Here is a 115,343-nt window from a genome sequence, read left to right as displayed (position 1 = left end):
TATTAGGTTCTGCTTACATAGCAATGGGATTATTTATCTCCTCCTTAACAGAAAGTCAATTAGTTTCAGCGGTGGTTTCCTTTGTAGTTATATTGATTACCGTGTTAATGAGCGGTATTGTAGAAATGTTTCCAAAGGATAATAAATCAGCTTGGGCCATATTTTCTGTTATCTTAATTCTTATATGCCTGATCACCTATGCAGTAATACATAATGTAACCCTATCCTTATCCCTGGGAATTGTAGGAGAAGCGGCTCTGACGTTAATTTATTTCCTAAGGCCCACACTTTTTGATGGCTTAGTGGTGCGTTTCTTTAACTGGTTTTCTATCATTGAAAGATATGACAACTTCTTGATGGGAATGCTTGACCTGTCTGCCGTTATTTATTACATCAGTATTGTATTCCTATTCTTATTCCTAACAGTTCAATCAATTAAGAAAAGTAGATGGAACTAAGAAAAAAGAAGGTAGAAACAGTTTTTTAACTGCAATTTGTGACGGGTACAAAATTGCCGTGATTATTAAATAGCGCTGGAATCGAGATAAGGTTGAAAAACAACTTTTCAGCCTGCAATTTTCCGGACACAAAATTGCTATCATTATTAAAAAGCGCTAATGCGCTGGAATCGAGGTTAGAATGAAGGAATTTGATAATGAGATTAAACAGGAGCAAGAGATGCCAAAGAAAGAAACAAATAAAGTTAAGAAGGCAGCTTTTTCGGGCATAAAAGCCTCCTTCTCAACCAGAAAGTTTAAAGGAGGGGCCTATACCACAGTTGTTACAGCTGTTGTTTTGGTGATTGTATTACTGATTAATGTATTTGTGTCTGAATTAGATTTAAAAGTTGATTTAAGCTCTGATGATATGTTTACCCTTACAGATACCACTAAAGAATATCTGAGTAATATAAAAGATAATATAACCATTTATTATATGGTACAAACCGGCAGTGAAGATAATATTGTAAAAAGAATTATGGATAAATATAATTCTGCTTCCGGCCGTATTTCTGTGATACATAAAGATCCTGTACTCTATCCCGCTTTTGCCTCACAATACGCTGATGAAGAAATCTCCAATAACAGTGTAATCGTTGTAAATAATACCAATGGAAAGGTAAAGTATGTGGATTATAATGATATGTTTGAATATGAAATGGACTATGCTACTTATAATACAATCACTTCCGGTGTAGACGTAGAGGGGCAGATTACTTCTGCAATTCAATATACCACCATGGAAGAACTTCCTGTAATGTATATGGTAGAAGGACATGGTGAAATGCAGCTTTCTGACACCCTGAAAGCTACATTGAAGAAAATAAATGTAACTACCAATAAGTTAGCCACCCTAAAAACAGAAAGCATACCGGAAGATTGTTCTATCCTATTAATTACTGCGCCCCAGACAGATTATTCTACCGAGGAAGTTGATATGATAAAAGAATATCTGTCTACAGGGGGAGATGCTATAATCTTAGTTGACTATGCCGTAGAAGGTTTGGGGAATTTTAACAGCCTATTAAATTACTATGGTGTTGGTTTCGTTAATGGTGTTGTCTTAGAAGGAAACTCAAATTACCATATGGGTAAGTATGTAAATTACCTGTTACCAAATATAGAAAGTCATGAGATTACTTCATCCATACTTACAAAAGATGCTCCTGTCATTACTCCCGTGGTAAAAGGTATCGAAATATTAGATTCGGCAAGAAGTACAATAGAATTAACACCTTTGTTAACCACATCAGATTCTGCATATTCTAAAACTGATATACAATCTGATGTAATAGACAAGGAAACAGGGGATATAGAGGGACCATTTAATCTGGGCATATTAATAGAAGAAAACTATAATGACGCAGAAACCAAGATAGCAGTATATGGTTCTGCTTATATGATTGATGAAGAACTAACTGCCTTTCCTTCCTCCGGAAATATGGATATGTTTTTAAACACAGTGAACTATGTGGGTGGTAAAGACAATTCCGTAGCCATTCCAATAAGAAATTTAGCACAGGAATATTTAACAATCTCTGCTTCACAGTCTAATTTCTGGGCTGCACTAGTAGTTATTGTTATTCCTGCCTCATTCTTAATTACTGGAGGATACATTTGTATAAAAAGGAGGAAGAAATAATGGCAGGCAGAAAGATGAAGAATCGAAATACACTTATACTCTTACTGATTGCTATGGCTTTGATTCTTTCTACCCAATCTTGTACATTTTTTTAGATTTCATTGACATATTCTCATTCTGCATGTATATAATTGTAATACAAGCATGAAGTATAATCTATGCTTAATATATGAAACGACAGCAAATATGCCTGACAATGCATGGATGGGAGCTTATATGAAAAAAAAATTAATGATTATGGGAGTTTGTATCATTGTTCTTTTACTATTTTTTGCAGGTAATTTATTTAAAAGGTTATCAGGCAGGGATACTTCAGATGGCAGCGTGATTTTACGGGATGGGGACATGATTACCGTTAATGAAACCTTTGATTTACTAAAATTTTTAGGCATAGATACCAATGGAATAAGTGAAATATTGGGATTGCCAAAGGAATACAGTGAAAATAAATCAAAACTGAAGGAAGTTAATACAGAGGACAATATTAAATATTTAAAATTTGGACAATGTCTGTCTTTATTAAAATTAGCTGCTAGTGAATTGGGATTAGAAACAGACGCCATAATACATAACTTATCTTTCGATTTAAAGTCCGGGCCAACCAATAAAGCAGTTTTGACTGTGGAGTTCCTGAATTTATATGAGTGTATATTGGCGGAGTTACCTGAAGGTACCTCACCCATTTCAGAAAAGAAGCTGTTTATACTTGGCAATCCTAATAATCCTTCCTTATCCGAGGGAGGGGAAGATAAAAATACAATGGTTACCGATCAGGGAAATTACTCTTACCTTTCAGGTAAAAACTATGAAGAATTTTATGAAGACGGAGATTTAAAGATTGAAACTGCGGATAAGACCAAATCTAGTCAGGAGAATTCTAATAAAAAAAGAAAAGAAAAGTCCTCCGGTGAATTATTTGCAGATAATGTATTTCAACTTGAAAATTACATTGATTATTCTGTGACTGCATTGGTCAGCGGTTCCAATTTAGTATACATAAAGGAAGTTCTAGAGGAAGAAACTCTATTGAGCAATGTGTGGATAGCCCAGGGAAAAGGGGACAGCGTATCGGTATTCCTGCATAATACCTATAAAGACTTTTCCACCAAATCACCACTGTCTAAAGAGGTAACCGGATGTATCGGCGACTTGACTATGAAGGACGGTAAAATAGTTAAAATAAGTATTAAACCGGATAAAATAGAAGGAAAAGTGCTAGTTGCAAATAAAGACTTTATTGAAGTACAAGGTTATGGAAAGCTGCCCCTGCACAAGAATTATAAAATTTACAAAATATACGATGAATTATCCATGGAGTTAACCAATAGTATTTTAGTTGGCTATGAGGCTACAGATTTTATTGTAGCAAAAGGTGAAATTGTTGCCGCCTTAATTACAGAACCAATTAAGGCACAAAATATTCGGGTATTATTAAAGACTAACAAATTCTCCAGTATTTTTCATGATGAAATAGTTCTTTCGGGAACAAGAGATTTCACAGTAACCATCGGTGAAAAGGAAGTAAGTTATAAGGCCGGTTCTGAACTTACATTTAAGAAAGATGACGAGGTATTGAAAAATAACCGTATCTTTATTCAGCCAAAATCAGAAAATGGTAAAATTCAATTATTATCCCTGGAACGTTCCGGCGGAAAGCCGGCCTATAGGGGAAGTATTGAAATATCTGCAAGGGAAGAAGGAATGGTTGTTGTAAATGAACTTCCTCTTGAAGAATACTTATATGCCGTTCTTCCAAGTGAGATGCCAACTAATTATGGGCTGGAGGCATTGAAGGTGCAGGCAATCTGTGCAAGAAGCTATGCCTATAACCAATTATTAGCCAACAGTTACGGACAATACGGTGCCCATGTGGACGACAGTATATCTTATCAGGTTTATAATAACATTCCAGAAAATGATAATACCATTTTGGCAGTTAAGGATACCTATGGAAAAGTAATAGAATATGGAGGTTCTGTTATAACCGCATATTATTTTTCAACTTCCAGCGGCCACACAGCTTCCATTGAAGAAGTCTGGGGAAGTGAAAAAAGTGAATATCTGGTGGGAAAAATTCAAAACAAATATGATGTAAAAGACGGCAAAGTCATTACCGCTTCAACAGTCAAGGAGAATGAACCTGATTTTTCCACTGAAGAAACTTTTAGAAATTTTATTTTAGATCCGAAAGAAGCTACTTATGACAGTGAATTCCCATGGTACCGCTGGAAAACTACCATTTCTCTAAGTAATTTGCAAAAATCCATAGAAAAGAGTTTAGAATCCAGGTATAAAGCTAATCCGGATCTGATTCAAACTTTAACGGATAAAGATGGAGGAAAAGAAGTATTCGAAAGCATTCCGGTAAGCACCATTGGAGAACTAAAAGATATTAAAGTATATAAACGAGAGAAAAGCGGAATTCTTTCAGAAATTCTGCTGCTTGGTTCAAAGGCTACCCTTAAAGTATCTACTGAATATAATATCAGAACTTTATTAGCTCCTCTTTATGATGAGATAATCCGTCAGGACGACAGCACCACTTCAGGACTTACTATGCTGCCAAGTGCCTTCTTTGTAATGGATAAGGACGGCCAGGAAATAACCTTCTATGGCGGAGGATATGGTCATGGAGTAGGAATGAGCCAGAATGGTGTAAAGGCTATGGCTGATGCAGGTATTTCATATGAAGAGATTTTAAAACATTACTATACCGGAGTAGGATTGGGATTTATATATTAATAATAAATAAGAGCCCGCAGTCATAAGAAACTGCGGGCTTCTAAATTATTATTGCTTTATTTATTTTACTTTAATGGAATAAGATCCTGAGCTTTTCTCATCGGCTTTATAAACCTTGATATAATATGTACCTTTGCTCCATTTACCGCTGGATTCTACTTCTTTGGATTGTACACCGCTATATAGATAGAAACTTCCATACCAAACGGTTTTACCCTTAGAATCACATACTTCAGCCATTAATTTTCCGTCCACCTTGGAATCTATGCTTACTTTAATCGCTTGCTCTTTACTTAAAGTGAATTTATACCAATCTTCCTTAGTCTTTTTATCAGCAGTTGTACAGATTCCACTTACTGCAGAACCTCCAACTTTTATACCTGCTGCTTTTCCAAGTGAAGCCCCGGATTTGTCTGTTACATTTGAAAATGAGTATTTTATGGTGTGTAAACCGCCTCTTGCATCAACTTTAACATAATAGGTTCCTTTTGTTAAAGCATAAAATTGATTCAGGGTATTACTATAGGCACCCTTCTCATTCTTTTCAGTATATACACTTGCCTGTTCTGAAATTGGTTTCTTTTGGCTGTTTAATAAGGTGAATCTTGCAGATTGCAGATCCTCTTTATCGAATTTAATATTTAACGTCACCAGTCCGGTTTTATTAACCACTATTTTGTATAAATTCTCACTGGTATCATAATCCTGATATGCGAAATAAGTTACATCTTTCTTAATTTCTCTGGTACCGACTGGTATTAAATCTAATTGTAAGTTAAAACTTAGTTTTTCTTTATAATCATATTTTCTGAGTAATTCTAATTTAATATAATAGGTTCCGGCTTTTTTCACTTCGGCAATACCCATTTTTTCTTCCCCGCCGCTGCTTAAATAGATTGTCTTGCCTACTTTTTTGGTAAGTCCTGCATCTTCATATAATTGTCCGGTTAAAGTACTGAAGTTAGGATCAGTTTCTTGTAAAGTAATTAATAATACACCTTGTTGTTTCACTTTTACTGGATAGCTTAATTCTTTTACATCATTTTCAAAGATGGTTTCATAATAATTAAAATCTTTGTCAACATCCTTTTCCGTGGCTATCGTATTGTGTGTCAGGGTTTCAGAATCCTCATTCACTGGTGCGGCTTGTACTTTTAATGATCCCATAAAAACAGCAACCAGTAAGATCATTGTAAATATCTTTTTACTTAATTTGAACATAAAGGTCTCCCTTCCTATTAAAATTTTTTCATTGCCACTTATCCCCAAGTATATGATCAGCGGGTAGTTTAAATTACCAATATTTCAAATATTTTCTAGTATATAATAATTTATATATCTTGTAAAGTGTTATCTTTTATAATATCTACCGAAATGGATGATATTTTTTTCTATATTCCTGAGGTGATATATTTACAGCTTTTTTAAAGGCCTGTGAAAAGTAACTTGGAGAAGAAAAGCCTACAATTTGAGAAATCGATGATAAAGAATAATTAGTATTTGCAAGCAGGTGCTTACTTTCATCAATGCGCCTCTTAATTAAATAATTGATTGGTGAAATCCCAAACTGCTTGGCAAAATTATGGGCAAAATAGTGTTTATTTAAGTGTACTAGAGAACTTAAAGTTTCCAGTGTTATGTTCTCGCTGTAGTGATCATCAATATATTTTTTAGCTATATGACATTCTCTTGTTATGAGAGGTCCGGTAATGATAGAAACTTTAAAGACATCATTTCGAAGAATGATTGTAAAGATGATATTCAATAAATTCTGGCACACAAAGTCACGGTATGGCCGATCCTGCTTCATTTCATCTGCGAGTGTATTAAAGTAAAGATGTAAATCAGATCTATAGGTGGAATTGTTTAAAAGGATACAGCCCCGGCTTTCTGTTTGAAACTGTATTCCTTCCACTCCCAGTACAATATATTCCATTGGTTTTGAAAGATTTGAAATTTCCGTATGTACAATGGTGGGATTTAAGATAATGAGATCATTGGATTTCACATCAAGAATTTCTGATTCCACAGAGAATTTTCCGGTACCTTTGGTAATGTAAAAGAATTCTGTAAAGTTATGGGAATGAGGCAGGCTTATCCAGTCCTTTCCGTATTTTGATATTGCCACATAGAGTAAAGTAACGTGAATAGCCTGATTACCACGCTTGCCCCCAGGATTAAAAGTATAGGTAAGAGTGGAGTCCTCCTTATGTATCATAGAGGCTTCACATTCATTCTCTGTATTAAAATTAAAACGGTTATTACTCATGACCTTCTCCTTTCTTATTGTGCAAGTATTGTATAAAAATATAGAATTATAATTGCAAATTGTTTATTATGTATATTATAAAGCAATATCTATAAAGAAGAAAGCAAGATTTCTATTGTTTATGAAATTAGATATTGTATACTACATACATAGCTTTAAAAGGAGGATGAATATATGAAAAAATTTGTTAGTATTTTGTTAGTACTTGCATTGACAGTTAGTTCCTTCGTTGGTTGTGCAAAAAAAGACGAGGCCAATACAGGTGATAATGCAACACCTGGTACAACTTCAGAACCTGCTAAGGAGGCAGCTACAGAGACACCAAAGCAGGATGTTACAATTAAAGTAGCAGCTATTGAAACAGCTTATGGTGCAGATATGTGGACTAAAGTCTCTGAAGCATTTACAGCAAAGACAGGAATTAAAGTAGAGCTTACAACAGATAAATCCTTAGAGGATGTAATTGGAGCCGGAATGAAGGCTGGAGACTATCCGGATGTTGTTCATTTGGCCACAGGCCGTCCGGCAGCTTTAACAGAGACTTTAATAAAAGAAAATGGCTTAGAAGATATTACAGATGTTTTAAGTATGACAGTTCCGGGAGAGGATAAAAAAGTTAGTGATAAGATTGCCGGCGGATTTACAGAATCCTCTTTAACCAATCCTTATAATGACGGAAAGACATACATGGCACCTATGTTCTACAGCCCATGCGGATTGTTTTACAACCAAGGTCTATTTGAAGAAAAAGGCTGGACAGTTCCAGCAACATGGGATGAAATGTGGGAATTAGGAGATAAGGCAAAAGCAGAAGGTATTGCATTATTCGCATACCCTACAGCAGGATATTTTGATGCATTCTTTTATGCTCTTCTTTATGAAGTAGGCGGTGCGGATTTCTTCCAAAAAGCTACTACATACACAGAAGGTATCTGGGATACTCCGGAAGCAAATCAGGCATTTGACATTGTTGAGAAGTTAGCTTCTTATACGGAAAAATCAGTTCCTTCCAATGCTAATAATGATAATTACCTTAAAAACCAGCAGTTAATCTTAGACAACAAGGCATTATTTATGCCAAATGGTACCTGGGTTGTTGGTGAAATGAAAGATGCTCCCCGTGTGGATGGTTTTGAATGGGGATTCACCGCACTGCCTGCGGTTGCTAAAGGTGGAGATGCTTATTCCTATACATGGTTCGAACAGTTATGGATACCGGCAGCGGCTGAAAACAAAGACGCAGCAAAGCAATTTGCAGCATATATGTATTCTGATGAAGCAGCAGGGATTTTCGCAGAATCCGGAGCTATTCAACCAATCGTTGGATTTGCTGATAAGTTAGAAGGTGACAACAAGATGTTCTACAGTATATATGATAATGGTGCAAAAGCTGCTTTGGGAAGCTTTGCAACAACAGATCCTGTAGAAGGTGTAAACTTTGCCGATACTATATTTGGAACAGTGAACTCTTTGGTTAGCGGGGATAAAGCCAAGGCACAGTGGATCGAAGGAATTAAAAAAGACAGTGACCTGCTCCGTGCTGCTTTAAAACAATAAAATCTAAATACAGTACCGGGTAGGCAAAATATAAACGGTGAGCAGAAACTTAGCTCACCGTTTCTTTAACAGGAGACAGACATGAAAAATAAAGGAAAATCAATATTTATATTCTTATGTGTAGCGCCGGCAGTAATTCTGTTTACAATCTTTATGGTTATACCAACTATTAATATTTTTAAAATGTCACTTTACAAATGGGGTGGATATTCACCCAATAAAACTTTTGTAGGATTTGATAATTTCATAAAGCTTATGCAGGATATGAAGTTCTTACAAGCTTTTCAGAATACAGTGTTATTAATTGTTATTGTCAGTGTTATAACCATAGCTCTTGCCCTGATTTTTGCAGCCATATTAACAAGAGAAAAAATAGTAGGTCAGAATTTTTTCCGCATTGTTTTCTATATACCAAACATTTTGTCCATTGTAATCATCAGTGCTATTTTTAGTGCAATTCTGGATTCAAAAAATGGATTACTTAACAGTATTCTAGCTCTCTTTCGGGATAAGGGCAGCGAACCGATTTATTGGCTGGGAGATCAAAAAATTGTTATATTTTCAATTGCCATGGCCATGATATGGCAGGCTATTGGCTATTATATGGTTATGTATATGGCCAGTATGGCTAGTGTTCCGGAGAGTGTATACGAAAGCGCCAATATGGAAGGTGCCAGCCGTATCCGACAGTTCTTTACCATGACCATCCCATTAATCTGGACTAATATCAGAACGACTTTAACGTTCTTTATCATAAGCAGTATTAACCTGAGCTTTATGCTTGTAAAAGCCATGACCAGCGGAGGACCGGACGGCAGTACCGAAGTATTCTTAAGCTATATGTATAAACAGGCCTACACGAATTCCAGCTATGGATATGGTATGGCGGTTGGTGTTGTAGTATTCCTGTTTTCCTTTGCTTTAAGCGGAATCCTGAACCTGATTACCAAACGTGAACCAATAGAAATGTAGGAGGCTGAAAACATGCATAAACTTCCATTAAAGAAAATCTTAATCTATCTTGTATTAGGATTGTTAGCAATATCAATTATTATACCTGTAGGCTGGGTATTTGTAGCATCAGTCAAGCAGAATAATGAGTTTTACGGCAGCCCATGGAAACTTCCGGAATCTTTCTACCTGCAGAACTTTGCAGATGCCTGGGGTAGTGCCCGTATGGGTGAATATATGTTAAACAGTATAATTGTCACAGCGGTAGCTCTTGCTATCCTTTTAGTTGTTGCCCTTCCGGCAGCTTATTGTCTTAGCAGATTTAAGTTCCGGCTTCGTAAGATCTTAAAGGTTCTTTTTATGGCTGGTTTGTTTATTAATGTAAACTATATAGTAGTACCAATCTTCCTGATGTTTATTGATGGGGATAAGGCGTTGAAAAGTATAGGGCTCTCTCCTCTTTTCTTAAACAACATTTATGTTCTGGCCCTTGTTTATGCCGCAACAGCACTTCCTTTTACTATTTATTTATTGTCCGGTTACTTTGTAACCATACCAAGGACTTATGAAGAGGCAGCTTATATTGACGGAAGCGGATATTTAAAGACCATGGTAAAGGTAATATTACCAATGGCCAGACCAAGTATTATTACGGTTATTCTGTTTAATTTCTTATCTTTCTGGAATGAATACATCATAGCAATTACGCTGTTAACAGATCCCAAGGGTGCAAAAACACTTCCTGTGGGTCTGATGAACCTGATGAAAGCCCAGAATGCAGCAGCCCAGTATGGCCGTATGTATGCAGGCCTTGTTCTGGTTATGCTGCCCACCCTGATACTTTATATTATAGTGCAAAAGAAACTGACACAGGGTATGACACTTGGCGGTTTGAAAGAATAGGCGCAAAGTAAATTGGTAAGGGATTCAATTTGTAAATGTGTGGGGCACCAAAATACGGTGTTTCGGCAGAATGGAGAGTTATATGGAAAATACATTAAAAGTTCTGGCAGTTATTCTAAAATGCATATGCCTTGTTATATGTGTAGGCCTGGTTATTGTGGGGCAAAAGAATATAAGTTATAAGGGGTTATACACCATGCTTGCAGGCCTGTGCGGAATACTGTTATTGTTATATTTTTACAACAGGAAATATAAGTAAATAAAAATATTTTAAAAATTTGCATTCTGGTGGATTGTGCCTTGTAATGTACAGTCTTTCTTAGATATACGCAAAATTAACTAGATTAAAGGGCGTTCAGGCGCCGGAATGGCGGTAGATATGAAAAAGAATACAATACTAACCGGAAGGGTTACAATACCAACGGACACAGATGTGGTTCCGGAAACAATAGAGCTGTTGAATAAATGGGGAGCAGATGCCATCCGCGATTGTGATGGCACGGATTATCCGGAGGAGTTAAAGTGCGTTCAGGCGAAGGTGTACAAAACCTATTACACAACCCGTAAGGATAATGAATGGGCAAAAGCACATCCGGAAGAGGTGCAGCAGTGCTATATTATGACTCCCTTCTATACAGCTACGGAAAAAAATCTGCGTATTCCTTTGTTGAAGGGGATAGCAACTGACCTAATGAAGGTGAATGATTATGATGATAAAGCCCGGTGGTGGGAAGTTATTGACCGCAGTACGGGCCTGGTAGTTACCACAGAGGACTGGAGCTATGAGAAAGAAACAGGAGAAGTTATAATTACAAACTGCAACCTGTTCCACAATTACACAGTCAGCTTTCTTGCATATCTTATCTGGGATCCGGTACATATGTATAATGCGGTGACCAACGATTGGAAAGATGTAGAGCATCAGATAACCTTTGATGTAAGACAGCCAAGGACAAAGGAATATTCCATGGGTCGTCTTCGTAAGTTTATTGAAGAACACCCTTATGTGGATGTGATCCGTTACACAACCTTTTTCCATCAGTTTACCTTAATCTTTGATGAGATGATGCGTGAAAAATATGTTGACTGGTATGGATACTCCGCATCGGTATCACCCTACATCTTAGAACAGTTTGAGAAAGAGGTGGGTTATAAATTCCGTCCGGAGTTTATCATTGATCAGGGATATTATAATAACCAGTATCGTATCCCCAGCAAAGAATTCAAAGACTTCCAGGCGTTTCAGAGACGGGAAGTGGCGAAGTTAGCGAAGGAAATGGTAGACATCACTCATGAATATGGCAAGGAGGCCATGATGTTTCTGGGAGATCACTGGATAGGTACAGAACCATTTATGGAAGAATTTAAGACAATCGGTTTGGACGCAGTTGTGGGCAGTGTGGGAAATGGCAGCACCCTTCGGCTGATCAGTGATATTCCCGGTGTAAAATATACCGAGGGAAGATTTCTGCCTTATTTCTTCCCGGATACTTTTTATGAAGGGGGAGACCCGGTTAAAGAAGCAAAAGTAAACTGGGTTACTGCAAGACGTGCCATCCTAAGAAAACCAATTGACAGAATCGGATATGGCGGCTACTTAAAACTTGCTTATCAGTTTCCGGAATTTATAGACTATGTGGAATCTGTTTGCAATGAATTCCGTGAGCTGTATGAAAATATTAAGGACACAACACCTTACTGTATCAAACGGGTAGCAGTACTGAACAGCTGGGGCAAAATGCGTGCATGGGGTGCCCATATGGTACATCATGCACTTTACCAGAAGCAGAACTATAGTTATGCAGGAGTGATTGAAGCCTTAAGCGGAACACCATTTGAAGTATTTTTTATTAACTTTGATGATATCAGAAATGACAGGAACCTCCTAAAGAATATAGATGTATTAATAAATGTAGGAGATGGAGATACTGCACATACCGGTGGTGAAGCTTGGGAAGATGCGGTGGTGTCAAGTGCAATCCGTCAGTTTGTTTATGAAGGCGGAGGCTTAATCGGGATTGGTGAACCTGCAGGACATCAATATCAGGGACATTATATCCAGTTAGCAAATGTATTTGGTATAGAAAAGGAAACAGGATTTACCCTAAATTACGATAAATACAACTGGGATACTGTCAGCAGACATTTTATCACTGAAGATTCCAGGGCAGATATTGATTTTGGTGAGGGTAAGAAAAATATGTATGCTTTAGAGGGTACCACCATTCTTGTACAAAAAGAAAAAGAAGTTCAAATGGCAGTAAATGAATTTGGTAAGGGAAGAAGTGTTTATATAAGTGGTCTGCCATATAGCTTTGAAAACACCAGAATCCTATACAGAAGTATTCTTTGGAGTACCCACGATGAAGAAGATTTAAATAAATGGTTTTCCAGCAACTTTAATGTAGAAGTGCATGCTTATGTAAAGAATAACAAGTATTGTGTTGTAAACAATACCTATGAACCACAAAAAACAAGGATTTACAGAGGGGATTCCAGCAGCTTTGAATTAGAGTTAGATGCCAATGAAATTATCTGGTATGAGATATCCTAAGCACATACTGATTTGGAAAAGTGAGAACATACAAGAAAATAGTTGCCCGAGGAAGAATTTTATGCTATGGTAGAGGTATCTTCTGAAAGCAGAGGTTGAAATAAGAATATGTTGATTAACCTACTTTTTAACAACAGCAAACTGCACTAATCTTTATTAGGAAAAGAGCCCTTTATGGAGGGCGCTGTTTTGGTGCAGTTTACTGGGGTTACTTTATGCGGATAGTATCCGTTTTATAGTAATCTGGTAAAAGGTAGGTATTTTTATGCCTGTTAACAGGTTATAGAATAATGGATGGGTGCTATCCTGTAAAGCTAAAGAAAAATGAAAGGAGGTATCAAATATTATGTTGATTCGTTTACGTTTCATGTTAGAGTCAGAATAGGCTCGGCATAAGGCGTCATTATCCCGGGCCTGTCCTGACAAAGAATACAGTCAGGAAAGGAATATAGAATATGTCGCAAATTATAATAACTGATATGAGTTTTAGTTATAAAACTTTTTATGAACCAATATTTGAAAAAATAACACTCAATCTGAACACCCACTGGAGGCTTGGACTAATTGGGAGGAACGGAAGGGGAAAGACCACCTTTTTAAGACTTCTTCATGGAGAACTCTCCCCGGATAAAGGAAGGATTAGTTTGGAAACAGACACAGAACTGTTTCCCTATGAAAATAAGGTAAAATATCCTCTTACCATGGATGTGATAAAAGAAAATATCGGGGGCTTAAGAACTTTAGAGGACAATCTGGATGACATGGATGCCCTTGGACAATACCTGGAACTTGATGGTTTCTCTATGGAGGGCCACATTAAGAAAGAGATGTACCGTATGAAACTGGGGGATGAGCTGCTTTATCGGGATTTTTCCCTTCTGTCGGAAGGAGAGAAGACCAAAGTGCTTCTAATTGCTCTATTTCTTCGAAAAGACACCTATCTTTTACTGGATGAGCCCACCAATCATCTGGATATTCAGGGTAAAAAGGATGTAGCGGAATATTTAAAACGAAAAAAGGGCTTTCTGGTAGTATCCCATGACAGGGACTTTTTAGATGAGGTGGCGGATCATATCCTGGCAATCAACAAGTCGGATATTACCGTGGAACAGGGCAATTTTACTACATGGAAGCAGAATAAAGATTTAAAGGATGAGTTTGAAGCAAGAACGGGTGAGAGATTAAACAGAGAGGTGAACCAGCTGGAGCGCCATGCTAAGAAGAGCCGGAATTGGGCGGGAACAGCCAATACTCAGAAATATGCCTTTGCCAGCCATGCCAGAACCAATGGTGCCAAAGCTTATATGGGTCAGGCAAAACGTTCGGAGCAGCAGATAAGGGATAAAATAGAAGAAAAGAAATCGCTGCTTCTTAATTTTGAGACGGCAAAAAAGCTTGAATTTGAACAGCTTGATACAGAAGATGCCTGGCTTGTGAAAGGAAAGAATATTATGTATTCCTATGAAGACAAGGAACTGTTCTTTGGACTATCCTTTGTGATAAAGCAAGGTGAACGTATTTGGATTAGAGGCCGGAATGGAGCAGGCAAGACCACCCTGTTAAAACTGATACTGGGTAAACTTTCCGTTAGGGGAATCCTCCGGGCAGAGGAACTTAAGATTACAGAAGCCCTGCAAGAACCTTTATGGAAGGAAGGATTTCTTAAAGAGCTTATAGATGGAGCAAATATAAATTCAGAAACTTTTGAAAAGCTATGTAGTCTTTTCGATCTTCCAGATGCTCTTTTCCACCGTCCATTAGAGACTTTCAGCAAAGGTGAGCTAAAAAAAATTGAAATAGCAAGAGCGCTTTCCGTAGAAAATCATCTGATTCTTCTGGATGAACCCCTTAATTACATGGATATTTACTTCAGGGAACAATTAGAAAGGGCTATCCTTGCCTTGAATCCAACCATTGTGTTTGTTGAGCATGACGAATGGTTTGGGGAGAGAGTTGCTACCAGGACAATTCATCTGTGATTTAAATAAGCTGGTTTTAATTTGTAAGATGTTCATTATATAAATAAGATGTGCAGGCACAAAGTGTCCCTGCACATCTTATTTTCTCAACTTTGTGCTTTTTTGAAAAGTCTTTTATTTTATTTTTTTATCGTGATTTCCTTTATTTTCTATAATAGTTTGCCTTATTATTTTATCCCTTTTCATATTCATCTGCTCTTTCATTTCTACTTCATTACCTGCAGTAACCAGGCCTCTTTTAATGGCTTTCTGTTTTATAAATATCTGTTTTATAAAGTATACCAGATCTCCGGAGTAAAGTACTACATTGATTTCTGCACCGATAAATAAAATGTACATAATAAAATAAAACCAAAGCATAAAAATGATAACGGCTGTTAAACTGCCATAAGTATTGGTGAAGTTGCCCATGTTATCCACATAATAGGAGAATAAATAGGAAAAGCCCATCCAGCCCACAGCTGATATAAATGCTCCCGGAAGTTCCTGAAATACACGGGTTTTTCGGTTTGGAATTACAACGTATAATAATAAGAAAAACAAGGTCAACAGGCATAGACCCACAATGGTACGGATACTGATAATAAATAAAGCCAGCTCACTTAAAACAGGTATCTTGCCCTGAATCCATAAAAATAACTGATTACCAAAAACTAAAATCGAAAGTGTAACCACAAGCATAATAATAAAAACAAAAGTATAAACAGCAGAAATAATCCGTAATCGTATATAACTTCTTGTTTCCTTAATACAATATACAGCATTTAACCCCTTTACAATTGAGAGCACGCCTCTGGATGCTGACCAAAGGGCAGTAATAGCTGCAAAGGATACGATGGTTCCTGTGGTTTTGGCATATACTTCTGTAATAATTGATATAATTAGCAAATGTAAAGAAGATGGGAATACGCCTGGTAATGTTTCCAGCAAGGTGCTTTCTGAAAAAATATCCTGTAAAATAGTCAGTAATAGCATAATGAAAGGAAAAAAAGATATAATTACAAATAAAGCTGCCTGTGCTGCAAAGGCTGAAACACAGTCATCCCTGATTTTCCTTGCAAATGCCCGGATTATTTTAATAAAAGATATGATGATCATTGTCATAGGTATACCTCCCAATTTTTTTACCTAGAAGGCAAAAATGGTGATTATAGTATTATATGTGAACGATTACAAGCTTAGTCATTTTGATTTATTTCAAATACTTTCTATTCCGGTACTCATTCATTTATGCTATACTTTAAAAATAAAGATATTATAATAATACTACATTATTCCAAAAAATCAAATCATATAAACTTAAAGGGGGATTACAGTGAAAAGAAAAAGATTAGTCTTTATGGTAATATTATTAGTATTTACTAATGTTACACTATTATTTCTTCCGTATATAGAGGCAGAGGCTGCTTCAAAGAAATATGGATTAATTATTGCAAATGAGAAAGGAAAATATACTTTTTATGACTTAAATGAGGCAGAAGGAAAAGCAGGATTAGAAACCGTCGGTAATGGCAATGTTATGGTTCCTTTATGGAGAATGACAAAACTTATGCCAGGACTTACTTATAAATATGATTCCAAAACAAAAGAAGCTACGGTAACAAATAAAAGTAATGGAAAGAAAATAGTATTTAAAAAAGACAGTACATATTTTAACTATTATTCCTCAAAAAGTTCCAAACCGGAAAAGAAGAAAATGGTTTATAAAATGTATCTTTCCCAAAAGAGTTCTTCTGTTATGGTACATATGAGTGCACTTCGCTGGGTAATGAATTCAGCAAAAGGATGTAAATACTATAAAATTGAAGATATGAAAAAAGGCGGTTATGATACTTCCATTTACAGCGGTCTTTTGGTTTATAATCCATACCAAGAAGTTACAGGGTTAGCAAAGGCAACAGAAGTGAATAATATTTCTAAAACTGTGAGAGTTACCATACCGGAAGGATATGCAGTTTCTCAGGTATTTGAATTATTGGTAAGTAAAGGAGTATGTGCTTCAACTAAATCCCTTTACGATGCACTTTACAACTATGATTTTAGTTATTATCCTTTAGTAAAGGCGATACCGGAGAATGAATTCCGCTGCTTTTTATTAGAAGGTTATCTGTATCCGGATACTTATGAATTTTACCGGTTAAGCAAAGGACAGGATGTTATAGGCAAGTTCTTAAGAAATGGGGAAAGTAAAATAACAGAGGATATGCGGTTAAAGGCAGAAAGTTTAGGTTATACCATGGATGAAATTTTAACCATAGCCTCCTTAATTGAGAAAGAGGCAGGGAATTCAAAGACTATGGCTGACATATCTTCTGTAATTCACAATCGCTTGTCAAAGGGAATGAAATTACAATTAGATGCCTCTATTTATTATGTGGAACGTTATATAAAACCAAATATTGATGGTGATATCAATCGATATAATTCTTACTATAATACCTATAAAACAGGAGCTTTACCATCAGGCCCCATATGCAATCCGGGTATTAAGGCAATAAATGCAGCTCTTAATCCGGCCCAGACAGAATATTTATATTTTTATAGTGATGAGAATGGAGAATATCATTTTTCCAAAGAATATGTAAATCCAAAAGCAAATGCATCCAATGAAAATGTAACAAAATAACCCCTTGACAACGGGGTTTAATGTGTTAGAATATTTTCATATATGAAAAAGGCTGTGAAGGTGTTATGCTATAGTCCTTTCATGCAATAGACATTGTATGTATTAGGTATTGCTTCTAAGATATTTGTTTTCTATCAGAGAGAGGAAGTCGCCGGCTGTAAGCTTCCTTAGTTCAGACAAATATTAATCTTCCCACCGGAGCCGCATCTTTGAATACTGAAACCAGTTAGTAGGGGATGACGTAAGTGCACGTTACGCATAACTTTAAGTGCTTATATATTATTGAATTTTATAATGTTTCATAATGTATAGGAATTAGGGTGGTACCGCGGAAATAGGCAGGCAGTTGTACCTGCTTCTGTATCATAAATGATATTGCTCCGTCCCTGTTTTTAGGGACGGAGTTTTTTTGTCCCTTAAATAAGTCATTTATTATAAAGGCGTTAAATGCCAAAATCAAGGCCAGGTTGAAAAAAACAGTGCTTTTTTAACCGGCAATTTGTGCTAAAGCACAAAGCTGTATTATTTAAAATGGGCTAATGGGCCAGAATCGAGGTTAGTATGAAAGAAAAATTAAAAGCAATTATTGATGAAGCTTTAAAACAGATGGAAGCCTCTGAAAGTCTTGACAAATTAAATGAAATCAGAGTTGCGTATCTAGGTAAAAAAGGTGAGCTAACAAATGTATTAAAATCCATGAAGGATGTAGCACCGGAAGACAGACCCGTGGTAGGTCAAATGGTAAATGAGGCAAGAACTGCTTTGGAAGAAAAGTTAGATACAATAAGAACTGCCTTTGAAAAGAGGCTTAGAGAAGAGCAAATAGCAAAAGAAACTATTGACGTTACACTTCCGGCGAAAAAGCCCATGATGGGACACCGCCATCCAAACACCATTGCGTTAGAAGAAGTAGAAAGAATCTTTGTAGGTATGGGCTACGAAGTGGTGGAAGGTCCTGAAATAGAATATGACTATTATAACTTTGAAGCTTTAAACATTCCTGCAAACCATCCGGCTAAAGACGAACAGGATACTTTCTATATTACTGGTAATATTTTACTAAGAACTCAAACTTCTCCGGTACAGGTACGTGAAATGGAAAAAGGTAAACTTCCTATTCGAATGATTGCACCGGGAAGAGTGTTCCGCTCTGACGAAGTAGATGCTACCCACTCACCAAGCTTCCACCAGATTGAAGGTTTGGTTATTGATAAGAATATAACATTTGCAGACTTAAAGGGAACTTTAGCAGAATTTGCTAAACAATTATTCGGCGAAGATACGAAAGTAAAATTCAGACCTCACCATTTCCCATTTACAGAGCCAAGTGCAGAAGTGGATGTAACCTGCTTTAAGTGCGGCGGAAAAGGCTGCCGTTTCTGTAAAGGTTCCGGTTGGATTGAAATCTTAGGTTGTGGTATGGTTCATCCCAATGTATTAAGAATGAGTGGAATAGACCCTAATGAATACTCCGGCTTTGCATTTGGCGTAGGTTTAGAGCGTATTGCTTTACTAAAATATGAAATTGATGATATGAGGTTGTTATACGAGAACGATACCAGATTCTTAAAACAATTCTAGAATTAAAATAATGTTATTTTTGCAAAGACTCAACAAAGTAATTAAATTGGTGCTAAAGCACCGGAATCGAGGTTAAAATGAATACACCATTATCATGGATAAAAGCATATGTACCAGATCTTGATGTGACAGCACAGGAATATACAGATGCTATGACTCTTAGCGGGTCCAAAGTAGAAGGGTTTGAACAGCTGGATGCTGATTTAGATAAAATAATAGTAGGTAAAATATTAAAAATAGAGAAACACCCGGATGCAGATAAATTAATTATATGTCAGGTTCAGGTTACGAAAGATGGTGAAACCGTTCAAATTGTAACAGGAGCGCCCAATGTAAAAGAAGGAGATGTAATTCCTGTTGTACTGGATGGGGGACGTGTTGCAGGCGGTCATGACGGTAATATGACTCCCGGAGGAATTAAAATTAAAAAGGGAAAACTTCGTGGTGTTGAATCCAACGGCATGATGTGCTCAATTGAAGAATTAGGTTCCAGCAGAGAGTTTTACCCGGATGCACCGGAAGAAGGAATATTTATATTCAATGCAAATCCGGAGTATGACAATATAGAGATAGGCTCCAATGCAATTAAGGCATTAGGTTTAGATGATGTGGTATTTGAATACGAAATCACTTCAAACCGTGTTGACTGCTTTGGTGTTCTTGGTATTGCCAGAGAAGCAGCAGCTACCTTTAGAAAAGAGTTCTGTCCACCAGTGGTAAAAGAAACCGGTAACAGTGAAAAAGCAAGTGATTATATATCTGTTGAAGTTCAGGATAATGACCTTTGCACCAGATATGTGGCAAGAGTGGTAAAAAATATTAAGTTAGCTCCATCTCCGTTATGGATGCAAAGAAGGTTAGCTGCTTGCGGTATTCGTCCAATTAATAACTTAGTAGATATAACAAACTATGTAATGGAGGAATACTCTCAACCAATGCATGCTTATGATTTAGAGCATGTAGCAGGGAATAAAATCATTGTCAGAAGAGGTAAAGAGGGTGAAGAATTCCAAACTTTAGACGGTCAGGTAAGAAAGATTGACGATTCCATTCTTATGATCTGTGATGCTGAAAAACCAATTGGTATTGCAGGTATTATGGGTGGTGACAATTCAAAAATTACAGATAATGTTAAGACTCTTTTATTTGAAGCAGCCTGCTTTGACGGAACCAATATCCGTTTATCCGGTAAAAAGTTAGGACTTAGAACCGATGCAGCCGCCAAATTTGAAAAAGGACTTGATCCCAATACAGCTATGGAAGCTATGAACCGTGCTTGCCAGCTGATTGAGGAATTAGGAGCAGGTGAAGTGGTTGGCGGTGCTGTTGACGTATATGATAATGTAAGACAGCCAAGAAGAGTACCATTTAGCTGGGAAAGAACTAACAAAATTCTTGGAACTAACATTGATAAAGCCACAATGCTTTCTTATTTTAAGAAAATAGACCTGGATTTTGATGAAACAACAAATGAAGTAATCGTACCCTCCTGGAGACAGGATGTTGTATCTCAGGCGGATTTAGATGAAGAAGTAGCCCGTTTCTATGGTTATGATAATATCCCCACTACTTTACCAACCGGCGAAGCGACCACAGGAAAATTATCCTTCAAACTACGAATCGAGAATATAGCAAGAGATATGGCAGAACAGTTTGGATTCAATGAAGGAATGACTTATTCCTTTGAAAGTCCAAAGGTATTTGATAAATTATTAATACCTATCGGAGATAAACTAAGAGAAACTGTTGTAATATCTAATCCTCTTGGAGAAGACTACAGCATTATGAGAACCATTTCTTTAAATGGTATGTTAACTTCTCTATCTACGAACTACAACAGAAGAAATAAGGATGTACGTTTATACGAATTAGCAAATATTTATATTCCGAAAGGACTTCCGGTTACGGAACTGCCGGATGAAAGAATGCAGTTTACATTAGGAATGTACGGTGCAGGTGATTTCTTTGACTTAAAGGGTGTAATAGAAGAATTCTTAGAAAAAGCAGGCATGAAGAATCTTGTTACCTATGACCCAAAGGCAGGAAAGACTTTCTTACATCCCGGCCGCCAGGCAAACATTATCTATGATGGAACTGTAATCGGTTATTTAGGTGAAGTTCATCCGGATGTACTCGATAATTACGAAATTGGTGACAAAGCCTATGTTGCAGTACTGGATATGCCTGAAATCGTATCCCGTGCAACTTTCGATGTAAAATATAGGGGAATCGCAAAATATCCTGCCGTTACACGTGATATTAGTATGCTAATGAAGAAAGATATACTGGCAGGTGATGTTGAAGCTGTTATACGTAAAAATGGGGGACACCTTCTTGAAAACTATCATTTATTTGATATTTATGAAGGAGCTCAAATCAAAGAAGGCTACAAATCTATGGCATACTCCATTAGCTTCAGAGCAAAGGATCGAACCTTAGAAGATAAAGATGTCACAGAAGTTATGGATAAAATATTAAATGGTTTAAGGAAATTAGGTATTGAATTAAGACAATAATCCGCATTAGGAAGCTTTGGCCCCAATAGAGGCAAAAGACTATCATATTAGTAATCCTCCAATAAGGATGTTTACGAAAATCATAATTATTTAGCACACAGCCGAACGATTATCGATGAATTGTAAATAAACTTATTGGAGGATTTCCTTTATAACAAACTTTGAACCAATAAAAAGTTCAATGGATTTTTCTTTGTATACATTATTTAAGTCTGACAATTTTGTAATTAAAACCTCGCTCATAAAAACCCCCATCCATTATTTTCTATCAATTTGCAACCAATACAACCTAAAATTTATTTTTAAAGAAAAAATAGGTTTCATTTACTAGTCAGAGGAATATATTAATATAGATATAAGCATAATTTATGCTTTCTGAAATGAAAGGTATAGAAATATGAGCGAAAATTTGAATGACGAGAAAAATAAGAAAAATAAATCTTGTGTCAATCCGATAGAATCGTGCTTACTATCACTACCTCCAAAACAATTTACATTACTATCAACAATATTTGGTCTAATATTACTAGATGACTTAAGTATCAATCAGAAAAATGCCCTTGGAAACTTCATAGTTAGCGTTGGTCAAACTATGTTAACAGCGGCTGCTCAGGAACAATCTTTACAAAGTGATTCAGAAAATGATCAGATTTGTGAGGATATTGATGATCTTAAAAAACAAATAACGTTACTTAAGAAAGAGTTAAACAGCCGTAAATAAGTGTTTCCAGCGACAACTTATAAAATTAGTGGTCGCTACTAAATCAAAATAGAGGCAAAACAATGTTTAATTTTAGTTCATGTAATTTCAGTGATTTATTAAATCAAATCTTAAAATATTGTAATTTTGGTAAATAATTTATTTCGGCTCAACCTTATGGTTGGGCCTTTTTTATAATACATCATTACTGTCAGATGCTGAATTAATCCATATCTGTCTTTATTTACAGCCACTCCCATATTCCCCCTATGTTTCCACAACTTATATATTTCATAAATATTACAAAAGTGTTACAATGAATTTGTTCCTAAGAGATAGCAAATCAAAAAGGAGGTTAAAATTATGTTTAATTTTAGTTCATGTAATTTCAGCGATTTATTAAATCAAATCTTAAAATACTGCAATTTTGGAAAATAATGTACAAAAGTATTACAATGAATTCTTTCCTAAGAGATAGCAAATCAAAAAGGAGGCAAAAATAATGTTTAATTTTAGTTCATGTAATTTCAGTGATTTATTAAATCAATTATTAAAATACTGTAATTTCGGTAAATAATTCTTAAAGAGCTGTAATGAGTTCTTTCCTAAGACATAATAAAACAAAAAGGAGATTAAAATAATGTTTAATTTTAGTTCATGTAATTTCAACGATTTATTAAATCAGTTATTAAAATACTGTAATTTTGGTAAATAATTTATTTCGGCTCAACCTAATGGTTGAGCCTTTTTTTGTGATATAAGCGGTTGCATCAGTCATGGATTTTTCAGCCGAGAAGGAAATTCATCGATTAAATCTGTACATTTACAGTCACTCCCATATCCCCCCTATGTTTCCACAACTTATATATTTCATAAATATTACGAAAGTGTTACAATGAGTTTGTTCCTAAGAGATAGCAAATCAAAAGGAGGCAATAATTATGTGTTTTAACTTTAGCTCTTGCAAAGAATTATTAGAACAAATATTAAAATACTGTCGTTTTGGAAACTGCAAATAATTTCTCTCGGCCCGGCCTTATGGTTGGGCTTTTTTTAATTAATGATTTTGTAATAGAAAGTTTATACTTTTGGGGTATTTTTAGACAAAGTTTTGACAAATATAGCCTCTATGATGTAAAATAGTAAATAAGCTTATGACAAGTTATAAAATGTAATAAATTACATAGGAGGAGATTAAATGAAGCAACGAATGTTAAAATGTATTGTAGGTCTCTTAGTCTTAATGATGGCTATACCTATAATACCGGGAGGCAGTATAGTGGCAGAAGCAGCCGCACCAAAGCCTACATTATCCATTTCTAAGAAAACTATTGTAGGAACCGGTGCAACCTATACTATATCTGTTAAAAATGCAGGTAAGAATGTAACAAAATATAAATGGTATTCCACCAATAATAAAATTGCAAAGGTACAGGCTACAAAAGACCCGGCAGTTGCAAAAGTAACTACAGTTGGTAAGGGATCCGCTTATATTAAATGTGGTGTTTTCTATAAAGATGGAACTATCAGACGTCCTTATAGTCAGGTTACTGTACAGATTCCTGTCACAAGTGTTAAGATTACAAACGCATTAGATAATGAGGAAAATAATAACAGACATGTTATAGCAGTAGGCGAGACTTTTGATTTTAATGCTACTAAAACACCAAGCAATGCCAGTGAAAAATTATATTATTTTCTTGGTAATTCCGGAGAAACCTATGCTAAAGTAGATGCTGTTACAGGTAAAGTAACCGGTGTGAAGCCTGGTTTTGTAGTATTAAGAGTAGCTGCCGGTATGACAAAGGATGCAGCAGCAAATAGTAAGATAGATGATGCTATCAATATTGAGATTGTTGAAAAGACAACGAAAGTAAATAGCGTTGATTTAACAGATTCTACTACATTAAAGGTTACTTTTAGCAGTGCAATTGATCCAGATACCGTAATTGGTAAGGATAAAAAATTAAAAGATTCCGTTGTTATAATGGCTAAGACCGATGAGAAGAATAATACTGCCAAAGGTTTGGGAGAAATTACTGCAACCTTATCCAATGACGGAAAGGTGTTAACTATTCAGACCCAGTATAATTTCAATGGTATTTATGGACTTATCTTAACCTCCGATGTTAAAGGTAAAGATAAATCAGATTTACAGCCATTTAGTAAGACTTTAAAATACTATGATACAATTGGTCCTTCTTTCATAAAATATACTACAGATGAAACAGGATTAAAGGCTACTATTCACTTCTCTGAAGCAGTTAATTTCTCTAAGATGGATATTATAGGTGCAAGAGCATTAAGTTCAAAAGTAATTACAGCAACTACAACGAATACATTGTTACAAGTAAGGAATTATGTTGTATCAGAGGATAGGAAGTCATTAACCATTGATTTAACCAACATGGATCCTGTAGATCAGAATAAGATTTTTGAAATTCAGATTACTGGAATTACAGATATAGCAGGTAATGTTCCGCCAACTTATCCGTTAAGAGCATTATTAACAACAGATACAACTCCAAAACCTCAAGCTAGATTATTAAACATCGCAAGGACAAGTTATGATACATTAACAGCAACCTTTGATAGACCAATTAAGACAGTTGGAACCTTAACTATTTCAGGCAGTTATGAAATGCCGGCTGGTGTTGTAGATAAAGAGGATTCAAGAAAAGTTAATTATAAGTTGTCTACAGCCTCTGCACAACTTACGGGTATGCAGACCGTTACCATACAGTACTGGGATAGTTACAATGTATCTATCAATGACACAACAGCATATACTGGAGTTTCAAGACAAGTTAACTTTACATCCGATAAGACAGTTCCTCAATTAATAAAGAGTGAATTAGGCATTGAAACAATAAATAATGTAGATGTTTATAAATTGGTATTAACTTATAATAAGAATGTTGAAGTGCTATATCCAAGGGGTATATTAAATGCAAACATCGTAACTAGTAATAATGACAGATACTCCAACAAACCATTGAGTTTCACTGCAGTTGCAAAGGATAAAGAAGTAACATTATTACTGAACTCCAATGAAATATTATACAGTGGTACTTACATGATTGAAATTCCAGAAGCTTTTGTTAGAGATACTTATTGGAACAGAAGTAATAAGACTACGATTACCGTACTTAAGAATGCAGCAGTATCCAGTAATTTACCTGCTCCAAGATTAGTACAGCAGGCACCAGATGATAATAATATTATAGAAGTATATTTTGGTGTGAAGGTTGACGAAACTACTGCACAAAATGTAGCAAATTATAATATTCCGGGTGTTAGCATTGTGTCAGCAACATTAAAAGATAATAATGATGTTGATGGTGCAAGAATTGAATTACGTGTTCAATCCGGTACCATTATAGCTAATACTGCTTACTATGCCATCATCAGCGGAATTACAGGGTATCATAATACCTATTCAGCAATGGATACTTACCAGACACCCATATACCTGAGAGAAAACACAGCTCCTGCTGTTGTTAGTGCAGTACTTAGCTATCCTGGTCTGATTACCCTTACATTTACAGAGGATATTTCAGGATCCCCTTCATTCAAAGTAACTCAGGGTGGTATAGATTTAGGTGGTATTGCTTCTATCGTGGGTAACAAAGTTATGATTAATCTAAGTGTGGCTCCTAATATTAATAATCAACCTATTTTATTGGAACCAACTCAAAACAATGTAATAAAAGATGCTAATGGAAACGCAGCAATTATTACAATTAGAAATATACCTGTAAAATATTAATTTATAATTGATAAGTAAAGAAGGACTGCTTCCCGGCAGTCCTTTTTTCTTAAAGATTTAGACAAATAAATGGCAAATTTTAGACATAAAGTTGACATCACTTGGTAATATCTTATGTATTGTAGATAGAATGCTTATAAAATGAAAAGGTGGGAATTATGAAGAAACGTATCTTAAAAGGTATTACACTTATGATAACTCTCCTGTTGGTCTTACCAATGTTTTCTTTAGGGAATAGTACAACTGCCGAAGCAAAAACAAATAAGAAATATAATCAAAGACCAACTTTTTCTATGACACAAAAGACTATAAGTGAAGATGAAACATTTACCATATCATTAGAGAATTTAGGCAGCCAGGTAAAAAAGGTTTATTGGTATTCTCAGAACAAAAAAGTTGCCACTGTAAAGGTAAAAGATAAAAAGTCAGCTACCATTACGGGAAAAAGACAAGGTACGGTTTTTATTAAATGTAAGATAACTTATAAAAATGGTGCTGTTGTAACACCATCCTGTAAAGTAAAAGTATATACAAAAGCAATCAGTATTAAGATTCATAATGGGAAGCTAAACAATCAGGGTTTTCACATTCTGGAGGAAGGTGACAAATTTAATTTTAATGCTAAAATAACACCAGGCAATTCTAATTATAAGACCTATTGGTTTATTGATAATAATTATGTTGCCAGACTTTATAGTGATGGTACTGTAAAAGGGCTGAAAGAAGGGGTTGTAAGACTAACTGCTGTAGCAGCCCGTTCCAGTGAAGAGGCAAAAACAAGTACTGTTCGTGATACTATTACCATTTTAGTTGTTAATGATGACTACGACTATGATGACGACTATGAGTATGGTGATGATTATGACGATGATGATGTTGTAAAAGTAAATGTAACAAATATTACATTAAAGGAAGCAACCAAAATCGATGTTGCCTTTGACAGGGCCATTGATAAGAATACGGTAATTGGTGCCAATATAGCATTATTAAATTCAGTAATTATAACCCCGAGATGGGATTCCCAAGGTAATATTGCCAATGCTCCGGGAGTATTAACAGGTACTTTATCAGAGGATGGAAAAACACTTTCTATCCAGTCTTCCTACGTATTGAAAGGTGTGTATGAAATTCGCCTAACATCCTCCATAAAATCCGTTGATGGTAAAGTATTAAAAGAATTTGTGAAAGAATATTCTGTTTATGATACAAAGAAACCAAAATATGAAGGGGTTGACCTTGATAACACCGGTTTAATTGCAACGTTTAAGTTCAGTGAAGCCATGGATTTCACTAATATGATAGTTGCAGACGGAAAAGCAGCAACCGGCGGTCAGACATTGGAGCAGACAACACTTAATATAATCAATACAAGATCAAACTATGTAACCTCTTCTGATAGAAGATCCTTAAGCATTAATTTAGTGGGTATACCCCAAAGTGACCGGAATAAATTATTGTCAGTTCGTCTTTATAATTTAAAAGATTTAGCAGGAAATATCATAGAAGGCGATCCGGTTACAGTAACATTTAAAACAAATACTGCTTATCAGTCTCAGGCCAAAATTCAAAGAGTGGAACGAACGGATTATTATTATCTGACAGTTACCTTTGATAAGCCAATCAAAACTGCAGGTATGTTAGTTATTAATAACTTAGAAGGCATTAAAGGAGTAGTTGATACCGGAAATAATACCAAGGTCAACTACAAATTAAGCGAAGCAGCAGCTAAGTTAAAAGGATACCAAAGAGTATCTGTAGGATATTGGGATGGATATAATGTAGATCCAAATGATAAGTATTCCGATACCTTACAGGGATATAATGTTAACTTTGATACCAATAATCTGTTACCATTACCGGCACCTGTTTCCATTCTACAGGACAAAGAGGATAATAGTATAATCAATGTGCAGTTTAATAATATGTTAGATAAAGCATCGGCTGAAAAAATTAATAACTATATAATTCCCGGCCTGATTATTACTGCTGCGGAATTAAACAACTCTACGAACAGCGGAGTTGTTAAGCTGAAAGTTCAGGCAGGTTCCATAGCAGTTACACAAAATTATCAAATCAGTATTACGGGAGTGAAAGGGTATAACAATAGCTTTAAAGAAATGAATTCATTTCAGACGGTAATAACCTTAAAAGAGAATAGAGCTCCGGAGCTGGTAAGTTATACTTACTATTATCCTATCAGTATTATGCTGGTTTTCAATGAAACCATAACCGGCACTCCAAGTTTTAAAGTAATGCAGAATAATGCGGATTTGGTACTTTCCACATCCATTAATGACAAAACTATACTAATTAATTTAAAGGCTACTCCGGAAATGGGTAAATATATGGAATTATTGCCCACTGAAACAAACAAGATTATGGATCTTGCTGGAAATAAAACAGGGTCCGTATTGAATCGATATATTATTCCTGCCAATTAATTTTAAGCAGTATCATTCTGAATCCCAACTCTGCAGGGTTTCGTTGGGTAAAGAATTAGAATAACCTAACCTATATTCATAAAAATGAATACTTTCTTCCTGGGGCCCGTTGTAGAATTTGTGACTTGCTTAATGAGGCATAAATTATTTAAAATTCTGCAACAGGCCCACTTTTGTTATTTACAAATCCTTTGTATTGCTATTCCTACTGACTGTCCGCTCTTTTATTACTTCTTATCCTCCTCTTCTGTCAAGCCCTCTAATCGTCGTCTTCAATCAATCTATTAATCCCTCTCTTCTGTTATTTCCTCTAAGTGCCGGTCCTTTTATTTCATTAAACATCTGTTTCTGTGTTTCTCTTAATTTGTCTCACTATTATTTTCTTTTAATAGCCCTTTACGTATCCTAAGATTTGTTTTATAATGATTCCAAAATGAGTGTTGTTAAGGAGAAAGTCATTGAAATCTGTTGTTGTGACAATAAGCCGAGTGCTGTTTATTTTATATATTATTATGCTGGCATATTTTTTGTTTTTTAGTGAACGATATGGACGGACCATCGTTTCAAATGAATATAGATATAATTTAACGGTATTAAAAGAAGTTAGAAGATTTATTACCTACCGTCAATTAATTGGATTTGAAAGTTTTGTTGTTAATATATTCGGAAATATTTTCGCCTTTGCTCCTTTTGGTTTTATGTTGCCAATAATAAGCAATCAAAATCGAAAGTTTTGGAATGTAACCTTTTTAAGTTTAGAATTTAGCCTCACCGTTGAACTGATCCAACTGCTTTTTAAAGTTGGAATTTTTGATGTGGATGATATTATTATGAATACTATTGGCGGAATGATTGGATATCTTTGCTTCTTTATAGCCTATAAAATATATAAATCATTTCATAATACTTGATAGGAAGGAGTCCTTATGTTTAAACGGAAAAAAGAAGCAGTTATATTTACGGATAGAGTACATTCCATTAAGGGAATTATATCATTATGCATGGGATTGGTATCCGGCATTTCTTTTATAGTGCTTGCTTATGTTTCCAGCTTATCTCAGGGAAATGGAAGCATGCTTTTGGGGTTTGCCGGAATGGCTTTATTTTTCCTGTCTTTGGTAGGGTTTTATTTAGGAATTAATAGTTGTAAAGAAAAAGAGATTTATTATACTGCTCCAGTTGCAGGAGTACTTATCAACGGTGTGTTTATTATTGTATATTTTACTCTTTATATTATTGGAATCAGTTTGTAAGTGTTTTTTAAAAGGATTAACATAGAAAAGAGGTAGATAATGAAGTATTTAGAATTATTCAAAGAAGAAAATGAAGAAATCATGGAACGCTTTCACTTATCTATGTACCGAATACAGGAAATTACTAATGAGAAGACTGTAAAAGAACCATACTTAGACTATTTTAAGAAAGTAGCTTCTTTTATCCTTCAAATTAAGGATCTTGTTTCGTTAGCAGAACATGATAGGTTAAGTAAAATGTCTTTGGAGGAACTGCAGAATTTAAATCATAGGCTATACCAGGACATATTAGTGGAAAATTATGAAACAAGCTATGCCAATCCTCGTTATGCAGCGAAGATATTAGGTAAACAATATGGCAAATTACTATCCTTTCTCTATACAGAAATAAGAGGAATGATTGCGTATGGCTTTGAGTACCGGTTGGTTCCCATTACAATTTATATGGAATTATTTATAGAAGTCTATAATTATTTCGAGGAAGAAGGAGAATTCACCTACAAAGATGTTAAGAGAACTATCTCTGATTTTATGCATGATTATTGTCCTGATTTTGTGGAATATCGAACAAGAGAGCTTTTAGACAGTTCCCTTACATTTGCAAAAGATATCATTATGAATTGGGATCTTTCAGACCTTCGGTATTTATACCAATTTGGAGAATATATAGATGAAAATGAATTAGAGATTGCAAAGTTTTTAAACAGTATGTCTGAAGAAGAAGTAAAGGCAATGGCATTTACTTATACAGATGGATATAAGAGAGGTTTCGAGAATCAAAGAATTGACTTAAGCAGGAAAAAAACCGTTGTCATTCGATATAACATTGGATTTGAACGAATGGTACGTTATGCCATCCATTATTTTTTAGAAATGGGACTAGAACCTATTCTGTACAGAGCGGCTGTAAATAGTATAAGTAAAAGGCAGCATTTAAAAATTGGCTATCACTCCACAGGTCCTAACAGACAATATGATTATGACCACCGTTATGATAACGGACTTTATCTTAATAAGGATTTTAATGACAGAAAGCTTACCGGACAGCGGAATGCCTATGAAAAGTATAAAATCCAGGCGGCTGTTTATGCAGGGCCTGCATTAATTGAAGTATTTGGGGAGAAGAATTTTTCACCTGAGAATAAAGAAGAAGCTATCCGCCTGGATAAGAGACAGCAAAAATTATATGTAAATTATAACAGAGATGCTAATTTACTTACCAATGAATATATCAAAGGTGGAGAAACCAGTTTTACCATTATAGCTTACCCAATACCTGAGATAGGGGAACAGTTCAAAGAAATTTTTGCTGATACAGTGAAAGTAAATACTTTAGACAATGATACTTACCGTAAGATTCAGCAATCCATTATTGATGTGCTAGACCAGGGGGAATATGTAAGAATATTAGGCAGCGGTCACAATAAGACAGATTTGAAGGTAATGCTCTATGAATTGAAGAATCCGGAGAAAGAGACTATCTTTGAAAACTGTACCGCAGATGTGAATATACCCGTAGGTGAAGTATTCACTTCTCCGAAACTTACAGGTACAGAGGGTATTCTTCATGTATCTAAGGTTTATCTCAATGAATTAGAATATAAAGAATTATATCTGGAATTTAAAGATGGAAAGATTGCAGATTATACTTGCGGTAATTTTATATCGGAAGAAGAAAATAAAAGATTTGTAAAAGAAAATCTTATGTATAATCAGGAAACCTTGCCTATTGGAGAATTTGCTATTGGAACTAATACCACTGCTTATGTAATGGCACAAACCTATCAAATAGCTGACAAATTGCCGATTTTAATAGCAGAAAAAACAGGACCACATTTTGCAGTAGGTGATACCTGCTATCAGATGAGCGAAGAAATGAAGCTATATAATCCAGACGGTAAGGAGATAGTGGCCAAAGACAATGAAATCTCCATCCTTCGAAAGACAGATATGGAAAAAGCATATTATAACTGTCATACAGATATAACCATTCCATATGATGAGTTAGGTGAAATCAGTGTATATAAAAAGAATGGTGAAAAGACAACTATCATAAAAGATGGCAGGTTTATCTTACCTGGAACAGAAAAATTAAATGAAGCATTTCATTCCTAATAAATATTTTGGAACGAATTAAAAAGAAAGTGAGGCAATTATGGCAGCAAAAGTAGGAATTATTATGGGAAGTGATTCAGATCTTCCAATTATGAGCAAGGCAGCAGAAATACTGGATTTATTAAAAGTAGAATATGATATGACAGTTATTTCAGCTCATAGAATGCCGGATGTATTTTTTGATTATGCAAAATCCGCAGAAGAAAAAGGTTATAAGGTTATTATTGCAGGTGCAGGGGGAGCAGCGCATTTACCCGGTATGTCAGCAGCCATATTTCCAATGCCTGTAATAGGTGTACCAATTATGACCAAGGCATTAGGAGGGGTAGATTCCCTTTATTCTATTGTACAGATGCCATCGGGAATACCAGTAGCAACGGTAGCAATTAACGGAGCTCTTAATGCAGGACTTTTGGCGGCTAAAATACTTGCTGTATCAGATCCGGACTTATTAGAGCGTATCAAAGCTTATGCTGCAAGTTTAAAAGATGGGGTTTCTGCCAAAGCAGAGAAGTTAGAAAAATTAGGCTACGAGGCATATATGAAAGAGATGAATTAATTCATATTAACCTTGATTCCAACGCTTTAGCACTTTTTAATAATTATATACGAACTTTGTAATGAGGCTGTGCAAAACAATAAGTTTTGCAGCAGCCTCATGTCTTTTTGTCAAAGGAAAAATAATATTAAATTATAGATAATACTTATACAAGATAAAGCACTATTAACTACACTTATAAAAAACATAAGAAATAATGAAGCTGAAAGGTAAGACAAATAACATCCGTTATGCTACAATAGTTGTGGAAAAACACCTTTGAAATCGAAGAAACCAACTAAAGGAGGACATACCATGGATTATAAGAAGGCAGGAGTAGACATTGAAGCCGGTTATAAGGCTGTAGAGTTAATGAAAGAACATATTAAGGGTACCATGAGAAGTGAGGTGTTAACTGGCATCGGCGGGTTCTCAGGAGCATTTTCTCTGGAGAAATTCAAAGGTATGGAAAAACCCACTTTAGTATCAGGAACAGATGGTGTGGGAACGAAATTGAAGATAGCTTTTATACTGGATAAACACGATACCATTGGTATAGACTGTGTTGCCATGTGCGTAAATGATATTGCCTGTGCAGGGGGTGAGCCTTTATTCTTTCTGGATTATATAGCATGCGGTAAAAATAAACCTGAAAAAATAGCTGCTATTGTAAGGGGTGTGGCAGAAGGATGTAAACAGGCAGGTGCTGCCCTAATTGGAGGTGAAACTGCAGAAATGCCCGGTTTTTATTCCAATGAAGAATATGACTTAGCAGGCTTTGCAGTTGGAATTGTAGATCAAAAGGAACTGATTACAGGAGAGTTATTAAAACCGGGAGATGTCCTAATTGGTATCTCTTCTTCGGGAATACACAGCAATGGATATTCTTTAGTTAGAAATGTATTTAATATGAAAAGGGAAACATTAGACAGTTACCACGAAGCCTTAGGAACTACTCTTGGAGAAGTTTTATTGACACCTACTAAAATATATGTGAAAGCTCTTTCTGCCATAAAAACAGGGGGAGTTAAAATAAAAGCCTGTAGTCATATTACCGGCGGCGGATTCTATGAGAATATTCCAAGAATGTTAAGAGAAGATGTTCACGCTAAGGTTTATAAAGACAGTTATGAAGTGCCGGCAATTTTTAAGATGCTGTCCGTAGATGGCGCTATTGAAGAAAAGACGATGTACAATACTTTTAACATGGGAATCGGTATGATAATTGCAGTAGACAGTTCAGAAGCAGATAAAACCCTTGGACTTCTAAAGGCATCCGGAGAAACTGCTTATATAATAGGAGAGATAACCTCAGGAGAGAAGGGTGTGACCATATGCTAAGAATAGCAGTCTTAGTATCCGGTGGGGGTACAAATCTACAGGCAATCATAGACAGCATGAAACAAGGGAAGATAACCAATACAGAGATAGGAGTTGTTATCAGTAATAGAGAGCAGGCTTATGCTATAGATAGAGCAAAACAGTATGGAATAAATACAGCTGTTGTATCTCCAAAGGATTATGAAAACCGTGAAGAATTTAACTTGGCATTATGTGAAGCCCTTGATTCCTATCAGGTGGATTTGATTGTTCTTGCAGGTTATCTGGTTATTTTACCTAAAGTATTAATTGAAAAGTACCCCAATAAGATCATTAACATTCATCCATCTCTTATACCTTCTTTTTGCGGTCCTGGCTTTTACGGGCTTCGTGTCCATGAAGCTGTATTAGAGCGGGGAAATAAGATAACAGGTGCTACCGTTCATTTTGTAGATGAAGGCACAGATACCGGGCCTATTATTCTACAAAAAGCAGTTCCGGTCAGGGAACAGGATACACCTGAAATACTGCAAAAAAGAGTTATGGAGGAAGCGGAATGGTATATACTGCCGGAGGCAATTAATTTAATAGCTAATAACAAGATTAAAATAAATAATACAAAAGTATATATAACAGATTAATTTTAGAGAAGTTATGGTAACAGGGGACGGATTGTAGTAATGAATAGACTCTTATATAAGGAGGAAGTTATGAAGATACTTATTGTAGGAAGCGGCGGAAGGGAACATGCCATTGCCTGGAAAGTTGCACAAAGCAGATTGACAGATAAAATCTATTGTGCACCGGGGAATGCAGGAATAGAAGATTATGCAGAGTGTGTAGATATAAAAGCTACCGATTTAGAAAAGCTTGCTGAATTTGCAGAAAAAGAGCAGGTGGATTTAACTGTTATAGGTATGGATGATCCATTGGTAGCCGGTATTGTTGATATATTTGAAGAAAAGGGTCTAAGAATATTCGGACCGAGAAAAAATGCGGCTATTATTGAAGGCTCCAAAGCATTCTCCAAAGACTTGATGAAAAAATATCATATACCTACTGCTGGTTATGAGAACTTTGATAATCCACATGAAGCTATTTCCTATTTAAAAACCTCCCATTATCCCATTGTTCTTAAAGCAGATGGATTAGCTCTTGGTAAAGGAGTGCTGATCTGTAAGGACTTTAAAGAAGCCAGGGAAGGTGTTAAAGCCATTATGGAGGACAAACAGTTTGGCCGGGCAGGAGACCTTTTGGTAATTGAAGAATTCATGACAGGACAGGAAGTATCTGTTCTAGCTTTCTGTGATGGAACCAATATTAAAACTATGACCAGTGCCCAGGATCATAAAAGGGCAAAAGATGGGGATCAGGGTTTAAATACGGGAGGCATGGGAACCTTCTCTCCAAGTCCCTTCTATACAAAAGAGATCCATGAATATTGTATGAATACTATTTACAAGCCTACCATAGATGCTATGAAGATGGAAGGAAGAGATTTTATAGGCATCCTTTTCTTTGGCTTAATGTTAACAGAGAAAGGGCCAAAAGTTTTAGAATATAATGCAAGATTTGGTGATCCGGAGACACAGGTAGTACTTCCCCGAATGAAAAATGATATTGTGGAAGTATTTGAAGCATGTATTGATGGAAAGTTAGAAGATATTCAACTGGAATTTGAAGATAACGCTGCTGTATGTGTTGTATTAGCTTCAGAAGGATACCCGGAATATTATGAAAAAGGGTTTCTGATTCATGGGTTGGAGAATTTTAAGAATAAAAAAGGTTATTATGTGTTCCATGCCGGAACCAAAAAAAGCCCGGAAGGTATCATAACCGATGGAGGACGGGTTCTTGGTATAACTGCAACGGGAATTAATTTAAAAGAGGCCGGAGAAAATGCCTATGAAGGAACCCGTTGGGTTGATTTTAAAAATAAATATATGAGAAATGACATTGGCAAGTCCATAGAATAGCCGGAAAACATTGGACAATTATGGGATTGTATATGTGATGCAAATCGTTTATAATGAAAAAATAGTTTGACAGTAATCGGAAAATGAGGATGATATTACAATTTTTGCGAAAATGTCACAAAACTGCCATATGTATTCACTAAGATACTTAAAGAGAGCACAGAGGATAAGCGGTTTTAGATACGTAGGAGGAACAGTTATCAATGAAGAAATTTTCATATCATAAATGGTTTGCAATAATACTTTGTCTGGCACTCATATGGCCGCAAGGTTTTGGATTTCATGTAATGCATGCAGCTGCTGCAACGAAGAAAGGTACTGTAACAGCTACCAGTTTATATGTCCGGACGGGGCCTGGTACCGGTTATGATAAAGTGAAGATAAATGAAGCCGAAATCTTTTTAAAGAAAGGGGAGGCGGTTACCATTCAGGATGAAAAAGATGGATGGTACAAAATATCTTTTAAGTTTAACGGTAAAACTTCTAACGGTTATGTTATGGCCGACTATATAAAGTTAGAAAAAGGCGGGCAGGAAACGAATGTTACTGTGATAGAAACGGATTTTAAAATACCGGGGACGGTAACAGTCACGGATTTAAATGTACGTGAGAAGGCTTCCGCTTCCAGCAAAAAGCTAATTTCCTTATCTAAAAATACAAAGGTAACTATTTTAAATGAAGAAATAAATAATGGTAAATGGTACCGTATATCCGTTGTGAAAGATAAAAAAACCATAGTTGGATATGTTTTAAGCGATTATGTAAAGATAAATTTTAATTCCGGCTATAATGCAAAAGTATATAGCAATTCAGATGTAAAAATCAAAAAAGCTGCAGGGAATAGTGGGGCAAATGTAACTTATAAAGTAAGCGGTAAGACAGTTACCTTAAAAAATAATAAGTCTGTTGTTGTAACAAAAGAAGTTACAAAAGACGGTAGTAAATGGTTTGGAATTGATTTTATTGTAAGCGGTGTAGAATATAGTGGGTATATTTTAAGTAGTCAAGTGTTGTTTGATACTAAGAATCCTACTTCAACTCCTACACCAACACCGACACCTACAAAGGAACCAGATGAAAACGGAAATACTTCTTCAGGAGGGGAAAAAATAAGCGGTGCAAGTTATGAGATACCTGCTGCAGTTACATCTAGCAACTTAAATGTGCGGAAAGAGCCCACAACCAAAAGTGCCAAGATTACGAGTATCCCAAAGAATACAAAAGTAACGGTATTAAATGAAAAAATAAAGGATGGAAAATGGTACCGAATTACTTTCAAGAAGAGTAATAAAACTTATACAGGTTATGTATTAAGTGACTATATTAAACTTACTTTAAAAGACACAGTAGATGCTAAAGTAAACAGCAGCTCCGGAGTTAAAATAAGAACCGGGGCAGGAGATACTTCTAAATATTTGACCTATAAGGTAAGCGGAAAAACGGTATCTTTAAATAAAGGTAAATCTATAACCATTACCAAAGAAGTTAATGATAAGAAGGGGAAAAAGTGGTTTGCAATCAGCTTCCCTGTAAGCGGTGTAAACTATAGCGGATATATTCCGGCAGATCAGGTATTGTTCAAGGGTATAACACCGAAGGTGACGCCCACTCCAACCCCAACAGTAACTCCAACCCCAACTGTGACCCCAACCCCAACGGTAACTCCCACACCAACAGCGACTCCAACTCCCACACCGGTAGATTACTTAAATATTACATATCCTACGGATGGATATATTGCTGCATCAGATACCTATTTATATCAGGATCTCTATAATAACTATCTATATGATGTAAATTATAATCCAATTATATTAAAAGCCAATCAAAAGGTAACCATGTACAGTTCCTATCTGGCGGATACCATTCCATGGATGTTCTTATCCGTTGAATATAATGGTAATGTATACTATGGATATGTTAAGGTGGATTACATAAAATTAGAAAAAACAGACAGTTCAGGAATGACTCCAACCCCTACAGTCCCCTCTGGTGGGGGATTAACGGAAAAAGAGTTTGAGCAGGAAATGAGTAATCAAGGTTTTCCTGAAAGTTATAAGTCACTTCTTAGGGAATTGCACAGGCAATATCCGTCCTGGATATTTGAAGCATATCATACAGGACTTGATTGGAATACTGTCATAGAAAAAGAAAGTAAATTAGGAACCAGTTTAATTTCTAATGGTAAAAGTATAGAGTGGAAATCTTTAGAGAAGGGTGCGTATGATTGGGGGAAAGATACTTTCATTCCTTTTGATGGAAGTACCTGGGTGAATGCCTCAAAAGAAGCCATTGCCTATTATATGGACCCAAGGAATTTCCTGAATAACCAGGGAATCTTCCAATTTGAACTTTTGAAATATAAGAGTGAATATCAGAATGTCACCGGTGTAGAAGGAATATTATATAATACACCACTTTATAATAGATCCTACACCTTCATAAATGACAATGGCATAGAAGAAACTATTACCTATGGGGAGACCTTTGTAAAAGCGGCACTGTACTCCGGTGTAAGTCCTTATCATTTGGCAACCAGGGTAAAGCAGGAGGTCATAACAGGACCGACTTCTTTAAGTTCCAGTGTAACCGGTACTGTTTCTGGTTTGGAAGGTCTATATAATTTCTATAATATTGGTGCATATCACAGTACAGCTCCAGGGGGAGCAGTGGCCAATGGATTAAAATATGCCAAAGACGGAACTACCAGTGCAGAGTTAAATGCTTTGTACCGTATTCCTTGGGATAACCCATATGATTCTATTGTAGGGGGTTCCTACCATATAGGCCGAAATTATATCAGCAGAGGACAGGATACCATATATTTACAAAAATTTAATGTAACTCCGGATTCAACTTATTCTCATCAGTATATGGCTAATATAGAGGCACCTGCGGCAGAAGCAAAGAAAACATATACTGCATACAGTGGTATGATGAATGAACCAATTGTGTTTTCCATTCCGGTGTATAAAAACATGCCTGCAGATGCTGCACCTATACCGGCTAAGTCCTATAACCCCAATAATTGGTTGAAGACTTTAAATATTGAAGGTTATAAATTAACCCCAACTTTTAATTCTTCTTTGGAACAGTCTTACTATATGGAGGTTGCAAATTCGGTTGATTTTGTGGTAGTCTCCGCACAAGCAGTCAATAAAAATGCAGCCATAACAGGTACAGGAACCTACTCGTTACAAGTGGGTAACAATTCCCTTATGGTTACAGTAACTGCGGAAAATGGGGATGTAAGACAGTACATGATAAATGTTTACCGTAAAGAATAAATTAAAAAATAATGTAATGAGAAAAACATTATAAAAGATAATAAACATAAGAAAGCTGGTAAATGAATTCATTTACTGGCTTTTTTACTCTTAACATAATTCAATCATTTGGGATAATACTATAATAATAATAAAAATATTGACAAATGATAAAGAGTGTTATAGTATGTATATAACAAATATAACTAGGAGGTGGATGAATTGTTCCTAACAATTGATTTTAATAGCGAGGAAGCCTTATATATCCAATTACGCAATCAAATCATATTTGGAATTGCATGTGCAGAAATTCGCGAAGGAGATAATCTGCCTTCCGTAAGAGATTTAGCTGAAGATATTGGAATTAACATGCATACGGTGAATAAGGCATATACCATATTAAAGCAAGAAGGTTATGTGAAGCTTGACCGAAGAAGGGGAACCGTTATTTCTGTTGATACAAATAAAATGAAAGCTATAGAGGATCTAAGTAACGATTTGAAGGTTATTCTTGCAAAAGCGGTATGTAAAAACATCTCTTGTAAAGAGATTCATGAAATTATAGATGAAATATTTTGTGAGTTTGTAATTAATAGCAGCGAGGAAGATGATTGAAAGGAGGTAGTTATTATGTTATGCGACAAATGCAAAAAGAATGAGGCGCGGGTATATTATACAGAAATCATTAATGGCGAAAAAACGGAACAGCATTTATGCGAGGAATGTGCTACTGAATATACATCTTTTCAAATGGGAACACCTATAATGAATCAGGAATTGACCCTAGGTAGTTTACTGTCTACCATATTAGGTAATTTTGGCGGAACTGCCCAGGGAAAAGGCAGCGTGGAAAAGGAATTACATTGTGACAAATGTGGTATGACCTATTCTGAATTCATGAAAGTGGGCAGATTCGGATGTGAAAGGTGTTATGAAAGTTTTCAATCTATACTGGATAATAGTATTAAAAGTATTCAAGGAGCGGATACCCACACGGGAAAGAAACCTAAAAATTTTCAAACTAAAACTGAAAAGCTTGTAAAAGAACTTTCTGAAATAGATAAATTAACTATACAATTACAGGATGCAGTTGAGAAAGAAGAATTTGAGGAAGCTGTAAGGCTAAGAGACCGGATTCGTGAATTAAAGAAGGAGGAGATTGGCAATGCTTAAATGGTACAAAGAAGCAGCTAAGAACAGTGATGTTGTTATCTCCAGCAGAATCAGACTTGCACGTAATCTTAAAAAATACCCATTTTCTATCAAGCTAAATGACCAGCAGGCAAACCAACTGGTGCAGGAAGTAAAAGAGGCAGGTAAAGTTTTTGATACACAAACCGATAAAAGATATAATTCCTGCAATGTAAATGTACTTTCTGAAATAGATAAAACGGCTATGGTAGAAAGACATGTTATAAGCCCTCTTTTAGTAGAGAAGGAGCAAAGCACCGGATTAATACTATCTGAAGATGAAAAGATAAGTATTATGATCAATGAAGAAGACCATTTACGTATTCAGTCCGTTACGGGTGGAATGAACATAGGGGAAGCTTATAAAACGGCAAATCTGATTGATGACATTACCAATGAACTATTTGATTATGCCTTTTCTGAGAAGTATGGGTATTTAACATCATGCCCTACCAATGTAGGAACTGGTATGAGGGCTTCTTATATGGTGTTCTTACCGGCCCTTACTTTAGCAGGAAGAATCACAAAACTGGCTGAGGAATTGGGTAAATACGGTGTTGCCTTGCGAGGTACTTATGGAGAATCCTCTAAGAGCTTTGGAAGTATATATCAGATATCCAATCAGAAGACTCTGGGTAGTACGGAAACAGAAATTATTGAAAAGTTAAATGGGATTGTGGAACAGGTAATGAGACAGGAGAGAAGGCAGAGAGAATATCTGCTTATCAACAGCTTTGATGAGATGGAGGATAAAGTTTATCGCTCCTATGGTATATTAAAATATGCAAAGCAGGTTTCTTCTGATGATGCAATGACCTTGCTGGCACAGTTAAAACTTGGAATAGATATGGAATTGATTCATGTTGGTCAGAATTATAATATACACGAATTGATGATGGAGATACAACCAGGTAATTTACAATACCAATTAGATAAAGCAATCAGCTGTACTCAAAGAGATAAATTTAGAGCTGACTATATTCGAAAGAGACTTCCGGATATAGTATAGAAATAGTTGTCGGTTCGGGCAGGTCAATATCCCTGCCTAATTGGTTACAAAAACTGTATAACCAATGGTCACAAGATCGACAGGAGTTATGAAAAATTAAGATTTTTCACAAAGTGAATTGAAACAATTCCCTTTAAAAATATTGTGTTTGCGCCAAATTCGCAGGCATTGGAAATATGGAGGATTACTATGAACGATAAGTTTACTGAAAATGCAAAAGCAGCCATAACAGCTGCAACAGAAACTGCATATAAACTGTCTCATAATTATGTGGGAACAGAACATCTGCTAATTGGATTATTAGAAGCAGATGGTGTAGCATCAAAAATTTTAGAGAAAAATGGTGTAGAGAAGGATAAAGTGATAGAACTGGTAAATCAATTAATTGCGCCCAATTCGTCTACGGAAGTATTGGAAGTGGACGGATTTACACCCAGATCAAAACGTATTCTTGACCAAAGTTACAGAGAAGCGGTACGTCTAAAAGCCCAATTAGTGGGTACGGAGCATATTTTAATTGCATTGTTAAAAGAATCCGACTGTATCGCAGTGCGTTTACTAAATACATTGGGAATTAATATTCAAAAATTATATATTGACATTCTAACTGCAATTGGTGCAGATATGGGTACTGCTAAGAATGAGTATGCTGCGAATAAGAACAAGTCAAAAGCCAAATCCAATACACCTACTCTTGATCAATACAGCAGAGATTTAACGGAATATGCTAGAGAAGGAAAATTAGACCCTGTTATTGGAAGAGAAAATGAAATCCAGCGTGTAATACAGATTTTAAGCAGAAGAACTAAGAACAATCCATGTTTAGTAGGTGAACCGGGTGTTGGTAAAACGGCTATTGCAGAAGGCCTTGCAATTAAAATTGTAGAAGGAAATATACCTGAGATCATCAAAGATAAACGAGTATTGACCTTAGATTTGTCCGGAATGGTTGCCGGTTCCAAATACAGAGGTGAATTTGAAGAACGTATTAAGAAAGTAATAAGTGAAGTAATGAATGACGGTAATGTATTACTATTTATCGATGAGATTCATACCATTATTGGTGCCGGTGGTGCAGAAGGTGCCATTGATGCTTCCAATATACTAAAACCATCCTTAGCGAGAGGCGAATTACAGCTAATCGGAGCAACAACAAGGGAAGAATACCGTAAGTATATTGAGAAAGATGCTGCACTTGAGCGACGTTTCCAACCGGTTGTGGTAGAGGAACCTTCCGAAGAGGAAGCCATTCAGATATTAAATGGTTTAAGAGATAGTTATGAAGCCCATCATAAAGTAAAAATTACCGATGAAGCCTTAACAGCAGCCGTTAAAATGTCCAGCAGATATATTAATGACCGTTATCTTCCTGACAAAGCCATTGATTTGATGGATGAAGCTGCTTCTAAAGTACGTCTAAGCAGTTTTATAACTTCTCCTGAGGTGAAAGAATTAGAACAGGAATTAGAAAAGCTGGATGAAGAAAAAGAAGAAGCAATCAAAGCAGAAGCTTATGAAAAAGCCGGTGAGATTAAAAAACAGCAGGAAGAAATCACGAATAAAATTAACATGTTAAAGGTACAGACTGAGAAAGAAAAACAGGCAAGTGAATTGGTAGTTGGTGAAAATGAAATTGCAGATATTATTTCCAGCTGGACTAAGATACCGGTTAAGAAATTAGCAGAAGAAGAGACAGAAAGATTAAGAAACTTAGAGAATATCTTACATGAAAGAGTAATAGGACAGGAAGAAGCTGTCACTGCAGTGTCCAAAGCTATCCGCAGAGGACGTGTAGGGTTAAAAGATCCTAACAGACCAATTGGTTCTTTCTTATTCCTTGGACCAACCGGTGTGGGTAAAACAGAACTTTCCAAAGCATTGGCAGAGGCTATGTTTGGAAGTGAGAATTCCATGATTCGTGTAGATATGTCAGAATATATGGAAAAACATAGTGTTTCAAAGCTAATTGGATCACCTCCGGGATATGTAGGCTATGATGAAGGGGGACAGCTTAGTGAAAAAGTAAGACAAAACCCTTATTCTGTGATTCTGTTTGATGAGGTAGAAAAAGCTCATCCAGATGTATTCAATATTTTACTTCAAGTTTTAGACGATGGGCATATTACAGATGCTCAGGGAAGAAGAGTAAGTTTTAAAAATACAATTATTATTATGACCTCCAATGCAGGTGCACAGAATATTATTTCGCCAAAACGATTAGGATTTACCTCTGTAATTGATGAAAAAGAAGATTATAAGAAAATGAAAGATAGCGTTATGGATGAGGTAAAACGGATCTTTAAACCTGAATTCATTAATAGAATTGATGAAATAATTGTTTTCCACTCCTTAACCAAAGAAAATATTAAGAGCATCGTCAGAATTATGTTAAAATCCATTACCAAGAGATCTGAGCAACAAATGAATATCCATTTGGATATTCAGGAGGAGATAATGGATCATATTGCTGAAGTGGGATTTGATGAGAAATTTGGTGCAAGACCCCTTAGAAGGGCTATACAAAACAATATTGAAGACAAACTTGCAGAAGAAGTATTGGACGGAAACATTAAAAGTGGTGATACTGCCCAGGTTACACTTGTTGACAAGGAAATTAAAATTTCAAGAAAATAATTTATTTCTTTATAGATAATGTCAGCAAAATATTGTATAATATGATTAGGTTCTTAGAAACTGTTCTACAAGCCTGTTTATAGAACTGGTTCAACGAACTTAATGAGAAATGTTCCATTCAAAAGTGTGAGGACTTAATAAGTATTTAATGAAACTAGGAGGGTTTAAGGATGGCAGTTATCGAAGAATTAATTCGCAAAGAAGGTAATGGGACAATAAGTTTTGGCAATTACACCCTTGAGGAAAAATCAAAAGTATCTGATTTTGAACATGCAGGAGATCTTTACAAAGTTAAAACATTTAAGGAAATTACTAAGCTTGAAAAGAATGGTCTGTTCGTTTATGAGTCCGTTCCGGGAACAGCAGTAAAGAACTTAAGTATAACTGATAGAGAAGTTAGTTTCGCTGTAGAAGGTTTTGAGGATACACAAATAACTTTAGAGCTGGAAGCAGAGAAAGAGTATAAAGTGTATATTGATGACACCAATATAGGAAAGATGAAAACGAATCTAGGCGGTAAATTGGTGCTTAGTGTGGAATTAGGCGCAAATAAAGGTTCAGAAGTAAGGGTAGTAAAACTTTAAAATATCCTGTATAGGAATTTGGAACTGTTTGGGGCTGTATTTGCCCTGAACAGTTCTTTTTTTATTGACACAATACGCCTTTTAGATATATATTAATAACAATGGAATTATTTTGTAAAACCCAAGGAAACCAGGATGTTTGAAGACTTGCTCCATACTATCCATTCATAGTGTAAGCATTTTTCATACATAACCTAAGAAACAGGAGATAACTATGGCAAAAAGTAAGACAGTATTCTACTGTAAAGAATGCGGCTATGAATCCTCCAAATGGATGGGACAATGCCCAGGGTGCAAACAGTGGGATACATTTATAGAAGAACCGATAGTGAAAAAAATAACATATTCCAATGCTGGTATGAAGTATACGGAACCCCAATTATTATCAAAGGTTACAACAACACAAGAGGAAAGAATAAACACCGGAATCGGAGAATTCGACAGAGTGCTGGGAGGCGGGATTGTAATTGGCTCTTTAGTATTGGTTGGAGGGGATCCGGGTATCGGTAAATCTACTTTACTCTTACAGATGTGCCGTGAATTATCAGCCAAAGGACATAAATTATTATATATTTCCGGTGAAGAATCCTTAAAGCAAATAAAAATGCGTGCAGAAAGATTAGGTAAATTTGAAGGTGAATTGCTTTTACTTAGTGAAACCAATTTAGACCGAATCGAAGATACCATTCAGAAACTGTCACCCGAAATTGTAATCATAGACTCCATTCAAACTATGTTTAAAGAAGATATAGGTGCAGCTCCCGGCAGCGTAAGTCAGGTAAGAGAGACAACAGGAACCTTAATGAGAATCGGAAAAGGTTTAGGTATATCCATCTTTATCGTTGGACATGTTACCAAAGAAGGTGTAGTTGCCGGCCCCAGAGTACTGGAACATATGGTAGATACAGTATTATATTTCGAAGGGGATAATTCTGCTTCTTACCGTATCCTCCGGGCAGTAAAGAATCGTTTTGGCTCCACCAATGAAATTGGTGTATTTGAAATGAGGAATGAGGGATTGGCAGAAGTCAGTAACCCTTCCGAATATATGCTGCAAGGAAAACCGGAGGGAGAACCGGGATCTGTGGTAGCAGCATCTTTAGAAGGCACAAGGACCATCTTAGTGGAAGTCCAAGCTCTTATCTGCCAGACAAATTTTAATATGCCAAAAAGAACTGCAGCAGGAACGGACTACAATAGAGTAAATCTTTTAATGGCAGTAATAGAAAAACGGCTAGGTGTTCATATGTCCGGTATGGATGCATATATCAATGTTGCCGGTGGTATGAGAATATATGAACCTGCCCTTGATTTGGCCATTGTACTGGCCATACTGTCCAGCTACAAAAATAAAGAGTTAGACAGCAAAACATTATGTTTTGGAGAGGTAGGCTTAACAGGTGAGGTAAGAGCGGTAAATATGCCGGAACAGAGGGTTATAGAAGCGGCGAAGCTGGGGTATGAAACTTGTATACTACCTCAGGTGAATAAAGAAACTATAAAAAATCCTAAGATCAAATTAATCGGTATTAGAAACATTCGGGAGATTTTAAGCCTGTTAAAATAGATATCTATATTACCAAGGGAGGAAAAGTTGTGGGGGTACCATTACATAAAGAAACAATAAAGGAAGGTTCTAAAGAATATTTTCATAGCTTAAAATCAATACTGGAAGAATTAGAGGCCAGCCAGCTTATCATAGAAATGAAAGCCTATGATGCAATAAACAGTTCGGATATGTTACTAAATATAATAAAGGAAGGTTTTCATTCTTTGGAAGTTCTGCAATCCAATGAAGGAAAAGAAATAATGAAACCTATATTAGAAGCTGCTAATATTTCTAATCAGGTATCCAGAGACATTGAGCATGAAATAGCAAATCAGAGAGAAATAATTGATGTTATCAAATGCAAATTAAAATATAATAGGGCAGTTAATAAGTAAAACCTATGCAGGAAAACAATAAGCTGTCATTGGGAGGGTAAATTCAGCAGTTATACTAAATTTACCCTCCCAATGACAGCTTATTTTCTTGTTTTATGTCTGAGGCTGGGTTTCTTCCTCGGCCACAATTTCTTCCAAGACATGAATTAAGTCATGAATGGTATATAACTGAACATTTCTTTCTAAGATAGCATCCTGTAAATCTATTGAAAGGGTCTCGAATTTTTCCCTTAAAGCAGGAGCAACATATGACATAATTATCACCTCAGTGATAGTTTAACCAAAATAGAACAAATCATGTATCACAAATAATAATTAAAATGGGCCTATGGAATACTATAACATAAAAAATAAATGAAAATCATAAGATATAACAAATAAAAGGTATATAGATTTGAGGAGAAAGGTTGAAAGAATATTATTCTTTCAACCGGAGAATTGTGCTGGCACAAAGTCTCCAGACTTTGAAAGGAGTATGGTTATATTATGGATTTTCAGCAAAGCAGGACATATACAAATTTACAAAGTGCTTTTGATAGAGAAGCAATTTCCAGTACGAAGTATGCAATATATGCTCAGCAAGCCAGGTTAGAAGAATATATACAAATTGGAAATATATTTGACATTGCAACCCATCATGAACGGGAACATGCTGTTATTTTTTTAAGGTTAATGAATAATTTTCAACTGCCGGATACATTAACCAATTTGTTAGAATCCTCAACTTCGGAAGAAAATGAAGGTAGTAATGTGTATCGGGAGTATGCCCAGACAGCCAGAGAAGAAGGTTATGACCTAATTGCAGCCTTATTTGACGGAATTGCGAATATTGAAATAAATATGGAAGTGACATTCCGGTATTTTGCAACTTTAATTGAACAGAATCAAGTATTTTGTAAACCGGAAGAAACCCTATGGATTTGTACCAACTGCGGTAATATTATGGGAGGGTTATGTGCTCCGGAAATATGTCCAATTTGCGGATATCCTCAAGGGTATTATCAGGTATTCGTTCCAAATACCTAATAAAAAAACACTATCCAATTGGATAGTGTTAAACAGGGGATGAGAGAATCGAACTCCCACTAAAGGTTTTGGAGACCCTTGTCATACCATTTGACCAATCCCCTAGAATTTCAACTGCCTTTATATATTACAATGAATTGTATGAATTGTCAAGAAAAATAATTAAAACTTTTTAGTATTAATTATTCATCAATAAAAATAATTTGAAAAAAAGGGGCTGTAGCAAAACAGAATTAGATATACAGAATAGAGTTCATAATGATATTACAATCCATATACAGTATCAAGTTGCTATAACCCCTAATGAATAATATTACATATCTGACATATTTGCTTCTTTAAGAGTTTCAGGAATACCTCTCCTTTTATCATAGGATACCTTAGTATCTATGTATTCTTTAATAAGTTTATGAGAGCAGATGGTAATAAAGGTTTACTGAATATGTAGCCCTGCACAATGTCACAATTCTTTTTCTTTAAGACAATTAACTGTTCTTCGTGTTCAACACCTTCAGCAATTACATCTACCTGTATACTATGTGCAAGCTGAATAATTGCATCCGCTATACAGGCATCCTTATCATTCTTACTTATATTATCTACGAAAGACTTATCTATCTTTAATGTATTAATTGGTATGGTTGTAAGATAATTCAGGGAGGAATATCCTGTTCCGAAATCATCTAAAGATACATGAACACCCAAATTCTGCAGATTACTTAATAAAATAGTGGCATCGATTAAAGAAGAAACTAAAGTGCTTTCTGTTATTTCAAGTTCCAAATATTGAGGAGGTAAATTGGTTTCTTTCAGTACACTGTCTACCATACTCACAAAATCCGGATGATTAATTTGAACAGTTGATATATTTACTGAAACAATACAAGGGGTAAAGCCCTGATCTAATAAACTCTTATTAAAGGTGCAGGCTTCTCTTAAGATCCATTCTCCTAAACCGATGATTAATCCGCTTTCTTCCGCAATCGGTATAAATTCAGCGGGTGAAATATTGCCTAATTTAGAATTGTTAATTCGCATTAATGCTTCAAAACCGGTTATTGTATTGGTACTAATATTATACTGAGGCTGATATTTTACATAAACTTCCTTACTGCTGATGGCGCTTCGTAAAATTTCAAGAATCTGTGCATTACGGCTTAATTCTTCTTCCATGTTACGGCAGAACATGGTGAATTTGTTCTTTCCGGTATCTTTAGACCTATACATTGCAATATCTGCATTTTTAATTAATGCATTAATATGAACGCCGTTATTGGGGTATAAAGCTATACCCATACTCATAGAAATATGAGCAATTTCCCCATTTAAATTAAAGGGGTCTTTAAAAGAACTGATAACCTTTGCAGCAAAATCCCCGGCATCTTCTCTGGATTGCAAATTTTTGCGGAAAAGCAGGAATTCATCTCCACCTGCCCTTGCTACAATATCATTTGGGCCTGCTAAATTAATCAGCTGTTCTGCGGTTTGCTCCAATAACTGGTCGCCATAATCATGGCCAAGGGTATCGTTAATAGTTTTAAAATTATCCAAATCCACAAAATAAATGGCATGAATTTGTTCCGTTTCCGCAGAGGCATCCAGAATTTTACTCACTTTTTCTATAAATGACATCTTATTAGGAAGTTTAGTCAGCACATCATGGTATGCCAAGTATTCAATATGCTCATAATTAACTCTAAGTTCTTCCTCATTGGTGAGTAATTCTTCGTGCATTGCAGATAAATCATTATAATTACCTCTGATAATATGAATCATTTTATTGAATATTCTGGATAGCTCCCCTAATTCATTTTTCAATCTTATATTAGACTGAATCTCAAGGTTTCCTTCTGCAGCTGCCATCATAACGTCTTTTAATTCAATTATAGGGTCAGTAAATGCTTTGGATATAGAGGAACTTACGGCAATTACTACAATCATTAAAACAATCATAGTCAAAGCAAGTACATATATAATAATGTTCGCCAGATCGATCATTTCGGAAACATCCTGCTGTACAACAAGAACCCAGTTTAGTTTTGGTATTACGCTATAACCGTACCCCTTTTCAGAGCCATTATGATATAAATTGAAAGCTCCACTTTTTGATATAGTACCGGAATAGTAATTGTTGATAATGTTACTCAGTTTCTCAGAATTAACATCTTTCCCGATTAAATCAGAATTTGGATGATAAATTATTTTACCGCCTTTATCAAGAATCTGGCCAAAGCCGGTATCTCCCATTTCAATGGATTTAAGGAAGTCATCAAAATAGGATATACTAATGGTATTCACCACATAACCTATAATAGGCAGGTCATCGGATGATTTTCCTAATATGGGGGAACCAATTTCTATATAATAATCTATTTTATTATTCTTATCTACATGTTTAATGAGACCGCTTACGCCATAAGCAGTTCTGCCGGTTGCACCGATGTAGTAGAGAGTTAAATTATCAGATGCATCCAGGCCTACATATTCCTCTTTTGAGCAGGCTACTACTTCTTTGCCGGCATTATAGACGGTGATTCTTTCGCAGGAAGGATTTAGTTTATTGCGCTGCTGCAACAAATCATAGGCATCTTTATAAGCATCCATAAAAAAGGAAGTGTTTATTAAGGAAGATGTGTTACTCAGGGAAGTAAAATGGTATAATTCATTTTGAATAGAAAGAAGGTCCACTTCCGTTCGTTGTGTTTCAATTAATGCATCCAAGCCATTGCTGTTAGTTTCAGCAAGTTGTTGTAAATTATCTGTTGTTACGGATATAAGTTTTCTTGTGATAAAGTAATAAGCAACAACAGATACAATGATAATGGGAACTATGGAAAACAATATTAAAGTTTTTCTAAAAGTATTTTTAATTGACATAGGAATCTTCTTTCGTAGAATTTTTATGATAATTTAAGCCGTACATCTTATATATTTTACCAACTAAAATGGGAAATTGCAACAAAGCAATGGAAGAATAACATGGTTTTTTGTGAAATTTTAAATAGTTTAAAAATTCTTATTGAAAATAGAATATAATAAAGGTATACTTGTAACATTAGTGATTGATAATTTTATAATATATGGTTTTTATAATGAATGAAAATATAATCAAAATATATAATCAAAATATATAAATCAAAATATATAAATTAAATTATATAATAAAAATTATTTAATAAACAGAAGGTTGAGATATATGTACAAATTAATATGCAGAGACGGTAATGCAAAGCGCGGTGAATTCCATACCGTTCATGGCACAATTCAGACACCGGTATTTATGAATGTTGGAACAGTAGCAGCTATTAAAGGAGCAGTTTCAACAACAGATCTACAACAATTAAAAACCCAGGTGGAATTATCCAATACCTATCATTTACATGTAAGAACTGGTGATAAAGTGATTAAAAAGCTTGGGGGACTCCATAAATTTATGGTGTGGGACAAACCTATTCTAACGGACTCAGGTGGTTTTCAAGTGTTTTCTTTGGCTGGCCTTAGAAAAATCAAAGAAGAAGGTGTTTACTTTAATTCTCATATAGATGGAAGTAAAATCTTTATGGGGCCAGAAGAAAGTATGCAGATTCAATCTAATTTGGCTTCTACCATAGCTATGGCTTTTGATGAATGTCCGCCCCATCCTGCCACCAGAGAATATATGCAGAATTCTGTGGATCGAACTACCAGATGGCTGGAGCGTTGCAAGAAAGAGATGAAGCGTCTGAATTCTTTGGAGGATACCATTAACAGGAACCAGATGTTATTTGGTATTAATCAGGGTGGAACTTTTGAGGATATTCGAATCGAACATGCCAAACGGATTACAGACCTTGATCTGGATGGTTATGCTCTTGGTGGTTTGGCTGTAGGTGAGAGCCATGAAGAAATGTACCGTATTATTGAGGAGACAGTACCATATCTTCCTTTAGAAAAGCCAACTTATTTAATGGGAGTTGGAACACCTGCGAATATTCTGGAAGCAGTGGATAGAGGCGTAGATTTCTTTGACTGTGTATATCCTTCCAGAAATGGAAGACATGGACATGCATATACTAATCATGGTAAAATGAATCTAATGAATGCAAGGTATGAATTAGATGATAGACCAATTGAAGAAGGGTGTCAGTGTCCGGCCTGTAAGCATTATAGCAGAGCTTATATCAGGCATCTGCTGAAAGCAAAAGAAATGCTGGGATTACGGTTACTTGTAATGCATAACTTGTATTTTTATAATAACATGATGGAGGAAATCCGTAATGCCATCGAAGAAAAGAGATATAAAGAGTATAAAAAAGCTAAGTTAGAAGGCTTTGCCGAAGGTGAAGCATAATATAAACACAAATATTAGGAGGAATTATTTTTATGAATAATTTATTATTTTTAACAGAGGGTGCTCCAGTTGCCAGTTCACCTTGGATAATGCTAATCTGGATTATAGCTATGGGTGCGTTGATTTATTTTATGACTATACGTCCCCAAAAGAAACAGCAAAAAGAGCATATGGCATTATTATCTACAATTCAAGATGGCGACAGTGTACTTACTTCAAGCGGCTTCTACGGTGTAGTTATTGATGTTATGGATGAAGTTGTTATTGTTGAATTTGGTAATAACAAAAACTGCCGTATTCCTATGAAAAAAGCAGCTATCGTTGAAGTTGAAAAACCAGCGTCAGCAGAGAAATCAGATAAGGAATAAAAAGTAAAATAGTTTAAAGTAAATAGTAAAGAAAAAGACCTTTCAACTTGAGCAACGGTGCATTACGGTATACTCATGATGAAAGGTCTTTTTGTTGTTATTTATATTCTTGAATTCAGTTTTTCTTTCAGATCCTCCAATATGGAGTAGGGTACCCGGATATTTCCCTTTCCCACGCCTAATTTAATATTTGGTTTTGCAGCGCCGTGGAAATCAGAACCGCCGGTTATGGCCAGATTATATTTATTGGCAATATGTCTTAAACGTCCTTCATCAAAACCCATATTAGCGGAATAAATAGTTTCCAAACCATCCAGATCAAAATCCACTAAATAAGCTACCAGTTTTTCCACACCTTCCAAAGAAAGTTTATATAAAAGAGGGTGTGCCAGAATGGCAAGGCCCCCGGCCTGATGAATCAGCTCAATAGCTTCTTCCGGCTTAAGATATTCTCTGGGAACATAGTAAGGCCTGTCGGAGTTAAGATATTTGGTAAAGGCATCCTGATTTGTTTTTACGTATCCGTGGGCAACCATGTACTTGGCAAAATGTGCTCTGGTAAGAACAGCGTCCCTGTCAGCTTCACGCATTTTTTCGACTGTAATATCAATACCCGCCCTTTGAAGATTAGAAGCCATTTTTTCATTTCTCCTATCTCTTTCTAACCGGGCATTGTTTAATTCCTTATTTAGAACTTGATTATCCGGATCAACAAATAAACCAAGAATATGAATATCTTTTTTATCATATGCCGCAGAGATCTCAGTTCCGGGAATTACTTCAATTGAATTGCCCTTTTCGGCTGTTTGTCTGGCTGCCGCCTGTGCAGCTTTTATACCTGCCAAGGTATCATGGTCGGTTAAAGCAAAGGCTGACAATTGGCTTTCAACTGCTGATTGTACTACTTCTTCCGGGGTGAGAGTTCCGTCCGATGCAGTGGAATGAACATGTAAATCAATATATTTCATGGAATCACTTCCTTTTCTAATGTACTGAATAGTTTCTCAACAATATTGTCTATTCTATATTTCTAATTAGAAATATATTAGTGTAGAGTATAGCACTAATTGCCTTTTTGGACAAGTGAATAATCATACAATGAAGATATGATATAATACTTTGTCAAGATAAGAATATTAGTCCAACTATGATAATATATTACAATATAATCATTATGGAGGAGTTATATGGACAAAGTATTGCATCGGAATTCGAAGGCCCTTGTTATACTAAAAGATTTGGTGATCTCTTACATAGCAACCGGAATTCTATTGCTGTTATTATCCTTTCTCATGCTAAAATTAGACTTATCCAATGGGATATTAAGTGGGGGTATCATATTAACTTATATTTTATCCTGTTTTGTAGGAGGCTTCTTACTTGGTAAGCATGTGGAGCAAAAGAGATTTCTATGGGGATTGTTAATGGGTGGATTGTATTTTATCATACTATTGTTTGTTTCCATTCTGGGAAATACTTTAGCCGGAATTGAGGCAGGAAGGACCATGACTGTGTTAATGATTTGCCTGTTTAGCGGGATGTTAGGAGGAATGATAAGCTAGAATGGAAGATTTTTATATAGGGAATCCTTTATTTTATTAGCATAACGAGATGGTTGTAAACAATAAACTGTCATTCTGAGACCGTAAATTCAGCTTGCTGAATTTCATGCAGGAAGAATCTCATTTTATAATGAGATTCCGCCTAAAAGGCTCAGAATGACAGTTTATTGTTTTAGAACATAACCTTTTATTTTTTTTTATCTAATATAGTAATATAAGACTGCAGCCATGTAACGATTTCGTCTTTATCTTTATTAACAGGGGAAATCTTATCCCAAATCATATTAAAATATTCTGTAAAAGCCTTCACAGTCATAGGTTCTTCAATGGACAAGCGTACTTCTGATGTACTTTCAAAAGAACCAAAGGAATCAAAATAAACGGCCCTTCTTTCTTTAATTATATAACTGCTTCCATTGTTTTTCACTAAGTTAGTATCCTGAAATATAACGGCTACATGAAAGTTATCATAGGTCATAATAAAATGAATCACATGCTTCAGATACTCAATCATATCCTGAACACCCAATTTTACTTTTTCAACTCCGGAATAAGTATAGAGACAAAGAATTTGATCATTCATTAAAAGTTCAAGGGATTCGGAAAAGCAGATACTGTTATATTTATGATTCTCCAGATTTGCAATAATACCGCCCCATTGCTTTTTATAATATTGTAAGGACAATAATTTTTCTTGCTGAGAAAGCTCTGTCTTCCAAAGAAATTTTCTATACAATTTCTCTGATAAATAGTACATACTAAAATCACTATTATAATCAAATTGATTACCGGGTTTTCCTATAATTTCTGATAAAGATCGGTGATATTCTTCGTTCATGTCTTTCGGATAATACTTTATAGCACTATAAGTATTATTTTGAATAAGTAAGTTTATGTAATTTGTAAACACATCAATTGCTGATTTGTTTCTAATATAAAATCCGCAATTGATTACCATACTTTGACCGGCCGGATAACAGGATAAAGCTCCGATTCCGGATACAATATACATTTCTTTACCCGGCATAGAGATATCGTATTTATTGAAATAATAGATGTAAATATTGCCTGTACCTCCCATGGGCAGTAAAAAATGTATAAATCGCAGTATTCGATCCATATTATTGTCTAACTGAAATAAAAAATTTACCTTCCAACCATTCTCAATGACTTTTAGAAGCAGCTTTCGAATATAAAGTACTCTATTTTCAGAGAAAAAAGAATTATCAAAGTAATTGCACATAGTAAAATATATAGTATTATTATTCCGGCGCTTATGTCTGCTTGCAATCTCCAATAAATCAACGACAGCAGAAAAAATATTGGAAATACCATAAATTAATTTATCGTTGCCGGACAAATCAACAGAATTTGCAATATTTGTTTGAGGGGTATCAATTATACCGGCATTAACGGATATTTGATTCCTACTTTTTGAAGTGTTAGCAACGTCGGTTTTTTCTTTTTTTTTACACTCTATGGAGTAATTTAAGGAGTTATATAATAAGGCACGTATTTTTTCACTGTTGGTAATCTCCCTTACATTATCATGCTCAATCAGATCGTAATAAAGTTCATCCAATAATTTAATCTGATAGGTATTCAAGATTTTTCTGGAAAGATATTCAGCAATATTATCTAGGTAAGAAGCAGCATAAGAGGGGATTCTTTTTTCATGAACCCAACGGCTGACAAGAGAATTATCTACATTGATAGCCTTGGCTAAGTGACTCATAGGTACATTTAAAGTAGCAAGTAATAATTTGAGGCATTTTCCAAACGTCATTTTATTAAACAAATTATTACTCCCTTTCAATAATAAAAATTTCATATAAATCAAACCACGTACCGGTATTCTATTTTGAGAAATATAAGTTTGGACCATCATTGAATTAATGTAATTCATTTGTGTGTATATGTCAATTATAACTATGAAATTTGTCATGTCAATGTCAATGACATTTGTTTTCCATTAGTACAAAATATTACATAAGTATTTTATAATATTTCTTAAATTTGCTTATATAACAAATTTCATCAAATATTGACAAGGAGGGAACAATGCGGTAGTTTCGCCTGTAATTTAACACCTGGTAATTAGACAGGAAATATACAAATTAAAAAAATGCGGTAAAAGGATACCAAATTAGGAGTCCTTGTACTATTTCTTGGTTTGAGATTACATCTGGAAAAGATGTAATATGGAATGGGAGGAAATAAAAATGATAAAGAAAAGTAATGATATGGGAATAAGCAAAAGTATTAAAACAAAATTAATTGTTTACTATACTACTTTAATATTATTATCATTAATTGCCTTAGGTTATTTGGCATTGAAAATATCCAGTGACATTGTAATTAATGAAGCAAAAGACGCCATAACAACTCTGGCAGAAAATTCGGCCAAACTGGAAAGCAGCCGGTTGAAAACAGGTACTGATGTTTTAGAAGCAATGGCAAAATTGGATGAAATTAAGGGTATGGAATGGACAATGCAGCAGCCCATACTTACAGCATTACTAAAAGAATCTGAATTTGAAGAAATGGGGATATTGCATTCAGACGGACACATACAATTTTCAAGCGGAAATACAGCCCAGCTGAATAAATCAAGTAATTTAATGAATGTATTTAATGGAAGTGCCAACAGTATTGATTTTACGGTCAGTGTGGAAACAGGAGAGCTGGTATTAGTACAGGTAGTTCCGGTTAAACGGGATGGAAAGGTAGTTGCTGCATTATTAGGCCGCAGTGACGGAACCTCACTAAGCAAGATAGCAGAGGATATTGGATATGGCGAAACTGGCTATAGTTATATAATCAATAAAGAAGGTACTGTTATTGGACATCCAGATACGGATCTGGTTTTCAAACAGTATAATGCAATGGATGAAGTAAAGAATGACAAAACCGTTTCTTCTACAGCAGAAGCGGTGAAAGAAATGTTATCAAAAAAAGAAGGTACGACTACGTATACCCTTAACGAAAACAGGCTATACGCTGGATACTCAGTAATTGAAGGAACAGACTGGACATTTATACTGGTTGCAGCAGAGAATGAGCTATTAAGTAAAATACCTGAATTGCAAAGATCCATCATGTTGGTTGCAGTTATTGTTCTTGCTATAAGTATCCTTCTTACTTATGTAATTGGAAGTTCTATTACAAACCCCATTATAAAAACTGTTGAATATGCAGGTAAAATTACTGATTTGGATTTAAGGGAAGATGTGGATAAAAAATATTTATCCAGAAATGATGAAATGGGAAACCTAGCAAGAGCACTGCAAAAGATAACGGAAGGGCTTAGAAATATCATCGGAGAAATTAATCTTTCTTCCGACCAAATGGCAGCAGCTTCCGAGGAACTGACCGCAACGTCCCAACAAACTGCCAATGCAGCTCAGGAAGTGGCAAAAACAGTAGAAGAAATAGCCCAGGGAGCTACAGAACAGGCAAAGCATACGGAACAGGGTACTTTAAAGGCATCCCAATTAGGAACAACAATTCAAAAAGTACAAAGTTATATTGGTAATGTACATTCTGCATCCAACAGAGTGACAGATGTAGTAGCAGAAGGGTTAAAAGAAATTGATTCTTTAAGCAAAATAACAGAAGAAAGTACTCTTGCAATTGATGAAATTTATCAGGTTATTATGCAAACAAATGAAAGTTCTGATAAAATTGGAGAAGCAAGCAATGTAATAGAATCCATTGCTGCACAAACCAATTTATTATCTTTAAATGCTGCCATAGAGGCAGCAAGAGCAGGGGATGCAGGAAAAGGATTCGCAGTAGTTGCAGAAGAGATAAGAAAACTGGCGGAACAATCTTCCGGCTCAACAAAAGTAATTCATGAGATTGTAAGTGAATTGCAAAGCAACGCTAGTAAAGCTGTAAATACTATGCAAAGAGTGTCAACAATATCTACAGAACAGGTAAATAGTGTAAATAACAGTAAGGATAGATATAGTTCTATTGCAAGAACCATGGAAAAATCCATTAATGCAGTAAAAGAGCTAAGGGATACCGGAGAAGAGATGGATTTGATGAGACAGGATATTATTGAAAATCTGGAAAGTCTGTCAGCTATTGCAGAAGAGAATGCAGCAGCTTCGGAACAGGCTTCTGCAGCTACTGAGGAGCAAACCGCCTCTGTAGAAGAAATTGCAGGTGCCAGTGATAGTCTATCCGAGCTGGCAGTAAAATTAAATTCTTTGGTGGCAAAATTTAAACTATAATAGATAGTACAGGTAAGGGGCTTTAAAAATAACATAAGGAAAAAAACTCTTTTCATAATAGTAGGGTTATGTTATAATGGTGGATGGAGTTATTGCTAAAATTTGCAATACAAATTTTTAAAGGAGGCAACCTTATGAAACGTATCAAAACTTTAAATACCAGAAATTTAAAAGATACAATGAAAAAGGGCGGATGCGGCGAATGCCAGACTTCTTGCCAATCAGCTTGTAAAACATCTTGTACAGTTGGAAACCAAAGCTGTGAAAACAAATAGATTTACAGTAAACTGCTGCTACAAAAACGATGTGCAGAACATCATAATATGAGCATATTATATATGCAGTATGTTATAATATGCATCACATTATAATATGCAGCACATTATAATTATAATGTGCAGAAGATACATAAAGTATACAATGGGGCTTTTGCAGAATAAGTTTTGCAACAGCCTCATTCACTGTTCAGGTATAGAAAGACCTGTTTGGAAGGGAGTAATACGTTGATTCACCAATATAAAAATAATGGTTACAACATAGTTTTGGATGTAAATAGTGGAATGATCCATGTAGTCGATGATGTTGCATATGATATCATCGCTTTATTTGATAAATTGAGAGATACCAAAACACACATGGTTTCTGAAAAAGATAAAGAGACTATAGTTGCGGAAATATTTAATAAATACAACAAACCGGAATATGCGGAGCTTTTTGAAATAGAGCCGGGAAATTATGATGAAATGAAGTCAGCCATTCAGGAATCCATCTTAGATGTGGAACAGTTAGTAAAAGACGGCGCTTTATTTACAGAAGATATTTACGAGAATTATATCAATGAATTTAAAAACCGTGAAACTGTCGTAAAAGCACTATGTCTGCATATTGCCCACGATTGTAACCTGGCATGCCGTTACTGCTTTGCAGAAGAAGGGGAATATCACGGACATCGTGAATTAATGAGTTATGAAGTAGGAAAGCGGGCTTTGGATTTCTTAATTGCTAATTCAGGAAACCGGAGAAATCTTGAGGTGGATTTCTTTGGCGGTGAACCGTTAATGAACTTTGAAGTAGTAAAAGAACTTGTGAAATATGGTAGAGAACAAGAAAAATTACATAATAAGAAGTTTCGTTTTACATTGACCACAAACGGCATTTTATTAGATAATGAAGTGGAAGAATTCCTGAATAAGGAAATGAGCAATGTGGTTCTAAGTATTGACGGGCGAAAAGAAGTAAATGATTTAATGAGACCTTCCCGTAACGGAAAAGGTAGTTACGATATTATTATTCCCAAATTCATTAAATTAGCAGAAGATCGTAATCAGACCAATTATTATGTAAGAGGAACTTTTACCCGCAATAACCTAGACTTTTCAGAAGATGTAAAGCATTTTGCGGAACTGGGCTTTAAGCAAATATCCGTTGAACCGGTTGTTTCACTGCCGGAGGAATCTTACTCCATCAGAGAAGAAGATATTCCAAAGATTTGCCAAGAATATGATAAGCTGGCAAAATATATGTTAAAGAAGAAGAAAGAAGGAAAAGACTTTAACTTCTTCCACTTTATGATTGATTTATCAGGAGGCCCTTGTGTAGCAAAACGTCTGTCCGGATGCGGTTCAGGCACAGAATATCTTGCTGTTACACCTTGGGGAGACTTTTATCCTTGCCACCAGTTTGTTGGTGAGACAGAATACCTTATGGGAAATGTTTATGAGGGAATAAAGAGAACGGACTTAAGAGAAGACTTCAAACAATGTAATGTATACTCAAAAGAAAAATGTAAGAAATGTTTTGCAAGATTTTATTGCAGCGGTGGTTGTGCAGCCAACTCCTATAAGTTCCAAGGACAAATTGATGACACTTATGATATCGGATGCGAACTGCAAAGAAAGAGAGTGGAATGTGCCATTATGTTAAAGGCCGCGGAAGCTGTAGGTGAGGAATAATCCAAAGTAGGTTAGAGATCTGCTAATCTTCCAAATATAATGCTGCCTTTACGGCTCCACATTTAATTACATTTGTTGTGTAAATTACTGTAAAAGAGTTAGAAAGAGAAAAAATGGAAAAGTGGTTTATTAAAAATAAAAAAGCTGATTTTCAGGCTATTATGGAACAATTTAAAGTAAGTGAAGTATTAGCCAGGTTAATCGTGAATCGAAATCATGAAACAATAGAAGACATAGAGGCCTACTTGCATCCTGATTTAGAGCATTTACATAATCCACTTCTTATGAAAGATATGAAGAAAGCCTGTGATATATTAAAAGAAAAAATAAAATCACAGGCTAAGATTCGTATTGTGGGAGACTATGACGTTGATGGTGTTTCCTCCACTTTTGTACTTTATACCGGTTTGAGACGATGCGGTGCAAATGTGGACTATGAAATCCCTCATAGAATAAGGGATGGTTATGGCATTAATATGAATATAATTGAAGCTGCCTATGAGGATGGGGTAGATACCATTCTTACCTGTGATAACGGCATATCAGCAATTGAACAAGTAGAAAAAGCAAAAGAGATGGGGATGACGGTAATCATCACCGATCACCATGATATTCCTTTTACTATGGAAAAAGAACAAATTGTCTGCCATATTCCAAATGCGGATGCCGTTATAAATCCAAAACAAAAAGACTGTGAATATCCCTGGAAATCCCTATGTGGAGCAGCGGTTGCTTTTAAGCTTATTCAGGCTTTGTACCAAGAATTCGGTTTTGATAGAAAAGAATTGGGCGAATTGTTGGAAGTGACTGCTATTGCAACGGTTTGCGATGTTATGGATCTGGTGGGTGAAAACCGTATTATTGTAAAGAACGGACTGGAAAGGCTTAAGACTACAAAGAATCAGGGGCTAAGGGCGTTGATTGATTGCAACGACATACAGTTTGCTAATTTATCCGCTTATCATCTTGGATTTATCATTGGTCCATGTCTGAATGCCTCCGGACGGCTGGATACTGCCAAGAAAGGACTTAAACTGTTACTTGCAGATACACCGGAAGAAGGAAAAAGAATTGCAGAAGAGTTAAAAGAACTTAATGATACGCGAAAAGATATGACAGCAAAAGGTCTGGAGCAAGCCATTCAAATGTTGGAAGGCAGTGACATGAATAAGGATAAGGTTCTTGTGGTTTATTTAAAAGAATGCCATGAAAGCCTTGCAGGAATTATAGCCGGAAGAATTAGGGAAAGATATAATAAGCCGGCTTTAGTACTTACTGATACGGAAAATGGGGTAAAGGGCTCCGGCCGTTCCATAGACCAATATAATATGTACGAAGAACTAACAAAATGCAAAGAGCTATTGCTGAAATTCGGTGGACATCCAATGGCAGCAGGATTATCTTTAGAGAATTGTCAGGTAGAATCATTTCGTGGGGCATTGAATCAATATTCCACCTTAACGGAAGAAGATTTTATTCCTAAGGTATCTATTGATGTTTTACTGCCATTAGGGTATCTCAATGAAAAACTGGTAGAAGAATTAGAATTACTGGAGCCTTTTGGAAAAGGTAATACCAAGCCAATCTTTGCAGAGAAAAATTTAAAAGTAAGAAGAGCCACCATACTTGGTAAGAATGCCAATGTATTAAAACTTCAAGTGGTAAATGCCTATGGAAGAGTAATGGATGCTATGTATTTTGGAGATGTAGATTCCTTTATCAATGATTTGGCAGAACACTATGGTCAGATGGAAGTGGATAAAATGTTTCAGAACCGGGATAATGCAATTACTTTATCTGTTATTTATTATCCTTCCATAAATGAATATGGAGGGTATCGCTCCTTGCAAATCATAATCCAGAGCTATCAAATACAAAACCGTCAGGCATAACTTATACTCAATTAGTAATGCAGACAAAAATCAGTCACAAGACCACATATATTAAAGTTACTTTACTTCTTAATTTTTTACATATCTTTCATGCATTACAGTATATGGGAAACTAAAATTAATTTCTCATTTTCCTGTTTTCCCTAAAATGCAAGAAAGAAATTGCTATTTTTATGGAAAAGTGATATAATTTTTGATGGTATTTGTATGAATGGAGAAATAAATTGACAAGGCCTGTTCAATTTAAAAAGGCTTAAATTGAAAGGCATGGGTGTAGGTTGAGAAACAAGTTTTTAATATCCAGATCTTTTTTAGGTGCTTAAGCACACAGATGATAGTCAGGCTGAAAATAAGTTTCTAAACCGGCAATTTGCGCAAAAGCACGAATTGTTGTCATTATTAAATGGTGCAAAAGCACCGGAATAGAGGTTTATATGAAGAAATTAGAAGAATATGTGAGAAGTATACCGGATTTTCCGGAAGAGGGAATCGTTTTCCGTGATGTTACTACAGTTTTACAAAATAAAGACAGTTTAAAAATGTCTATTGACCAAATGCAGGCTCTATTAGATGGAGTTGATTTTGACGTTATTGTTGGACCAGAATCCAGAGGTTTTATTTTTGGTGTTCCAATTGCATATAATCTAAATAAGGCTTTTGTTCCTGTTCGTAAGAAAGGTAAGTTACCTTGCGAAACCATCGAAATGGAATATGCTTTAGAATATGGTACTGCTACCATTGAAATGCACAAAGATGCTATTCAGCCCGGACAGAAAGTAGCGATTGTAGATGATTTAATTGCTACAGGCGGTACTATTGAAGCAATCACTAAGCTTGTGGAAAGCCTTGGTGGTGAAGTTGTAAAAATTATTTTCCTGATGGAATTACAGGGTCTTAAGGGACGCGAAAAGCTAAAAGGCTATGACGTGGATGCTGTTATTCAGTATGAAGGTAACTAGTTAGGCAATGAAAATCGACAGGTTCTGCATGGGCAGGACCTGTTTTTTTGGCTATCAAACAGGAGGAGGTTACCGGTTAAATCTAATGGTCTTGCATTTCGGTACATCCAATTTCTTATATTTTCATATTGAACTTTTGATAATTTCATATGATTTCCTCTTTCAGCATAGGATTAAAATATATATTTTCTAAGTACGTAATTCTATTACTTACCAAGTATGAATTTATCTAATTTCTTAGAATCAACACCCGGATTAAGTTCAAGAATATGTGTATAAAGTTTTTCGTAAGCCTGCTCTTTGGACAAGGAGTTTGCTTTTTCAAAGATATCTTCTTCAAAAAAATCTTCGGTTTTGCAGAAGGTGGTAGAAGACCAGCCGTATTCTTGTCCGGTTTTTGAGAATTTTTTACTTCTTCCACACATGGTAATATACATTTTCATTTGTAACTCAGTAATTGCATTATCAAATTTTGTTTTATCTTCCTTTGTAAAATTACCAAGCTGTTTGATAATGTGCAAAGGTAATGTCCCTTCCCTGCTAATAAGTTCATAAACTCTTTTTGCATAAAAGCTAATATTTCCATCAGAATAATCCTCTTCAAAGCTTTTTATTCCGCGTCTTACTGCATAAAAATACGGATACCAATCGGCAGTAATATATCCGCTTTTCTTAAAAAAGAGTTTTCCATAAGCAATATCATTACGCTGGTCCAATACTCTGATCCGCCATTCCCAGGGATCGGTATCAACATCTTCCGTGTGCCATATAATACTTTTCCCATAATAATCACATAAAGCCAATATACCATCGGAATTCTTTTCTCCCCCGGTACTCATACCCACCTTTAATAATGCATTAATAAAATCATTGTAATTATTAATTTCTCCAACTGTAATACTCATATTGCCTCCTAATCCAATTATATTAGTAAAATTTTAAAAAAACTACTAAAACTAAAATGTATAAATTTCATTAAAATATATCAATGTCACTTCTAATTATTCTAAACCCTTTTCTTTGAACTTTTTTATATTAATTTATCATTATAAAACTATATTGTAATCTTAATAACTAATTTAACAACTTTATCCAATTGTATCATAGTATAAATAAAATTACTACAAGGGAATGCTAAAAAGTTATTATATGGATTTATATTTTTTATCAATTTTTTTATTTAATTTTATTCTGTCAATTTAATTAATCAGCTTTTTAAGATATATTATTATCTATAATAAATAGATAATTTACTAGATCCTTTTATATGAAGACAAAGAAAAAAATCAAAGAGTAATTTGTAAGACAATATAACGTAAGTTTATTAAATTAAGAATAATAAAATATTATAGCCCAAACTAATAACTTATAAATTTACTTAAATAAGAATAAATATAATAAAAATTATTAACTCAAGGAAACGTAAAATGCTCCCAGCAACTGAAAAAAACGGTTAACATCCCCTGGATTCCTCATGTTTCACTGCCTCTAACATAGAAATTATAGTGGGAGACTTCATAACTTTCCAGCAGATAAAACAACTTTAGACCAAAAAAATGTAGACAAAACCCATCAGGAAGTGTCATAATTATATAAATCAATTGATTTTTTATAAAAATATGATTATAATAAGAAGATAAACTTTAAAAAAGGTGGTGATTTCATGGAAAGTAAAGCGAATAAAAATAAAGTAAATGATTTTGATAATCCTGATTTTGCAGATATAAAAGCTCCTGCGGACTTTACCAGTCCGGAAGAATTATATCAGCAGCTAGTTAAAGTTGTGGAAAGCTATCACCCTTCCGCTGATATTTCCATGATTGAAAAAGCTTACCACATTGCAGATAGTGCTCACAAAGAGCAGTGCAGAAAATCCGGAGAGCCATATATTATACATCCCTTATGTGTAGCTATCATATTGGCAGAACTGGAACTTGATAAAGAAACCATTGTGGCAGGATTGCTTCATGATGTTGTAGAAGATACTAAATACACGATTGAAGAAATTGCTGATGTATTTAATGAAGAAATCGCACTACTTGTAGATGGTGTTACAAAACTTACCCAATTAAACTATTCTAAAGATAAGGTTGAGATTCAGGCTGAAAATCTTAGAAAAATGTTCTTGGCAATGGCTAAGGATATTCGCGTTATCTTGATTAAGCTTGCAGACAGATTACACAATATGCGTACTCTGCAATATCAAACACCTATCAAACAAAAAGAAAAAGCAAGAGAAACCATGGACATCTATGCACCTATTGCACAGAGACTTGGTATTTCCAAAATTAAGATAGAATTAGATGATTTGTCTCTCCGATATCTGGAACCGGAAGTCTATAAAGACTTAACGGAGAAAATAGATTCCAAAATGATTGAACGTAAGGAATTTATTAATGAGATTGTTAAAGAAGTCAGCGAACATGTGAAAGCCATGGATGTTGATGCTAAAATAGACGGCAGGGTAAAACATTTCTTTAGTATATATAAAAAGATGGTAAACCAGAATAAAACCTTAGATCAAATATTTGACTTATTTGCAGTTCGAATTATTGTTGATACGGTGAAAGACTGTTATGCCGCTTTGGGTGTTATACATGAAATGTATAAGCCTATCCCCGGAAGATTTAAGGATTACATTGCTATGCCAAAGCCGAACATGTACCAATCACTTCATACTACCCTGATTGGACCTAGCGGACATCCTTTTGAGATACAGATACGTACCTACGAAATGCACCGTACGGCAGAATATGGTATCGCTGCTCACTGGAAATACAAAGAGGGTCAGGATGGTAAGAATACTAGGGATACGGAAGAAGCAAAGCTTACCTGGCTTCGTCAGATTCTTGAGTGGCAGCGGGATATGTCGGATAATAAGGAATTCCTAAGCCTTCTAAAAAGCGATCTGGATTTATTTTCAGAAAGTGTTTATTGCTTTACACCTACAGGAGATGTTAAGAATTTACCAAATGGATCAACACCTATTGATTTTGCATATAGCATTCATAGTGCTGTTGGGAATAAAATGGTTGGTGCAAGAGTCAATGGTAAACTGGTAAATATAGATTATGTTATTCAAAACGGTGACAGAATTGAAATCATAACTTCCCAAAATTCCAAAGGGCCAAGCAGAGACTGGTTATCTATAGTTAAGAGTACACAGGCAAAGAATAAGATTAATCAGTGGTTTAAGACGGAGTTAAAAGAAGACAATATTACCCACGGTAAGGATATGATTATCAATTACTGTAAGACAAAGAATATTAATTTAAGTGACCTGCTGAAATCTGAATTTATGAATAAAGTTATGTCAAAATATGGCTTCCGTGACTGGGATTCCATTTACGCAGCTGTTGGACATGGCGGATTAAAAGAAGGTCAGGTAATTAATAAACTAAAAGACGAATATGACAAAAAGCATAAAAAAGAGTTAACTGACGAAAAGGTTCTTGAGACTATTTCTGAAATAAAGGATAATAAACCGGCTACGGTGGCCAAAACCAAAGGCGGGATTGTAGTAGAAGGTATTCACGATGTAGCTGTCCGATTTTCAAAATGCTGTAATCCGGTGCCAGGGGATGAAATCATAGGTTTTGTTACCAGAGGACGAGGGGTTTCCATTCACAGAACAGACTGTATTAATTTAATGAACCTATCAGAAGAAGACAGGGCAAGATTAATTGAAGCAGAGTGGGCTACAGGTGCCGGATCCGCCCAAGGAGGAGAGTTATATTTTGCTGAAATAAAAATATTTGCCAATAACCGCAATGGTGTATTGGTTGACATTTCCAGAATATTAACGGAAAACAAAATTGATGTTACCTCTATGACAGCACGAACCAGCAAACAAGGAACCGCAACTATTAGTATAGGATTTGAAATTAATAGTGTAGAACAATTACAGTTTATTGTATCAAAGTTACGGAATGTGGAAAGTGTTCTTGATATTGAAAGGACAACAGGCTAGTACTGGTACACTGAAAGCACTCCAACTTTTATATGGAAAGGAAGACTTATTCTTTGAAAATTGAAACTTATGTATTAGGTCCGGTGATGACAAATTGCTACTTTGCAATTAATGAAGATACAAAAGAAACTATAATTATAGATCCTGCCGATAAGGCAGAAGTGCTTATACAAAAAATAAATAAGGAAACATTAAAACCGGTTGCTGTACTTTTAACTCATGGACATTTTGATCATATATTGGCAGCTTCCGAAATAGCAGTTAATTTTCATATACCTATTTATGCTTCCAAAGAAGAAAAGGAGCTTTTAGAAACTCCTTCTTTAAATTTATCTGTTTCCCTGGGGAAAAATATATCATTAACACCAACTATGTTATTAAATGATAAAGATATTATAAAGCTTGCAGGAACAGAGGTTAATGTTATTCACACACCGGGGCATACCAGCGGAGGAATTTGCTATTTATTTAAAGAAAGTAAAATTTTATTCAGCGGAGATACATTATTTGAAGGAACTGTTGGAAGAGCCGACTTACCTACAGGTAACTTAAATACATTATTGGATTCCGTGAATCATAAATTAATGACTTTACCGGATGATACTACTGTTTTCCCGGGACATGGGGAAAGCACTACCGTAGGTCATGAAAGAAACACAAACCCATATGTTTCTTAGGATGGATATTCAAAATGATTAAAATAACTCTGTCAAAAGACGAATATGAATATGATATACATGCCATAGTGAAGGCATTTTATCCCGATGAGCAAATAAAGGTATATAAACCTGGGATAGTTACCTCAGACAATCATTCTAAAGATCCCAGCGAACTTTGCAAAGTGAAAGCTTTGCCTGAATATGCGGAAATACAGAATGACCTTATGCAAGACAATATAGATGATGTTCTAAATTTTTATCTCAGACTGGAACATAATAACATACAATTAATTGTATTTGAAGGAAAACAGGAATACTTTAATAAAACCATATCTGTTCTTTCACCGGAGAAACCCCAATACAGAAATTATTTGAAACGTTTACTATACAACTGCTTAATCGGCATGACAGGAAAGGAATTGCCATGGGGTACCTTAACCGGGGTAAGACCAACTAAAATTGCCTTTGAACGTTTGGAAAATAACATATCCAAGGAAGAAATAGCTGCTTATATGAAAGAGCAATATCTGTGCTCCAAAGAGAAGGTGGATATTAGTTTACAGGTGGCGGAACGGGAATATTCCCTTCTTCATAATATGGAGTATAAAAAAGGGTATAGTATCTATATTGGTATTCCTTTCTGTCCAAGTACCTGTCTGTATTGTTCTTTTACTTCATACTCTTTTCAGGTGTTTGGGGCCATTGTGGAACAGTATTTACAAGCACTTTTTAAAGAGATTACCTATGCAGGAACCTGCATGGACAATAAGAAATTATCTACGGTATATCTGGGAGGGGGAACCCCCACTACTTTAAGTGCAGACCAGTTAGACCGTTTGTTGACCCATATAGAAAATAGTCTGGATTTTTCTAACGTTGTAGAATATACAGTTGAGGCTGGAAGACCGGATAGTATAACTATAGATAAATTAAAAGTTTTAAAAGAACACGGAGTAACCAGAATCTCCATTAATCCTCAGTCAATGAGACAAAAAACCTTGGATATTATCGGTAGAAAGCATACGGCGGAAGAAGTGGTAAAAGCCTTTCATATGGCTAGAGACCTAGGACATGATAATATTAATATGGATATGATTATCGGATTACCCGGAGAAACCGTGGATGACGTAGCCTATACACTACAGGAAATTCAAAAGCTAAATCCTGACAGTATAACCGTGCATACTTTGGCGGTAAAAAGAGCTGCCAGATTAAACATAAAAAAAGAAGATTATCAGGATATGAAGCCTCAGGATACCTTAAAGATGTTTCAGTTAACCTCGGATTTTGCTAAAGGCAATGGCTATCTCCCATATTATCTCTATAGACAAAAGAATATGGCAGATAATCTTGAGAATATAGGCTATGCAAAATACGGCAAAGAAGGTATTTATAATATTTTAATCATGGAAGAGAAACAAACGATTCTTGCTTTAGGTGCAGGGGGCTTATCTAAATTTGTTTTCTATGACGAAAATCGAATTGAACGAGTGGAGAATGTAAAAAGCCTAAAGGACTATATTGAACGTATTGATGAAATGATAGAAAGGAAAAAAAACTTTCTGCATAACAATACTTTATTATAATGAAAGGAAATTCAGATGCTATTAAATGATAATCTGAAAGTAGATTGGTCAGAGATAGAAGTAACAGCCATAGATGACTTATTAGAAGCCATAGATCATGGGATATTAGTCAGTAACTTAGCTGCTTCCTTATCCAAGAAGCTGGGTATGGATCAAAATTATTGTTATATGATGGCTTTAGCAGGTATGGTACACGATATTGGAAAATTAAAATTAGGGAAGTATTTATATGGAAGGGATAAAAATTCCTTAATTGTTGAAGAAATGAAATACGTTCGTATGCATCCCATAATAGGACAGGAGATTTTGAAAGAGCAGGACTTTTCTCACATTATTGTAGAATCTGTCTATCATCATCATGAAAATTATGATGGTTCCGGATACCCCAGAAATATAAAGGGAGAGAATATTCCCTTTGGAGCCAGAATACTCAGGGTTTGTGATGTATTTGCAGCTTTGGTATCAGATAGAAGTTACCGGAAAGCTTATGATTTAGATACCGCCATTAGTTTAATGATTGAAGAAGTAAAAAATTTTGATATGAAAGTATTTCTTGCACTTTTACAAGTGATACATTCGGAAGAATATAGTGAAATACAGAATTATATTCGCACTATAAATCAGAAAAGGTATTTTCAGGGAAATCATGATACTTTGTTATATTGTTGATTTCTTTTATATAGAAAGATAGATACAGGAGGAAACGAGATGATTACACAAAGACCAAAAGGTACTCAGGACTGGTATGGCAGCAGTATGCACAAGAGAACCATAATCGAAGCATTAGCCAGAAAACTTTGCAAAGCATATAACATAAAAGAAGTGATTACACCTGTATTTGAGCATACGGTTCTATTTCAAAGAGGTGTAGGAGAAACAACAGATGTAGTACAAAAAGAAATGTATACTTTTATGGATAAAGGGAACCGCAGCATAACCTTAAAACCAGAGGGAACTGCCGGTGCCATCCGTGCATATCTGGAAAATAATATGTATGCAGAAAGCCAGCCCACCAAATTATTTTATGTTACTCCTGCTTTCCGTTATGAACAGCCCCAAAGTGGAAGGCTTCGCCAACACCACCAGTTTGGTGTGGAATTTGTAGGATCAGCCAGTCCTTTAGCAGAAGTGGAATTAATTACTTTAATTACAACTTTTATTAAAAAAATTGGCTTAAAAGATGCTAAACTTCACATTAACAGCATTGGATGCAGCAATTGCCGCAAAATCTACAACGATGCATTGCTGGCATTTTTGAAACAACATGAAGAGCATTTATGCCCAACCTGTAGGGAAAGAATGAAGAAGAATCCTCTTCGTGTGTTAGATTGTAAAGTTCCTTCCTGTAAAGAAATCGTTAAAGATGCTCCAAGAACCATTGACTATTTGGATGAGGAGTGCAAGGAACATTTTGAAGAATTACAAAGCCTTCTAACAGAGCTGGATATTCCATATGAAATTGATACAGGAATTGTAAGAGGTTTGGACTACTATACAAAGACAGTATTTGAATTGGTGAATGAAGAAGGATTTACATTGTGCGGTGGCGGCCGCTATGATAACCTGGTTCATGAAATAGATGAAAAGCAGAATATTCCTTCTGTAGGATTCGGAATGGGTATTGAGAGAATTATATATTTCCTGGAGCAGGAAGGTGTAGAGTTGGAATCGGAACCTGCCATTGAATTATATGTTGGTATATTAGGCAAAGAAGCAAAAGGAGCAGCATACAAAATAGTAAATACCTTAAGAAATGCAGATATTGTAGTAGAAACAGATTACATGGACAGAAGTGTTAAAGCACAAATGAAATATGCCAATAAAATCGGTGCAAAAAACACGGTTATTATTGGAGCAGATGAGCTGGCAAATAATAAGGCTAATATCAAAAATATGGATACCGGTGAACAGACAGAAGTTACCCTGGATAAAATTACAGAATATTTTATCAATAAGTAACATAGAATACAGTACATTTTCAAAGGTTTACTATTATAAATTATATAAGAATCAAACAAATAATGGGAAAAAGCCAATGGCAGTACTGACATTGGCTTTCTGAATAAATGGTGGGAAAAGCATAATTATTTATTACCCCATAGGAATTGTGAAAGAAAATTTGAAGAAAAGGATGCCACGAATAGGATTCTTTTACAATTATAGTGGCCATATGAATAATTGTTTCATATGATAAGGTTTTAGGAATGAAAGAGGAGAATAAGAAAGATAAGAATGCCTGGCTAAAATATGACCACAGCCAGAAAAAAGAGATTTTTGCCTTTAATGAAGGTTACAAAGATTTCATTTCCAAAGGTAAAACAGAAAGAGAATGTGTGGCTGAGGTAATCAGACAGGCAGAAGAAAAAGGATATAAGGACTTAAAGTCCGTAATAGCTAATAAAGGAGAGCTTAAGGCTGGAGATAAAGTTTACTATAACAACATGGACAAAGCCATAGCCTTATTTTTAATTGGTGAAAAACCTTTCGAAGAGGGAATGAAAATCCTTGGAGCTCATATTGACTCTCCAAGAATTGATGTAAAACAGAATCCTTTATATGAAGATACGGATCTGGCTTTATTAGATACACATTATTACGGTGGAATTAAAAAATACCAGTGGGTAACTCTTCCCCTTGCAATTCATGGTATTGTTGTAAAAAAAGATGGTACCAAAGTCAATGTTGTAATAGGTGAAGATGATAATGATCCGGTACTTGGAATTACAGACCTTTTGGTTCACCTTTCCGCAGCTCAAATGGATAAAAAGGCTTCTAAAGTAATAGAAGGGGAAGATTTAAACCTGCTTATAGGCAGTATGCCATTAAATGACGAAGAAAAAGATGCGGTGAAGGCCAATATAAAAGCTATATTAAAAGAAAAATACGATATTGAAGAAGAAGACTTTGTATCTGCAGAATTAGAGATTGTACCTGCAGGAAAAGCAAGAGATTATGGTATGGACAGAAGTATGGTTATGGGTTACGGACAGGATGACAGAGTATGTGCCTACACTTCTATGAAAGCTTTCTTTGATGTGGAGAAAACAGACAGAACCTGCGCATGTGTCTTAGTGGATAAAGAAGAAATCGGCAGTGTTGGTGCTACCGGAATGCATTCTAAGTTCTTTGAAAATGTTGTAGCAGAGATTATGAATTGCAAAGGCGAATATTCAGAACTTGGAGTAAGACGTGCTTTACAGAATTCCCATATGTTATCTTCTGATGTTAGTGCTGCTTTTGATCCAAATTACCCCCTTGTTATGGAGAAAAAGAATTCTGCTTATTTTGGTAAAGGAATGGTATTCAATAAGTATACCGGAGCAAGAGGAAAATCAGGTTCAAACGATGCTAATCCGGAATACATAGCAAAATTAAGAAGTATTATGGAAAAACATAATGTATCTTACCAAACTGCAGAACTTGGTAAAGTAGATGAAGGAGGCGGCGGAACCATCGCCTATATAATGGCACAGTATAACATGGAAGTAATCGATAGTGGTGTAGCTGTTCTAAATATGCATGCACCATGGGAAATTACCAGCAAAGTGGACGTATATGAAACTATGCGAGGTTATACAGCCTTTTTGAAAGAAATATAGCAGAGAGTTTTAAGTAATAAGAACAATCCTAAGTATTAGGAAAATTATAATACAAAGGATTTATCATAAGAAAGAACATCCTTACATTTATGTATGCAGTTTTACATAGACGGAGCAATATTTGCAAGGGTGTTCTTTTTTTGGCTTATACCTGTAATTAAGAATGGCGTAATAGCTGGGGTGGGACACTAAATCCAATAAAACAATATGAAAAATCGGAATTTTATTAGATACATGGAAGCAAGGTGGAATAGAGTTATAAATGCCAGAAAAATATTGACTATTCTTAGCCATGAGTGATATGATAGCATAAGAGTTTTTTATAATATAACACTTGCCATGCAGTAATAAGGTTATGAGAAAAATAGAGCAGCAGATGGCTATATCTGTTTTGACAATAGGAAATAGGAGGATTAACATGGCTGAATCAATGAAGGGCTTAAACAGAAGCCATAGATGTACAGAAGTGTCTAAGACCAATATCGGTGAAACTATTACCGTAATGGGATGGGTACAAAAAAGCAGAAACAAAGGTGGAATTATTTTCTTGGATTTAAGGGACCGTTCCGGTATCCTTCAAATTATATTTGAGGAAAACGATATAGGTGCAGAAGGATTTGCAAAAGCTGAGAAACTAAGAAGCGAATTTGTTATTGCGGTAGTTGGAAGGGTGGAAGCTCGTTCCGGTGCTGTTAATGAAAATCTTGCTACCGGCGATATAGAAGTAAGAGCTACAGAACTTCGCATTCTTTCAGAAGCTGAGACACCGCCGTTCCCTATTGAAGAAGATAGTAAGACAAAAGAAGATCTAAGATTAAAATATAGATATCTGGATTTAAGAAGACCGGACTTACAAAAGAATCTGATTATGAGAAGTAAAGTTGCTACTTTAACCCGTAGTTTTTTGGCAGAAGAAGGATTCTTAGAAATTGAGACTCCAATGCTTACCAAAAGTACGCCGGAAGGAGCAAGAGATTATTTAGTTCCCAGCCGTGTTCATCCGGGTAATTTCTATGCATTGCCACAGTCACCCCAGTTATTTAAACAATTGCTTATGTGCTCCGGTTACGATAGATATTTCCAAATCGTTAAGTGCTTCCGTGATGAAGACTTACGTGCTGACAGACAGCCGGAATTTACCCAGATAGATATGGAATTATCTTTTGTTGATGTTGATGACGTAATTGATGTAAATGAAAGGTTATTACAGAAATTATTCAAAGAGACTATCGGAGTGGATGTACAACTTCCTATTCAAAGAATGACCTATGCAGAAGCAATGGATCGTTTTGGTTCCGATAAACCGGATATTCGTTTTGGCATGGAACTAAAGAATGTATCTGAAACAGTAAAGGGCTGCGGTTTCTCTGTATTTACAAGTGCTTTGGAAAAGGGCGGTTCAGTTCGCGGTATTAATGCAGAAGGACAAGGCGAAATGCCAAGAAAGAAAATCGATGCATTAGTAGAATATGCAAAAGGTTATGGAGCAAAAGGCTTAGCATACCTTGCAGTAAACAGTGATGGAACTTATAAATCCTCCTTTGCAAAGTTTATGACAGAAGAAGAATTATCAAACTTAGTAGCTGCCATGTCCGGTAAACCTGGTGACTTATTATTATTTGCAGCAGATGAAGAGGATGTTGTATTTGATGTATTAGGAAATCTAAGATTAGAGATTGCCAGAAATCTGGACCTATTAAATAAAGAGGAATACAAATTCTTATGGGTAACCGAATTCCCATTATTAGAGTACTCAAAAGAAGAAGGAAGGTATACAGCAAAACATCATCCATTCACTATGCCAATGGAAGAAGACTTGCATTTAATCGATACGGAACCGGGTAAAGTAAGAGCTAAAGCCTATGACATTGTATTAAACGGAACAGAGATCGGCGGCGGCAGTGTGAGAATTTATCAGAACGATGTGCAGGAAAAAATGTTTGAAGTACTTGGTTTTTCCAAAGAAGATGCCTATGACCGTTTTGGGTTCCTGCTAAACGCTTTCAAATATGGTGTTCCGCCTCACGCAGGACTAGCCTACGGCTTAGATCGTCTGGTTATGCTTATGGCAAAAGAAGACAGCATTCGTGATGTAATTGCCTTCCCTAAAGTAAAAGATGCTTCCTGTTTAATGACAGATGCACCAAACGTTGTTGATCAAAAACAACTTGATGAACTTGGAATTGGGGTTGTTGAAGAGGCTGAATAGTTAATAAGAACCCCTTTACCAATGATATGAAAAATGAGGCCTTCGGGAGTAGGGGATGTTTTATATGATTTAGGAAATTCATAGGAATCCCCTTGCTCTCGAAGGCTAATTTAGTTTATAAGTGAGTAATATTTTAGCTTTTATTTAGAAAGGTTCTGACATGGAAGTTATATATATAGCAGTAATATATCTTATATTAATAAATTTGGTTGGTTTTTTTAGTATGGGTGTGGATAAAAAGAAGGCAAAGAGCAATCAGTGGAGGATAAAAGAGAAAACCTTGTTCTTTATAGCTGTTATAGGCGGCAGTGCAGGTTCCGTATTAGGAATGAAAGTATTCCGCCATAAAACAAAACATACAGCATTTGTTATAGGTATGCCTCTGATTTTGATGGTACAAACTATACTGCTTATTTTTTTATTCAATAAATAATATAATATATTAAATTTCAGTTGGTTCAATAAATTAGAATATTTATTAGAAAAGCAGAATATCCCCTTACTAAAAAACTGTGAATACTTTATAGTATGTTTTCCGTAATAGGTAGGGATATAATAAGAAGTTTGTTGTAAACTGAGAACTTAAATTGTAAATAAAAAATAGAAAATAGAGAATCTTGCAAATTTGAACTACATAAAATAGCCAGAATTTTTTATAAAAGTTATAAAATAATATATAATTATTTATTAAATTTATACATATTACATAGTAATCACCTTAAAATTACCAAAATAATGTTTGACAGATTGAACAAAGAGTGATATTATGAATATGTTGCATGAAAGTGCATACACTATCAATAACTGTTATAATTTATAGCAGTATTTTATTATTTTTTTTGGAGGAATTAACATGAACAAAGGTACAGTAAAATGGTTTAACAATCAAAAAGGTTTCGGATTTATCTCCGACGAACAAGGAAACGATGTATTCGTACATTATTCAGGTCTTAACATGGACGGCTTCAAGTCTCTTGAAGAAGGACAAGAAGTTCAATTTGACGTTGTTCAAGGTGCTAAGGGACCTCAGGCTACAAACGTAATCAAATTATAATTAACCAAGTTTTTCGATGTGCCTTTTTCTGATATATAAATTTTAAGAATTATTATTTTTAAAAGTTTTTATTAAGAATTAGATATATTGTTTTAAAACGGAATTGGTTAAAAAGGTTATCCTTATGGATAACCTTTTTTAATTTCGGGGAGGGAGAGGCCTATGCTTGTAACCTTTTTACCTATGAATAAAAAAATTCAAATCAATGCAGGCAGCAATTTGTTTCATGCAGCCATGGAGAATGGAATTGATTTTGGAGGTGTTTGTTCCGGGAATAGAACTTGTGGTAAATGTAAGGCAATGATTACAAAAGGTAACAACAGAAAGTACAGCAAAGAAGAACGGAAGCTCCTTACAGAAGAGGAACGTAATTCAGGCATTCGTTTAACTTGCTGTTTTACCATTACAGAAGATACCTGTGTTATTATTTCCGGCAAAAAAGAAAAGCAGAGCCAGGTCAGCAGAAAAGAAGATAAGATAGAGGATAGCTTTGGGAATCTGTTGACAAATTCCTTAGCGAAGGAGCATTATGGTATTGCTTTGGATATAGGAACAACATCAGTAGCAGTCCGATTGTGGAATCTGGATCGGAAAGAGTTTATTGATGAAATCAGTACTAAGAATCCTCAAAGCTTATATGGAGCAGATGTAATAACCAGAATTACTTATGCCAACAGCAGTGGTGATAATGTTAGAAGGCTGGCTTATCTAATTCGGGAGTGCTGTAATACCTTATTATTACGTTTGTCAGCAGAGCATAATATTAATACAAACCAAATAGAGGCTGCTGTTATCACGGCAAATACAACCATGTCCCATCTGTTTTTAGGAAAATCTGTTGAGAAACTGGCAAAGGTACCCTTTCAAGGGATATCTTACGAAGGTGTAAAACTAAAAGCTTCTGATGTAGGTTTTCAAATGCATCCTAACGGGCAAGTATATGTAATGCCTGGAATTGCAGGTCATGTAGGTTCTGATACACTAGGCTGCATTCTTGCTAAAGATTTGAATCATGCAAAAGGAAACCATCTTCTTGTAGATATTGGAACCAACGGTGAGATTGTTCTTGCAAAGGAGGGGGAGCTTATGGTATGTTCAACAGCAGCAGGCCCTGCCTTTGAAGGTGCTTCTTTGCATCAGGGTATGCGGGCAATAGAAGGAGCTATATCAAAGGTAAATATCAGGAATAACTTGATTGAAGTTGAATTGATTGGACCGGAGAAAGGCAGTGCCTTAACCTACAGTATGAATAGGAACGGGAAAGCTGTTGGTGAAATAGGTGACATTTATCCCATTGGTATCTGTGGATCAGGAGTAATAGAAGCAATTTCTGAATTGTTAAATAATCATATAATGGATGAAACAGGCCGCTTGTTAGGGCAGGAGGGTGACAATAATTATGTTACCTTATGGAAACATCATGACAAAGAAGTTATCTTAACCCAGAAGGATATCAGAGAACTCCAACTGGCCAAAGGAGCGATTTATACAGGAATCATGCTTCTATTAAAAGAAGCGGAATTATCTAATTCACAATTAAATTACATTTATCTGGCAGGTGCATTTGGAAGTAATATTGATTTAAAGAAAGCCGTTCATATTGGACTGTTGCCTCCTATTGAGCCGGATAGAATAAATTATATTGGTAATGGCGCCTTAGATGGTGCCTCTAAGGTACTATTAGGCCAAATATCAAAAGCAGAGACAGAAAGTATAAGTAAAAAGATAAAGCATCTGGAGTTGGCATTATGTAAAGAGTTTCAGGAAGAATTTTTAAAAGCTGTAAATTTCTAATTTATCTACCAGTTATAAAAAAAGCATGCTTTGAATGTAAAGCATGCTTTTTCTTTTATCTATAAGTAAAGAAGGGTTTCAAGATGAAAAAACTTTGTTAAGGCTTTGGATTAAATATTTAGTCTTTATCTATATATATTTCTTTTGTTATTACTCTATTTAAATTTTTATAAAGAGGTTTAAACAAGAACAGAGTTATAAAAAAGTTACTTATTCCATGTGTAATGTCAAAAGGAATACCTGTAATCCAAAAAGCTATTGCGGATTGAATACCGGTAAGGAAGCTTCCATTAAACCATCCCATAAATAAATAAGGAATGGAGCAAAGAGCTCCAAAGGTCAATCCAAAAACACCTGAAATAACTGCCCAATGGAAAGAGGATTGTTCTCTCTTAAAAATTCGAACAATAAAGTATAGTATAAACCAAATATAGAAATAATTTATCAGCCATAAACCAAAACCATAAATGAAACATTCCAGCAAAACAAATATTGATATAATTAGCAAGGTTTTTTTGTGTAACAGCAAGGCGAACAGTATAATAAGCAAGGAAACCAATTCTATATTAGGAAGAAAGGCCAGGACTTCTTTGACAGCAATTAAAAGAGCACTTAACATACCAATTAAAACAATATCTTTTATACGCATCCTACACCTCTTTCTTCATTATATTTTTAATGAATAGAAGAATTGCTCCTTTTCCCTTACATAACTTACAATTTAATACCCAACCATTAATGTTATCTCGTAATGATCACCGTCATTTATTGGAGTTGCATCAACGCCTGTCATTAAAGATTCTCCCTTTTGAGAAAAGTTCCACCATTCCTGTTTCGATTCATCTGCTGTTATACCATTTACTGTAGTAACATATAAACCATAATCCGTTTCAGTACCGGAAATCAGTTTTTCTTCTTCTAGGGCTTCTCTTAAGAATTCGGCATCTGTTGTAATTTTAAAGGACTCACTTGTACCATCTGTCAATATTACTTCTGCAACAATTTCTTTAGAACCCTCTACCGGTTTTGCCATGAATGTTTTATATACAAAAAACATAGCAGCAATTATTGCAACCAAAGCAATACAACTAACAACAATTTTTTTAACATTTCTTTTTTGTTCCATAATTTATTCTCCTCCTTCTTATTTAGGAACCTTCTTGATTCATAGGGAGGCATTTTATTGCCCATTAGGCTTTGTGGGAGAATTAAAAAGGTTCCTTTGCCAGAAAGGTAAAGGAACCTAAAATAGTTTAGATTATTAACAATAACTTTGTTACCAGAATATCCGGTTGACAGTCATTGTACCTTTTACCATATTCTCGTGGCATACTTGGTACTATATCAAGCAGGTATTCTGACTTATGAATCATTATTTTCTTCGAATCTTCCCAAGCATTCGCTCAGTGATATTATATTACCCTTATAAGGTACATACCGAAGAAAACTCCTCAATTACAGCGGCGAGACCGTACAGGATTTTAACCTGTTTCCCTATTATGTCACTATTTATGTGGGTTGAAGATAGTGACCACTTGATATATGAAACAGCTTTAAAGCTGCTGTATAAACGCTGTCAGTATATCATTTTGCAAAAAAAAAGTCAATATATATTATTTAGTACCATAGATTCTGTCCCCGGCATCGCCAAGTCCAGGTAGAATATAACCACTTTCGTTTAATCTTTCATCTAAAGCACCAATATATACATCAACGTCAGGATGAGCCGATGTAAGACGTTTTACACCTTCTGGTGCTGCTATAAGACATAAGAAGTGAATTTTAGTGATTCCCCTTTTCTTTAATAGGGCAATAGCAGCATCTGCGGAACCACCTGTTGCTAACATGGGGTCAACAACAAAGATCTCTCTCTCATCAGCATCAGCAGGTAACTTACAAAAATATTCAACTGGCTCTAATGTTTTTTCATCTCTATATAAACCAATGTGTCCAACCTTGGCATTGGGAATCAGGTTTAATATTCCATCTGCCATATGCAAACCAGCTCTTAAGATTGGAACGATACAAAGCTTTTTGCCTTCAATTTCATGAGCAATTGTTTTAACAAGAGGTGTTTCTATCTCTACTTCAGCAAGGGGAAGTTCTCTTGTTGCTTCATAACATATAAGCATGGCAACTTCGGAAACCAAATCACGGAATTCTTTTGTTGAAGTTGTTTTGCGTCTCATAATTCCAATTTTGTGCTGAATCAATGGATGATTCATAATTATTACTTTAGACATAATCTTGCCTCCATTTGTTTTTTAGACTTTTTTGCTAGAAGTATTATAACAAAAATAAATGTCTAAGAAAAGTGTTAAATTATATTTATTGTATTTTTTGAAAAAGTAATGTAATATATTCGTGTATAAAATATAAAATATGAAAATAAAAAGCAGGAAGTATTTTAATAGGATAAGCAAAGATTGAAAAAAGTGAAATATGATAATATATGAGATAATGGAACTCTCTTTCCCCGTTTAGACAGAGGAGAAGCCCGGTAGAGGGGGGAGGGTAACTACCAGGCTTATTTTATGAAAAAAATTATCTTATTAGCAATATAGTGTACAACTTATTAACTATGACTTTATTATAATAGACATATATGATTATAATGTGGATGATTTATGAACAATTTGTGAATTTTTAATCAAAGACATTTTTTACAATTTAAAACAGAAAAAGAAAAAACAGGATAGTTTCTTATCTTTTTTATTACTTTAAAAGGTAATATTCACATGAATTTCAGAGGTTGTTTTTTTGAAAGATACAGATACTAAAGTTAAGTATAAGTTATTTTTAATGAGAAGGAAGGAAACAGTTAATTTCATGGGAACTATAAATAGTAAGAAAGATTTTATGCATAAGCTTTATGTTATGCAAGAAAAGAGGGAATATGGCAAGTGTTTTTAAAAAATTAATAAGTAAAGAATTTGGTGAAAACAAATACAATAAATATTTTTTCGTTTGCCAAAAAAGCTTGGAAGATAAATCTTTTGACAGCAAAGAAATTTATAATGATATATATGAGAATTTAAAAAAGCTAGACCGAAATGCAATAAGGAAAATGCAGGAGCGGCTAAATGATGCATTATTTTTAGCGGTACGTATAAGCAAAACTTATTTCTTTTCTTTTCTCTTTTATCTGGGTGCAGCATTCTTTCTTATCACGAAAGATATTAATCCGATTATCACTATTATTAGTATTATCTTAATGAGCGTATGCTTTATTGCAAAAACCTATGAATTTTTAATTAATAAGTATTGTTTTATTGATGCCCATATTGTGTTGGTTTATAAGACAGTGTTAGAAAGAATGGTTATATTAAAAGAAATAGAAAATTCCTCATCTTCCAATAATAGTTAACGCTAATTGATGCCTTGAACAATATGGTTCAAGGCATTTTACTTTCAGCACATGTACTACGGTTTCGTTTAAATTCAAAAAGTATTGTTTATACTCTAAGAATAAAGTATAATATGCAGTAAGTGAAAATTAAACGGATTAACCAAAAGAGGAAATGAAATGAAATATAAAAGCATATTTGATATTATAGGCCCCATCATGGTGGGGCCGTCCAGCTCCCATACGGCGGGAGCTGTTCGTATTGGTCAGATTGCCCGTAGAATATTTGGCATGGAACCGGAAGAAATCCATATTCATTTTTATGGTTCCTTTGCTGAAACCTATAAAGGGCATGCCACAGATATTGCAGTTATTGCAGGTTTACTAGATTTTGAAACCGATGATCCAAGAATTCAGGACGCCATACTTATTGCCCAAAAGAAAGGTATCCAAATTCATTTTTATACAGAGGAAATAGTACCTTCCCATCCCAATACTCTAGAAATAAAATTAGTAAAAGGAGATGAAACCCTGGAACTTACCGGAATATCTGTTGGGGGAGGTGCTGTTCAGATTTCGGAATTAAATGGATTCTCCCTAAACCTATCCGGTGAAAATCCTGCCATGCTTATATACCATAAAGATGCCTATGGAGTTGTAGCATCCGTTGCAGTAATTCTAGCTAACCACAAAATAAATATCAGCCGGATGAATGTATCAAGAATCGAGAGGGATAGTATGGCATTAATGGTTATTGAAACTGACCAGACAATACAAGAAGAGATTCTAAAAGAAATTGGATTAAAAGACAATGTGAAGAAAGTGTATGTACTTAGTGCTTAAGTACATTGTTTTAGAGGGACTGACATGTTTAATAATATCGCTGAATTAGTAAATCTTGCAGAAACACAGAACAAAAAAATCTATGAAATTATGTTAGAACAGGAAATGAAAGCTACCGGTCTTAGTAAAGATGAAATTATTAATAAAATGAAAGAGAATTATACAGTCATGAAAGCCGCCATAGAAAAAGGAATGCAGGGAGTTACCTCTAAATCCGGAATGACAGGGGGAGATGCAAAGAGACTCTCTGCGTATAGAAACAGCGGTAACTATCTGACAGACTATACTTTAATATCTGCTATCTGTTACGCAGTTGCAACCAATGAAGTGAACGCTTCTATGGGACTGATCTGTGCTACTCCTACAGCTGGTTCATCGGGGGTACTCCCTGCTGTTATGTTTGCAGCCCAGGAAAAACTTCAGGCAGAGGAAGAAGTAGTGATCAACCATCTGTTCACAGCTGGGGCAATCGGTTATATAATTGCAAATAATGCTTCCATTTCAGGAGCAGCAGGAGGATGTCAGGCAGAAGTTGGTTCTGCCAGTGCTATGGCAGCTGCTGCGGTAACAGAGATGGCCGGCGGAACGCCGTCCCAGGCTGCCCATGCAATGGCAATGGCCTTAAAAAACATGCTGGGGCTTTCCTGTGATCCTGTTGCAGGTTTGGTGGAAGTTCCCTGTATTAAAAGAAATGCAGCAGGTGCAGTTAATGCTTTTGCAGCTGCAGAGATGGCACTTGCAGGAGTAGAAAGCCGAATTCCCTGGGATGAAGTAATTAGTGCCATGTACCGAATTGGCCTATCCATGCCTATTGCTTTAAAAGAAACTGCCCTGGGAGGATTGGCTGCAACAGAAACAGGTAAGTGTTGGAGAGAAAAAATCCAGTAATAGATACATTATAAAAATAAGAGCCCTTATGGATTAAAATGGTGTACCACCTGACGGTAGCTGCCAAAATTAATCTGTAGGGCTTTATTTGTGTCAAAATAAAATTTTTAAAACCTATGGATTACTTGATTATTTTATTTTCTTATCATTTGTAATAACATTTCTCAGTGCATTGACAGCTGTTTCAATAGCAGGAGCAATTTCTGTTACCCGCACCAATCCTGTGTTCATGGAGTCTTCTCGTTCCCGGTTTCTGCACAGTAAAAGAACAGTAGCACATCTAACACGTAATACAGAGGAAACGATGAATAGGGTGGAGGATTCCATTTCGGAACCGATTGCACCAGCCATCTTCCATGCCTCCCATTTCTGCTGTAATTCATATTTTACTGGCATGCGTTCTGGTGAATGCTGGCCATAGTAAGAATCTTTACATTCTACAATACCTAGGGCATTGGTATATCCTAATTTATCAGATGCTGCCTTCAAAGCAGTAACCAGTTCAAAATCGGGTACAGCCGGAAATTCAACAGGAACATATTCTTTGCCGGTACCATCTTTACGGATAGCTCCGGTGGGAATAATTAAGGTTCCGGGTTCAAGGCTGGGGTCGATACCTCCACAAGTGCCGATGCGAATAAATGTATCAGCACCAATCATCTTTAATTCCTCTAAGCCAATGGCAGCTGAAGGCCCACCCATTCCGGTCGACATTACACTTACTTTTTCCCCTTCTAAATATCCGGTCCATATCTCATACTCACGATTGGTCTGAACGTGTTTAGCATCATCCAGATAGGCCGCAATTTTGGATACACGTCCGGGATCTCCGGGTAATAATACATATTTACCAACATCCCCCACCTTGCATTTAATATGATGCATAAGCTGGTCTTTATTAATCATAATATCTTTCTCCTTTGTTTTATGATGTTATTTTTAAATTATAACATGATTTTAATAAAAAGACAATAATTATGATATGATTTATTTGAAAATAAAAATAAAATTGACCTATTGACAATGACGAAATAAGCAGTATAATGTAAATATGAACAAACAGAAAGGAGAAAAATGTTAAAAAACAGCATTATTGATGAAAAGTTAACAAAATCGGATAAAATATTTGAGATTATCAAAGATGTAATCATAATATGTATTGGATTAATGATATCATCATTTGGCACAGCGCTATTTTATCAAGCGGGTATGGGTTCCAGTGCCATGGCAACTTTTAGTGATGGCCTTCATCTTTTATTGAATATTAGTTATGGAACAGCCAATATGACAGCTAACCTCGCATTTCTGATGGTATTGTTCATATGTGACAGAAGAATGATTAATATCGGTACTGTGTTGTGTGTCTTTATGATAGGTATCTTTGTTGATTTAGGAAACACTGTATTTGGCCTGCTTCCAATTGCAACAGCCCATGTATTTATTCGCTTTATATGTATGCTTGTGGGGTGCACAATGATGGGAATTGGATTGGCTTTGTATGTGGCAGTTGACAGAGGATTTGGGGCATTGGAGGGTTTGGTAAAGTATCTGTGCGCCAAGACAAGCATTTCCTTTGATAAAGTAAAGATAGGTCAAGATTTACTTTTGTTATCCTTAGGAATCCTGCTTCATGCAAGTTGGGGAATAGGAACCTTTATTTCAGCAATCACCATCGGACCGATTATGAAAGTGTTTATAGTAAAGTTTCAAAAAGTATTAAAAAAGCAGTAATTTTTAATGAGATATCAAACCGGATGGTTGATATAAAAAAATGAATTAAGAGGAGGATTTATCATGAAAAAAGTATTGGCTATGGGGATTGCTCTGGTTCTAGTGATTTCCGGCTTGACAGGATGTGCAAGTGGCAAAAAAGAAACAAAAAACGAGACAAAAAATGAGACAGAAAATGAAACAACAAATGAAACGGATGATAATGCCCCGGTTGGTGGCAGCACAACTAGTAAAATTGCTGTTGATCAGTTTGAAGATGATGATATTGGGGTTTGTTTGGTAATTAATACAAATCTAGGGGATAAATCCATCTGTGATTTGTCTTATGCCGGACTGCAAAGAGTAAGATCAGATTATGGTGTAAGAATCAAATGTATCGAATTAGGCGGCGATGCTACAAAACAGATTCCAACCTTCATTGATTTAGCTGAGGATCCAGAGTGGGATATCATTGTTGCAGGTACCCCTAACTTACGGGAAAGCCTTATGGAAGTTGCAGCTGATTATCCTGAACAAAAATTTATTCTATATGATGCAGGGGTAGCAAATGCTGAAGAAGGTATTACAGCAGAAGATTATCCAAATGTTTATTCTATGGAGCATGCACAGAATGAAGGTTCCTATATTGTTGGAGCAGCAGCAGCCATGTTGACAACTTCTGGTGATGAGAAGACAAATGACGAACACATTATTGGATTTGTAGGTGGTGGACAGAACACAGCTATTGAAGATTTTCTGGTAGGCTATATTGAAGGAGCGAAAGCTGTAGATCCTGAAATTAAAGTTTTAATTTCTTATATTGGAAGCTTCTCTGATTCTGCAAAAGGCAAAGAGCTAGCCATGGCCCAGATTGATCAGGGAGCAGATGTTGTGTTTGCGGTAGCCGGTGGTGCAGGCTTGGGTGTTTTAGCAGGATGTGCTGAAAAAAATGTTTATTCTATTGGCGTTGATGGTGATCAGTATGAGATTCTAAAAGATATTGATGCTATAACAGCTGAAGCTATTGCTACTTCCATGCAGAAGAAGTGTGATAATACTGTTTACAACTGTGTAAGTGCTGCTTTGGAAGGTACTTTATCTTTTGGTTCCTATGACAAGTTAGGCTTGGCTAGCGGTGTAGTTGGTGCAGCAGATAATGAAAACTTCCGTGGTATTTTTACTGAAGACCAGATTGCCCAGCTGAAAGAAATTGAAGCTAAAGTTTCCTCTGGTGAGATAAGCGTATTTACAGCAATAGGTGCAGATAATGCTTCTATTCAGGCATTAAAAGATAGCGTTCAATAAAGCGATATTTTTGCTGCCGCAGTTGGAAGAAATCTGCGGCAGCCTTTTTGCCTAAGAAACTGAGTTTGTGACAGCCTCTTTGTAATGAGGCAGGAGAGAAAGAAACTGGAGGAATAAAGGATGGAACAAAACATCTTAGTAATGGAGAATATTACAAAGGTTTATTCAAATGGTTTTGTAGCCAATAAAAATGTAAACTTTTCTATCCATGAAGGTGAAATCCATGCCCTGGTAGGTGAAAATGGGGCGGGCAAGAGTACACTAATGAAAATTCTCTTTGGTTCGGAGAAGCCGGATGAAGGGAGAATACTTCTTCGAGGTCAGGAAATACACATTGATAATCCTACAGTGGCTATTAATTATGGAATTGGTATGGTACATCAACATTTTATGTTAGTACCATCCCTTACAGTAGCAGACAATTTGGTAATTGGTATGGAACCTAAGAAAAATGGACTATATGATGTTGCTAAGGCTGAGGAGATTGCCAGAGAGGTATCAGAAAAATATAATTTTAAAGTAGATTCTAAAACGAGAGTAAGAGACTTGTCTGTTGGTATGAAACAAAAGGTTGAGATTTTGAAAGCTCTTGTAAGAGGGGCTAAAATTCTTATTTTAGATGAGCCTACTGCTGTTCTTACTCCACAGGAGACCAAAGAACTATTTGTAGAGCTGAAGCATTTAAAAGAGCAAGGATATACTGTAGTGTTTATATCCCATAAGTTAAATGAAGTGAAAGAACTGTGTGATCGTATTACGGTTCTTCGGGCAGGTAAGACCATAGGTACTAAAGAGATAGAGAATGTAACGGAACAGGACATCTCACGAATGATGGTGGGACGCGATGTTCGTTTGGATATTGATAAAAATAAGGCTGTGCCGAAAGAAACTGTTCTTAAGGTTTCCCATGTGAACAAGGTAAACAGTCTTGGCAAGCAGGTTCTAAATGATGTGTCTTTTCATATTCCCAGAGGAGTAATACTTGGTATAGCAGGTGTTGAAGGTAATGGACAGAGTGAAATTTCTGAAATAATTGCAGGTATGGATCAGAACTTTGTTGGTAATGTAATGGTCAATGGAAAAGAAACCAGAAACATGACCGTTCGTCAGTTGCGTGAAAATGGTGTGGCCCACATATCAGAGGATCGTATGACATATGGTATTGTTGGTGATGGAAGTATCGCAGAGAATATGATTTCAGATCGTTATTATAAGAAAGAGTTTCAGAAGGGCGTTTTATTAAATCAGAAGAAGATTGATAACCTGGTAAATGATTTGATTGGAAGATTTAATGTAAAATGCGATGGAAAAGACCAGCCCATACGTATGCTTTCCGGTGGCAATATGCAGAAGGTAGTAGCTGCTCGTGAATTTACCAGTAAAGCAGATTTAATTGTTGCCAATCAGCCTACTCGTGGTATTGACATCGGTGCCAGTATGTTCCTTCGTAACAAGCTGGTTGAATTAAGAGATGCTGGTGCTGCAATTTTACTAATTTCTGCTGATTTGAGTGAGGTCATGGATGTCAGTGACCGATTGATTGTAATGAATGAGGGGAAAATATCAGCTTATTTTGAAGATGCCTCTCAGGTTACTGAGGAAGAAATGGGACTTTACATGTTAGGAATTAAACAAATGACACCAGATGAAATAAGGAGGGCATCCAGTGATGAATAGAAATATTGAGAAACAGTTTCAGATATTACGAACTCTTCTTGCTGTTGCTATAGCCATTGCCGTAGCATTTACAATTATTTGTTTTATTAGTGATAATCCAATTGAAACCATTAAAAGCTTCGTTTTAGGGCCCCTTACTTCCAAACGTAAAATTGGTAACATTATAACGAATCTTACTCCTATGCTGTTTGTAGGTGCTGGTGTATGTTTGATTTTTTCCGCTAATCAGACAAACATGGCAGTAGAAGGCGGCTTTTTTGTTGGTGCCATGTTTGCCAGTGTTGTTGCTACCTGTGTTAAATTACCTACGGGCATTCATGTGATAGCATGTCTGATTGCAGGGGGTATTGCTGGTGCAATGGCCTGTTTGATTCCTGCATTTCTATTTGTAAAGTTTAATGCAAAACCGGTAGTAAGCTCCATTATGGTTAATAATATGTGTTTGTTTGTAGCTTTGTTTGTTATTAACCATCTTATTCGTGATCCGGCCGCTGGATTCTTAGCCTCCTATAAGTTTGCTAAAACATCCCGTATCGGAGAGATGATTCCGGGAACAGGTATTCATTATGGAATACTGATTGGTATTACTGTACTGATTATTACTTTCTTGTATCTGAATAAAAGCAAGGCTGGCTATGAGATTCGTACGGTAGGCCGTAATGTAGAATTTGCCAGATATTCAGGTATTAATGTAAACAGTGTTATTATAAAGGCGCAGCTGTTGGGTGGAATTTTAGCCGGTATGGGTGGTGCCGTTGAGGTTCTTGGTATGTATAAGAGATTCCAATACCAGTCTCTGACCAATCACGGTTTTGACGGTATTATGATCGGTATCATGGCAAATTATAATCCTAAAATGCTGCCCCTGGCTGCCCTGTTTTTAGCATATATCCGGGCTGGTGCTGACAGTATGCAGAGAACCAGCGATGTACCGGTTGAACTGGCTAATATCATGATAGCTGTAATCGTTATTATGATTGTTGCAGAAAAGTTTCTATATAAGATGAAACACAAACGAATTGTAGCAGCAGCTCAGAAAAAGTTGGAAGAAAAGGAGGCGGCATAATAGATGGATAAAATATTAACAGCAATTTTTACACCTGCGTTCCTGTTTTCAGTAATTCGAGTATCCACCCCATTGATTCTTGGCTCCATGGCTGCACTGATTTGTAATCGAGGTGGTATGCTTCATATTGCCTTTGAGGGTATCATGTTGTCTGCAGCTTTCTTTGGAATGCTTATAAGCGCTCTGACACAGAATGTACTATTGGGAATTATCGGAGCGATATTAGGGGGATTACTAATTTCAATGATGTTAGGGTATTTCAATCTTGTGTTGAATTCAGATAAGACACTGACAGGTATCGCATTGAACACCTTTGCTTCAGCGGGTACAATCTTTGCCCTATATCTTTTGGTTCAGGATAAAGGTACATCAAACTCCCTTCCTTCACTGACGGTTCCTAATATCGCAATTCCTATTATTAAAGATATTCCTATATTGGGGGAGATTATTTCAGGACATAATCTACTGACATATATAGCTTTTATTACCGTGTTTCTTACTTATATAATTATTTTTCGTACACCGTTGGGATTACGTATTCGCACAGTGGGTGAAAACCCCAATGCAGCTGCTTCAGTAGGTATCAATGTTTTGAAAGTTCGTTTTATCACTCTGGCAATCAGCGCAGTAATTGCCTCTTTGGCCGGAGCTTATATGTCAATGGGATATTTAAGTTGGTTCTCCAGGGACATGATAGCTGGTCGTGGTTTCATGTCCATTGCAGCTCAGAATCTTGGTGCTGCTCTTCCTCTTCCTAGCTTACTGGCATCACTTGCTTTCGGTGCGGTAACAGCTTTGGCCAATGTATTACAGACATTGAACATGCCTTCTGAAATTATTCAAGCTATGCCATATGTTGCTACTCTCATTGGACTTGGTGTCTTTGGATATGTGGGAAAGGTAAGCAATAGAAAGCGTTCAAAAGCGGTATTAGGGTCTGCTAAAATGAGAGAAGGAGGAAATGCATGATTTTATGTCATTGTAATTTTTATTCTAAAACCTTAAATAATCATGTTGATGTTAACGTTCTTATTCCGACTATTCCGGATAATGATTGCTTTTTCCATAGCCTGGATGAAGTATATAAGGAAAGAAAGATTCCTGTTTTATATTTACTTCACGGGGCTTTGGATGACTATACTATGTGGCTTCGCCATACGAATATAGAACGTTATGCCGAAGAAGCCGGTATCGCAGTGGTAATGCCTTCAGGGCAGAATGGTTTTTATAGTAATGCAGTCTGTGGATTGAATTATTTTGACTATATTACAGAGGAATTACCAAGATTTGTTGAATATACCTTCCCGGTATCCCGTGACAGAGAGAATCGCTATATTGCCGGACCTTCTATGGGCGGATATGGTGCTAGTAAATGTGGGCTTGGCAGACCTGATAGATACCGTGCCTTTGGTGACTTTTCCGGTGCCGTAGATCCGCAAAAGCTGGAACCTCTTATGGTTCAGATGGGTTTTGGTTTTTTTCGCTATGATTTGATTTTTGGTGGTAGTGATAAAGTTACCGGAAGCAAAGACGATCTAAAGGTTATGGCGGAAAAATGTAGTGAATATTCTGAGAAACCTTATGCATTTGTAGCATGTGGTAAAGATGATACCAATAATTATTCAATGAATTACAAGTTATATGAAAAATTAAAAAGTTGTGGATTTGAAACAGAGTTTTTTGGTGGAAATGGTCTGCATGATTGGGAATACTGGGACAAATGTGTGAAGGAATTTATAAAAGTTACGAAAAGTTTATAAGTTCAAATGAAAATATTTATATATTATTGAATTACCCATATGGTAGGAAATAAATAACATTATTTAAAAAAATTGGATAATGTATAAAAAAATTACTTATGTCTGTGGTATAATAAATAAACACTCTATGAAAAGTATGCAGGAGGACAGTATCGGCAATTTTGTGCTGGTACACAAAGTTGCTATGGTTATTAAAAGGCGCTAAAGCGCCAGAATCGAGGATAGTATGTATATTAATCAGGCATCAGATATCGCTTATGATTATATTGTGGAACAGATTCGTTCAGGTAAATGGAAGCCGGGGGATAAAATTGCAACGGAATCCCAATTGGTGGAGATAGTTGGAGTAAGTAAAGCTGCCATACGTAATGCAATTCAAAGCTTAGTAGCATTGTCCATACTAAAAAAGGTCCAGGGTTCCGGTACCTATGTGGAACAGAAAGAAAACATGTCTATTATGAGTGGTTCAATATTAGGATTTGATGATAATTTTCTCCTGAAAATCCTGGAATTCCGTAAGATGTTCGATTCATATAATGTGCAGTTATTTATTGAACATGCTACGGATGAGGACATAAAAGCTTTGGATCACAATTACGTAGAGATGGTTGCTGCAAAGGATGATATGCGGGAATTTCACCAATTAGATCAGATTTTTCATAATATTATTGCCAATGGTACTAGAAATCCTATGATTATACAGATTTCAGAAATATTCATGAATGTATTTGTAGATAATCAAAAGATGATTTATCACAATACCGGGCCGGAAAGTGCAATCAAATATCATGGGAAAATACTGGAAGCAATAAAAGAACGAAACCCGGAGGTAGCTTCCATCTACGCAAGGATGGCAATTGAAACATCAATTACAAATTTATCTTCACATAAAAAAGAAAATAAAAAGAAAGGAGATCAGGACAATGGAGAATGTGACAACAACACAGGAAACTTATGAAATATTAACATCAAGACGTTTAACCTATCAACAAAAAATAATTCAGTTAGCAAAACAGGCTGAAAATAGCTTAGATGTATTAAATATACCAGAAAAGTTTTCTAAATACTTCGAAACCCGTGCACTTTGTGATATGAATGAGGGAAATGCGCCCTATCGTCCGCGTTATGTCATGGTGGACTATCAGCGCTTTCTAATGCAAGGAAGTGAATTTTTAAAAATTGCACCACCCAATACATTGGATGAGGCTATTTTTGCTCTGCTTACACTGTATTATCATGTGCCATCCATTACCACCATGCCGGTATATCTGGGCAATTTAGATGTATTGCTGGATCCTTTTATAGTTGGACTCAGTGATGAAGCAGTTAAAACCAAATTTAAGTTGTTCCTTAATTATATTGATCGTACCATAGCAGATGGATATTGCCATGCTAACCTGGGACCAGAGGATTTAAGAGCTACCCGCCTTTTACTGGAATGTGAGCAAGAATTACAAAATGCGGTTCCTAATTTTACTATGAAGTATGAGGTGGGCGTTACACCGGATGATTTGATGGAAAAAGCAATACTCTGCGCCCTTACCTGTGCCAATCCTGCAATTGCAAACCATAAGGCACACAAGGACACCTATTGGGACTATGGTGTGTCCAGCTGTTATAATGTGTTACCTTTGCGAGGTGGTTCCTATATTCTGTCCCGTGTAGTAATCCCTCGTCTTGCTAAAATGGCGGAAAGTACCGAACAGTTTCTTAATGAAATTCTGCCTGAGGCTTTGCAGGGTCTTGGGGAATATATGGATGAAAGAATCCGTTTTCTGGTTGAGGAATCCGGTTTCTTCCAGAGCTCCTTCCTGGTGAAAGAAGGTTTGATTGAGAGAGAGAACTTCACCGGTATGTTTGGTATTGCAGGACTCTGCGATGGAGTTAATTATTTGCTTCGTGATAGTGGTAAACGTTATGGAAACGATCCGGAAGCAGATGATTTAGCTGAGCAGATTTTAAAAATTATCTCAGATTTTGTTGCTACTTATCCGGCAAAATATTGCGAAGTGTCCGGAGGGCATTATTATCTCCATGCCCAGGCAGGACTTTCAACGGATATAGGAGTTACCTCTGGCATTCGTATTGTGGTAGGGGATGAGCCTGAGAGTATTTATGACCATTTAAGACACAGTGCAAGGCTTCATAAATATTTCCCTACAGGTTGTTCGGATATTTTCCCATTTGAGGGGACGGCTAAGAATAATCCGGCGGCTGTACTGGATATTATAAAGGGTGCATTTTCTATTGGTGACAAATACATAGCTATTTATCAGTCTGACGGTGATCTGGTACGTATTACCGGTTATCTGGCCAAGAGAAGCGATATTGAGAAATATGACAATGGGGAAGTGGTTCTTCAGGATACCGTTCAGAATGGAAGTACCAACTATAAATTAAATAGGCTTGATGAAAGAAAGGTGCGTTCCCATGCTTAAGGCGCCGATTAATAAAATCATAGATCATTCATTGGTAGATGGCATTGGAAATCGTAGTGCTATATTTTTTCAAGGGTGCAATATTTCCTGTAAATACTGTCATAACCCAGAGACACAGAAATTGTGTAATCATTGTCAGTTTTGTGTAGCTAAGTGTCCGGTGGGTGCATTAATGGTTGTGGAGGGCCAGGTGGCTTGGGATTCATGGGCCTGCATCAAATGTGATACTTGTATTCATGTATGTCCAAATGATAGTTCACCTAAAGTAACAGAAATGACTGTGGATGAAGTATTTGATCGAATTGCTAAAAATCTGCCATTTATCCGGGGAATTACGGTATCTGGCGGAGAATGCTCCTTATACACTCCTTTTTTGCAGGAATTGTTTGGGAAGTGTAAAAGTATTGGTATTACCTGTCTGATGGACTGTAACGGAACGATACCATTGTGGAACAATCCGGTGATGGAAGTGTGTGATGGAATCATGCTGGATGTAAAGGCCTGGTCTGATCAGTGCTTTCGTAATCTGACCGGAGCGGACAATGAAGTAGTAAAACAAAATCTCCGCCAGCTATCTAATAGAAATAAGTTAGAGGAACTTCGCATTGTCTGCCTGGAGGACTATGTAGATGCAGAGGACACTATTAAGGGAATTGCTGATTATGTATCTGAACAAACAAGGGAGAATGTTCTTCTTAAGTTGATTCGTTTTCGTCATTTTGGCGTAAAAGGAGAGCTAAAAGAGGCAGCATCTCCGACTTATGAGTATATGGAGAAACTAAAACAGATTGCACTTGAAAATGGATTTGGCAATGTACGTATTGTGTGATAGGGGCGGCATTAAAAGAAACTGCACTGGGAAGAATGACAAGTTAGAATAACATATATGAAAAGAAAATCTGTGTGCCAATATTGGAAACCTTCTGGACAGCTAGAATCCAGAAGGTTTTATTCTTGTTTCTGGTTAGAAGAATCTGATTTAATCTACCATTCTAGGACTGTTTTTTGTTTATGCATTCTTGTGGCCGTTTTGACGAATGTCGAGATAGTTCTAATTGTTTAGGATAATTAGAACCATCTAGACTGGGATATTTGTAGTAAATATTAAAATAATACGTACTAAATTGCTTTACTTTTTTTCATCACTAGCAATGCAATCTCACGTTCTGTTTTAAATAGTCTTTTCATGGAATCCACTAAGATCCCATTCTAATGCTTTGATAGCACCATATTTGTCGTTAGATTTTAAGCATTTTATAAATTTTTCATGACATTCTGCACTAGTCTTGAATTGTGTTGTGTGCCACTTATCCCAATAAAATTGTGCATAGGCTCTAGTGAGAATAGATAGTGAAGATTTAATTGTATTATAGATATATTGATTTTTAAAAAAAGACATAAGTAATAAATGAAATCTAGAATTATTTTCCCAATGAACTATAGCATTATATTCTGTACAGTTAGCATAGTCTTCGGTAATAATTTGTTCAAGTTGAGCGATGTGATCGGGAGTAATCATATCCCAATAGCGAGATAAACATTCACACTCTAAGATGATTCTAAACTTTTGAATATCGCTTACATCTTTATCGGTTAATTTGATAATTTCATAACCATATCGAGGTATGCTACGCAGGATTCCTTCGTTACAAAGTTCTATAAGCGCTTCTCGTACAGGAGCTTTACTTGTTTTGAATTTCTCCATAAGACTTTTTTCGCTCAGGATTTGATCAGAAAGATACTCGCCTTTAATAATACCATCAAATACATCATTATATATTTTATCTTTTAATGTTTCAGATTTTTTCATTAAGAACCCCCCTGTTTTTTATGTACAGCGTTTGCTTTCGCTGTTTTTGGTAAGTCGGAAATATAGTGCACATATAGTATGTCATGCACTGATTGTTCGCATATTAAGTATTTTACCATAAGATATGATAAGTAGAAACAAGGTATGCAATGCAAGATTTTATTATGTGCTCAACAAAAACAGCAAGAAAAGTAATCATAATTAATATTATAACATTTCTAGTGGAACTCAATCAATATGACTAGAAAAAAATTAATTTTGGATTAAATTGTTTCATTTGAGATTTCCATCTTGCATAACAATACTCTATTTCTATTAGTTGAATTATGTTGCTAATCATATCAGAATATCTTGAGAAGGTCAATAAATAGTAAGAAAATATAATAAAACTGTTTAATATGTATATTAAAGTATGTTTAAATAATATAATCTATACATAATTACAAAAAAGTCTTGCAAATTTTAAATTTTCTGATATGATTAATAATATTATTATAGGTTTTTAACACTACATAATTATTTTAAGGAGGATATTATGGCAAAAATTAATAATTTGGCTTCAATCCAAGAGGAAAAAATTGATATTAATCGTGCTCAGATCGAGCATAGAGCAACATGGATGGGGTTAATATTTGATGAAGCTGAAAAAGCAGGATTAGACGCTGAGGGAATTACAAGAAGAGCAATTAAAAAATGTGGATGTATTCATGGAGAAGGCTTTAAATCACAATGTAATAATCCTAATGATTGTAATGATTTTAGGAAAGTATTCTTGGGAGAAGTGGGTGTAAAAACATTTGAAATGGATCATATTGAATCAACAGAAGATGAAGTAAAGGTAGAATTCCATTACTGTGCACTAGTCAATGCATGGAGAAAGTTGGGGTTTGATGATGAAAGATGTGCAAAACTATGTGATATTGCTATGGATGGTGACAGAGGTATTGCAGAAGCTATGGGGCTTACACTTGAGTTGACAGACACAATAGCAAAAGGTTGCGCATCTTGCAAATTAAGATTTCACAAATAGGGACAAGCTAAAATTAAAATATGAAATCATAAAATCAGGAGGTTATTACTTATGAAAAAACTAGTGGCTTTGGGGTTAACTTTAGTAATGGGTGTAGCATCACTTACAGGATGTGGGAGTAGCTCTTCAAGTGTGGCAGAAAAAGGTGGTACGATTAAACTGGGTGTTCTTGCGCCATTAACAGGCACAAACGCAGAGTATGGTAAAGGTTTTGAAATCGGGACAAAGATGGCAGTAGATAGGATTAATGCTGCAGGTGGAGTAAATGGTTACAAATTAGAATTAGAGGTGAAAGATTCAAAAGGAGACCAAAAAGAAAGTTCAGACTTAGCAAGAAAATTTGCAGATGATGAAGAAATAATGGCAGTTATTGGAGACTTTGCAAGCGGTTCATGTATGGCTAATGCTCCAATATTTGATGAGGCTGGCTTAGTACAACTTTCTCCAACAGCATCAAACCCAGATTATGCTGCTATGAGTAAGTATTGTTTTAGTATTATGGGTAGACAAGATGGTGAGGCACCATTTTTTTCTAAGTACATACTTAAAAAATATTTAAATGCACAAAGCGTTGGCGTTATTTACATCAATAGTGACTGGGGAAAATCTTGTTATGATAACTTCAAAAAAAGCGCAGATGAAGTAGGATTAAATATTGTAGAAACAGTAAACTACGTACAAGATGAGAAAGATTTTTCCTCTTTAATTACTAAATTAAAGGCTGCTAATCCGGACACAATTTGTATCATGGATCAAGGTGCGGTGCCTCAAATTATAAATCAAGTAAGAGGATCAGGATGGGATGTAAACATTACAACTTTAGGACCTGGAACATCAGAACAATTAATTGATTTATGTGGAGAGAATGCAGAGGGTATTTACCTTTCAACACCATTCTTTTTTGATCCGGCTGATCAAGATTCTATGGCATGGAAAGATGAATTTGTACAAAAGTCAGGATTTGAGCCAACTGTTCACCCGGCATGTGCTTACGATTGTGTTAATTTAATAGCAAAGGCAATAGAAGCTTGTGGTGATGGCGATGTTACAAGACAATCAATAAGAGATAACCTTGCTAATGTTGAAATGGAAGGAGTTACAGGACCTATTAAGTTTAATCCTGATGGTGATATTACAAGAAAATATCTTATATGTAGTGTGGAAAATGGAGAATATGTTATTAAAGAAGGATTTGATTATTCAGAGAAATAGAAAATCATCTCATCGATAAGCAATAAAAAAGTTGCAATATAACAAGGGTATCTCTAAAGAGGTTTCTGTATAGAGATACCCTTATAAATAAAATTAAGTTTCGATCTGGGAGGATTGTTCATGGAGTATTTATTCAATCAGATAATTAATGGATTGTGTCAAGGTTCTATATATGCATTGATGGCTGTTGGTTACTCTGTTGTTGTAGGTGTAGTTGGAATGGTTACATTTACACATGGTGAAGTCATTATGATAGGAGCCTTTGCTGCTTTCTATATATTTCAAGCATTTGGAAATAACCTTCTTTTAGGTTTGATTGCAAGCTTTTCAGCCTCATGGCTTATAGGTATGTTTGTTTATAAAGTGTGTTATGAACGGTTCTTTAATGCACCTAGACATATTTCATTAATATGTACAATTGGTGTAAGTATGTTAATTAAAAACTTAGCACAAATTATTTTTGGACCGAATCAAAAGCCTATGTTAAATGTGATAGAGAACAAATTTTTCGCATTAGGAACGATTCAAATTTCTTTGGTACAAGTTATTATTATTATAACCGTTGTAGTATTAGCAATACTATTATCTTTATTTATTAATAAGACTAGATGGGGAATTTCTTTAAGAGCGGTAAGTCAGGATAAAAGTGCTTCTTATTTAATGGGAATTAACGTAAAAAGAACTGCTATGATTGGAAATTGTGTTGGTTGTGGATTTGGTGGAGTAGCAGGTATGCTTTTGGCCATCTATTATCAGACACTTAGTGCAACAATGGGTAGTTCTCTAGGAATGAAAGCCTTTTCTTCATCTGTTCTTGGGGGATTAACAGACATTCGCTGCTCTGCATTAGGTGGTTTATGTATCGGTATTATTGAAAACTTAGGTATTACTATTACATCAGCAAGCTTTAGAGATGTGTTTGCATTTGGATTCTTAATTCTAATACTTATCATTAAACCGGAAGGTTTCGCTTCCAAGAAGGGAGTACGTCCGTAATGAAAAATATAATACAAAAGTGTAAAGAAATATACATAAAAAATAAAATAATTATAGTGGTTTTGGCGGCTATAATAACTTTAGTTTTACCTGTTTTAGTACCCAAAAGTTATTTTATGGGTATTATGTGTCGTATACTAATGTATGCAACCCTAGCTGGATCACTTAACGTTATCAATGGATATAGTGGACAGATGTGTATTGGACAAGCGGGATTCTTTTGCATCGGAGCATATTGTGAAGCAATACTTGCAACACGGTTTGGAATAAATTTTTGGATTATTATTCCTTTAGCAGGTTTGGTAACTGCAATAGTGGGATTGGGTATATCCCTACCAACTTTGAAGATGAAAGGAATTTACTTATCTATTGTGACACTTGGATTTTCAGAAATTGTAAGACTCACTGCACTTAATTGGGAGTCAGTAACAGGTGGCCCGATGGGGATTAAAGGAATTCCAACACCTAATTTATTTGGATTTGAAATAAGTAACTCTAAAACATATTATTTTATCTTTTTAGCAATAGCAATCTTATTTATTTTCGTAACAAAAAGGGTAGTGAAATCTAGAATAGGAAGAGCATGGTTAGCTATTAGAGAAGATCAGTTAGCAGCGAAATCATTGGGAGTAGAAGTTCCTAAATATAAAGCATTTAACTTTATGTATGGTGCATTTTGGGCAGGTGTAGTTGGTGCGGTTTATGCACCTTATGTAAGATTTATTGATTCTACATTCTTTACATTAGATGAAGGATTTAATATTCTATCCATGGTTATTATAGGTGGACAAGGAACACTAGTTGGACCTGTTTGTGGATCGGTAATTGTTAACTTATTGACTGAAGTACTAAGGCCTATCGGTGAATGGAGAATGGTTGCATATGCTATATTGATTATTGTAATGATGTGGTGGAGACCACAAGGGCTTGTTGGAGCTTCAGATAGTATTTTAGCAGGGGATAAGGGCAATGGTAAGAAACTAGAAAAGTCAAAACAAAAAGGAGGAGGAGCACATGGGGTCTCTGTTAGAAGCTAAAGGAATATGTAAGTATTTCGGCGGTTTAAAAGCTGTAGAAGATGTAAGCATGCATATCAACAAAGGAGATGTTTTTGGAATAATAGGGCCTAATGGTGCAGGTAAAACAACCTTTTTTAATATTTGTTCTGGGATATATACACCTACAAAAGGAGAAATATTACTGAATGGAGACAAAATTTCTCATTTGAAATCAGAACAAATTGCGCAAAGAGGAATGGCAAGAACATTTCAAAATATCCAGTTGTTTAAATATATGACAGTACTTGAGAATGTTAAGATTGGATTTCATATTCATACAAAAACAAAACTTTGGGACTCCGTGCTTCATACAAAAACATTCAAAGAAGATGAAGAGTTTACGGTACAAAAAGGATTAGAAATTATTGATAAAGTTGGCTTGTCTAAATATACAGATACAATGGCAGGCAACTTAGCTTATGGAATACAAAGGAAAGTTGAAATTGCAAGGGCACTTGCTTTAGATCCACAAATATTATTACTTGATGAACCAGCAGCTGGAATGAATCCACAAGAAACACAAGAATTAATGGAGTTTATCAAGATACTTAATGCAGATGGCTATACAATTGCTGTTATCGAGCATGATATGAAGTTTGTAATGAATTCTTGTAATAGAATACTAGTCTTAAACTTCGGACAGAAAATATGCGAAGGAACACCTGATGATGTTAAGTCTAATCAACAAGTTCAGGAAGCATACTTTGGTAAAGGAATTATTGCAGGAGAGGCGGTAAAATAAGATGCTTAAAATAGAGAATCTTTCTGTCAATTATGGATATATCAATGCACTTACGAATATTAACATTGAAGTAAAGCAAGGGGAAATTGTTACTTTGATTGGTGGGAATGGTGCTGGTAAAAGTACAACCCTTATGGCTATTTCTAATCTGAATGAAAAGTTAGAGGGCAAGATTACATTCAAAGAACAAGATATTACAAAAATGGCACCGGATAAAATTGTGAAAATGGGACTTAGCCACGTACCAGAAGGAAGAAAAATTTTTCCTGCTTTAACAGTGTATGAAAATTTAATTGCAGGAACTATTGGTAATCCTAAGCTAAGCAGAGATAAAATAAAACAACTTATAGAGGAAAATTATGTTCTTTTCCCAAGACTAAAGGAGAGATGGTCACAAGGTGGTGGAAGCCTTTCGGGTGGAGAACAACAAATGCTTGCGATTGCTAGAGGTCTTATGATGGATCCCGATATCATTATGTTAGATGAACCTTCTCTAGGACTTGCACCTATTATAGTCGAGGAAATATTTGAACTTATTCTAAAGATTAGAGAGAAAGGGAAAACCGTTCTTTTAATTGAACAAAATGCATCGATGGCACTATCTATAGCAGATAGAGGATATGTGTTAGAGACAGGTAACATTATTTTACAAGGAAAAGGAAAAGACCTATTAGTTGATCCTGAAGTTAAGAAAGCATACTTAGGAGCATAATAGATTCATATTATAAAAGCGAGGAAAAAAAGAGGAGATTGCACTATTGGAACATGAAATTTATGACAATTATGTTGCTATACTAAAGAGTGAATTAGTTCCAGCACTAGGGTGTACAGAACCTATTGCTTTAGCTTTTGCAGCTGCAAAAGCTAAAGAGGTACTAGGATATATGCCGGAAAAAATAAAAATGTATTGCAGTGGCAACATTATTAAGAATGTAAAAGGTGTAACGGTTCCTAATTCAGGGGGACTGAAAGGTATTGATGTAGCTGCGACTTTAGGTGTTGTAGGTGGAAGAGCTGACAAAGCACTTGAAGTATTGCAATTCATCACTATCAAAGATATTGAAAAAGCAAAAGAACTCATAGGTCAAGGGTTTTGTGAATGTGAACTTATAGATGGATCAGAAAATCTACATATTATTGCTGAGGTTATTTGTAAAGATGAAATGGCATCTGTAGAAGTAAAAGACAAGCATACGTACATTACTAAAATAATTAAAAATAACCAAGTGGTTTTTGAAAGAAACGAACCACAAGTAGAGGAGAGTAATGGTAACAAAGAACTGCTCAATGTGAAAGATATTATTGAGTTTGCTAACACAGTGCCTATTGAAAGAATAAGTGAGTTATTAGAACAACAAGTAGAACTGAATACACGAATAGCAAAAGAAGGTATTGAGAATGGATATGGAACTGAAGTAGGAAGAACAATTATGGAATATTACGGTACAGATGTGCGTACAAGAGCAAGGGCTATGAGTGCAGCAGGGTCTGACGCAAGAATGAGTGGATGTGCATTACCCGTTGTTATTAACTCGGGAAGTGGTAACCAAGGAATTACGGTATCAGTACCTGTTATTGAGTATGCAAAGGAAATGAATGCAAGTAAAGAGCTATTATATAGAGCATTAGCAATTGCTAACCTAATATCCATTCATCAAAAACGCTATATAGGTAGTCTATCAGCATACTGCGGAGCAACAAGTGCAGGCTGTGGAGCTGGTTGTGGCATTGCCTATTTAAATGGTGGTGGATACAAAGAAATTTCTGAGACAATTACAAATACAATTGCTAATATAGGCGGTATGGTATGTGATGGAGCTAAGCCTTCTTGTGCAGCTAAGATTGCGTCAGCTGTGGATGCCGGAATTTTAGGCTATTTTATGAGTGCTAATAATAAAGTATTTGCAGCAGGCGAAGGACTTGTTGAAGAGGATGTTGAAAAAACGATTCAAAACCTTGGTAGAATGGGGAGAGAAGGTATGCGTTCAACGGATGTAGAAATTCTCAATATAATGATTGGAAAATAGACAATAGAACTTTCATTTTCGCGGAGGTACTACAATGGATTTAAAAATGAGTAAGAAAGTTGCTGTTATCATTGGCGCTAGTAAGGGAATAGGTTTTGCTACGGCAAAGGCTTTTCTGAATGAGGGTGCAATAGTTGCTATTTGTGCCAGAAATAAAAATGAACTAGAGAAAGCGAAAGAAACATTAAGTACCTATGGAGAAGTGTACGCAGCTCCAATAGATGCTACTAGAATGGAAGAGATTAATATTTTTGCAGACCAAGTGTATAGTCAATATGGACATATTGATTACTGGATAAATAATGTAGGAGCAACTATAGAAAAACAAGGAGAATATTATACAAATCAAGAGATTGATTGGATAGTAGATGTTTGTTTTAAAACGGTTATTTACGGATGCCAAGCAGCATCTAAATATATGGTCAACACGGGAGGAAGCATTGTAAATGTAAGTTCTTTAGCGGCAAGATGTGGAACGGTTGGACGAAGTACCCTTTACGGTCCATTAAAGTCAGCAGTATGTTCCTTATCTGTTATGTTTGCTGGTGAATTTGCTGCATATGGTATCCGAGTTAATTCCATATTACCAGGATTTACAACCACCCCCAAAGTAGAAGAAAGTATAAGTGAAAATGAACTTTTACATAATGCAGAGAATACCCTATTAAGAAGAGTTGCTACACCTGAGGAAATAGCAGGGCCTATTGTCTTCTTGTGCTCTCAACAAGCAAGCTATATTACAGCAACAAGTCTTGAAGTATCAGGAGGAAGAAGCGTAGTACTTAACCCTTCCTACTCCTATGACTTAAAGATAAGTAATCAAATTTAAATGGTTACAAATAAAAATAATAATACTTAGGAGGACACTAAAATGTCAATTAAACACAATCAACCACAACACACAGATTTTACAACAATGCAGTTAAGAGGTGCAGTAGAGCATAGGGCTACTTGGATGGCACTTATTCTCGATGAGGCTAAAAAACAAGGAATAGATTTTGAAAAGGCTGGAAGAGATGCTATTAGAAAATGCGGACATATTCATGCCAAGACATATAAAGCACAATGTGAAGATCCAACAAGTGCAGCAGATTTCGGTAAAGCATTCTTTCATGAGCAAGGTTCCAAAAATATGGAGATTGAAGTTATTGAATCAGATAAAGATCATGTAATTGCTGAATTTAAGCAATGTCCACTTGTTCAGGCATGGGAAAAGCTGGGGTATGAAGGTAAAGATTTAGAGCTTCTTTGTGATATCGCTATGGATGGTGATAGAGGTATAGCAGATGGTATGGGGCTTAAACTTGATATAGAAAAAACAATTGCAAAAGGTGATGGCGTTTGTAGACTTCACTTCCATAAATAATTTAAAAGTGCACTACCTTGTAATAGGTAGTGCTTTTTTCTCAAATAGTTAAGTGAATAAGTATCTTTTTATAGAAAGGTAAGAATATGATGAAAGAAAAAATAACTGTATTTGGAAGTTTTGCTGTTGATTTAATGGCAAGGACTCCTCATTTGCCTGTACCTGGTGAGACAGTAAAAGGATCCATGTTTAAAATGGGGCCAGGAGGCAAAGGATTTAACCAATGTGTGGCAGCTAAAAAGGCAGGTGCCAATGTAACTATGATAACAAAGCTGGGAAGAGATACTTTTGCCAACGTTGCATTAGATACAATGACTGCATTAGATATTCCGAAAGACCATATTATGTTCTCAGAAGATGTATCAACGGCTACAGCACTTATTATGGTAGATGAAACTACAAGTCAAAATGAAATAGTCGTTACATTGGGAGCCTGTGAAACAATTTCTAAAGAGGATATTGAAAAAGTAAAGAATGAGATTATAGAGTCAGATTATTTACTGGTACAATTGGAAGTTAATATAGATGCTGTAGAAAATGTAGTAAAAATAGCACATGAAAATGGTGTGAAGGTTATTTTAAACACAGCACCTGCAAGACCAATTGATGAAGCATTATTTAGTATGATAGATATTATTACACCAAATGAAGTTGAGGCTGAGATTTTAACGGGTGTGCATATATCGGATGAAACAAAGGCACAGGAGGCATGTAATATTTTCTTTGAAAAAGGTGTTAAGAATGTTGTTATTACATTAGGTTCTAGAGGCGTATTTGTTGCTACACCAGATGAAAGTAAATTTATACCAGCATTTAAAGTAAATGCTATCGACACTACAGGTGCAGGAGATGCTTTTAATGGGGGATTTTGCACTGCATTAGCTGAAGGAAAAAGCATTTGGGAAGCAGCTAAGTTTGGGAATGCGTTAGCTGCACTCTCAGTAACAAGGCTAGGAACTACGACTTCTATGCCAACTAGAGAAGAAATTGATGTACTTATCAAAGAGATAGTAGATTAAACCTACACAAGTGCAGTAGTATTAAATTTGAACTCTTTAATTTTAGCTTATTAGATGAAACTGCACTGGAAGGACTGGCAGCACTAGAAACCGGTAAGTATCGGAGAGAGAAAATCCAGTAATAGATACGAAAAACTTTCCATATATTATTATGAAGAATAATATATGGTGAAGCTATGGAAATTGATAATGAAGATAAGGAAAAATTAAGATTTTTTATAAAAACAGGTATTGTAGTGTTATCATTCCTTGCTATCTGTGCTTTTGGCATTAAATATATTCCTAAAGCCCTTTCCGTTACAAACTTAGCAAATGCAAGAGAACTTCCTATCTATTGTGTAAACTCTCCTGAGAAGAAAGTTGCTCTAAGCTTTGATGCCGCTTGGGGGAATGAGGACACAGCGGATATATTAAAAATTCTTGAGAAACATAATGTTAAAGTTACCTTTTTTATGACAGGAGGCTGGGTTGAAAAATATCCCGATGATGTAAAAGCAATTGCAGCAGCCGGTCATGACCTTGGGAATCATAGTGAGAATCACAAACATATGTCCCAGCTCTCTAAAGAGCAGTCCATAGAAGAGATTATGAAACCTCATAATAAGGTGAAAGAGCTGACGGGTATTGATATGAACCTCTTCCGGCCTCCATACGGAGATTATAATAATACATTGATTCAGGCTACAAGAGAGGCTGGTTATCATTGTATTCAATGGGATGTTGACAGTTTAGACTGGAAAGATTATGGTGCGAAATCTATCGTAGATACGGTAGTAAATAATAGCCATCTGGGAAATGGTTCTATCATACTTTGCCATAATGGAGCGAAGTATACGAAAGATGCCCTAGAATCTATGATTACAGGACTAAAGGATAAGGGCTATGAGATTGTTCCAATTTCCCAATTGATTTATACCGGAGAATATTATATGGATCATGAGGGAAGACAGTTTGAGAAGTAAATAGATTAATTCAGATACTAACTGGGGGTAACAGATGCTCCCAGTTACTTTTTTTATATAGGATACGAAGAATGAAAACTTGGTCTTGCATCTGGGATACCTGAAATTATATTATTCCGTTCCGGAAACTCTTCTAAGGATTTCACCTTAAGTTTAGTTTTTAATAGTAGATGATTTGCCGATTCCGGCTAACGCAGTTCAAATACGATATAGTCAAAGATTTCAAGCAAATCCCGCTGTGTGGTTTCTGCAATTACGATATTATAGCTTGACATCTTTATACCTTCCTTCAAATTCATCAAAAATTTCATCTGCATTTTTATAGTTCTTTTGTTTTACATCTTCCAGGCCTTGGTCTAGAAGTGTGCTTATTTCAAAACGACCCACAAGTTTTTCATAGGCTTCGATATCCAATACAATGAGATCGTCTTTTCCATTCTTGGTAATGTATACAGGTTCGGAATGGGTGTGGAAGTATTTGGATATTTGGTTATAAGAATTACGTAGGTCTGTGCTTGGTCTGATTGATGGCATATGGTTCACCTCTTTATATCGAGTATTATATAAATATTGATAGATATCAAGGTTAATACGAATTAATATATAAATACTAAATGATAGCCTATATAAATATTACAACTGTAAAATTCCTTGTGGATATTTGTAAAATATGTTATAATAATGGATACTTTTTTTGATTTAATAGTGAAAAACTCTTTATAAATCTTTATATTGATGGAGATTAAAGAATTTATTATTAAATTCATGAATGAATTTTTGGATGGAGATTTTGAAATTTCAACTTTGAGCAATTTTATGGTGACGTTATCTATGGATGCCTAATAGGAATTTTGATTGTGATGATACTAATTTGGCAAGAGTTATATATTGTCTTGTTTGGGGTGATAATTTTCATGAACTTACATTTGATAAATTTTTAATGGTTATTTTCGCGGAGATACCATAAATACGTTTGCTACATTACTTAGCCGGGATTTATGTAATAAAATGTTCAATCTAATGAGAGCTATGACAGATTAGAAATTGGAAAACTAAATGAGCCGAAGTTAGTTATAAACGATAAACAACTGATAAAAAAATTATTGAGTTTCGAAAATTGTATTGCACCATTGGAAATATGGCAGTTTTCCCAAATCACCCTGGAAGTATTGAAATAGCTCGAAAAGAGAAATTAGATGAAAAAACGTATAGAAACTCTAAACCAGCATAGAGGGAAAGGCTCCTACCCTTGCTACAACCCTGATTATGGATGTGTTCCAAGTTATAGAGATTACTTTGATGCGTTTCTCGTTGAACTAAAAAAATGTTTCTTGACCAGCACGAGGTGCGATAAGTACCTTTTTGATATATATGAAAACAATGAATATTATTTTTAAAATATTTACAAAAGGTGAAGATGGCTTTAAAGATTTTATCTATAAAATTTTTTTGATGCTATTTAGATAAATCCGGTAATCTAAAAGAATTTTCAGGTATTATGTTTGGTGGTGGGATGTTAATAAAACAAATACAAATGAGTACATTGTTTTTATTAATGAGTTTATTGATGAGAGTACATCAATTATCGAATATCGAGTAGATAAAAAGTTAGTATTAGGAATTAGCAAAGGTGCAAAATGAGCATAATCCATGTTGAGATAGGAGAATCATCCGTACTCGTCAACGGTAAAAAACTACTGTCATCAGAAAACAAAAGTTACTTTAAATGCGGGTAAAGACCATATCTACACATTTCAAACAATAAGTATTAGAAAACTAAGTAAAAGATTTATGCAGGTATCGATAAAATGGTACTTGACTAAAGCGGAGGTTAAACTTATGAAAAAACATTTATCAATAATGGCGTTAGTATTAACTTTAATTGTATATCCATATGGAATAGCAAGTGCTAAATATACTGTATATGATTACAGTTGGACAGATCCTGAATTTTTTTGTGATTATACAGTTACATTACCGAATAATACAAACTTAACTTTTAAATTTAATATTATAAAAGATGCAGATGTTAATACACCAGGTGAAGTTGAATTTCTATTCTATGATAATGACAATAATGAAGATGAATATGAAATTTTAATACCAGAAAAATTGCAATATAATAATTTTGAATATATTGTAACAAGATTTGGATGGGGTGATAAAACTAAAAATCTAACTATAAAACTTCCTAATACGGTAAGATGTATTCTTAAGGACTCATTTAATGAGATTGAAAATTTAAGTATTAATTTACCATCTTCTCTTGAAGAAATACAGGATAATACTTTTGTAAACTGTAAGATTAAAAGCGTAAGTCTTGATGAAGGTAACTACTATTTTAAAGTTGAAAATAATTCAATTTATAGTTCTGATGGAAAAATAGCATACCATATTAATGTACCTAATTCAGGATTAGTAAAGGTTAAAGAGGGGATAGAACATATTAGGGCTGGTGCTCTTCACGATAATTTAAAAGAATTGATTCTTCCTAAATCTCTTAAAATAATGGATGAATATATATATGATATACAATACATAGAGTTTAAAAGTAAGAACCCACCTGCTTTAAAAAGTAATTTACATCCACCCTATAGCGATGAGTATGAAAATTATATATTAGTTCCAAAAGGTTCTATAAAGTTTTATGAAAAAGCTAAATTTATAGGTGCAGGCAGAGCATTTTTTCCTTGGAGAATAAAGGAAGAAAATAAATTATATAATAAAACAATGAAATATTTAAAAAAAATAAGTACTACAAAAAAGTTAAAATCAGCTTTAGTTAAACCGAATGGATTAACGAATCAACAATGGAAACAAATTGTTAAAAAATCTGACGAAATAACAAAAGGTGCTAAAACAGATGAAGAAAAAGCGTTTAAAATCTATGATTGGATAATAAATAATTTTACATATGATTATACAGCAGTCGATAATAGTAAAGGTGAAGCTGGCACCGTAAGATATGCAATGGTCGTAAGAAAGAATTATGATATCAAAGCAAATTATACATACACTGCTTTTAAAAATAAAAAAGGAATTGATTATGCATTTGTAAATGTAACAACTGCGCTTATGAGAGCTGCTGGACTCCCCTGTCATACAATCCTTCCTGAAGATACAAATCAATCATGGGGCACACATTTTCCATTATATGTGAATATTGTGTTTTACAATAACTCATGGCACCTGGTAAATACAGCTAATGGTTGTATAAATTACGTGAATGACTTTGGTAAATATACTAGATATAACCAAAATTTTAATTATTTTAATTATAGTTGGAGGGCCTGGGCCTTACAGGAATACAATATACCTGCTATTATTGATGAAATTATACCTATAAAATCGACAGAAGAATGGTTGTATTCTAGAAAATAATAGATGCTCTGACAAATGACAAAGAAATCTCGTCTTTATCTGCAATGAAACATAACTAAGCCCTGTGAGAATTAGATACTCACAGGGCAATTTATCAATTTCAATTTTATCTTCAAATACCATGATTCTTTCAATAAACTTTGCTTACCACCAGTTTTTTCTCATCAAAGTTCAGCATATCATACTATATGAAAGTGTGTTGAAGCTTGTTTTCTGATTCTGGATTACGCTGTTTAATATAAGCTGTAATTACATCTTATATAATCCAAGAAACGTATATATGGGTTGGAAAAATCTTATAATTATTCTGATAAAAGCTTAGACGTCATTATTAATTTATTTTTATCAATATTCAATGTAATCATACGGGTAATAGATGATTGTATTCCGTCAAATTCGCCTGTCATTACGCAGTAGCCTTGTATTGGATAACTTTCTTTATATGGAGAATCATCAAAGAACATAAGTGTTTTTGATACTCGATCTCCATAAGCGCGAATAAAAAACTCAACCTTATTTACAAGCTCTTTATGTTTATTTGACGTTGTTGCAGGTGTTTAGTCATCAACAAGAAGTACTACATCTGAATATTTTTCTAACCGCGCTTCAATTCCGCATTTCGTTGCGGTAAAGTTTTTCTCTGCGGTATGACTAAGATTGCAATTAAATATCTGCGTCATACTCATGGCAATACTTGTTTTCCGAGAATTTGTTTCGCCGATTAGTCCCAAAGCAAATTGTAACGGTAATCCAGCGACATTATATAATGTAGTAAGAACACCTAGATGTATAAATAAATCTAACATGATTGAAATATTTGTTATTATGGACGAATGGAAGAACACTATGAGCTGCTGTGAACGGACACTGCTGCCGCAGCATAATTATAATAGACAAATATGCATACTTTATTCCTGTTAATGGAATGGATGATGGAATAGATTTTAATAATCTGGAAGAGGTTTTAGACTGTATTAAAAAAAATTATAATGTTGTAGAATAATGAAATAAGAAATACGGATTACTCAAGTGTGATTGGTCATAACTTTCACAATGATTATTGGGTATATCAGTAGTTTAAAAAGTGCTGTTCCTTTTTTTACTCCGAAGATGTAAATAGATTAATACAGAGACTAACTGGGGGATAACAGATGCTCCCAAAAATGCGATATAGTCAAAGATGTACTATTAGTACCTTGGATAACTGTATTTAGAATGAATGAAAATCCTTCTTATTTACCATGATTTAACATTGTTCAAAGTTTTTATAGGATATAATAATTTGCATTAAAATATTGAGTAAGTAATAATATATGCTATAATTTACCTATAGGGTTTTTGATTTGGCTAAATTTACTTACACTTTGCTATTTACAACATAGAAAACTCATCAAGAGTATGTTTTTTAGAGGCCTTAACTCCAGCATTTTAAGGGTCCAATTCTTGAAATGCGACCTCATTAGTAGTGTTTTTTATTGATTACACTCCTAATTAAACTTCAATATTGGAATACGGGAGTACTCTTTCTATCAGTGCTTGCGGATAGAACAATTTGTTAAATGATGTTTGAGTATATGAGAAGAAAAGTAAAAAGTAAGACTCAATAAAATGACTTACGTTATAGTATATAGCAAAAAAACAAACAATAACAAAGGAGGAAGCTTATGCCAAAACTTAAAAAAAGCCATTTCTATTATGGAGCAATCTTAGATGCTATTTTTCAATATAATGAAGATGCATCACCTGCACTGATATTAAATGATGAAGACACAAGGCAGGCATATAAAATTTTAACAAACACATCTAGACAGGAATGTATTGTATTTTTTAAGTATGCTAGTCAGCCTAAAGCGTTCAACAGAAATGAAAATTACTCTAGTTGGTTATTTACTTTTTCTGATGATGATAAGGAAAGAATATATAATTATTATAATAATGACCATTTACCAGTTTTTATATATTTATTATGTAGTAAAAAAGAATTGAAGAACAGTGAAATCGTAGTACTTAAGTATGACGAATTTTTAAAAGTTGAGGATAATAAATCTATTACTATAGGTGTGGAAAAAAATAAAAATAGCTTTTATTTATTTTTACCTATATCTAGGTCAAAAGATGATGCTATACAAATTCAAAGGAATAGGATAGAAAAAACATTTGATGAATTGATTAATGAAGTTATAAAGGAAAAACCGCGACTCTATCGACAAAAACAAATGAAAAGAGATAAAATGACCTTTGAGTCTCTGATTTTTAATGAATTACTTATTTATTCCCAAAGTAGTAATTGCCCAATATGTGATCATAAATTAGAAACTTGTACCATATCAAATGAGAAAGATAAGATTATAGCCAGGAAGTGTTCTGGTTGTATGCATATATTTCTTAATAAAAAACAATACAAAAAAGTCTATGAATATACTGGTGGAAGAAAACTTATAGCTGATTTATCTATTATGGATTTTGAAGATGAACAGCTAGAGCTAGAAGATAATGTGAACCCTAAAGGTGAATTTGAAAAAATAAAGTTGAAAGATACAAAAACAGATACAATTTATTTTATGAATAAAGAAAGCACAAAATGTCCAATTCATAATTCAAAGATGGATGTTAAATTAATGAATTTTGGAAAAAAGATTAAAGATACAATATATTTTTGTAGGCAGTGTAATAAGCATATTGTATCTAAATCACATATGGATTATTTATTAAGACAATCAAAGAATTGTTACGAATTAAAGAAAATAAAGTATATAGAATTAGAACATATATAAATTATTTGATGTACATAGCGAGCCTTATTCTAATAAAATCTATCTAAGAATTAAGAAGTCTAATCATAGTACATTTCAAAATTAAGTTTAACTTGTTATGTAAAGTTTCGAATGTGTAAAATGTTTTTTAAGGGGGGAATATGATCGAACCAGGAAATATATACAAGTTAAAAAAGGAATTAAGTATTCCAAGTTATATCATTCAAAATATTCTTTATATAAAAAAGTAAATGATAAATATTCTTTAGTTGCCAATATTTTAGCAAATCCACTATTAGGATACTTAAGATATAAAGATCATAACAAAATGCTTTATATTGATTGTAGAGCTTTTCACCAGATTAAGACAAATAAAATTATTAGCTAACCAATTATGGTAATGAAAAAGAATGATGAAGTTATCAAAAATACTATTAAATTGAACAATACAGTAAAAAAGAAATTGGAATCACTTGAAGGATTAATAAGTATTTACGCAAAGAAGTAGAATTAGCAAGATTAAATAAAAAAGATTATTCAGAACTATCTAAAAAAATTGAAGAACAACAAAAGATAAAACAAGAATTATTTTTAGCATCTTATGGAATAGAGAGTCCTAAGAAAAGTAAATTAATTCATATAAACAATAGTTTAAATTTCTACACGAGATTTAAAGAAGTTCCATCTATTTATGTAAAATTTTATAGAGGATAACTAAATTTAAAGCTGGGTTATTATTATAATAAACCCTTACCTACTCTAGTTTTAAAGTTGTTGCGTATGTTGACAGTTTAGACTGGAAAGATTATGGTGCGAAATCTATCGTAGATACGGTAGTAAATAATAACCATCTGGGAAATGGTTCTATCATACTTTGCCATAATGGAGCGAAGTATACGAAAGATGCCCTAGAATCTATGATTACAGGACTAAAGGATAAGGGTTATGAGATTGTTCCAATTTCCCAATTGATTTATACCGGAGAATATTATATGGATCATGAGGGAAGACAGTTTGAGAAGTAAATAGATTAATTCAGATACTAACTGGGGGTAACAAATGCTCCCAGTTACTTTTTTTATATAGGATAGGAAAGTGCTGTATTAGGGAGAAAAGTAAAATCGTGATAAAAAAGAGAAAATAGTTTCACTAGTAACTTAGCCTATATGTATTTTTTCTAGAAAATGGTATAATTCTAGTGAATTTAATTTAATAGATTCTAAACGGCATAGAGCAGTTGGGTTATATATTAAGAAAGGGGATATTTAATGAAAGGTGTTTTTACAGAGATAGTTACAGATATTAACCAAATAAATATGTTCAAAAAAGTTATGGGAGAAATCAGACCAATACTTTCGGAGCAAATGCATATCGAACGTTTTCACGACAATGGGGAAGGTGTAGACAGAGCCTATAATGTTTACAAAATATCAGTAGACGAGCAGACATATATTCTGAAAAAGTCAGATGACTACGAGGCAGAAGTTTATGAAAAGTTTCTTGTAGGTAAAAACCTTCCTGTACCAAACTTTTTGGGTTGGGCTTACGTTAACAATACAAAGTGGATATTAATTGAATATATTGTTGGAACAGATTTAAGAATGTTTAATAAAAACATGGCCTATGGGTGTACCGACAGTCTTTCCCGCATTTTTAATATGTACTGGCAGGAAAAAGACTTTGAAGAAAATAAGTTAGATAATCGTTTTGAAAGATATTGGACAAGAATAAATAAAAGGTCAGAATGTCTTGTAAATGAGCCAAAATTATCTTCTGCATATCGTGCTTTTTTAGACAGACAGTTAGTTTGTCCACGCACTTTATGTAATGGAGATTTCTTGCAATGCAACGTAATAGAAAATAATAAAGACATTATTTTAATTGACTGGGCTTTCGCTGGAATTATGCCCTACTCCTTGGATATTGCCCGTTTAATATCTCATGGTTCAAAAAAGTTTTTTCCTTTTCCATTTTATATGACCGATGAATACCGAAATATTTTTCTGAAAGGTGTATATGATAAATTGGTATTTAAACCTGATTATAAACAATTTATATGGGATGTATTGCTTTCATGTATAAATGAGTGTATTGAGTTTATAGAGAGAGAATTAAATGATAAATCTATAGAAAGAGATGAAGTCTTCACTTATTATTATAAGAATGCAGAGACTTTGGCTAATATTATTTTAAAAGGTAAAGAACAGTTAAATTTTTATAAATATGACTGACTTGCTTTCACAAAATGTCTGAGATAGATATCAAGACTAAATTTTTTGCATCTTTACAATATGAAAATAATGTGTTATATTAAATTACTAGGAATTGTAAAAAAATATTACAGAAAGGAGACATTGCTATGAAATCAATCAGTATATTTAACAAAGTAAAAAACACACTAAGTTTAAAACAGAATTATGATACATGCTATAGTTTTAATGATACCTGGATTTCATACAATGGAATCCAGCAGTAAGTTAAAGATATGAATCGATAGCATGTTTAAATGCTATCGGCAACTATTATAAAAGAAATAGCAATTGGAGCCGATTATTGTTGATACCAGATTATCACATAATAATTGGCTCTTTTTATGTCCTATTAGGGAGTTATTATAACAGGAGGAATAAATATTATGGCCATATATAGAGAGGCAGTTTGTATCAATTACATTGCATTAGGTCAATGTAAAAAGGGCAGAGATGCATGCCATGAACATTATTGTCAAAAATGCGATAAATATTACCCAAGAGCAAAAGTTAAAAATACAAACAGGAAAAAGCGAGTCAGCAAAAATAATCACAAACTGGATGATTTAAAGGAATTTACTAGGAGAATTAATTACTAATGGAGGAAATTATGGAGATTATAGAAGGAAAGTATAATATTGCCAAGGTCTATACGGAAGTTGTGGAGGAAACTGCTCTTGAACAGATTAGAACCTTGTGTAATCAAGAATTTGTAAAGGATTCAAAAATCAGAATTATGCCGGATGTTCACGCCGGTGCAGGCTGTACCATCGGAACAACAATGACACTTAAAGATTGTGTGGTTCCCAACCTTGTAGGAGTTGATATCGGGTGTGGTATGGAAACCATTCAAATAAAGAATTCCCATATTGAATTGCAGAAGCTGGATAAACTTATCTATGAGAAGATCCCGTCAGGCTTTAATATCAGGAGTTCGGTACATAAATACAATGATGAAATTGATTTGAATATGCTAAGGTGTAAAAGGGAAGGCAGAATTAATTTAGACAGAGCAGTCAAATCTTTGGGAACCCTTGGGGGAGGCAATCATTTTATTGAAGCTGATAAGGATGAAGAAGGTAATATATTTATTGTAATTCACTCAGGTTCCAGGCATCTTGGATTGGAGGTGGCCAATTATTATCAGGAGCTTGCATATAAGTCATTGAATGGCAATACTGCAGATGATATAAATCAATTAATTATAAATTGTAAAACAGCCGGAAGAGAAAAAGAAATACAGAGAGGAATTGATGATCTGAAGGCACAAGTACGGACTGAAATTCCCAAATCGCTTGCTTATTTAGCAGGACCTCTTATGGAAGATTATATCCATGATATGAAGATTGTCCAAAGATTTGCTTTGTTGAACAGAAAGGCAATGATGGATGAGATTATCAGAGGATTAAAGCTAAAGGTAGAGGATGAATTTACCACCATACATAACTATATTGATACAGAGGCAATGATTCTTAGAAAGGGTGCAGTTTCTGCAAAGAAAGGGGAAAGGCTGTTAATTCCCATTAATATGAGGGATGGCTCACTTATTTGTATTGGTAAAGGTAATGAAGACTGGAACAATTCAGCACCCCATGGGGCAGGAAGACTTATGTCCAGAATAAAAGCTAAGAGCACCTTTACTGTATCAGAATTTAAGAAGCAGATGAAGGGAATCTATACCACATCGGTAAATTCGGATACATTGGATGAATGCCCTATGGCATATAAGGATATGGAGGATATTGTAAAGAATATTGGTGATACAGCAGAAATAATAAAAATTATCAAACCAATCTATAATTTTAAGGCAGGGGATGAATAATCTTTTGTGCAAAGAACTGCTCCTTACAGATATTTTATTATTTTTCTATATTCCTGATACTTGCATTTTTTGGAGAATATGTAATAATAATTCTTAAAAGTAAAAAAAGAAGGAAGGGTAAT

Annotated in this window: 93 protein-coding genes, 1 tRNA gene, 1 pseudogene and 1 riboswitch (1 of these 96 cut by a window edge); of the genes and pseudogenes, 78 read left to right on the top strand and 17 right to left on the bottom strand. The window is 35.1% G+C overall.

What is annotated here, in order from left to right:
- The 3 genes from BM183_RS02045 to BM183_RS02035 form a co-directional block, all read left to right on the top strand.
- A protein-coding gene (locus tag BM183_RS02045; RefSeq protein WP_091684102.1) for an ABC transporter permease crosses the window boundary here: on the top strand, window positions 1–458 show its 3' portion. It extends 406 nt beyond the left edge of the window; the window shows 458 of its 864 coding nt (coding positions 407–864); its start codon lies beyond the left edge, outside the window; the stop codon is at window positions 456–458.
- 181 nt (window positions 459–639) lie between these two features.
- Window positions 640–2,142 (top strand): GldG family protein, encoded by a 1,503-nt coding sequence (locus BM183_RS02040; RefSeq protein WP_091684101.1) that lies wholly within the window; start codon window positions 640–642, stop codon window positions 2,140–2,142.
- 216 nt (window positions 2,143–2,358) lie between these two features.
- A complete protein-coding gene (locus BM183_RS02035; protein ID WP_170847859.1) occupies window positions 2,359–4,884 on the top strand; it encodes a SpoIID/LytB domain-containing protein in 2,526 nt (841 codons plus the stop codon).
- A gap of 60 nt (window positions 4,885–4,944) precedes the next feature.
- Here the strand turns inward: BM183_RS02035 and BM183_RS02030 are convergent, their stop codons facing one another.
- Together BM183_RS02030 and BM183_RS02025 are read right to left on the bottom strand one after the other, a co-directional pair.
- Complete coding sequence (locus tag BM183_RS02030) at window positions 4,945–6,105, bottom strand: pre-peptidase C-terminal domain-containing protein (RefSeq protein ID WP_091684099.1); 1,161 nt, start codon at window positions 6,103–6,105, stop codon at window positions 4,945–4,947.
- Between the two features lie 145 nt (window positions 6,106–6,250).
- Window positions 6,251–7,153 (bottom strand): AraC family transcriptional regulator, encoded by a 903-nt coding sequence (locus tag BM183_RS02025; RefSeq protein ID WP_091684097.1) that lies wholly within the window; start codon window positions 7,151–7,153, stop codon window positions 6,251–6,253.
- A 174-nt stretch (window positions 7,154–7,327) separates the two neighbouring features.
- Between BM183_RS02025 and BM183_RS02020 the strand changes: the two genes are divergently transcribed.
- The 6 genes from BM183_RS02020 to abc-f all read left to right on the top strand — a co-directional run bounded on the left by BM183_RS02020 (window position 7,328) and on the right by abc-f (window position 15,097).
- A complete protein-coding gene (locus BM183_RS02020; RefSeq protein WP_091684095.1) occupies window positions 7,328–8,710 on the top strand; it encodes a carbohydrate ABC transporter substrate-binding protein in 1,383 nt (460 codons plus the stop codon).
- A gap of 81 nt (window positions 8,711–8,791) precedes the next feature.
- Entirely contained in the window at window positions 8,792–9,682 is an 891-nt protein-coding gene (locus BM183_RS02015) for a carbohydrate ABC transporter permease (RefSeq protein WP_091684094.1), read from the top strand.
- A gap of 12 nt (window positions 9,683–9,694) precedes the next feature.
- Complete coding sequence (locus BM183_RS02010) at window positions 9,695–10,564, top strand: carbohydrate ABC transporter permease (RefSeq protein WP_091684092.1); 870 nt, start codon at window positions 9,695–9,697, stop codon at window positions 10,562–10,564.
- A gap of 82 nt (window positions 10,565–10,646) precedes the next feature.
- Complete coding sequence (locus tag BM183_RS20660; protein WP_170847858.1) at window positions 10,647–10,823, top strand: DUF6903 family protein; 177 nt, start codon at window positions 10,647–10,649, stop codon at window positions 10,821–10,823.
- A gap of 120 nt (window positions 10,824–10,943) precedes the next feature.
- Window positions 10,944–13,118 carry a 1,3-beta-galactosyl-N-acetylhexosamine phosphorylase gene (gene gnpA, locus BM183_RS02005; protein ID WP_091684130.1) on the top strand — a complete coding sequence of 725 codons (2,175 nt, stop codon included), beginning with the start codon at window positions 10,944–10,946 and terminating at the stop codon, window positions 13,116–13,118.
- 455 nt (window positions 13,119–13,573) lie between these two features.
- Window positions 13,574–15,097 (top strand): ribosomal protection-like ABC-F family protein, encoded by a 1,524-nt coding sequence (gene abc-f, locus BM183_RS02000; RefSeq protein ID WP_091684090.1) that lies wholly within the window; start codon window positions 13,574–13,576, stop codon window positions 15,095–15,097.
- 114 nt (window positions 15,098–15,211) lie between these two features.
- Here the strand turns inward: abc-f and BM183_RS01995 are convergent, their stop codons facing one another.
- A complete protein-coding gene (locus tag BM183_RS01995) occupies window positions 15,212–16,201 on the bottom strand; it encodes a YihY/virulence factor BrkB family protein (protein ID WP_091684088.1) in 990 nt (329 codons plus the stop codon).
- A 211-nt stretch (window positions 16,202–16,412) separates the two neighbouring features.
- On the opposite strand from BM183_RS01995, the gene mltG reads away from it, so the two are divergent.
- From mltG to BM183_RS01975, 4 genes are all read left to right on the top strand, one after another.
- Window positions 16,413–17,723, top strand: a complete 1,311-nt coding sequence (gene mltG, locus BM183_RS01990) for an endolytic transglycosylase MltG (protein ID WP_091684086.1) — start codon at window positions 16,413–16,415, stop codon at window positions 17,721–17,723.
- 561 nt (window positions 17,724–18,284) lie between these two features.
- Complete coding sequence (gene pheS, locus BM183_RS01985; RefSeq protein ID WP_091684084.1) at window positions 18,285–19,304, top strand: phenylalanine--tRNA ligase subunit alpha; 1,020 nt, start codon at window positions 18,285–18,287, stop codon at window positions 19,302–19,304.
- 77 nt (window positions 19,305–19,381) lie between these two features.
- Entirely contained in the window at window positions 19,382–21,820 is a 2,439-nt protein-coding gene (pheT, locus tag BM183_RS01980) for a phenylalanine--tRNA ligase subunit beta (RefSeq protein ID WP_091684082.1), read from the top strand.
- Between the two features lie 397 nt (window positions 21,821–22,217).
- A complete protein-coding gene (locus BM183_RS01975) occupies window positions 22,218–22,541 on the top strand; it encodes a hypothetical protein (protein WP_091684080.1) in 324 nt (107 codons plus the stop codon).
- Window positions 22,542–22,651: 110 nt separating this feature from the next.
- Here BM183_RS01975 and BM183_RS21205 read toward each other — a convergent pair whose 3' ends face one another.
- Window positions 22,652–22,774: a hypothetical protein gene (locus BM183_RS21205; protein WP_276326315.1), complete on the bottom strand. Its 123-nt coding sequence runs from the start codon at window positions 22,772–22,774 to the stop codon at window positions 22,652–22,654.
- Window positions 22,775–23,718: 944 nt separating this feature from the next.
- Between BM183_RS21205 and BM183_RS01970 the strand changes: the two genes are divergently transcribed.
- The 17 genes from BM183_RS01970 to BM183_RS01890 all read left to right on the top strand — a co-directional run bounded on the left by BM183_RS01970 (window position 23,719) and on the right by BM183_RS01890 (window position 46,560).
- A complete protein-coding gene (locus BM183_RS01970) occupies window positions 23,719–26,289 on the top strand; it encodes an Ig-like domain-containing protein (RefSeq protein WP_091684078.1) in 2,571 nt (856 codons plus the stop codon).
- A gap of 158 nt (window positions 26,290–26,447) precedes the next feature.
- Complete coding sequence (locus tag BM183_RS01965; RefSeq protein WP_091684076.1) at window positions 26,448–28,730, top strand: hypothetical protein; 2,283 nt, start codon at window positions 26,448–26,450, stop codon at window positions 28,728–28,730.
- Between the two features lie 458 nt (window positions 28,731–29,188).
- Complete coding sequence (locus BM183_RS01960) at window positions 29,189–29,641, top strand: VanZ family protein (RefSeq protein ID WP_242960806.1); 453 nt, start codon at window positions 29,189–29,191, stop codon at window positions 29,639–29,641.
- A gap of 15 nt (window positions 29,642–29,656) precedes the next feature.
- Window positions 29,657–29,983 carry a DUF6142 family protein gene (locus BM183_RS01955; RefSeq protein ID WP_091684074.1) on the top strand — a complete coding sequence of 109 codons (327 nt, stop codon included), beginning with the start codon at window positions 29,657–29,659 and terminating at the stop codon, window positions 29,981–29,983.
- Window positions 29,984–30,022: 39 nt separating this feature from the next.
- On the top strand, window positions 30,023–32,098 hold the full coding sequence (locus tag BM183_RS01950) for an aminopeptidase (protein ID WP_091684072.1): 2,076 nt from the start codon (window positions 30,023–30,025) through the stop codon (window positions 32,096–32,098).
- A 40-nt stretch (window positions 32,099–32,138) separates the two neighbouring features.
- A complete protein-coding gene (gene purE / locus BM183_RS01945) occupies window positions 32,139–32,657 on the top strand; it encodes a 5-(carboxyamino)imidazole ribonucleotide mutase (RefSeq protein ID WP_091684070.1) in 519 nt (172 codons plus the stop codon).
- A 294-nt stretch (window positions 32,658–32,951) separates the two neighbouring features.
- The gene (gene purM, locus BM183_RS01940; RefSeq protein ID WP_091684068.1) at window positions 32,952–33,977 is read left to right on the top strand and encodes a phosphoribosylformylglycinamidine cyclo-ligase; all 1,026 of its coding nucleotides are present in this window, start codon (window positions 32,952–32,954) and stop codon (window positions 33,975–33,977) included.
- The gene (gene purN / locus BM183_RS01935; protein WP_091684066.1) at window positions 33,971–34,597 is read left to right on the top strand and encodes a phosphoribosylglycinamide formyltransferase; all 627 of its coding nucleotides are present in this window, start codon (window positions 33,971–33,973) and stop codon (window positions 34,595–34,597) included. The genes purM and purN overlap by 7 nt, the downstream gene beginning before the upstream one ends.
- 69 nt (window positions 34,598–34,666) lie before the next feature.
- Window positions 34,667–35,932: a phosphoribosylamine--glycine ligase gene (gene purD, locus BM183_RS01930; RefSeq protein ID WP_091684064.1), complete on the top strand. Its 1,266-nt coding sequence runs from the start codon at window positions 34,667–34,669 to the stop codon at window positions 35,930–35,932.
- 203 nt (window positions 35,933–36,135) lie between these two features.
- Window positions 36,136–39,219, top strand: a complete 3,084-nt coding sequence (locus BM183_RS01925; protein ID WP_091684062.1) for an SH3 domain-containing protein — start codon at window positions 36,136–36,138, stop codon at window positions 39,217–39,219.
- Between the two features lie 201 nt (window positions 39,220–39,420).
- On the top strand, window positions 39,421–39,813 hold the full coding sequence (locus BM183_RS01920) for a GntR family transcriptional regulator (RefSeq protein ID WP_091684060.1): 393 nt from the start codon (window positions 39,421–39,423) through the stop codon (window positions 39,811–39,813).
- 15 nt (window positions 39,814–39,828) lie between these two features.
- On the top strand, window positions 39,829–40,371 hold the full coding sequence (locus tag BM183_RS01915; protein WP_091684058.1) for a UvrB/UvrC motif-containing protein: 543 nt from the start codon (window positions 39,829–39,831) through the stop codon (window positions 40,369–40,371).
- Window positions 40,364–41,398 (top strand): protein arginine kinase, encoded by a 1,035-nt coding sequence (locus BM183_RS01910; protein ID WP_091684056.1) that lies wholly within the window; start codon window positions 40,364–40,366, stop codon window positions 41,396–41,398. The genes BM183_RS01915 and BM183_RS01910 overlap by 8 nt, the downstream gene beginning before the upstream one ends.
- Before the next feature lie 189 nt (window positions 41,399–41,587).
- Window positions 41,588–44,032 carry an ATP-dependent Clp protease ATP-binding subunit gene (locus BM183_RS01905; RefSeq protein ID WP_091684054.1) on the top strand — a complete coding sequence of 815 codons (2,445 nt, stop codon included), beginning with the start codon at window positions 41,588–41,590 and terminating at the stop codon, window positions 44,030–44,032.
- Between the two features lie 170 nt (window positions 44,033–44,202).
- Complete coding sequence (locus BM183_RS01900) at window positions 44,203–44,616, top strand: endosialidase (protein ID WP_091684052.1); 414 nt, start codon at window positions 44,203–44,205, stop codon at window positions 44,614–44,616.
- Between the two features lie 214 nt (window positions 44,617–44,830).
- Window positions 44,831–46,183, top strand: coding sequence for a DNA repair protein RadA (gene radA / locus BM183_RS01895; RefSeq protein ID WP_091684050.1), 1,353 nt, complete (start codon window positions 44,831–44,833; stop codon window positions 46,181–46,183).
- A gap of 29 nt (window positions 46,184–46,212) precedes the next feature.
- Window positions 46,213–46,560 (top strand): hypothetical protein, encoded by a 348-nt coding sequence (locus BM183_RS01890; RefSeq protein ID WP_091684048.1) that lies wholly within the window; start codon window positions 46,213–46,215, stop codon window positions 46,558–46,560.
- 93 nt (window positions 46,561–46,653) lie between these two features.
- Here the strand turns inward: BM183_RS01890 and BM183_RS20655 are convergent, their stop codons facing one another.
- A complete protein-coding gene (locus BM183_RS20655; RefSeq protein ID WP_170847857.1) occupies window positions 46,654–46,815 on the bottom strand; it encodes a hypothetical protein in 162 nt (53 codons plus the stop codon).
- A 231-nt stretch (window positions 46,816–47,046) separates the two neighbouring features.
- Between BM183_RS20655 and BM183_RS01885 the strand changes: the two genes are divergently transcribed.
- A complete protein-coding gene (locus BM183_RS01885; protein WP_091684046.1) occupies window positions 47,047–47,586 on the top strand; it encodes a rubrerythrin family protein in 540 nt (179 codons plus the stop codon).
- Window positions 47,587–47,619: 33 nt separating this feature from the next.
- On the opposite strand, the gene BM183_RS01880 is transcribed toward BM183_RS01885, so the two are convergent.
- Window positions 47,620–47,690 (bottom strand) — tRNA-Trp (locus BM183_RS01880).
- 283 nt (window positions 47,691–47,973) lie between these two features.
- Window positions 47,974–50,463 (bottom strand): bifunctional diguanylate cyclase/phosphodiesterase, encoded by a 2,490-nt coding sequence (locus BM183_RS01875; protein ID WP_091684044.1) that lies wholly within the window; start codon window positions 50,461–50,463, stop codon window positions 47,974–47,976.
- A 319-nt stretch (window positions 50,464–50,782) separates the two neighbouring features.
- Between BM183_RS01875 and tgt the strand changes: the two genes are divergently transcribed.
- Together tgt and yajC are read left to right on the top strand one after the other, a co-directional pair.
- Complete coding sequence (tgt, locus tag BM183_RS01870; RefSeq protein WP_091684042.1) at window positions 50,783–51,916, top strand: tRNA guanosine(34) transglycosylase Tgt; 1,134 nt, start codon at window positions 50,783–50,785, stop codon at window positions 51,914–51,916.
- A 32-nt stretch (window positions 51,917–51,948) separates the two neighbouring features.
- Entirely contained in the window at window positions 51,949–52,284 is a 336-nt protein-coding gene (yajC, locus tag BM183_RS01865) for a preprotein translocase subunit YajC (RefSeq protein ID WP_091684040.1), read from the top strand.
- Between the two features lie 101 nt (window positions 52,285–52,385).
- Here the strand turns inward: yajC and BM183_RS01860 are convergent, their stop codons facing one another.
- Window positions 52,386–53,252 carry a PHP domain-containing protein gene (locus BM183_RS01860; RefSeq protein ID WP_091684038.1) on the bottom strand — a complete coding sequence of 289 codons (867 nt, stop codon included), beginning with the start codon at window positions 53,250–53,252 and terminating at the stop codon, window positions 52,386–52,388.
- 219 nt (window positions 53,253–53,471) lie between these two features.
- On the opposite strand from BM183_RS01860, the gene BM183_RS01855 reads away from it, so the two are divergent.
- On the top strand, window positions 53,472–53,846 hold the full coding sequence (locus BM183_RS01855; protein WP_091684036.1) for a TIGR04086 family membrane protein: 375 nt from the start codon (window positions 53,472–53,474) through the stop codon (window positions 53,844–53,846).
- Between the two features lie 187 nt (window positions 53,847–54,033).
- On the opposite strand, the gene BM183_RS01850 is transcribed toward BM183_RS01855, so the two are convergent.
- Window positions 54,034–55,644, bottom strand: coding sequence for a helix-turn-helix domain-containing protein (locus BM183_RS01850; protein ID WP_170847856.1), 1,611 nt, complete (start codon window positions 55,642–55,644; stop codon window positions 54,034–54,036).
- A 424-nt stretch (window positions 55,645–56,068) separates the two neighbouring features.
- Between BM183_RS01850 and BM183_RS01845 the strand changes: the two genes are divergently transcribed.
- The 5 genes from BM183_RS01845 to BM183_RS01825 all read left to right on the top strand — a co-directional run bounded on the left by BM183_RS01845 (window position 56,069) and on the right by BM183_RS01825 (window position 62,890).
- Window positions 56,069–58,087: a methyl-accepting chemotaxis protein gene (locus BM183_RS01845; RefSeq protein WP_242960805.1), complete on the top strand. Its 2,019-nt coding sequence runs from the start codon at window positions 56,069–56,071 to the stop codon at window positions 58,085–58,087.
- A gap of 134 nt (window positions 58,088–58,221) precedes the next feature.
- Window positions 58,222–58,362, top strand: coding sequence for a six-cysteine ranthipeptide SCIFF (gene scfA, locus BM183_RS01840; RefSeq protein WP_091684032.1), 141 nt, complete (start codon window positions 58,222–58,224; stop codon window positions 58,360–58,362).
- A 228-nt stretch (window positions 58,363–58,590) separates the two neighbouring features.
- The gene (scfB, locus tag BM183_RS01835) at window positions 58,591–60,039 is read left to right on the top strand and encodes a thioether cross-link-forming SCIFF peptide maturase (RefSeq protein WP_091684030.1); all 1,449 of its coding nucleotides are present in this window, start codon (window positions 58,591–58,593) and stop codon (window positions 60,037–60,039) included.
- Between the two features lie 113 nt (window positions 60,040–60,152).
- A complete protein-coding gene (gene recJ, locus BM183_RS01830; RefSeq protein ID WP_091684028.1) occupies window positions 60,153–61,931 on the top strand; it encodes a single-stranded-DNA-specific exonuclease RecJ in 1,779 nt (592 codons plus the stop codon).
- A gap of 434 nt (window positions 61,932–62,365) precedes the next feature.
- A complete protein-coding gene (locus BM183_RS01825) occupies window positions 62,366–62,890 on the top strand; it encodes an adenine phosphoribosyltransferase (protein ID WP_091684026.1) in 525 nt (174 codons plus the stop codon).
- Between the two features lie 206 nt (window positions 62,891–63,096).
- Here the strand turns inward: BM183_RS01825 and BM183_RS01820 are convergent, their stop codons facing one another.
- Window positions 63,097–63,795 (bottom strand): AlkZ-related protein, encoded by a 699-nt coding sequence (locus tag BM183_RS01820; RefSeq protein ID WP_091684024.1) that lies wholly within the window; start codon window positions 63,793–63,795, stop codon window positions 63,097–63,099.
- A gap of 758 nt (window positions 63,796–64,553) precedes the next feature.
- Between BM183_RS01820 and BM183_RS01815 the strand changes: the two genes are divergently transcribed.
- The 10 genes from BM183_RS01815 (at window position 64,554) to BM183_RS01770 (ending at window position 77,761) form a co-directional block, all read left to right on the top strand.
- The gene (locus BM183_RS01815; protein ID WP_091684023.1) at window positions 64,554–66,860 is read left to right on the top strand and encodes a RelA/SpoT family protein; all 2,307 of its coding nucleotides are present in this window, start codon (window positions 64,554–64,556) and stop codon (window positions 66,858–66,860) included.
- A gap of 53 nt (window positions 66,861–66,913) precedes the next feature.
- On the top strand, window positions 66,914–67,537 hold the full coding sequence (locus BM183_RS01810) for an MBL fold metallo-hydrolase (RefSeq protein ID WP_242960803.1): 624 nt from the start codon (window positions 66,914–66,916) through the stop codon (window positions 67,535–67,537).
- Window positions 67,538–67,551: 14 nt separating this feature from the next.
- The gene (gene hemZ / locus BM183_RS01805; RefSeq protein ID WP_091684019.1) at window positions 67,552–69,105 is read left to right on the top strand and encodes a coproporphyrinogen dehydrogenase HemZ; all 1,554 of its coding nucleotides are present in this window, start codon (window positions 67,552–67,554) and stop codon (window positions 69,103–69,105) included.
- A 15-nt stretch (window positions 69,106–69,120) separates the two neighbouring features.
- Window positions 69,121–69,774, top strand: coding sequence for an HD-GYP domain-containing protein (locus BM183_RS01800; protein ID WP_091684017.1), 654 nt, complete (start codon window positions 69,121–69,123; stop codon window positions 69,772–69,774).
- A gap of 39 nt (window positions 69,775–69,813) precedes the next feature.
- Window positions 69,814–71,064, top strand: coding sequence for a histidine--tRNA ligase (hisS, locus tag BM183_RS01795; protein ID WP_091684015.1), 1,251 nt, complete (start codon window positions 69,814–69,816; stop codon window positions 71,062–71,064).
- Window positions 71,065–71,309: 245 nt separating this feature from the next.
- Window positions 71,310–72,704 (top strand): aminopeptidase, encoded by a 1,395-nt coding sequence (locus BM183_RS01790; protein ID WP_091684012.1) that lies wholly within the window; start codon window positions 71,310–71,312, stop codon window positions 72,702–72,704.
- A 418-nt stretch (window positions 72,705–73,122) separates the two neighbouring features.
- Window positions 73,123–74,913, top strand: a complete 1,791-nt coding sequence (aspS, locus tag BM183_RS01785; protein WP_091684009.1) for an aspartate--tRNA ligase — start codon at window positions 73,123–73,125, stop codon at window positions 74,911–74,913.
- Between the two features lie 160 nt (window positions 74,914–75,073).
- Entirely contained in the window at window positions 75,074–75,346 is a 273-nt protein-coding gene (locus tag BM183_RS01780) for a DUF1294 domain-containing protein (RefSeq protein WP_091684007.1), read from the top strand.
- A 420-nt stretch (window positions 75,347–75,766) separates the two neighbouring features.
- A complete protein-coding gene (locus tag BM183_RS01775; protein WP_091684005.1) occupies window positions 75,767–75,967 on the top strand; it encodes a cold-shock protein in 201 nt (66 codons plus the stop codon).
- Between the two features lie 162 nt (window positions 75,968–76,129).
- Entirely contained in the window at window positions 76,130–77,761 is a 1,632-nt protein-coding gene (locus tag BM183_RS01770; RefSeq protein ID WP_091684003.1) for an ASKHA domain-containing protein, read from the top strand.
- A 118-nt stretch (window positions 77,762–77,879) separates the two neighbouring features.
- On the opposite strand, the gene BM183_RS01765 is transcribed toward BM183_RS01770, so the two are convergent.
- From BM183_RS01765 to upp, 3 genes are all read right to left on the bottom strand, one after another.
- Window positions 77,880–78,410 (bottom strand): hypothetical protein, encoded by a 531-nt coding sequence (locus BM183_RS01765; protein WP_091684001.1) that lies wholly within the window; start codon window positions 78,408–78,410, stop codon window positions 77,880–77,882.
- Between the two features lie 72 nt (window positions 78,411–78,482).
- Entirely contained in the window at window positions 78,483–78,887 is a 405-nt protein-coding gene (locus tag BM183_RS01760) for a DUF4430 domain-containing protein (RefSeq protein ID WP_242960801.1), read from the bottom strand.
- A 204-nt stretch (window positions 78,888–79,091) separates the two neighbouring features.
- Window positions 79,092–79,315, bottom strand: a riboswitch (cobalamin riboswitch).
- A 59-nt stretch (window positions 79,316–79,374) separates the two neighbouring features.
- Complete coding sequence (gene upp / locus BM183_RS01755) at window positions 79,375–80,004, bottom strand: uracil phosphoribosyltransferase (protein WP_091683997.1); 630 nt, start codon at window positions 80,002–80,004, stop codon at window positions 79,375–79,377.
- A 653-nt stretch (window positions 80,005–80,657) separates the two neighbouring features.
- Between upp and BM183_RS01750 the strand changes: the two genes are divergently transcribed.
- From BM183_RS01750 to sdaAA, 3 genes are all read left to right on the top strand, one after another.
- Window positions 80,658–81,128 carry a hypothetical protein gene (locus BM183_RS01750; protein WP_091683995.1) on the top strand — a complete coding sequence of 157 codons (471 nt, stop codon included), beginning with the start codon at window positions 80,658–80,660 and terminating at the stop codon, window positions 81,126–81,128.
- Between the two features lie 159 nt (window positions 81,129–81,287).
- Complete coding sequence (sdaAB, locus tag BM183_RS01745) at window positions 81,288–81,950, top strand: L-serine ammonia-lyase, iron-sulfur-dependent subunit beta (RefSeq protein ID WP_091683993.1); 663 nt, start codon at window positions 81,288–81,290, stop codon at window positions 81,948–81,950.
- 24 nt (window positions 81,951–81,974) lie between these two features.
- Window positions 81,975–82,838, top strand: coding sequence for an L-serine ammonia-lyase, iron-sulfur-dependent, subunit alpha (gene sdaAA, locus BM183_RS01740; protein WP_091683992.1), 864 nt, complete (start codon window positions 81,975–81,977; stop codon window positions 82,836–82,838).
- A gap of 129 nt (window positions 82,839–82,967) precedes the next feature.
- Here the strand turns inward: sdaAA and BM183_RS01735 are convergent, their stop codons facing one another.
- The gene (locus BM183_RS01735) at window positions 82,968–83,744 is read right to left on the bottom strand and encodes a nucleoside phosphorylase (protein WP_091683990.1); all 777 of its coding nucleotides are present in this window, start codon (window positions 83,742–83,744) and stop codon (window positions 82,968–82,970) included.
- Window positions 83,745–83,912: 168 nt separating this feature from the next.
- On the opposite strand from BM183_RS01735, the gene BM183_RS01730 reads away from it, so the two are divergent.
- From BM183_RS01730 to BM183_RS01690, 9 genes are all read left to right on the top strand, one after another.
- A complete protein-coding gene (locus tag BM183_RS01730) occupies window positions 83,913–84,569 on the top strand; it encodes a YczE/YyaS/YitT family protein (RefSeq protein WP_091683988.1) in 657 nt (218 codons plus the stop codon).
- A 63-nt stretch (window positions 84,570–84,632) separates the two neighbouring features.
- A complete protein-coding gene (locus BM183_RS01725) occupies window positions 84,633–85,853 on the top strand; it encodes a BMP family ABC transporter substrate-binding protein (protein ID WP_091683986.1) in 1,221 nt (406 codons plus the stop codon).
- Between the two features lie 120 nt (window positions 85,854–85,973).
- Entirely contained in the window at window positions 85,974–87,530 is a 1,557-nt protein-coding gene (locus BM183_RS01720; RefSeq protein ID WP_091683984.1) for an ABC transporter ATP-binding protein, read from the top strand.
- Window positions 87,523–88,596: an ABC transporter permease gene (locus BM183_RS01715; protein WP_091683982.1), complete on the top strand. Its 1,074-nt coding sequence runs from the start codon at window positions 87,523–87,525 to the stop codon at window positions 88,594–88,596. The genes BM183_RS01720 and BM183_RS01715 overlap by 8 nt, the downstream gene beginning before the upstream one ends.
- 3 nt (window positions 88,597–88,599) lie before the next feature.
- Entirely contained in the window at window positions 88,600–89,565 is a 966-nt protein-coding gene (locus BM183_RS01710) for an ABC transporter permease (protein WP_091683980.1), read from the top strand.
- Complete coding sequence (locus BM183_RS01705; RefSeq protein ID WP_091683978.1) at window positions 89,562–90,356, top strand: alpha/beta hydrolase; 795 nt, start codon at window positions 89,562–89,564, stop codon at window positions 90,354–90,356. The genes BM183_RS01710 and BM183_RS01705 overlap by 4 nt, the downstream gene beginning before the upstream one ends.
- 226 nt (window positions 90,357–90,582) lie before the next feature.
- Window positions 90,583–91,314, top strand: coding sequence for a FadR/GntR family transcriptional regulator (locus BM183_RS01700; protein WP_091683976.1), 732 nt, complete (start codon window positions 90,583–90,585; stop codon window positions 91,312–91,314).
- Window positions 91,280–92,794: a YjjI family glycine radical enzyme gene (locus tag BM183_RS01695; protein ID WP_091683974.1), complete on the top strand. Its 1,515-nt coding sequence runs from the start codon at window positions 91,280–91,282 to the stop codon at window positions 92,792–92,794. Before BM183_RS01700 ends, BM183_RS01695 begins: the two co-directional genes overlap by 35 nt.
- Window positions 92,787–93,623: a YjjW family glycine radical enzyme activase gene (locus BM183_RS01690; protein WP_091683972.1), complete on the top strand. Its 837-nt coding sequence runs from the start codon at window positions 92,787–92,789 to the stop codon at window positions 93,621–93,623. The genes BM183_RS01695 and BM183_RS01690 overlap by 8 nt, the downstream gene beginning before the upstream one ends.
- Before the next feature lie 342 nt (window positions 93,624–93,965).
- Here BM183_RS01690 and BM183_RS01685 read toward each other — a convergent pair whose 3' ends face one another.
- Window positions 93,966–94,604: a GntR family transcriptional regulator gene (locus BM183_RS01685; RefSeq protein WP_091683970.1), complete on the bottom strand. Its 639-nt coding sequence runs from the start codon at window positions 94,602–94,604 to the stop codon at window positions 93,966–93,968.
- Between the two features lie 535 nt (window positions 94,605–95,139).
- Here BM183_RS01685 and BM183_RS01680 point away from each other — a divergent pair.
- From BM183_RS01680 to BM183_RS01630, 11 genes are all read left to right on the top strand, one after another.
- A complete protein-coding gene (locus tag BM183_RS01680) occupies window positions 95,140–95,634 on the top strand; it encodes an L-2-amino-thiazoline-4-carboxylic acid hydrolase (RefSeq protein ID WP_091683968.1) in 495 nt (164 codons plus the stop codon).
- A 51-nt stretch (window positions 95,635–95,685) separates the two neighbouring features.
- Window positions 95,686–96,846, top strand: coding sequence for an ABC transporter substrate-binding protein (locus tag BM183_RS01675; protein WP_091683966.1), 1,161 nt, complete (start codon window positions 95,686–95,688; stop codon window positions 96,844–96,846).
- A gap of 120 nt (window positions 96,847–96,966) precedes the next feature.
- On the top strand, window positions 96,967–97,842 hold the full coding sequence (locus tag BM183_RS01670) for a branched-chain amino acid ABC transporter permease (RefSeq protein ID WP_091683964.1): 876 nt from the start codon (window positions 96,967–96,969) through the stop codon (window positions 97,840–97,842).
- A complete protein-coding gene (locus tag BM183_RS01665) occupies window positions 97,842–98,879 on the top strand; it encodes a branched-chain amino acid ABC transporter permease (RefSeq protein ID WP_091683962.1) in 1,038 nt (345 codons plus the stop codon). Before BM183_RS01670 ends, BM183_RS01665 begins: the two co-directional genes overlap by 1 nt.
- Window positions 98,857–99,642 carry an ABC transporter ATP-binding protein gene (locus BM183_RS01660; RefSeq protein ID WP_091683960.1) on the top strand — a complete coding sequence of 262 codons (786 nt, stop codon included), beginning with the start codon at window positions 98,857–98,859 and terminating at the stop codon, window positions 99,640–99,642. Before BM183_RS01665 ends, BM183_RS01660 begins: the two co-directional genes overlap by 23 nt.
- A 1-nt stretch (window position 99,643) precedes the next feature.
- A complete protein-coding gene (locus BM183_RS01655; protein WP_091683958.1) occupies window positions 99,644–100,354 on the top strand; it encodes an ABC transporter ATP-binding protein in 711 nt (236 codons plus the stop codon).
- A gap of 46 nt (window positions 100,355–100,400) precedes the next feature.
- Complete coding sequence (locus tag BM183_RS01650) at window positions 100,401–101,669, top strand: L-cysteine desulfidase family protein (RefSeq protein ID WP_091683956.1); 1,269 nt, start codon at window positions 100,401–100,403, stop codon at window positions 101,667–101,669.
- A 34-nt stretch (window positions 101,670–101,703) separates the two neighbouring features.
- Window positions 101,704–102,498, top strand: a complete 795-nt coding sequence (locus tag BM183_RS01645) for an SDR family NAD(P)-dependent oxidoreductase (protein ID WP_091683954.1) — start codon at window positions 101,704–101,706, stop codon at window positions 102,496–102,498.
- Between the two features lie 42 nt (window positions 102,499–102,540).
- Window positions 102,541–103,035, top strand: coding sequence for an L-2-amino-thiazoline-4-carboxylic acid hydrolase (locus BM183_RS01640; RefSeq protein WP_091683953.1), 495 nt, complete (start codon window positions 102,541–102,543; stop codon window positions 103,033–103,035).
- 89 nt (window positions 103,036–103,124) lie between these two features.
- The gene (rbsK, locus tag BM183_RS01635) at window positions 103,125–104,054 is read left to right on the top strand and encodes a ribokinase (RefSeq protein ID WP_091684127.1); all 930 of its coding nucleotides are present in this window, start codon (window positions 103,125–103,127) and stop codon (window positions 104,052–104,054) included.
- A gap of 176 nt (window positions 104,055–104,230) precedes the next feature.
- Entirely contained in the window at window positions 104,231–105,016 is a 786-nt protein-coding gene (locus tag BM183_RS01630) for a polysaccharide deacetylase family protein (protein ID WP_091683951.1), read from the top strand.
- A gap of 261 nt (window positions 105,017–105,277) precedes the next feature.
- On the opposite strand, the gene BM183_RS01625 is transcribed toward BM183_RS01630, so the two are convergent.
- The gene (locus tag BM183_RS01625) at window positions 105,278–105,550 is read right to left on the bottom strand and encodes a type II toxin-antitoxin system Phd/YefM family antitoxin (protein WP_091683949.1); all 273 of its coding nucleotides are present in this window, start codon (window positions 105,548–105,550) and stop codon (window positions 105,278–105,280) included.
- A 1,305-nt stretch (window positions 105,551–106,855) separates the two neighbouring features.
- On the opposite strand from BM183_RS01625, the gene BM183_RS01620 reads away from it, so the two are divergent.
- On the top strand, window positions 106,856–108,397 hold the full coding sequence (locus tag BM183_RS01620) for a transglutaminase domain-containing protein (protein ID WP_170847855.1): 1,542 nt from the start codon (window positions 106,856–106,858) through the stop codon (window positions 108,395–108,397).
- A 557-nt stretch (window positions 108,398–108,954) separates the two neighbouring features.
- Here the strand turns inward: BM183_RS01620 and BM183_RS20650 are convergent.
- Window positions 108,955–109,242: a hypothetical protein gene (locus BM183_RS20650; protein WP_091683945.1), complete on the bottom strand. Its 288-nt coding sequence runs from the start codon at window positions 109,240–109,242 to the stop codon at window positions 108,955–108,957.
- Between the two features lie 819 nt (window positions 109,243–110,061).
- Here BM183_RS20650 and BM183_RS01610 point away from each other — a divergent pair.
- The 5 genes and pseudogenes from BM183_RS01610 (at window position 110,062) to BM183_RS01590 (ending at window position 115,221) form a co-directional block, all read left to right on the top strand.
- Window positions 110,062–111,171, top strand: coding sequence for a hypothetical protein (locus tag BM183_RS01610; RefSeq protein WP_091683943.1), 1,110 nt, complete (start codon window positions 110,062–110,064; stop codon window positions 111,169–111,171).
- A gap of 761 nt (window positions 111,172–111,932) precedes the next feature.
- A pseudogene (locus tag BM183_RS21440) lies at window positions 111,933–112,175 on the top strand (polysaccharide deacetylase family protein); the annotation flags it as partial.
- 243 nt (window positions 112,176–112,418) lie between these two features.
- The gene (locus BM183_RS01600) at window positions 112,419–113,381 is read left to right on the top strand and encodes a phosphotransferase (RefSeq protein ID WP_091683941.1); all 963 of its coding nucleotides are present in this window, start codon (window positions 112,419–112,421) and stop codon (window positions 113,379–113,381) included.
- A gap of 404 nt (window positions 113,382–113,785) precedes the next feature.
- The gene (locus BM183_RS01595; RefSeq protein WP_091683939.1) at window positions 113,786–113,998 is read left to right on the top strand and encodes a hypothetical protein; all 213 of its coding nucleotides are present in this window, start codon (window positions 113,786–113,788) and stop codon (window positions 113,996–113,998) included.
- 11 nt (window positions 113,999–114,009) lie between these two features.
- Window positions 114,010–115,221: an RtcB family protein gene (locus tag BM183_RS01590; protein ID WP_091684126.1), complete on the top strand. Its 1,212-nt coding sequence runs from the start codon at window positions 114,010–114,012 to the stop codon at window positions 115,219–115,221.
- Window positions 115,222–115,343 lie beyond the last annotated feature (122 nt).

The organism is Anaerocolumna aminovalerica, from assembly GCF_900115365.1.
GTDB lineage: Bacteria > Bacillota > Clostridia > Lachnospirales > Lachnospiraceae > Anaerocolumna > Anaerocolumna aminovalerica.
This window is presented reverse-complemented; position numbering and strand designations above follow the sequence as displayed.

Excerpts from the sequence above, each read along its gene's own strand:
- BM183_RS02040 (WP_091684101.1), top strand. The coding sequence starts at position 640 with ATGAAGGAATTTGATAATGAGATTAAACAGGAGCAAGAGATGCCAAAG.
- BM183_RS02035 (WP_170847859.1), top strand. The coding sequence starts at position 2,359 with ATGAAAAAAAAATTAATGATTATGGGAGTTTGTATCATTGTTCTTTTA.
- BM183_RS02030 (WP_091684099.1), bottom strand. The coding sequence starts at position 6,105 with ATGTTCAAATTAAGTAAAAAGATATTTACAATGATCTTACTGGTTGCT.
- BM183_RS02025 (WP_091684097.1), bottom strand. The coding sequence starts at position 7,153 with ATGAGTAATAACCGTTTTAATTTTAATACAGAGAATGAATGTGAAGCC.
- BM183_RS02020 (WP_091684095.1), top strand. The coding sequence starts at position 7,328 with ATGAAAAAATTTGTTAGTATTTTGTTAGTACTTGCATTGACAGTTAGT.
- BM183_RS02015 (WP_091684094.1), top strand. The coding sequence starts at position 8,792 with ATGAAAAATAAAGGAAAATCAATATTTATATTCTTATGTGTAGCGCCG.
- BM183_RS02010 (WP_091684092.1), top strand. The coding sequence starts at position 9,695 with ATGCATAAACTTCCATTAAAGAAAATCTTAATCTATCTTGTATTAGGA.
- BM183_RS20660 (WP_170847858.1), top strand. The coding sequence starts at position 10,647 with ATGGAAAATACATTAAAAGTTCTGGCAGTTATTCTAAAATGCATATGC.
- gnpA (WP_091684130.1), top strand. The coding sequence starts at position 10,944 with ATGAAAAAGAATACAATACTAACCGGAAGGGTTACAATACCAACGGAC.
- abc-f (WP_091684090.1), top strand. The coding sequence starts at position 13,574 with ATGTCGCAAATTATAATAACTGATATGAGTTTTAGTTATAAAACTTTT.
- BM183_RS01995 (WP_091684088.1), bottom strand. The coding sequence starts at position 16,201 with ATGACAATGATCATCATATCTTTTATTAAAATAATCCGGGCATTTGCA.
- pheS (WP_091684084.1), top strand. The coding sequence starts at position 18,285 with ATGAAAGAAAAATTAAAAGCAATTATTGATGAAGCTTTAAAACAGATG.
- pheT (WP_091684082.1), top strand. The coding sequence starts at position 19,382 with ATGAATACACCATTATCATGGATAAAAGCATATGTACCAGATCTTGAT.
- BM183_RS01975 (WP_091684080.1), top strand. The coding sequence starts at position 22,218 with ATGAGCGAAAATTTGAATGACGAGAAAAATAAGAAAAATAAATCTTGT.
- BM183_RS01970 (WP_091684078.1), top strand. The coding sequence starts at position 23,719 with ATGAAGCAACGAATGTTAAAATGTATTGTAGGTCTCTTAGTCTTAATG.
- BM183_RS01965 (WP_091684076.1), top strand. The coding sequence starts at position 26,448 with ATGAAGAAACGTATCTTAAAAGGTATTACACTTATGATAACTCTCCTG.
- BM183_RS01955 (WP_091684074.1), top strand. The coding sequence starts at position 29,657 with ATGTTTAAACGGAAAAAAGAAGCAGTTATATTTACGGATAGAGTACAT.
- BM183_RS01950 (WP_091684072.1), top strand. The coding sequence starts at position 30,023 with ATGAAGTATTTAGAATTATTCAAAGAAGAAAATGAAGAAATCATGGAA.
- purE (WP_091684070.1), top strand. The coding sequence starts at position 32,139 with ATGGCAGCAAAAGTAGGAATTATTATGGGAAGTGATTCAGATCTTCCA.
- purM (WP_091684068.1), top strand. The coding sequence starts at position 32,952 with ATGGATTATAAGAAGGCAGGAGTAGACATTGAAGCCGGTTATAAGGCT.
- purN (WP_091684066.1), top strand. The coding sequence starts at position 33,971 with ATGCTAAGAATAGCAGTCTTAGTATCCGGTGGGGGTACAAATCTACAG.
- purD (WP_091684064.1), top strand. The coding sequence starts at position 34,667 with ATGAAGATACTTATTGTAGGAAGCGGCGGAAGGGAACATGCCATTGCC.
- BM183_RS01925 (WP_091684062.1), top strand. The coding sequence starts at position 36,136 with ATGAAGAAATTTTCATATCATAAATGGTTTGCAATAATACTTTGTCTG.
- BM183_RS01915 (WP_091684058.1), top strand. The coding sequence starts at position 39,829 with ATGTTATGCGACAAATGCAAAAAGAATGAGGCGCGGGTATATTATACA.
- BM183_RS01910 (WP_091684056.1), top strand. The coding sequence starts at position 40,364 with ATGCTTAAATGGTACAAAGAAGCAGCTAAGAACAGTGATGTTGTTATC.
- BM183_RS01905 (WP_091684054.1), top strand. The coding sequence starts at position 41,588 with ATGAACGATAAGTTTACTGAAAATGCAAAAGCAGCCATAACAGCTGCA.
- BM183_RS01900 (WP_091684052.1), top strand. The coding sequence starts at position 44,203 with ATGGCAGTTATCGAAGAATTAATTCGCAAAGAAGGTAATGGGACAATA.
- radA (WP_091684050.1), top strand. The coding sequence starts at position 44,831 with ATGGCAAAAAGTAAGACAGTATTCTACTGTAAAGAATGCGGCTATGAA.
- BM183_RS20655 (WP_170847857.1), bottom strand. The coding sequence starts at position 46,815 with ATGTCATATGTTGCTCCTGCTTTAAGGGAAAAATTCGAGACCCTTTCA.
- BM183_RS01885 (WP_091684046.1), top strand. The coding sequence starts at position 47,047 with ATGGATTTTCAGCAAAGCAGGACATATACAAATTTACAAAGTGCTTTT.
- BM183_RS01875 (WP_091684044.1), bottom strand. The coding sequence starts at position 50,463 with ATGTCAATTAAAAATACTTTTAGAAAAACTTTAATATTGTTTTCCATA.
- tgt (WP_091684042.1), top strand. The coding sequence starts at position 50,783 with ATGTACAAATTAATATGCAGAGACGGTAATGCAAAGCGCGGTGAATTC.
- yajC (WP_091684040.1), top strand. The coding sequence starts at position 51,949 with ATGAATAATTTATTATTTTTAACAGAGGGTGCTCCAGTTGCCAGTTCA.
- BM183_RS01860 (WP_091684038.1), bottom strand. The coding sequence starts at position 53,252 with ATGAAATATATTGATTTACATGTTCATTCCACTGCATCGGACGGAACT.
- BM183_RS01855 (WP_091684036.1), top strand. The coding sequence starts at position 53,472 with ATGGACAAAGTATTGCATCGGAATTCGAAGGCCCTTGTTATACTAAAA.
- BM183_RS01845 (WP_242960805.1), top strand. The coding sequence starts at position 56,069 with ATGATAAAGAAAAGTAATGATATGGGAATAAGCAAAAGTATTAAAACA.
- scfA (WP_091684032.1), top strand. The coding sequence starts at position 58,222 with ATGAAACGTATCAAAACTTTAAATACCAGAAATTTAAAAGATACAATG.
- recJ (WP_091684028.1), top strand. The coding sequence starts at position 60,153 with ATGGAAAAGTGGTTTATTAAAAATAAAAAAGCTGATTTTCAGGCTATT.
- BM183_RS01825 (WP_091684026.1), top strand. The coding sequence starts at position 62,366 with ATGAAGAAATTAGAAGAATATGTGAGAAGTATACCGGATTTTCCGGAA.
- BM183_RS01820 (WP_091684024.1), bottom strand. The coding sequence starts at position 63,795 with ATGAGTATTACAGTTGGAGAAATTAATAATTACAATGATTTTATTAAT.
- BM183_RS01815 (WP_091684023.1), top strand. The coding sequence starts at position 64,554 with ATGGAAAGTAAAGCGAATAAAAATAAAGTAAATGATTTTGATAATCCT.
- hemZ (WP_091684019.1), top strand. The coding sequence starts at position 67,552 with ATGATTAAAATAACTCTGTCAAAAGACGAATATGAATATGATATACAT.
- BM183_RS01800 (WP_091684017.1), top strand. The coding sequence starts at position 69,121 with ATGCTATTAAATGATAATCTGAAAGTAGATTGGTCAGAGATAGAAGTA.
- hisS (WP_091684015.1), top strand. The coding sequence starts at position 69,814 with ATGATTACACAAAGACCAAAAGGTACTCAGGACTGGTATGGCAGCAGT.
- BM183_RS01790 (WP_091684012.1), top strand. The coding sequence starts at position 71,310 with ATGAAAGAGGAGAATAAGAAAGATAAGAATGCCTGGCTAAAATATGAC.
- aspS (WP_091684009.1), top strand. The coding sequence starts at position 73,123 with ATGGCTGAATCAATGAAGGGCTTAAACAGAAGCCATAGATGTACAGAA.
- BM183_RS01780 (WP_091684007.1), top strand. The coding sequence starts at position 75,074 with ATGGAAGTTATATATATAGCAGTAATATATCTTATATTAATAAATTTG.
- BM183_RS01775 (WP_091684005.1), top strand. The coding sequence starts at position 75,767 with ATGAACAAAGGTACAGTAAAATGGTTTAACAATCAAAAAGGTTTCGGA.
- BM183_RS01770 (WP_091684003.1), top strand. The coding sequence starts at position 76,130 with ATGCTTGTAACCTTTTTACCTATGAATAAAAAAATTCAAATCAATGCA.
- BM183_RS01765 (WP_091684001.1), bottom strand. The coding sequence starts at position 78,410 with ATGCGTATAAAAGATATTGTTTTAATTGGTATGTTAAGTGCTCTTTTA.
- BM183_RS01760 (WP_242960801.1), bottom strand. The coding sequence starts at position 78,887 with ATGGAACAAAAAAGAAATGTTAAAAAAATTGTTGTTAGTTGTATTGCT.
- upp (WP_091683997.1), bottom strand. The coding sequence starts at position 80,004 with ATGTCTAAAGTAATAATTATGAATCATCCATTGATTCAGCACAAAATT.
- BM183_RS01750 (WP_091683995.1), top strand. The coding sequence starts at position 80,658 with ATGGCAAGTGTTTTTAAAAAATTAATAAGTAAAGAATTTGGTGAAAAC.
- sdaAB (WP_091683993.1), top strand. The coding sequence starts at position 81,288 with ATGAAATATAAAAGCATATTTGATATTATAGGCCCCATCATGGTGGGG.
- sdaAA (WP_091683992.1), top strand. The coding sequence starts at position 81,975 with ATGTTTAATAATATCGCTGAATTAGTAAATCTTGCAGAAACACAGAAC.
- BM183_RS01735 (WP_091683990.1), bottom strand. The coding sequence starts at position 83,744 with ATGATTAATAAAGACCAGCTTATGCATCATATTAAATGCAAGGTGGGG.
- BM183_RS01730 (WP_091683988.1), top strand. The coding sequence starts at position 83,913 with ATGTTAAAAAACAGCATTATTGATGAAAAGTTAACAAAATCGGATAAA.
- BM183_RS01725 (WP_091683986.1), top strand. The coding sequence starts at position 84,633 with ATGAAAAAAGTATTGGCTATGGGGATTGCTCTGGTTCTAGTGATTTCC.
- BM183_RS01720 (WP_091683984.1), top strand. The coding sequence starts at position 85,974 with ATGGAACAAAACATCTTAGTAATGGAGAATATTACAAAGGTTTATTCA.
- BM183_RS01715 (WP_091683982.1), top strand. The coding sequence starts at position 87,523 with ATGAATAGAAATATTGAGAAACAGTTTCAGATATTACGAACTCTTCTT.
- BM183_RS01710 (WP_091683980.1), top strand. The coding sequence starts at position 88,600 with ATGGATAAAATATTAACAGCAATTTTTACACCTGCGTTCCTGTTTTCA.
- BM183_RS01705 (WP_091683978.1), top strand. The coding sequence starts at position 89,562 with ATGATTTTATGTCATTGTAATTTTTATTCTAAAACCTTAAATAATCAT.
- BM183_RS01700 (WP_091683976.1), top strand. The coding sequence starts at position 90,583 with ATGTATATTAATCAGGCATCAGATATCGCTTATGATTATATTGTGGAA.
- BM183_RS01695 (WP_091683974.1), top strand. The coding sequence starts at position 91,280 with ATGGAGAATGTGACAACAACACAGGAAACTTATGAAATATTAACATCA.
- BM183_RS01690 (WP_091683972.1), top strand. The coding sequence starts at position 92,787 with ATGCTTAAGGCGCCGATTAATAAAATCATAGATCATTCATTGGTAGAT.
- BM183_RS01685 (WP_091683970.1), bottom strand. The coding sequence starts at position 94,604 with ATGAAAAAATCTGAAACATTAAAAGATAAAATATATAATGATGTATTT.
- BM183_RS01680 (WP_091683968.1), top strand. The coding sequence starts at position 95,140 with ATGGCAAAAATTAATAATTTGGCTTCAATCCAAGAGGAAAAAATTGAT.
- BM183_RS01675 (WP_091683966.1), top strand. The coding sequence starts at position 95,686 with ATGAAAAAACTAGTGGCTTTGGGGTTAACTTTAGTAATGGGTGTAGCA.
- BM183_RS01670 (WP_091683964.1), top strand. The coding sequence starts at position 96,967 with ATGGAGTATTTATTCAATCAGATAATTAATGGATTGTGTCAAGGTTCT.
- BM183_RS01665 (WP_091683962.1), top strand. The coding sequence starts at position 97,842 with ATGAAAAATATAATACAAAAGTGTAAAGAAATATACATAAAAAATAAA.
- BM183_RS01660 (WP_091683960.1), top strand. The coding sequence starts at position 98,857 with ATGGGGTCTCTGTTAGAAGCTAAAGGAATATGTAAGTATTTCGGCGGT.
- BM183_RS01655 (WP_091683958.1), top strand. The coding sequence starts at position 99,644 with ATGCTTAAAATAGAGAATCTTTCTGTCAATTATGGATATATCAATGCA.
- BM183_RS01645 (WP_091683954.1), top strand. The coding sequence starts at position 101,704 with ATGGATTTAAAAATGAGTAAGAAAGTTGCTGTTATCATTGGCGCTAGT.
- BM183_RS01640 (WP_091683953.1), top strand. The coding sequence starts at position 102,541 with ATGTCAATTAAACACAATCAACCACAACACACAGATTTTACAACAATG.
- rbsK (WP_091684127.1), top strand. The coding sequence starts at position 103,125 with ATGAAAGAAAAAATAACTGTATTTGGAAGTTTTGCTGTTGATTTAATG.
- BM183_RS01630 (WP_091683951.1), top strand. The coding sequence starts at position 104,231 with ATGGAAATTGATAATGAAGATAAGGAAAAATTAAGATTTTTTATAAAA.
- BM183_RS01625 (WP_091683949.1), bottom strand. The coding sequence starts at position 105,550 with ATGCCATCAATCAGACCAAGCACAGACCTACGTAATTCTTATAACCAA.
- BM183_RS01620 (WP_170847855.1), top strand. The coding sequence starts at position 106,856 with ATGAAAAAACATTTATCAATAATGGCGTTAGTATTAACTTTAATTGTA.
- BM183_RS01610 (WP_091683943.1), top strand. The coding sequence starts at position 110,062 with ATGCCAAAACTTAAAAAAAGCCATTTCTATTATGGAGCAATCTTAGAT.
- BM183_RS01600 (WP_091683941.1), top strand. The coding sequence starts at position 112,419 with ATGAAAGGTGTTTTTACAGAGATAGTTACAGATATTAACCAAATAAAT.
- BM183_RS01595 (WP_091683939.1), top strand. The coding sequence starts at position 113,786 with ATGGCCATATATAGAGAGGCAGTTTGTATCAATTACATTGCATTAGGT.
- BM183_RS01590 (WP_091684126.1), top strand. The coding sequence starts at position 114,010 with ATGGAGATTATAGAAGGAAAGTATAATATTGCCAAGGTCTATACGGAA.